The 110,718-nt window shown below is 71.4% G+C and carries 110 protein-coding genes and 1 tRNA gene (2 of these 111 cut by a window edge); 67 read left to right on the top strand and 44 right to left on the bottom strand.

Annotated elements, in window-relative coordinates:
• Positions 1 to 1,124, top strand: the 3' portion of a protein-coding gene (locus tag ACYU96_RS03930; protein ID WP_460749239.1) for a dihydrolipoamide acetyltransferase family protein. Its footprint begins 202 nt before the window's first position; only the last 1,124 of its 1,326 coding nucleotides appear in the window; its start codon lies off the left edge, out of view; it ends in the stop codon at positions 1,122 to 1,124.
• Positions 1,125 to 1,152: 28 nt separating this feature from the next.
• Here ACYU96_RS03930 and ACYU96_RS03925 read toward each other — a convergent pair whose 3' ends face one another.
• On the bottom strand, positions 1,153 to 2,133 hold the full coding sequence (locus ACYU96_RS03925; RefSeq protein WP_460749237.1) for an alpha/beta fold hydrolase: 981 nt from the start codon (positions 2,131 to 2,133) through the stop codon (positions 1,153 to 1,155).
• A 148-nt stretch (positions 2,134 to 2,281) separates the two neighbouring features.
• On the opposite strand from ACYU96_RS03925, the gene ACYU96_RS03920 reads away from it, so the two are divergent.
• The 5 genes from ACYU96_RS03920 (at position 2,282) to ACYU96_RS03900 (ending at position 7,986) form a co-directional block, all read left to right on the top strand.
• Positions 2,282 to 3,235, top strand: a complete 954-nt coding sequence (locus ACYU96_RS03920; protein WP_460749235.1) for a hypothetical protein — start codon at positions 2,282 to 2,284, stop codon at positions 3,233 to 3,235.
• A 111-nt stretch (positions 3,236 to 3,346) separates the two neighbouring features.
• Entirely contained in the window at positions 3,347 to 4,543 is a 1,197-nt protein-coding gene (locus ACYU96_RS03915; RefSeq protein WP_460749672.1) for a glycosyltransferase, read from the top strand.
• Between the two features lie 162 nt (positions 4,544 to 4,705).
• The gene (locus ACYU96_RS03910) at positions 4,706 to 5,185 is read left to right on the top strand and encodes a dsRBD fold-containing protein (protein WP_460749234.1); all 480 of its coding nucleotides are present in this window, start codon (positions 4,706 to 4,708) and stop codon (positions 5,183 to 5,185) included.
• Between the two features lie 41 nt (positions 5,186 to 5,226).
• Positions 5,227 to 6,579: a molybdopterin molybdotransferase MoeA gene (locus ACYU96_RS03905; protein ID WP_460749232.1), complete on the top strand. Its 1,353-nt coding sequence runs from the start codon at positions 5,227 to 5,229 to the stop codon at positions 6,577 to 6,579.
• 186 nt (positions 6,580 to 6,765) lie between these two features.
• Positions 6,766 to 7,986, top strand: a complete 1,221-nt coding sequence (locus ACYU96_RS03900) for a glycosyltransferase family 4 protein (RefSeq protein ID WP_460749230.1) — start codon at positions 6,766 to 6,768, stop codon at positions 7,984 to 7,986.
• A gap of 83 nt (positions 7,987 to 8,069) precedes the next feature.
• Here the strand turns inward: ACYU96_RS03900 and ACYU96_RS03895 are convergent, their stop codons facing one another.
• The gene (locus ACYU96_RS03895) at positions 8,070 to 8,996 is read right to left on the bottom strand and encodes an endo-beta-N-acetylglucosaminidase H (protein WP_460749229.1); all 927 of its coding nucleotides are present in this window, start codon (positions 8,994 to 8,996) and stop codon (positions 8,070 to 8,072) included.
• A 162-nt stretch (positions 8,997 to 9,158) separates the two neighbouring features.
• Here ACYU96_RS03895 and ACYU96_RS03890 point away from each other — a divergent pair, with 162 nt between their 5' ends.
• On the top strand, positions 9,159 to 9,587 hold the full coding sequence (locus tag ACYU96_RS03890) for a molybdenum cofactor biosynthesis protein MoaE (RefSeq protein WP_460749227.1): 429 nt from the start codon (positions 9,159 to 9,161) through the stop codon (positions 9,585 to 9,587).
• Between the two features lie 275 nt (positions 9,588 to 9,862).
• Here the strand turns inward: ACYU96_RS03890 and ACYU96_RS03885 are convergent, their stop codons facing one another.
• The 3 genes from ACYU96_RS03885 to ACYU96_RS03875 form a co-directional block, all read right to left on the bottom strand.
• Positions 9,863 to 11,008, bottom strand: a complete 1,146-nt coding sequence (locus tag ACYU96_RS03885; RefSeq protein ID WP_460749226.1) for a GTP 3',8-cyclase MoaA — start codon at positions 11,006 to 11,008, stop codon at positions 9,863 to 9,865.
• A 105-nt stretch (positions 11,009 to 11,113) separates the two neighbouring features.
• On the bottom strand, positions 11,114 to 11,497 hold the full coding sequence (locus ACYU96_RS03880) for a universal stress protein (RefSeq protein ID WP_460749224.1): 384 nt from the start codon (positions 11,495 to 11,497) through the stop codon (positions 11,114 to 11,116).
• 157 nt (positions 11,498 to 11,654) lie between these two features.
• Positions 11,655 to 13,220, bottom strand: coding sequence for a family 10 glycosylhydrolase (locus ACYU96_RS03875; RefSeq protein ID WP_460749222.1), 1,566 nt, complete (start codon positions 13,218 to 13,220; stop codon positions 11,655 to 11,657).
• Positions 13,221 to 13,671: 451 nt separating this feature from the next.
• Here ACYU96_RS03875 and ACYU96_RS03870 point away from each other — a divergent pair, with 451 nt between their 5' ends.
• Positions 13,672 to 14,283 carry a hypothetical protein gene (locus ACYU96_RS03870; protein ID WP_460749220.1) on the top strand — a complete coding sequence of 204 codons (612 nt, stop codon included), beginning with the start codon at positions 13,672 to 13,674 and terminating at the stop codon, positions 14,281 to 14,283.
• Between the two features lie 134 nt (positions 14,284 to 14,417).
• Positions 14,418 to 16,001, top strand: coding sequence for a vWA domain-containing protein (locus ACYU96_RS03865; protein WP_460749218.1), 1,584 nt, complete (start codon positions 14,418 to 14,420; stop codon positions 15,999 to 16,001).
• 187 nt (positions 16,002 to 16,188) lie between these two features.
• Here ACYU96_RS03865 and ACYU96_RS03860 read toward each other — a convergent pair whose 3' ends face one another.
• Together ACYU96_RS03860 and ACYU96_RS03855 are read right to left on the bottom strand one after the other, a co-directional pair.
• Positions 16,189 to 18,558, bottom strand: coding sequence for an anthranilate synthase family protein (locus ACYU96_RS03860; RefSeq protein ID WP_460749217.1), 2,370 nt, complete (start codon positions 18,556 to 18,558; stop codon positions 16,189 to 16,191).
• 232 nt (positions 18,559 to 18,790) lie between these two features.
• Positions 18,791 to 19,210: a hypothetical protein gene (locus ACYU96_RS03855; protein WP_460749215.1), complete on the bottom strand. Its 420-nt coding sequence runs from the start codon at positions 19,208 to 19,210 to the stop codon at positions 18,791 to 18,793.
• Positions 19,211 to 19,334: 124 nt separating this feature from the next.
• Between ACYU96_RS03855 and ACYU96_RS03850 the strand changes: the two genes are divergently transcribed.
• Positions 19,335 to 21,020, top strand: coding sequence for a nucleoside/nucleotide kinase family protein (locus ACYU96_RS03850; RefSeq protein WP_460749213.1), 1,686 nt, complete (start codon positions 19,335 to 19,337; stop codon positions 21,018 to 21,020).
• 98 nt (positions 21,021 to 21,118) lie between these two features.
• Here the strand turns inward: ACYU96_RS03850 and ACYU96_RS03845 are convergent, their stop codons facing one another.
• Positions 21,119 to 21,610 carry an Rv3235 family protein gene (locus ACYU96_RS03845; protein ID WP_460749211.1) on the bottom strand — a complete coding sequence of 164 codons (492 nt, stop codon included), beginning with the start codon at positions 21,608 to 21,610 and terminating at the stop codon, positions 21,119 to 21,121.
• Between the two features lie 42 nt (positions 21,611 to 21,652).
• Positions 21,653 to 22,591 (bottom strand): hypothetical protein, encoded by a 939-nt coding sequence (locus tag ACYU96_RS03840; RefSeq protein WP_460749209.1) that lies wholly within the window; start codon positions 22,589 to 22,591, stop codon positions 21,653 to 21,655.
• A gap of 142 nt (positions 22,592 to 22,733) precedes the next feature.
• Between ACYU96_RS03840 and ACYU96_RS03835 the strand changes: the two genes are divergently transcribed.
• A complete protein-coding gene (locus ACYU96_RS03835; RefSeq protein ID WP_460749208.1) occupies positions 22,734 to 23,288 on the top strand; it encodes a hypothetical protein in 555 nt (184 codons plus the stop codon).
• 138 nt (positions 23,289 to 23,426) lie between these two features.
• Here the strand turns inward: ACYU96_RS03835 and ACYU96_RS03830 are convergent, their stop codons facing one another.
• Complete coding sequence (locus tag ACYU96_RS03830; protein ID WP_123815499.1) at positions 23,427 to 23,636, bottom strand: helix-turn-helix transcriptional regulator; 210 nt, start codon at positions 23,634 to 23,636, stop codon at positions 23,427 to 23,429.
• 148 nt (positions 23,637 to 23,784) lie between these two features.
• Here ACYU96_RS03830 and ACYU96_RS03825 point away from each other — a divergent pair, with 148 nt between their 5' ends.
• Both ACYU96_RS03825 and ACYU96_RS03820 read left to right on the top strand, forming a co-directional pair.
• Positions 23,785 to 24,462 carry a CpaB family protein gene (locus ACYU96_RS03825; protein ID WP_460749206.1) on the top strand — a complete coding sequence of 226 codons (678 nt, stop codon included), beginning with the start codon at positions 23,785 to 23,787 and terminating at the stop codon, positions 24,460 to 24,462.
• A complete protein-coding gene (locus tag ACYU96_RS03820; RefSeq protein ID WP_460749205.1) occupies positions 24,459 to 25,871 on the top strand; it encodes a hypothetical protein in 1,413 nt (470 codons plus the stop codon). The genes ACYU96_RS03825 and ACYU96_RS03820 overlap by 4 nt, the downstream gene beginning before the upstream one ends.
• On the opposite strand, the gene ACYU96_RS03815 is transcribed toward ACYU96_RS03820, so the two are convergent.
• Together ACYU96_RS03815 and hisN are read right to left on the bottom strand one after the other, a co-directional pair.
• Positions 25,852 to 26,364: a DUF6912 family protein gene (locus tag ACYU96_RS03815; protein WP_460749203.1), complete on the bottom strand. Its 513-nt coding sequence runs from the start codon at positions 26,362 to 26,364 to the stop codon at positions 25,852 to 25,854. The genes ACYU96_RS03820 and ACYU96_RS03815 overlap by 20 nt on opposite strands.
• Positions 26,365 to 26,392: 28 nt before the next feature.
• Complete coding sequence (gene hisN, locus ACYU96_RS03810; protein WP_460749201.1) at positions 26,393 to 27,187, bottom strand: histidinol-phosphatase; 795 nt, start codon at positions 27,185 to 27,187, stop codon at positions 26,393 to 26,395.
• Between the two features lie 205 nt (positions 27,188 to 27,392).
• Here hisN and aroA point away from each other — a divergent pair, with 205 nt between their 5' ends.
• Positions 27,393 to 28,700, top strand: a complete 1,308-nt coding sequence (gene aroA, locus ACYU96_RS03805; RefSeq protein WP_460749199.1) for a 3-phosphoshikimate 1-carboxyvinyltransferase — start codon at positions 27,393 to 27,395, stop codon at positions 28,698 to 28,700.
• Positions 28,701 to 28,716: 16 nt separating this feature from the next.
• The gene (rsgA, locus tag ACYU96_RS03800) at positions 28,717 to 29,790 is read left to right on the top strand and encodes a ribosome small subunit-dependent GTPase A (protein WP_460749197.1); all 1,074 of its coding nucleotides are present in this window, start codon (positions 28,717 to 28,719) and stop codon (positions 29,788 to 29,790) included.
• Between the two features lie 103 nt (positions 29,791 to 29,893).
• Here rsgA and ACYU96_RS03795 read toward each other — a convergent pair whose 3' ends face one another.
• From ACYU96_RS03795 to ACYU96_RS03785, 3 genes are all read right to left on the bottom strand, one after another.
• Complete coding sequence (locus ACYU96_RS03795) at positions 29,894 to 30,376, bottom strand: DoxX family membrane protein (protein WP_460749195.1); 483 nt, start codon at positions 30,374 to 30,376, stop codon at positions 29,894 to 29,896.
• Between the two features lie 129 nt (positions 30,377 to 30,505).
• Positions 30,506 to 30,769, bottom strand: coding sequence for a mycothiol system anti-sigma-R factor (gene rsrA, locus ACYU96_RS03790; protein WP_460749194.1), 264 nt, complete (start codon positions 30,767 to 30,769; stop codon positions 30,506 to 30,508).
• Positions 30,770 to 30,798: 29 nt separating this feature from the next.
• Positions 30,799 to 31,494, bottom strand: a complete 696-nt coding sequence (locus ACYU96_RS03785; protein ID WP_460749669.1) for a sigma-70 family RNA polymerase sigma factor — start codon at positions 31,492 to 31,494, stop codon at positions 30,799 to 30,801.
• A gap of 187 nt (positions 31,495 to 31,681) precedes the next feature.
• Between ACYU96_RS03785 and ACYU96_RS03780 the strand changes: the two genes are divergently transcribed.
• The gene (locus ACYU96_RS03780) at positions 31,682 to 32,236 is read left to right on the top strand and encodes a ferritin (protein ID WP_460749192.1); all 555 of its coding nucleotides are present in this window, start codon (positions 31,682 to 31,684) and stop codon (positions 32,234 to 32,236) included.
• A 110-nt stretch (positions 32,237 to 32,346) separates the two neighbouring features.
• On the opposite strand, the gene ACYU96_RS03775 is transcribed toward ACYU96_RS03780, so the two are convergent.
• Positions 32,347 to 32,424, bottom strand: a complete 78-nt coding sequence (locus tag ACYU96_RS03775; RefSeq protein WP_372433060.1) for a 50S ribosomal protein bL37 — start codon at positions 32,422 to 32,424, stop codon at positions 32,347 to 32,349.
• A 185-nt stretch (positions 32,425 to 32,609) separates the two neighbouring features.
• On the opposite strand from ACYU96_RS03775, the gene ACYU96_RS03770 reads away from it, so the two are divergent.
• The 3 genes from ACYU96_RS03770 to ACYU96_RS03760 are packed head-to-tail and all read left to right on the top strand — an operon-like array spanning position 32,610 to position 35,016.
• Entirely contained in the window at positions 32,610 to 33,479 is an 870-nt protein-coding gene (locus tag ACYU96_RS03770) for a DUF4097 family beta strand repeat-containing protein (RefSeq protein ID WP_460749190.1), read from the top strand.
• Positions 33,479 to 34,201, top strand: a complete 723-nt coding sequence (locus ACYU96_RS03765; protein ID WP_460749188.1) for a PadR family transcriptional regulator — start codon at positions 33,479 to 33,481, stop codon at positions 34,199 to 34,201. The genes ACYU96_RS03770 and ACYU96_RS03765 overlap by 1 nt, the downstream gene beginning before the upstream one ends.
• Before the next feature lie 11 nt (positions 34,202 to 34,212).
• Positions 34,213 to 35,016: a DUF4097 family beta strand repeat-containing protein gene (locus ACYU96_RS03760; RefSeq protein WP_460749186.1), complete on the top strand. Its 804-nt coding sequence runs from the start codon at positions 34,213 to 34,215 to the stop codon at positions 35,014 to 35,016.
• 63 nt (positions 35,017 to 35,079) lie between these two features.
• Here ACYU96_RS03760 and ACYU96_RS03755 read toward each other — a convergent pair whose 3' ends face one another.
• Positions 35,080 to 36,075: an aldo/keto reductase gene (locus ACYU96_RS03755; protein WP_460749185.1), complete on the bottom strand. Its 996-nt coding sequence runs from the start codon at positions 36,073 to 36,075 to the stop codon at positions 35,080 to 35,082.
• Between the two features lie 173 nt (positions 36,076 to 36,248).
• Between ACYU96_RS03755 and ACYU96_RS03750 the strand changes: the two genes are divergently transcribed.
• Positions 36,249 to 37,187, top strand: coding sequence for an aldose 1-epimerase family protein (locus ACYU96_RS03750; RefSeq protein WP_460749183.1), 939 nt, complete (start codon positions 36,249 to 36,251; stop codon positions 37,185 to 37,187).
• A gap of 266 nt (positions 37,188 to 37,453) precedes the next feature.
• Complete coding sequence (locus ACYU96_RS03745) at positions 37,454 to 38,059, top strand: GDSL-type esterase/lipase family protein (protein WP_460749181.1); 606 nt, start codon at positions 37,454 to 37,456, stop codon at positions 38,057 to 38,059.
• A gap of 73 nt (positions 38,060 to 38,132) precedes the next feature.
• Here the strand turns inward: ACYU96_RS03745 and ACYU96_RS03740 are convergent, their stop codons facing one another.
• The 3 genes from ACYU96_RS03740 to ACYU96_RS03730 all read right to left on the bottom strand — a co-directional run bounded on the left by ACYU96_RS03740 (position 38,133) and on the right by ACYU96_RS03730 (position 44,178).
• Positions 38,133 to 41,897 carry a multifunctional oxoglutarate decarboxylase/oxoglutarate dehydrogenase thiamine pyrophosphate-binding subunit/dihydrolipoyllysine-residue succinyltransferase subunit gene (locus tag ACYU96_RS03740; protein ID WP_460749179.1) on the bottom strand — a complete coding sequence of 1,255 codons (3,765 nt, stop codon included), beginning with the start codon at positions 41,895 to 41,897 and terminating at the stop codon, positions 38,133 to 38,135.
• A gap of 348 nt (positions 41,898 to 42,245) precedes the next feature.
• On the bottom strand, positions 42,246 to 43,400 hold the full coding sequence (locus tag ACYU96_RS03735; protein WP_460749177.1) for a sensor histidine kinase: 1,155 nt from the start codon (positions 43,398 to 43,400) through the stop codon (positions 42,246 to 42,248).
• Positions 43,401 to 43,404: 4 nt separating this feature from the next.
• Complete coding sequence (locus ACYU96_RS03730; protein WP_460749176.1) at positions 43,405 to 44,178, bottom strand: response regulator transcription factor; 774 nt, start codon at positions 44,176 to 44,178, stop codon at positions 43,405 to 43,407.
• 150 nt (positions 44,179 to 44,328) lie between these two features.
• On the opposite strand from ACYU96_RS03730, the gene ACYU96_RS03725 reads away from it, so the two are divergent.
• The 3 genes from ACYU96_RS03725 (at position 44,329) to ACYU96_RS03715 (ending at position 47,845) form a co-directional block, all read left to right on the top strand.
• Positions 44,329 to 45,729 carry a hemolysin family protein gene (locus ACYU96_RS03725; RefSeq protein ID WP_460749174.1) on the top strand — a complete coding sequence of 467 codons (1,401 nt, stop codon included), beginning with the start codon at positions 44,329 to 44,331 and terminating at the stop codon, positions 45,727 to 45,729.
• On the top strand, positions 45,726 to 46,814 hold the full coding sequence (locus ACYU96_RS03720; RefSeq protein WP_460749173.1) for a hemolysin family protein: 1,089 nt from the start codon (positions 45,726 to 45,728) through the stop codon (positions 46,812 to 46,814). Before ACYU96_RS03725 ends, ACYU96_RS03720 begins: the two co-directional genes overlap by 4 nt.
• A 209-nt stretch (positions 46,815 to 47,023) precedes the next feature.
• Positions 47,024 to 47,845 (top strand): M15 family metallopeptidase, encoded by an 822-nt coding sequence (locus ACYU96_RS03715; RefSeq protein WP_460749171.1) that lies wholly within the window; start codon positions 47,024 to 47,026, stop codon positions 47,843 to 47,845.
• Between the two features lie 56 nt (positions 47,846 to 47,901).
• On the opposite strand, the gene ACYU96_RS03710 is transcribed toward ACYU96_RS03715, so the two are convergent.
• The 3 genes from ACYU96_RS03710 to ACYU96_RS03700 form a co-directional block, all read right to left on the bottom strand.
• Complete coding sequence (locus tag ACYU96_RS03710) at positions 47,902 to 48,567, bottom strand: CYTH domain-containing protein (protein WP_460749169.1); 666 nt, start codon at positions 48,565 to 48,567, stop codon at positions 47,902 to 47,904.
• A 67-nt stretch (positions 48,568 to 48,634) separates the two neighbouring features.
• On the bottom strand, positions 48,635 to 49,267 hold the full coding sequence (locus tag ACYU96_RS03705; RefSeq protein WP_460749168.1) for an STM3941 family protein: 633 nt from the start codon (positions 49,265 to 49,267) through the stop codon (positions 48,635 to 48,637).
• Between the two features lie 145 nt (positions 49,268 to 49,412).
• Positions 49,413 to 49,781, bottom strand: a complete 369-nt coding sequence (locus ACYU96_RS03700) for a VOC family protein (RefSeq protein WP_460749166.1) — start codon at positions 49,779 to 49,781, stop codon at positions 49,413 to 49,415.
• A gap of 64 nt (positions 49,782 to 49,845) precedes the next feature.
• Here ACYU96_RS03700 and ACYU96_RS03695 point away from each other — a divergent pair, with 64 nt between their 5' ends.
• Positions 49,846 to 50,328 (top strand): MarR family winged helix-turn-helix transcriptional regulator, encoded by a 483-nt coding sequence (locus ACYU96_RS03695; protein WP_460749165.1) that lies wholly within the window; start codon positions 49,846 to 49,848, stop codon positions 50,326 to 50,328.
• A gap of 110 nt (positions 50,329 to 50,438) precedes the next feature.
• Positions 50,439 to 51,731, top strand: a complete 1,293-nt coding sequence (locus tag ACYU96_RS03690) for an ATP-binding protein (RefSeq protein WP_460749163.1) — start codon at positions 50,439 to 50,441, stop codon at positions 51,729 to 51,731.
• Positions 51,732 to 52,127: 396 nt separating this feature from the next.
• Here the strand turns inward: ACYU96_RS03690 and ACYU96_RS03685 are convergent, their stop codons facing one another.
• Positions 52,128 to 53,288: a hypothetical protein gene (locus tag ACYU96_RS03685; RefSeq protein ID WP_460749162.1), complete on the bottom strand. Its 1,161-nt coding sequence runs from the start codon at positions 53,286 to 53,288 to the stop codon at positions 52,128 to 52,130.
• 808 nt (positions 53,289 to 54,096) lie between these two features.
• Here ACYU96_RS03685 and ACYU96_RS03680 point away from each other — a divergent pair.
• The 3 genes from ACYU96_RS03680 to ACYU96_RS03670 all read left to right on the top strand — a co-directional run bounded on the left by ACYU96_RS03680 (position 54,097) and on the right by ACYU96_RS03670 (position 55,669).
• A complete protein-coding gene (locus ACYU96_RS03680; RefSeq protein WP_460749160.1) occupies positions 54,097 to 54,354 on the top strand; it encodes a hypothetical protein in 258 nt (85 codons plus the stop codon).
• A gap of 120 nt (positions 54,355 to 54,474) precedes the next feature.
• A complete protein-coding gene (locus ACYU96_RS03675; RefSeq protein WP_460749159.1) occupies positions 54,475 to 55,164 on the top strand; it encodes a hypothetical protein in 690 nt (229 codons plus the stop codon).
• 19 nt (positions 55,165 to 55,183) lie between these two features.
• Positions 55,184 to 55,669, top strand: coding sequence for a hypothetical protein (locus ACYU96_RS03670; protein WP_460749157.1), 486 nt, complete (start codon positions 55,184 to 55,186; stop codon positions 55,667 to 55,669).
• 63 nt (positions 55,670 to 55,732) lie between these two features.
• On the opposite strand, the gene ACYU96_RS03665 is transcribed toward ACYU96_RS03670, so the two are convergent.
• Positions 55,733 to 56,377 (bottom strand): bifunctional 4-hydroxy-2-oxoglutarate aldolase/2-dehydro-3-deoxy-phosphogluconate aldolase, encoded by a 645-nt coding sequence (locus ACYU96_RS03665; RefSeq protein ID WP_460749156.1) that lies wholly within the window; start codon positions 56,375 to 56,377, stop codon positions 55,733 to 55,735.
• Positions 56,374 to 57,228: a GntR family transcriptional regulator gene (locus ACYU96_RS03660; protein WP_460749154.1), complete on the bottom strand. Its 855-nt coding sequence runs from the start codon at positions 57,226 to 57,228 to the stop codon at positions 56,374 to 56,376. Before ACYU96_RS03660 ends, ACYU96_RS03665 begins: the two co-directional genes overlap by 4 nt.
• A 217-nt stretch (positions 57,229 to 57,445) precedes the next feature.
• Here ACYU96_RS03660 and ACYU96_RS03655 point away from each other — a divergent pair, with 217 nt between their 5' ends.
• The 13 genes from ACYU96_RS03655 to ACYU96_RS03595 all read left to right on the top strand — a co-directional run bounded on the left by ACYU96_RS03655 (position 57,446) and on the right by ACYU96_RS03595 (position 68,261).
• Positions 57,446 to 57,730: a DUF6284 family protein gene (locus ACYU96_RS03655; RefSeq protein WP_460749152.1), complete on the top strand. Its 285-nt coding sequence runs from the start codon at positions 57,446 to 57,448 to the stop codon at positions 57,728 to 57,730.
• A 13-nt stretch (positions 57,731 to 57,743) separates the two neighbouring features.
• Positions 57,744 to 57,950, top strand: a complete 207-nt coding sequence (locus ACYU96_RS03650) for a hypothetical protein (RefSeq protein WP_460749150.1) — start codon at positions 57,744 to 57,746, stop codon at positions 57,948 to 57,950.
• Complete coding sequence (locus tag ACYU96_RS03645; RefSeq protein ID WP_460749149.1) at positions 57,950 to 60,127, top strand: FtsK/SpoIIIE domain-containing protein; 2,178 nt, start codon at positions 57,950 to 57,952, stop codon at positions 60,125 to 60,127. The genes ACYU96_RS03650 and ACYU96_RS03645 overlap by 1 nt, the downstream gene beginning before the upstream one ends.
• Positions 60,128 to 60,130: 3 nt before the next feature.
• Positions 60,131 to 61,285, top strand: coding sequence for a hypothetical protein (locus ACYU96_RS03640; protein WP_460749147.1), 1,155 nt, complete (start codon positions 60,131 to 60,133; stop codon positions 61,283 to 61,285).
• A 2-nt stretch (positions 61,286 to 61,287) separates the two neighbouring features.
• Complete coding sequence (locus ACYU96_RS03635; protein WP_460749145.1) at positions 61,288 to 61,731, top strand: hypothetical protein; 444 nt, start codon at positions 61,288 to 61,290, stop codon at positions 61,729 to 61,731.
• Positions 61,732 to 61,916: 185 nt separating this feature from the next.
• The gene (locus tag ACYU96_RS03630) at positions 61,917 to 62,063 is read left to right on the top strand and encodes a hypothetical protein (RefSeq protein WP_460749144.1); all 147 of its coding nucleotides are present in this window, start codon (positions 61,917 to 61,919) and stop codon (positions 62,061 to 62,063) included.
• Positions 62,064 to 62,146: 83 nt separating this feature from the next.
• Positions 62,147 to 63,148 (top strand): bifunctional DNA primase/polymerase, encoded by a 1,002-nt coding sequence (locus ACYU96_RS03625; RefSeq protein WP_460749142.1) that lies wholly within the window; start codon positions 62,147 to 62,149, stop codon positions 63,146 to 63,148.
• 20 nt (positions 63,149 to 63,168) lie between these two features.
• Positions 63,169 to 63,648, top strand: coding sequence for a hypothetical protein (locus tag ACYU96_RS03620; RefSeq protein ID WP_460749140.1), 480 nt, complete (start codon positions 63,169 to 63,171; stop codon positions 63,646 to 63,648).
• A gap of 11 nt (positions 63,649 to 63,659) precedes the next feature.
• Positions 63,660 to 64,769, top strand: a complete 1,110-nt coding sequence (locus ACYU96_RS03615; RefSeq protein ID WP_460749139.1) for a DUF3631 domain-containing protein — start codon at positions 63,660 to 63,662, stop codon at positions 64,767 to 64,769.
• A gap of 261 nt (positions 64,770 to 65,030) precedes the next feature.
• A complete protein-coding gene (locus ACYU96_RS03610) occupies positions 65,031 to 65,243 on the top strand; it encodes a helix-turn-helix domain-containing protein (protein WP_460749137.1) in 213 nt (70 codons plus the stop codon).
• On the top strand, positions 65,240 to 66,397 hold the full coding sequence (locus ACYU96_RS03605) for a site-specific integrase (RefSeq protein WP_460749136.1): 1,158 nt from the start codon (positions 65,240 to 65,242) through the stop codon (positions 66,395 to 66,397). The genes ACYU96_RS03610 and ACYU96_RS03605 overlap by 4 nt, the downstream gene beginning before the upstream one ends.
• Before the next feature lie 320 nt (positions 66,398 to 66,717).
• Entirely contained in the window at positions 66,718 to 67,329 is a 612-nt protein-coding gene (locus ACYU96_RS03600; protein ID WP_460749134.1) for a DUF6932 family protein, read from the top strand.
• Positions 67,326 to 68,261: a hypothetical protein gene (locus tag ACYU96_RS03595; RefSeq protein WP_460749133.1), complete on the top strand. Its 936-nt coding sequence runs from the start codon at positions 67,326 to 67,328 to the stop codon at positions 68,259 to 68,261. Before ACYU96_RS03600 ends, ACYU96_RS03595 begins: the two co-directional genes overlap by 4 nt.
• A gap of 284 nt (positions 68,262 to 68,545) precedes the next feature.
• Here the strand turns inward: ACYU96_RS03595 and ACYU96_RS03590 are convergent.
• Positions 68,546 to 68,618: transfer RNA gene (locus ACYU96_RS03590), tRNA-Arg, on the bottom strand.
• 164 nt (positions 68,619 to 68,782) lie between these two features.
• On the opposite strand from ACYU96_RS03590, the gene argS reads away from it, so the two are divergent.
• Both argS and lysA read left to right on the top strand, forming a co-directional pair.
• Positions 68,783 to 70,444 (top strand): arginine--tRNA ligase, encoded by a 1,662-nt coding sequence (argS, locus tag ACYU96_RS03585; RefSeq protein WP_460749131.1) that lies wholly within the window; start codon positions 68,783 to 68,785, stop codon positions 70,442 to 70,444.
• 92 nt (positions 70,445 to 70,536) lie between these two features.
• Positions 70,537 to 71,946: a diaminopimelate decarboxylase gene (gene lysA, locus ACYU96_RS03580; RefSeq protein WP_460749666.1), complete on the top strand. Its 1,410-nt coding sequence runs from the start codon at positions 70,537 to 70,539 to the stop codon at positions 71,944 to 71,946.
• Positions 71,947 to 71,970: 24 nt separating this feature from the next.
• On the opposite strand, the gene ACYU96_RS03575 is transcribed toward lysA, so the two are convergent.
• On the bottom strand, positions 71,971 to 72,687 hold the full coding sequence (locus ACYU96_RS03575; RefSeq protein ID WP_460749129.1) for a TetR/AcrR family transcriptional regulator: 717 nt from the start codon (positions 72,685 to 72,687) through the stop codon (positions 71,971 to 71,973).
• Positions 72,688 to 72,828: 141 nt separating this feature from the next.
• Here ACYU96_RS03575 and ACYU96_RS03570 point away from each other — a divergent pair, with 141 nt between their 5' ends.
• Entirely contained in the window at positions 72,829 to 73,755 is a 927-nt protein-coding gene (locus ACYU96_RS03570) for an NAD-dependent epimerase/dehydratase family protein (RefSeq protein WP_460749128.1), read from the top strand.
• Positions 73,756 to 73,885: 130 nt separating this feature from the next.
• Here the strand turns inward: ACYU96_RS03570 and aceB are convergent, their stop codons facing one another.
• Together aceB and aceA are read right to left on the bottom strand one after the other, a co-directional pair.
• Positions 73,886 to 75,613 carry a malate synthase A gene (gene aceB / locus ACYU96_RS03565; RefSeq protein WP_460749126.1) on the bottom strand — a complete coding sequence of 576 codons (1,728 nt, stop codon included), beginning with the start codon at positions 75,611 to 75,613 and terminating at the stop codon, positions 73,886 to 73,888.
• Positions 75,614 to 75,789: 176 nt separating this feature from the next.
• Positions 75,790 to 77,166 (bottom strand): isocitrate lyase, encoded by a 1,377-nt coding sequence (gene aceA / locus ACYU96_RS03560; protein WP_460749124.1) that lies wholly within the window; start codon positions 77,164 to 77,166, stop codon positions 75,790 to 75,792.
• A gap of 142 nt (positions 77,167 to 77,308) precedes the next feature.
• Between aceA and ACYU96_RS03555 the strand changes: the two genes are divergently transcribed.
• Positions 77,309 to 78,802, top strand: a complete 1,494-nt coding sequence (locus ACYU96_RS03555) for a helix-turn-helix domain-containing protein (protein WP_460749122.1) — start codon at positions 77,309 to 77,311, stop codon at positions 78,800 to 78,802.
• Here ACYU96_RS03555 and ACYU96_RS03550 read toward each other — a convergent pair.
• On the bottom strand, positions 78,769 to 79,770 hold the full coding sequence (locus ACYU96_RS03550; RefSeq protein WP_460749120.1) for a LysR family transcriptional regulator: 1,002 nt from the start codon (positions 79,768 to 79,770) through the stop codon (positions 78,769 to 78,771). The genes ACYU96_RS03555 and ACYU96_RS03550 overlap by 34 nt on opposite strands.
• Positions 79,771 to 79,958: 188 nt before the next feature.
• Here ACYU96_RS03550 and ACYU96_RS03545 point away from each other — a divergent pair, with 188 nt between their 5' ends.
• From ACYU96_RS03545 to ACYU96_RS03520, 6 genes are all read left to right on the top strand, one after another.
• Positions 79,959 to 81,332, top strand: coding sequence for an MFS transporter (locus ACYU96_RS03545; RefSeq protein WP_460749119.1), 1,374 nt, complete (start codon positions 79,959 to 79,961; stop codon positions 81,330 to 81,332).
• Positions 81,329 to 82,096, top strand: coding sequence for a 3-hydroxybutyrate dehydrogenase (locus ACYU96_RS03540; protein ID WP_460749117.1), 768 nt, complete (start codon positions 81,329 to 81,331; stop codon positions 82,094 to 82,096). The genes ACYU96_RS03545 and ACYU96_RS03540 overlap by 4 nt, the downstream gene beginning before the upstream one ends.
• Positions 82,093 to 83,466, top strand: a complete 1,374-nt coding sequence (locus ACYU96_RS03535) for a short-chain fatty acid transporter (protein ID WP_460749116.1) — start codon at positions 82,093 to 82,095, stop codon at positions 83,464 to 83,466. The genes ACYU96_RS03540 and ACYU96_RS03535 overlap by 4 nt, the downstream gene beginning before the upstream one ends.
• Positions 83,467 to 83,506: 40 nt before the next feature.
• Positions 83,507 to 84,280 (top strand): CoA transferase subunit A, encoded by a 774-nt coding sequence (locus ACYU96_RS03530; protein ID WP_460749114.1) that lies wholly within the window; start codon positions 83,507 to 83,509, stop codon positions 84,278 to 84,280.
• Between the two features lie 3 nt (positions 84,281 to 84,283).
• A complete protein-coding gene (locus ACYU96_RS03525) occupies positions 84,284 to 84,943 on the top strand; it encodes a 3-oxoacid CoA-transferase subunit B (protein ID WP_460749112.1) in 660 nt (219 codons plus the stop codon).
• A gap of 65 nt (positions 84,944 to 85,008) precedes the next feature.
• Positions 85,009 to 86,196, top strand: coding sequence for an acetyl-CoA C-acetyltransferase (locus ACYU96_RS03520; RefSeq protein ID WP_460749111.1), 1,188 nt, complete (start codon positions 85,009 to 85,011; stop codon positions 86,194 to 86,196).
• Between the two features lie 92 nt (positions 86,197 to 86,288).
• On the opposite strand, the gene nhaA is transcribed toward ACYU96_RS03520, so the two are convergent.
• Together nhaA and ACYU96_RS03510 are read right to left on the bottom strand one after the other, a co-directional pair.
• The gene (gene nhaA / locus ACYU96_RS03515) at positions 86,289 to 87,590 is read right to left on the bottom strand and encodes a Na+/H+ antiporter NhaA (RefSeq protein ID WP_460749109.1); all 1,302 of its coding nucleotides are present in this window, start codon (positions 87,588 to 87,590) and stop codon (positions 86,289 to 86,291) included.
• Positions 87,591 to 87,708: 118 nt separating this feature from the next.
• Complete coding sequence (locus ACYU96_RS03510; RefSeq protein WP_460749108.1) at positions 87,709 to 88,266, bottom strand: DUF1697 domain-containing protein; 558 nt, start codon at positions 88,264 to 88,266, stop codon at positions 87,709 to 87,711.
• Between the two features lie 381 nt (positions 88,267 to 88,647).
• On the opposite strand from ACYU96_RS03510, the gene ACYU96_RS03505 reads away from it, so the two are divergent.
• Positions 88,648 to 90,027 (top strand): PhoH family protein, encoded by a 1,380-nt coding sequence (locus ACYU96_RS03505; protein WP_460749106.1) that lies wholly within the window; start codon positions 88,648 to 88,650, stop codon positions 90,025 to 90,027.
• A 195-nt stretch (positions 90,028 to 90,222) separates the two neighbouring features.
• On the opposite strand, the gene ACYU96_RS03500 is transcribed toward ACYU96_RS03505, so the two are convergent.
• Complete coding sequence (locus ACYU96_RS03500) at positions 90,223 to 91,662, bottom strand: class II fumarate hydratase (RefSeq protein ID WP_460749104.1); 1,440 nt, start codon at positions 91,660 to 91,662, stop codon at positions 90,223 to 90,225.
• Between the two features lie 235 nt (positions 91,663 to 91,897).
• On the opposite strand from ACYU96_RS03500, the gene ACYU96_RS03495 reads away from it, so the two are divergent.
• Positions 91,898 to 92,638, top strand: coding sequence for an SDR family oxidoreductase (locus ACYU96_RS03495; protein ID WP_460749103.1), 741 nt, complete (start codon positions 91,898 to 91,900; stop codon positions 92,636 to 92,638).
• Here the strand turns inward: ACYU96_RS03495 and sigJ are convergent.
• The 4 genes from sigJ to ACYU96_RS03475 form a co-directional block, all read right to left on the bottom strand.
• Positions 92,604 to 93,575, bottom strand: a complete 972-nt coding sequence (sigJ, locus tag ACYU96_RS03490; RefSeq protein ID WP_460749101.1) for an RNA polymerase sigma factor SigJ — start codon at positions 93,573 to 93,575, stop codon at positions 92,604 to 92,606. The genes ACYU96_RS03495 and sigJ overlap by 35 nt on opposite strands.
• Positions 93,576 to 93,650: 75 nt before the next feature.
• The gene (locus ACYU96_RS03485; protein ID WP_460749099.1) at positions 93,651 to 94,310 is read right to left on the bottom strand and encodes a carbonic anhydrase; all 660 of its coding nucleotides are present in this window, start codon (positions 94,308 to 94,310) and stop codon (positions 93,651 to 93,653) included.
• A 37-nt stretch (positions 94,311 to 94,347) separates the two neighbouring features.
• Positions 94,348 to 95,283 (bottom strand): carbohydrate kinase family protein, encoded by a 936-nt coding sequence (locus tag ACYU96_RS03480; RefSeq protein WP_460749097.1) that lies wholly within the window; start codon positions 95,281 to 95,283, stop codon positions 94,348 to 94,350.
• Positions 95,280 to 95,549 (bottom strand): exodeoxyribonuclease VII small subunit, encoded by a 270-nt coding sequence (locus tag ACYU96_RS03475; protein ID WP_460749095.1) that lies wholly within the window; start codon positions 95,547 to 95,549, stop codon positions 95,280 to 95,282. The genes ACYU96_RS03480 and ACYU96_RS03475 overlap by 4 nt, the downstream gene beginning before the upstream one ends.
• Positions 95,550 to 95,660: 111 nt before the next feature.
• Here ACYU96_RS03475 and ACYU96_RS03470 point away from each other — a divergent pair, with 111 nt between their 5' ends.
• Positions 95,661 to 97,280 (top strand): ABC-F family ATP-binding cassette domain-containing protein, encoded by a 1,620-nt coding sequence (locus ACYU96_RS03470; RefSeq protein WP_460749094.1) that lies wholly within the window; start codon positions 95,661 to 95,663, stop codon positions 97,278 to 97,280.
• 154 nt (positions 97,281 to 97,434) lie between these two features.
• Positions 97,435 to 97,641 carry a hypothetical protein gene (locus tag ACYU96_RS03465; protein ID WP_460749092.1) on the top strand — a complete coding sequence of 69 codons (207 nt, stop codon included), beginning with the start codon at positions 97,435 to 97,437 and terminating at the stop codon, positions 97,639 to 97,641.
• Positions 97,642 to 97,710: 69 nt separating this feature from the next.
• On the opposite strand, the gene ACYU96_RS03460 is transcribed toward ACYU96_RS03465, so the two are convergent.
• The gene (locus ACYU96_RS03460; RefSeq protein WP_460749090.1) at positions 97,711 to 98,853 is read right to left on the bottom strand and encodes an epoxide hydrolase family protein; all 1,143 of its coding nucleotides are present in this window, start codon (positions 98,851 to 98,853) and stop codon (positions 97,711 to 97,713) included.
• A gap of 63 nt (positions 98,854 to 98,916) precedes the next feature.
• On the opposite strand from ACYU96_RS03460, the gene ACYU96_RS03455 reads away from it, so the two are divergent.
• Positions 98,917 to 99,891 carry a helix-turn-helix transcriptional regulator gene (locus ACYU96_RS03455; RefSeq protein ID WP_460749089.1) on the top strand — a complete coding sequence of 325 codons (975 nt, stop codon included), beginning with the start codon at positions 98,917 to 98,919 and terminating at the stop codon, positions 99,889 to 99,891.
• Between the two features lie 381 nt (positions 99,892 to 100,272).
• On the top strand, positions 100,273 to 100,692 hold the full coding sequence (locus tag ACYU96_RS03450) for an SUKH-3 domain-containing protein (protein ID WP_460749663.1): 420 nt from the start codon (positions 100,273 to 100,275) through the stop codon (positions 100,690 to 100,692).
• A gap of 119 nt (positions 100,693 to 100,811) precedes the next feature.
• Here ACYU96_RS03450 and ACYU96_RS03445 read toward each other — a convergent pair whose 3' ends face one another.
• Both ACYU96_RS03445 and ACYU96_RS03440 read right to left on the bottom strand, forming a co-directional pair.
• Positions 100,812 to 101,147, bottom strand: a complete 336-nt coding sequence (locus ACYU96_RS03445) for a hypothetical protein (RefSeq protein ID WP_460749087.1) — start codon at positions 101,145 to 101,147, stop codon at positions 100,812 to 100,814.
• Positions 101,147 to 101,533: a hypothetical protein gene (locus ACYU96_RS03440; RefSeq protein WP_460749085.1), complete on the bottom strand. Its 387-nt coding sequence runs from the start codon at positions 101,531 to 101,533 to the stop codon at positions 101,147 to 101,149. The genes ACYU96_RS03445 and ACYU96_RS03440 overlap by 1 nt, the downstream gene beginning before the upstream one ends.
• Before the next feature lie 84 nt (positions 101,534 to 101,617).
• Between ACYU96_RS03440 and ACYU96_RS03435 the strand changes: the two genes are divergently transcribed.
• The 6 genes from ACYU96_RS03435 to ACYU96_RS03410 all read left to right on the top strand — a co-directional run bounded on the left by ACYU96_RS03435 (position 101,618) and on the right by ACYU96_RS03410 (position 104,206).
• Positions 101,618 to 101,923 (top strand): hypothetical protein, encoded by a 306-nt coding sequence (locus tag ACYU96_RS03435; RefSeq protein WP_460749677.1) that lies wholly within the window; start codon positions 101,618 to 101,620, stop codon positions 101,921 to 101,923.
• Positions 101,811 to 102,188, top strand: coding sequence for a YwqJ-related putative deaminase (locus tag ACYU96_RS03430; RefSeq protein WP_460749084.1), 378 nt, complete (start codon positions 101,811 to 101,813; stop codon positions 102,186 to 102,188). The genes ACYU96_RS03435 and ACYU96_RS03430 overlap by 113 nt, the downstream gene beginning before the upstream one ends.
• Positions 102,185 to 102,583, top strand: a complete 399-nt coding sequence (locus tag ACYU96_RS03425; RefSeq protein WP_460749082.1) for a hypothetical protein — start codon at positions 102,185 to 102,187, stop codon at positions 102,581 to 102,583. Before ACYU96_RS03430 ends, ACYU96_RS03425 begins: the two co-directional genes overlap by 4 nt.
• A gap of 137 nt (positions 102,584 to 102,720) precedes the next feature.
• Entirely contained in the window at positions 102,721 to 103,293 is a 573-nt protein-coding gene (locus ACYU96_RS03420) for a type IV toxin-antitoxin system AbiEi family antitoxin domain-containing protein (RefSeq protein ID WP_460749081.1), read from the top strand.
• Positions 103,290 to 103,718 (top strand): nucleotidyl transferase AbiEii/AbiGii toxin family protein, encoded by a 429-nt coding sequence (locus ACYU96_RS03415; RefSeq protein WP_460749079.1) that lies wholly within the window; start codon positions 103,290 to 103,292, stop codon positions 103,716 to 103,718. Before ACYU96_RS03420 ends, ACYU96_RS03415 begins: the two co-directional genes overlap by 4 nt.
• Positions 103,658 to 104,206, top strand: a complete 549-nt coding sequence (locus tag ACYU96_RS03410) for a nucleotidyl transferase AbiEii/AbiGii toxin family protein (protein WP_460749078.1) — start codon at positions 103,658 to 103,660, stop codon at positions 104,204 to 104,206. Before ACYU96_RS03415 ends, ACYU96_RS03410 begins: the two co-directional genes overlap by 61 nt.
• 338 nt (positions 104,207 to 104,544) lie before the next feature.
• On the opposite strand, the gene xseA is transcribed toward ACYU96_RS03410, so the two are convergent.
• The gene (gene xseA / locus ACYU96_RS03405) at positions 104,545 to 105,801 is read right to left on the bottom strand and encodes an exodeoxyribonuclease VII large subunit (protein ID WP_460749076.1); all 1,257 of its coding nucleotides are present in this window, start codon (positions 105,799 to 105,801) and stop codon (positions 104,545 to 104,547) included.
• 73 nt (positions 105,802 to 105,874) lie between these two features.
• Between xseA and ACYU96_RS03400 the strand changes: the two genes are divergently transcribed.
• On the top strand, positions 105,875 to 106,897 hold the full coding sequence (locus ACYU96_RS03400) for a 4-hydroxy-3-methylbut-2-enyl diphosphate reductase (protein WP_460749075.1): 1,023 nt from the start codon (positions 105,875 to 105,877) through the stop codon (positions 106,895 to 106,897).
• Between the two features lie 45 nt (positions 106,898 to 106,942).
• Here the strand turns inward: ACYU96_RS03400 and ACYU96_RS03395 are convergent, their stop codons facing one another.
• Positions 106,943 to 107,968 carry a hypothetical protein gene (locus tag ACYU96_RS03395; protein WP_460749073.1) on the bottom strand — a complete coding sequence of 342 codons (1,026 nt, stop codon included), beginning with the start codon at positions 107,966 to 107,968 and terminating at the stop codon, positions 106,943 to 106,945.
• 5 nt (positions 107,969 to 107,973) lie between these two features.
• Positions 107,974 to 109,533, bottom strand: coding sequence for a DNA recombination protein RmuC (locus ACYU96_RS03390; RefSeq protein ID WP_460749072.1), 1,560 nt, complete (start codon positions 109,531 to 109,533; stop codon positions 107,974 to 107,976).
• 149 nt (positions 109,534 to 109,682) lie between these two features.
• Here ACYU96_RS03390 and ACYU96_RS03385 point away from each other — a divergent pair, with 149 nt between their 5' ends.
• Complete coding sequence (locus ACYU96_RS03385; RefSeq protein WP_460749070.1) at positions 109,683 to 110,546, top strand: ABC transporter ATP-binding protein; 864 nt, start codon at positions 109,683 to 109,685, stop codon at positions 110,544 to 110,546.
• Positions 110,528 to 110,718: the start of a hypothetical protein gene (locus ACYU96_RS03380; protein WP_460749068.1), read on the top strand. The gene runs 1,435 nt beyond the window's last position; 191 of the gene's 1,626 nt are visible here — the first part of the coding sequence; the start codon lies at positions 110,528 to 110,530; the stop codon falls past the right edge of the window. The genes ACYU96_RS03385 and ACYU96_RS03380 overlap by 19 nt, the downstream gene beginning before the upstream one ends.

Genomic DNA, 110,718 nt, shown 5'->3' with positions numbered 1-110,718 from the left:
AGGTCGGACTGCCCCTCCTGGAGGTCGGCGACAAGGCGGCCGTGGCCGCGGACGCGCCGGACACCACCGGGAGCGAGCCCGTGCGGCACGCCGCGGACGAGGCGGCCGGTGACGCGCCGGTCGCGACCGCGGAGGACCTCGCGGACACCCCGGTGCCGACGTCGGCGGCCGCGACCCTGCGGGAGGAGGAACGCGCCGGGTCCGGGAACGTGCTGGTCGGCTACGGGACGCAGGGTGGCGCCCCGGAGGCGGCCGGGCCGAGGCGGCACCGCCGTCCCCGGGACCCCGGCCGGCTCGCTCGCGGCCCGCGCCGGGCGGAGCGGCGCGGCCCCGCGGACCTGCACGGGCCGGCGGACGGCGCGCGCGAGCCGTCGGTGCCGGGCACGGCCGGTGAGGCGCCCCGCCCCGGCGTGGCGGGCTCCGATGACGCCGCACCGCGCAGAGACGGCGAGGTGCGGATCCCCCTGACCGGGTTCCAGAAGGCAGCCGCGACGGCGATGGCGCGCAGCCGGGCCGAGATCCCCGAGGCGACGATCTGGGTCGACGTCGACTTCACCGCCCTGACCGGCCTGCGGGCCGCGCGGCCCGACGGGCCCGGGCTGCTCGCGTACCTGGCACGGTTCGTCACGGCGGCGCTCGCCGAGCACCCCGTGCTGAACGCGCGGTTCGACGCCGAGCGCGACGAGATCGTGCAGCTCGACCGCGTGAACCTGGGCCTGGCGGTGCAGGGTGCGCGCGGGCTCGTGGCCCCGGCGGTGCTCGGCGCGGAGCGGATGACCACCGGGCGTCTGGACGCCGCGATCCGGGACCTCGTCACGCGGACCCGCGAGGGCGGAGCCACGAGCGAGGAGCTCACGGCGGGCACGTTCACGCTGAACAACTACGGCGGCCTGGGGGTGGACGGCAGCGCGCCGATCATCAACCACCCGCAGGTGGCGATGCTGGGCGTCGGACGGATCATCGACCGGCCCTGGGTGGTGGACGGTGAGGTGGTGCCGCGCAAGATCGCACAGGTGAGCTTCGTCTTCGACCACCGCGTCTGCGACGGTGTCGTGGCGGCGGGGTTCCTCCGCGCGGTGACGGGTGCGGTGGAGAGCCCGATCTCGGTGATCGAACGTCTCTGAGGCCGGCCCGGTGGCGCCGGAGCCGGCCCTATGCCCCGAGGAAGGCGGCGATCTCGGCGGCCACCGCCGCCGGGGTCTCGTAGTGGGTCAGGTGGCCGACGTCCGGGATCAGTACCAGGCGGGCGTCCCGGAAGAGTCCGGCCAGGTCCCGCTGGTCCGGCGCCCGGGCCAGGTCGTCCTTGGCGCCACCGACCAGCAGCGTCGGGACGGCGACGCCGGACGCCGACTCGCGGACGCTCGCCGTGACCGACGCCCGGAACGCCTCCAGGAGGGACGCGCGCGTCGCGAACCCGGCGAAGTACCGGCCGTGCTCCTCGTGGATCCACCGGCGTAGCGCCCGGTCCGGCGTGCGGACCATGGCGACGCTCGCGACCCGTGTGAGCAGCGGGTGCCGCAGGACCCCGGCTCCGGCCCGCTCGGGCAGGCGCCCGGCCAGCGAGTGCAGCACGGCGGTCGCCCCGACGGACGGCACGTCCCGCCCGGACAGCGGCCGCCGCGGGATCGGATTGATCAGCACGAGCCGCCGCACTCCGGCCGCCGGCTCGCCCGACGCCTCCACCTGCCCGGCCGTCGGCTTCCCCGCCGACGGTGCCTCGCTCATCGCCGCCGCGGCGACCACCGAGCCGAACGAGTGCCCCGCCAGCAGTGCTCCGCCGCCCGGGACCACCTCCCGGACCAGGTCGCGCGCCCATGCGGCATAGCCCTCGACGTCGTGCCGCACGCCCGGCAGGGGCGGGGACTCCCCGAAGCCCGGCAGGTCCGGCACGGTGACCCGAAGATCAGGGCAAACCCTCAGGAGGTGCGCCACGATCGGCTCGAGCCCGTGGTGGTCGCCACGGAACCCGTGCAGCAGCACCATGTGTCCGCCCGCGCCGGGCACGGCCGTGCCGTCGGCGGCGCCGTAGTGCCACAGGTGAGTGGTGCCGCCACGGATCGTGACGGCCGAACGCGTCACGGGCGTCTCGGCGACCAGCTTCGCGTAGGGGGAGGGGTGCGGTTCGCGTGCCATCTCGGGGAAGCCTAGCCAGTGGATCCGCCCTCCCGGCGAGCCTTGTCGGGACCTTTGGGAATCCCCAGGTCAAGTTGGGGGTGAACCCCCGATGAATAGGGGGAGACCCCCATGGTTCGGCGCCCGTGACGCCATACATCATGGGCGCATGACATTCCTCGCCGTGGGCCTGACGCTCTTCGGCGCCGTGTGCTTCGCCGCGGCGTCGGTGCTGCAGCATCACGCCGTGACGACCACCGAGCACCCGGACGACCCGGTGCCCGGCGCCGAGGCCACCCGTGCTGCGGGCCGGAGTCCTGGACCGCGTCTGGACGCCCGCCACCTCCTGGCGATCGTGCGTCGCAGGCGCTGGCTCCAGGGTGCGGGCCTCGCCGCGGTCGGCTCGGTGGTCAACGGGGTCGGGCTGCTGCTCGCGCCGCTGCGCGTCGTGCAGCCGGTCGGGGTCCTCGCGGTCCCCCTGGCGGTGCTGATGTCGGCGTGGAAGACACGCACCGTGCCGTCGCGCGGGGTGCTCGTCGGCGCGGCCCTGACCGTCGGGGGCGTGGCGGTGTTCGTCGTCGCCTCCGTGGGGTCGGCCACCACCGAGACGCCGTCGGCCATGGCGACGCTCACCGCGGGGCTCGTCGTGGCCGGGCTCGTCGCCGTGCTCGGCTCTGCCGGGATGGCCCGGCAGGGCCGTGGCCCGCTGCGCTGCCTCGCCCTCGCGGCCGCGGTGGCGGCGGCGTACGGCCTGCTGTCCGCCCTCGTCCGGGTCACCGCGCAGGCGGCCCGTGAGGAAGGGCTCCTGTCGCCCTTCGTCCTGGGGTGCGTGGCCGGCGCGCTGGTGGCGTTTCTCGTCGGCGCCTGGCTCGTGCAGCACGCGTTCCACGCCGGGGCTCCGGAGATCGTCATCGCCTGTCTGACCGTCGGTGACCCGCTGGTCGCCGTCGTGCTGGGCGCCGTCCTGCTCGGTGAAGGGTCGGAGACGCCGCTCGGCGCCTGGGCCCTCCTCGGGGCCGCCGCCCTCACCGCGACCGCCGGCGTCTTCACGCTCGCCCACCATCATCCCGACGCCGTGGCTGCCCGCGCCGAGCGCGAGCGCGTCCCGGTACCCCGTCCCTGACCATCCGTCCACCCAACCAAGTGCCCGTCCTGTCCGTCTTAGACGGTTGCAGGCAACAGTGCAGGTCGTCGCCCCCGTAGCGGGGCTGTACCCCAGGAGAATCACGTGAACATGCTCCGGATCCTCGTCGGTGCCGAGACGTTCGCACCCGACGTCAACGGTGCCGCACGCTTTGCCGACCGGCTCACCGCAGGTCTTGCGGCTCGCGGCCACGAGGTGCACGTCGTCGCCCCCTCCCCGGACGGGAGCCCGGGCGTCGAGCTGCGCGACGGCGTCGTCGTCCACCGGGTGACCTCGCGGCGCCTGCCCGGTCTCGACTCCATGCGCGCCTGCCTCCCGTGGGAGGCCGCACCCGAGGTGCGCGACGTGTACGAACGGGTGCGGCCCGACGTCGTCCACACCAACGGGCACATGTCGCTCGGACGCGCCGTCGTGAGCAACGCGAAGCGGACCGGTGTGCCGCTCGTGGCGACCAACCACCTCATGCCCGAGAACATCGTGGGCTACCTGCCGATCCCCGAGACCATGCACGAGACGTTCGCCGAGTGGATGTACCGGGACCTCGGCCGCGTCTACTCGCAGGCCGACGTCGTCACCGCGCCGACGCCGCGCGCCGTCGACCTCATCACCCGCCGCGCGGGCCTGACCGGGGCGTTCCCCGTGTCCAACGGCATCGACGCCGAGGCCTACGAGCACGCCCGGGCCGCCGTCACCGCAGGTCACGGGACGCCCGCCGGCCCGCCCGGGCGCTACGAGCCGACCGTGCTGTTCGTCGGCCGGCTCAACCAGGAGAAGCGGGTCGACGAGCTGATCCGCGCGTTCGCCCGGATCGCCCCCGACGTGCCCGCCCGCCTCGACGTGGTGGGCGACGGCGAACGCCGCGCCGCCTGGGAGGCGCTCGCGGCCGAGCTCGGTGTGGCGGGCCGCGTGCGGTTCCGCGGCTTCCTGTCCGACGACGAGCTGCTGACCGCCTACGCGTCCGCCGACCTGTTCTGCATGCCAGGCGTGGCCGAGCTCCAGAGCATCGTGACCATGGAGGCGATGGCGGCCCGGCTACCGGTGGTCGCCGCCGACGCGATGGCCCTGCCGCACCTGGTCAAGCCCGGCAGCAACGGCGAGCTGTTCCAGCCGGGTGACGTCGGCGAGCTGGCCGGACACCTGCGCACGCTCCTGACCGACGCCGCCCTGCGCGAGCGGTACGGGGCGGCGAGCCGCGAGCTGATCCAGGCCCACACGATGGGCGCCACGCTGGGTGTCTTCGAGGCGCTGTACGAGAAGGTCGTGGGCATGGTCCCGGTGCCGGTCTGACCCTTCTGCCCGCCACCGCCACCCCGCAGCGTGGTCGGCGTCTCGGCGGGGGACCGGCAGCCCGAACGGCCGCCGGCTCCACCACCAGGTGCCGACCACGCTGCGGGGTGCGGCGGTGCGGGCGCATCATGGGGGAGAGGATCGCTCGACGGGGAGAGAACCATGAAAGCAGCAGTGGGAGACCGGATCGTGACGGCGGCGGGTGTCGTCGGCGGTGCCACGCGGGACGGCGTCGTCGTCGGCTGCCCCCACGGCGACGGGTCGCCGCCGTACCGCGTGCGCTGGGCCGACACGGGTGAGGAGTCGCTCGTCTACCCCGGCACGGACGCGTTCGTCGACCATTCCGAGCCGGTGTTCGTGGCCGACGAGGGCGCACCCGGCCCCCGGACGCTGACCTGGCAGGTGGAGATCACGCTCAACGAGTCCTCGGGGAGCACGACGGCGGAGGCGACGGTCCGCGGCCTGCCCGAGGTGCGCGCCGTCGGGCACGCCCGCAAGGCGCCCTCCGACGCCGAGGTGCCCGAGATCGGCGACGAGATCGCCGCCGCGCGCGCCCTGCGCCGCCTGGCGGACCGCCTCCTCGCGGTCGCGGAGAACGAGGTCTCGGCCGCCGTGGGCCACCGGGCGCACGTCCACGCGTGACGGCGGGGCGCACCCGGCCCGGCGCGGGGTAGGTTCGGAGCGTGCGTAGCAAGGTGAGCGTCGAGCAGCATCGGGACGACGTCGGACGGCTGCTGGCGGAGCTGATCGGCGGGCGGCCCGGGGGAGAGGCAGGCGGCCGACCGGCAACGACGCCCGGCGTCGACGCGGTCCCCGTCGACGAGGCGCTCGGCCGGGTGCTCGCCGCCGGCGTCGTCGCGCCCGGACCCCTGCCCCGGTTCCGCAACTCCCAGATGGACGGGTTCGCGGTGCGGGCCGCCGACGTCGCCGCGGCGTCCGCCCGCGCACCCGTCACGCTGCCCGTGGCCGGTGAGGTCGCGGCCCGTCCGGGCCGGCCCGCGCCCCTCGCCCCGGGCTCCGCGGTACGGATCATGACCGGTGCCCCCGTGCCCGACGGTGCGGACGCCGTCGTCCCCGTGGAGGACACCGACGTCGGCACGTTCAACCGCTCCCCGGCCGACCCGGTCCCGGACGGCCTGCGGCCGCACGGCTCCGCGGAACGGGACGTGCGGGTTCGTGCGCCCCGGGCGTCCGGGGACTTCGTGCGGGAGGCCGGGTCCGACGTCGGCGCCGGTGACCTCGTGCTGCCCGCCGGCACGCGGTTCGCGCCGCACCATGTGGCCGCCGTCGCGGCCTGCGGGATCGGGGAGGTGCGCGTGCTGCGGCAGGTGCGGGTGGCGATCGTGTCGACCGGGAGCGAGCTCGTCGCGCCGGGCGAGAACGCGGGCCCCGGGCAGATCTGGGACGCGAACGCCGTGGCGCTCGCGGCCGCGGTACGGGCGGCGGGGGCCGTGGTCGCGGACGTCGCACGTGTCGGCGACGACGAGGACGCCGCGCGCGAGACGCTGGGCCGGGCGGCGGCGTCGGCGGACCTGGTGATCACGTCGGGCGGCGTGAGCCAGGGGGCGCACGAGGTGGTCAAGGACGTGCTGACCGACATCGTCTTCCGGTCCGTGGCGATGCAGCCCGGCGGGCCGCAGGGCCTCGGACGGCTGGGCGGGACGCCGGTGCTGACGTTCCCCGGGAACCCGGTGAGCACCCAGGTGTCGTTCGTCGTGTTCCTGCGCGACCCGCTGCGCCGTGCCGGCGGACTGCCCCCGGCCCCGGTGCTGCGGGCGGTCCTCGGACCCGCCGGGCTGCCCGACGGCGGCCTCGCCTCCCCGCCCGGGAAGCGGCAGTTCCTGCGGGGCCGGAGGCGTGACGCCCCGGGGCCCGGGTCCCCCGGAGACGGGGCCGGGTTGCCCGGGGTCGACGTCGTCGGTGGGGCGGGGTCGCACCTCGTCGCGTCGATGGCGGCCGCCGACGTGCTGATCGACGTACCGGCCGACGCCACCGGGCTGCGCGCGGGCGACGAGGTCATGGTGCTGCCGTTGTGACGGCGGCGATCTGCCAGACTGGGACGTCGCTCGGGCGGGCCGTCGGTCAGCGCAGGACCGACCACGAGCCCGGTCGGTCTTTCGGTGAGTGATCGGCAGTTCAAACTGTCGATCACTCACCGAAAGACCGATCACCCGTGGTATGGCGCAGTTCCTTGGAGGGTGGTGCTCGTGGGATCGGTCGGGGTGAGGGTCGCGGTGGTCTGCGACTACGCGCTGGACTACGTCGGCGGGGCGCAGACCGCGCTGGTCGAGCAGGTCGCGGCGCTCGCCGCGCACGGCGCCGAGGTGGTCGTGGTGTCGCCGTCGTCGCCGGCAGCGGTGGCGCGGGTCGGCCTGGGCGGCGACGTCGCCTACGAGCAGGTGCCGGCGCGGTGGGTGCTGCCCGGGCTGGACCTGCCGGTGGTCCGGAGCTCGGAGCCGCTGCGGCGCCGGCTGGCCGCTATCTTCGCCGGCCGCGGGATCCAGGTGGTCCAGCTCCACTCCGAGTTCGGCGTGGCAGCGGCGGCGGTCGGCGTCGCCCGTGACCTCGGGATCCCCGTCGTGCACACGGTGCACACCTTCTTCTGGCAGACCACGGCCCGGCCGCAGCGGCTGGTCGCCGGGCTCGTCCGGGGCTTTCACCGCTGGATCACCCGGCTGCGTCCGGCGCGCGCCCGGCTGGCTGGCCGGCCGGCCGACAGCGCGCTGCGCAACATGACCCTCACCGTGGCACGCGAGGTCGACGAGGTGGTCTCTCCCTCGGCTCACCAGGCCGAACGGCTCCGGGATGCGGGGCTGCCCCGTGTCGCCGTCGTGCCCAACACCGTCACGGCCTCGGGGGACGCGGGGCGGGCGCTGGACCGCGTCGGCGGGCCGCTGCGGCTGGTCTGGATCGGGCGGTGCGAACCGGAGAAGCGGATCCTGCCGTTCGTCCGGGCGGTCGTCGCCGCGCAGCGGGAGCTGGGTCCGGGACGGTTGCACGCCGTCGTCGTCGGCGACGGCAGCCAGCTCGCCGAGGCCCGGCGGATCGTCGCGGGCGCGGACCTCGACCTCCTCGGCCGCCAGGACCGCGACCGGATACCCGCTCTCCTCGCCGAGGCCCACCTCGCGGCGCTGACCTCCTACGGCTTCGACAACCAGCCGATGACGATCGTCGAGGCCGTCACGGCCGGCCGCGGCGTCCTCTACTGCGACCCGGCGCTCGGCGAAGGGCTGTCCGGGCCGGGCATCCGGGTCCCGCAGGACGAGGCGGGGATGGCCGCCGCGCTGGTCGACCTCGCCGGGCATCCGGACCGGGTGCTCGCCGCGTCCCGCGCCACCGAGCAGGCTCGCGTCGAGTTCGCGCCCGAGACACATGCCCGCCGGATGACCGGGCTGTACGGCCGCGCGATCCGGCGCGGCTCCCGTACGGGCCGCTCGGGCTGACCGCCCGACGCGGCCCGCGCGGCCCGAGTGGCCGGCTCAGGGACGGGTGGACCACGTCTCCGGGCTCTGTCGACGCCGGACCGTCAGTCGCGCACGGCCGCGCTGCCGTACAGCTCCCGCGTGAACTCGGAGATGTAGGCGCTCTGGTCGTCGTTCGTGAGGTTGTACGTGAGGTAGACGCCGTAGCCCTCGCTGACCGTCCGCCGGGCGAGGGCGACCGCCGTCGACGAGGACGTTCCCGTGAGGCTCACCGCGGCCGGGCCCTCCTGAGCCGTGGTCAGCCCGGGCACCGACGGCGCACGCCAGGTGCCGTAGATCGAGTTCCACGCGTGGTCGAGGTGGTCGCCGGCGCGCACGCCGTCGTACTCCAGCCGGGTCGAGGAGGGCCCGTACATGTACAGGGAGATGTCCTTGTCCGGCATCGCCTGGTCGAGTGCCTCGACCAGGTGGACGAACGAGTGGTCGTTGGGCTGGCCGGTGCCGTTCTGGCCGTAGTTCGCGTACTCGTCGTCGAAGTCGATGCCGTCGAGGCCGTACCGGTCGACGACGTCGGCCAGCTGCTGAGCGAACGCCGCCGCCGACGCCTGATCGGGGAAGTTCGCGAACCCGGCGCCCTGGTGGTTGCCGAGGATCGACAGGTAGACCTTGATGCCCTGCTCCTGGAGGGGGCGGATCAGGGTCTCCGCGTCGTCGAGCGTGGCCTGCACCTGCGGGTTGAGGTACAGGTAGGCGTTCTCGCCGTCGTAGTTGATGTTGGCGGCGAAGATGATGCCGATGTCGAAGACGGGCTCGCCCGTGGAGTCCAGGGTGTAGCGGCCCACGTTGGCGATGCTGTGGTTGTTGACCTCCACGTAGGCGGCGGTCACCGGGTCCAGGTCGGCCGGTTGTCCGTCCTGCGCCCGAGACGCGGGCGCCGCCGTCGCCGAGACGGCGAACAGTGCGGCGACCGCCGCGATCGTGGCGGTCAGAGATCTGCGGCGCCGGGTCGACGGCGGGTGCGTGAGCCTCATCACCACAAAATATCGCCCATATCGCCTGGCGGGCAGGTGGGGAAATCCACATGGCGGCACGGGCCGGCGGGCGCCGGTGCCCGGTGTGGTCCCGCGCGACGGCGCGCGGCGCGGCGCGTGACGCGACCCTCGCGGCCCGCCCTGCCGGTCTAGGCTGGTCCTGTGAGCGACCCGCGCGACGTGAGCACCGTGACCGAGGCGCCGCTGGACGACGCCGTGACCCGTGACGTCGAGGCGGCGGTCGCCGCGGCGGAGTGCGGGGCGGTGGTGACGTTCCGCGGCGTCGTCCGCGACGACGACGGCGGCCGCTCCGTGACCAGCCTCGACTACGAGGCCCACCCCGACGCCTCCGAAGTCCTGCAAAAAGTGTGCCATGCGGTCGCGGCCGAGACCGGTCTGCGGGTCGCGGCGGTGCACCGGTACGGCCACCTGGAGGTCGGCGACGTCGCGCTCGTCGCGTCCGCCTCCGCGGGACATCGCAGGGAGGCCTTCGAGGCGTGCTCCCTGCTGGTCGAGCGCATCAAGGCCGAGGTCCCCCTCTGGAAGAAGCAGCGGTTCACCGAAGGCGAGTCGGAGTGGGTGGGGTTGTAGACGCGTCGGCAGGGCCGCGGCGGACGAGCCGCCGGACCGACGACCCGGGCCGGCACGGTGGTGGCCCGCGGGCCGTACCTGCGATGCGTCGTGGCGCCGTCCCCCGGCATCCGTGTCGGGGTGGCGATGACGGCGCCCTTGTCGGTGCGGCCGACGGTGCGCTCGGGGGCACTCGGAAGCATGGGCAGACCTGTTGCCAGGAGTTCCGAAGCCTCGCCCGGGCCGTCCTCGAACGTTCGGGTGTGCGTCCCCCGGCCTGGCGCCCCCGGCCCCGGTCAGCCGCCGATGGCCCCCATGGACCGGGTCGTGTCCGCGAACGCGTCGCTCGCCAGCTCCGGGGCGTCGGAGCCGTGGGCGCGGGGCTTGGCCCACATGGCGCCGCGCCAGGCGTCGGCCACCTCCTCGTCGGACGCGTCCGAGCGCAGCAGGCCGCGCAGGTCGGTCTCCTCGTCGCCGAACAGGCAGGAGCGCACCGTTCCCTCGGCCGTGAGCCGCGTGCGGTCGCAGTCCCGGCAGAACGACCGCGTGACCGACGCGATGATCCCGACGGTGCCCGGACCGTCGTCGACCAGCCACTCCTCGGCCGGGGCCGACGGGTCCTCGCGGCCGGCCGGCGTGAGCGTGAACCGCGTGCCGAGCCGCGCGAGCAGGTCCGCGGCGGAGACGACGTCGTCCCTGGTCCAGTTCCCGTCCGCGTCCAGCGGCATCTCCTCGATGAAGCGCAGCCGGCAGCCGTGCTCCAGCGCCCAGGCGAGCAGGTCGGGCGCGCCGTCGAGCACCTCGGGCAGCAGCACCGCGTTGATCTTCACGGGTGAGAGCCCGGCGGCGATCGCGCCGCGGATCCCGGTCAGCACGTCGTCGAGCCGGTCACGCCGGGTGAGGGCGGCGAAGGCCGCGTGATCGACCGTGTCGAGGCTGACGTTGATCCGGTCGAGTCCGGCCGCGAGCAGCGCGTCGGCGCGCTTGTCCAGGCCGAGGGCGTTGGTCGTGATGGCGAACCGCACCGCGTCCGACGACGGCGCCTGGTGACCGTCGCCCTCGGGCTGCGGATCCGCGCGGGCAGGGGGCATCGCCGCCTCCGCCGCTGCCCGTGACGCGGCGAGGATCTCCTCCAGGTCCCGCCGCATCAGCGGCTCGCCGCCCGTGAAGCGGACGTCCCGGATGCCCATCCGCACGCCGATCCCGACCAGGCGCGCGATCTCGCCGGGCGTGAGCAGCTCGTCGCGCGGGATGACCGGCAGCCCCTCGGCCGGCATGCAGTAGGTGCAGCGCAGGTTGCAGGCCGTGGTGAGAGAGACGCGCAGGTCCCGGGCGACACGGCCGTACCGGTCGACCAGCCGGGCGTCCTCGGGACGTGGTGGCAGGTCCTTCAGGCGCGGCTCGCGCCGCAGCGTGGGGATCCCGAGCGAGACGGCTGCCATCTCCTGAGCCTAACCGGCCACCCGTGCCGGATGTCCAGGTGTTCCAGGTGGCCTGCTTCGGACGTCGTCGCACCGGCCCGCACCCTCGCGCGGTCCAGGCCGGGCTCAGGCGTAGCCGGCCTTGACGACCAGGACGGGGGCGGGGGAGTCGAGGAGCACCTGCTGCGTCGTCGAGCCGACGAGGAACGTGCCGACCGTGGAGTGCTTGCGGGCCCCGATCACGACCAGCGACGCCGCGACACGTTCCGCGGTCTCCACGATCGCCTCGGCGACCTCCTCCGACTCGGTCCGGTAGGCGACCGGGGCGACCGGCACGGAGGGCGGCACGCCGTCCAGCAGGTGGGCGAGGTGGGACGGGACCTCGGAGCTGTCCTGCGGGGTCAGGACCAGGACGGACAGATCTTGTCGCCGTCGTTCCGCCTCCGCGGTGGCCGCTCGGAGGGCGGACTCGCCCTGGGGCGACGCGTTGTACGCCACGAGGACTGTCATGTGGGAGAACACCTCCGGGACGCGGCTCAGGGGAGCGGCACGTGCTGCCGGTTGAACTCTCTCACATCCCGCCGCGGACGGCTCCACCGGCCCCGCGGGCAGGCAGGCCCGTGCGCCGAGGGGCCGTGTCGTGCGGTCCGTCCGGGCCGCGCGCACCTCACCACAGGACGACCTCCGCGACCTCACCCACCGCGACGCGCACGACCCCCATCGCGGCACCTCCGGGCCGCTTCGGCAGCGCCGCCCAGACCAGATACCTGCCCTCCGGCACGTGGGCGAAACCGAACCACCCGGAGCCGTCCGTGACCTGCTCGTGGGCCGGCCCGTGGCCGAGCGGCCGCAGCGTGACCCTCGCCTGGTCCACCGGCCTCCCGTGGCGGCCGGTCAGCGTCCCGGTGACGTGGCCGTCGTCGGGGTCCGACTTCCACGGCATGTCCGGCACCGTGGCCGCGTGCTCGAAGACCCCGCCCGGCCCGGTCAGGGCCGCGGCCAGCGCGGCCTGGTCCGCGTCGCGCAGCGCTGGGTCCGTGGCGGTCTCCCGGCTCGGGTTCGCGTACGAGTACCCGCTCCACCCCGCCGCGGAGTTCCCCGCCGCCGACGGTGCCACCGCACGCTCCGCCTGCGCCACGTTCCCGGGCAGCGAGTTCAGGTACAGCGCCGGGCCGTTCACCGCCTGCCGGCCGGCCTGGTGGTCGGCGAGGAACTCGGACCACTCCTCGAACATGAGCGCCTGGTCGGGGTCGTGGTCGCGCTTGTAGTTCATGGTCACGGCGGTGTCCATGATCCCCTCGTCGAGCCAGCCGGCCCAGTCCTGCAGCACCTCCGCGTACGCGCGCGTGCTCTCCCACCCGCCGACGGCATCGGGCCCGTGGCCGTACGTGATCGCGTCCATCGACAGCCGCAGCGATGGGTCGATCTCCCACAGCGACAGGTACAACCGCCGCACCAGGCCGGTCACCTGGTCGCGCCGCCACTGGCTCCACTCGGCGTCGTCGGGCGCGGGCACGTCGGTGCGGCCGGTCGCCGCCTGGAAGCGCGCCACGGCGACGTCGTTGTAGCCCCACTCGCTGTACTCGGGGGTGGAGCTGAGGTCGGGGTAGCGGATGTAGTCGAGGTTGATGCCGTCGACGTCGTACTCGGTGGCGATGCTGGAGATCGCCGCGTCCACGTAGTCGACGGCGTCCGGGTGGCCCGGGTCGAGGTAGACGCGGTCGTTCACGACCTCGCGGCCGTCGGCCATCTTGCTGATCCAGCGGTCGTCGCCCTCGGCGTCCGGCCCGTGCGTGGTGAAGATGTGGTCCGGCGAGCTCGGCGGACCGTCCGGCAGGTTCCACATCGTGTTCACGGTGACCCAGGCGTGCACCTCGATCCCGGCGTCGTGGGCGCGCGCGATGATCTCGTCCAGCGGGTCGTAGGGCGCCGGGTCCACGGTGGCGTCCGTGCGCGGGTAGAGCGCGCGGTTGCAGAAGCAGTCGTAGCGGCGTGCGGTCTGCACGATCAGCGCGTTGACGTTCGTCGCGGACGCCTCGTCGACCAGTTCCTGGGCCTCGGCCGGGGTGTAGATGCCTTCGTTGAAGGCGTCCACCCAGAGGGAGCGCCACTGCTCCGGGGCGCCGTCGTGCCCGACGCCGGCGGCGGGCGCGCTCGCGCCAGCGGGTGCCGCGGTCGCGAGCGACGCGGCAAGGGCCATGCCGGTGAGGGCTGCTGTCAGGACGTGCTGCATCGGGACCTCCTGTCAGGAGCTTCCGGGGTACGCCCCGGCTCCCTGGAAACCTACTCCCACCGGCCCGGGAGCAACACCCGCCGCGGTGGGCCGGAACAATCGCCCCGGCCGGCGCGTCGTGGACAGGCCGTCGACCGGAGAAGGCCCGTGGCTCGGACCGCCGTGCCGCATGCCGACCGGACCGATCGAACCGGCCCGACGCACCGTCTCACCGTGGCCGCGAAGTCCGGTGCAGGGACCTCGAGGTAAACGCGTTTCACGAGGTCAGATGCTGTGTTTGCGAGCGCCGCGGGGCGCTGTCCACAGATCACGACCTGGGCGCGCGGCGCGGCCCGCCGCGACCTACTCTCGTTTCCATCGAGCCCGCCGCCTGACATCTTCGCAGTGTCATGTCAAGAGGCGCGGCCTGAGCGCATCGTCCGCTGTCAGTTTCGTTCTCAGGGGGAGACGAGTGACTACACAGGCTGCTGTTCTGGAGCCTTCCAGGAACCGAGAGACGTCCGTCCGTGCCACCACCGACCGCACCGACCGCACCGGTCGCGCCGAGCGCGCCGCCCGTGCCCGCAGGCTCAGTCGCTGGGTCGTCGGGGCCGCGGTCCTCGCCATCGCGGCGACGCTGCTCGTCGGCTGGGTGAGTGCGGCGCGTGCCGCGACCACCGATCGCCTCGAGCTGCTGAACGCGCGGCTCGACGAGCGGGTCGGCGCCGTCGACGCCACGTCGGTACGGCTCGACACGGTGATCGTCGTCGCGCAGAACGTCCGGGAAGCCTCGGCCGGGAGCGACCCGGCTGCCCTGGCCACGCTCGACGCGTCGATCCGTTCGGCGGAGGCGGTCGTCGACCAGCGGGTCACGACGCAGGCCGCGGTCACGGTGCCCCAGGCCGAGATGCTGATGGAGAAGGCTGCGCGCATGGAGCAGGCGCTCGCGCTGGCCGGCACCGACCTGCGGACCGCCGTCGGCATGGTCCGGTCGGGGCGGGGGGACGGCCCGATCCGGATGTTCGACATCCCCGGGGCCGACCAACGGCCCGCCCCGTCCGGCCTGGGCGTTGTGCAACCGTGACCTGACCGGCGCAACACGGTCGTCGGGCGTGACACAGACGGTACGGGACCGTGACTGGTTCGTGCTGGTGAGGCCGTTGCCGCCGTCCGGACACTGGGACCCGTGCCCAGACCTCCGGACGAGAGGAAAGCGCCATGACCCCCACCATCCGGCCTTGCACCACCGCCGTGCTCGCCACGACCGCCGTCGTCGCCCTGAGCCTGACCGCGTGCGGGGGCGACAGCGACTTCGAGAGCAGTCGGGGTGCCCCGGCCGCCGATGCCCAGATGTATGCCGAGGGCGACGTCGTCGCGCCTCCTGAGACGTGGCGCGAGGCGCCCACGCAACCGCAGGAGGAGTACGACGACGCCGCCGAGCAGCCGTTCCAGAAGGTCGCCACCAGCCCGCTGTCGACCTTCTCGGCCGACGTCGACACGGCGTCGTACAGCAACCTGCGCCGTCAGATCAACCAGGGCCAGACGCCCGAGGGCGTGCGCATCGAGGAGCTCGTCAACTACTTCGACTACGACCATCCCGCCCCGGATCCCGGTGACGACCAGCCGTTCGCGGTGACCACCGAGGTCGCCGAGGCGCCGTGGGCGCCGGGGCACGATCTGGCGATGGTCGGGGTGCAGGCCACGGAGGCGGTGCCGACGCACGAGGGCAACAACATCGTGTTCCTGCTGGACGTGTCGGGCTCGATGGACGAGGCGAACAAGCTGCCGCTGCTGGCCCAGTCGTTCGCGCTGCTCGCGGAGAACCTCGGCCCGGACGACGTCGTCTCGGTCGTCACGTACGCGGGCGACGACCGGGTGCTGCTCGACTCGGTCCCCGGCTCGGAGGACGGCGTGGTCGTCGACGCCCTCGAGTCGCTGGAGGCGGGCGGTTCCACCGGTGGCGCGGCCGGGCTGGAGACCGCCTACGAGCTGGCGGAGAAGAACTTCATCCAGGGTGGCAACAACCGCGTGGTCCTCGCGACCGACGGCGACTTCAACGTCGGGCCCTCGACGCCGGAGCAGCTCACGGAGATGATCGAGGGCGCCCGGGAGTCCGGCGTGTACGTCTCGGTGCTGGGCTTCGGGATGTACAACCTCAAGGACAACACGATGGAGGCGATCGCCGACCACGGGAACGGCAACTACGCCTACATCGACACCATCGACGAGGCGCGCAAGGTGCTGGTGGACGAGTTCGACTCGACGATGTTCGTGGTCGCCCAGGACCTCAAGCTGCAGGTGGAGGTCAATCCGGCGGTGGTGTCCGAGTACCGGCTGATCGGCTACGACAACCGGCGCCTGGAGGACGAGGAGTTCGACGACGACACGAAGGACGCCGGCGACGTCGGCGCCGGCCACTCGGTGACCGCCTTCTACGAGATCGTTCCCGCCCCGGAGGGCGACGCCGGCGACGACGGCCTGAAGTACCAGGACTCGGACGCCTCCGGCTCGGACGAGCTCATGACCGTGCACGTGCGCTGGAAGGAGCCGGGCGAGAGGACGAGCACCGAGGTGGAGTACCCGGTCACCGCGGACCGGCGCACGGACTCGCCGTCCACCGACTTCCAGTTCGCGTCGTCCGTGGTCGAGGCCGGGCTGATCGCCCGGGAGTCGGAGCACGCCGGCGACGCCACCCTGGACGCCGCCCGGGACCGCGCGGCCCGGGCGCTGGGCACGGACCCGTACGGCCTGCGCGCGGAGTTCGTCACCCTCCTGGACAAGTACCGCGACCTGACGGCCTGACCGCTCCACCCGGCGGCCCGCTCCGACCCGGGACCAACCGCCGAGGCAGCGCCTCCCGCTCGTGACATACCGCCTCGGCGGCTCCCGCCCGCGAGGGGCTGCCTGGGCGGAGCGGGTAGACCGAGACAGCACGTCGCACTGCCGGCGTGCTGCCTCGGTGACACCGGTGGGCCGAGGTGGTCGACGGTCAGCGGGGGCGAGCCGAGGGCAGGCTCAGGACCGCTTCCGCCGGGGTGTCGAGGAGGTGGCGCGTCAGAGCGTCCAGGACGGTGAGTCCGTCGGCCGACAGGACCGACTCCAGGTGGCCTTGGACCGAGGCGACGCCCGGGCCGCGCAGGGCGGTGAGCACGCCGTTCGCGTCCACGGACGGTTCGAGCGCGAGCCGGGCCACGGGGTTGACGGCGTCGGACGCCTCGATGGTGGTCAGCCGTGCGCCGAAGGTGTTGTAGTAGCCGACGGCCGCCGTCGTGCCGAAGACGTCCGCGTCGAGCCGCACGCCCTGGTGCGGGGTGGGCAGCGCCCCGACCGGGAACCCGGCCAGGCCTGCGAGCACCTGGTGGCTCAGGCAGACGGCGAGCAGCGGCCGGCCGGCGGTGACGCGGCCGTGGATCCGCTCGACGATGGCGGCGATGCGCGGGTCGCCGTGGTCCCGCGGGTCGCCCGGGCCGGGGCCGAGGACGACGAGGTCGTCGGCGAGCACGTCGTCGACAGCGTCCCACCGCACGACGCGGGCGTCCATGCCGAGATGGTGCAGCTGGTGGGCGAGCATGGTCGTGAACTGGTCCTCGTGATCGATCACGAGCGCGCTCCGCCCGGCCCGGGCGTCGCCGGGGGCGAGGCGCGAGAGGGCGGGCAGTTGCGCGGCGGGTCCGACCGTGGAAGACCCGACCGTGGTGGGCGTCGGCCGGGGGTGGGTCGGCCCGGCGGACGCGACCGTGGTGCGCGTAGGGCCCGCGGGGGAAGAGTCCGGGCCGGCTGGTGAGGTCGTGGTGTGGTCGACGTCCTGCGGGCGCACCCAGAACTCCGCGAGCTGGCGGTTGCGGTCGGCCAGCGCCTCGGCGACGCCGGGCTGCGCGTTGAGGTCGACGACGGCATCCGGGCCCGCCCCCCGCGGCGCCAGCCCCAGCGAGGCGAGCACGCCCGCCGCCTTGGCCCGGGTCTCGGCGACCTCGTGCTCGGGCACGGAGTGGCGCACGAGGGTCGCGCCTGCCGGGACGGAGATCCGCCCGCCGTCGTGCAGATAGGCGGTCCGGATCAGGATCGGCGCGTCGAGCGAGTACCTGGTCGTCGCACGCGGGGCGTCGGTGTGGTCGGTGGTGTCCGGCCCGGCCGCTGCTTCGTGCTCGGTGACGGCGCGGGCCGCCTCCGGCTCGAACAGGGCGAGGAAGCCCGAGTAGTAGCCGCGCGGACGCGTCTCGTGGCGCGCGATCACCGTGCAGGCGTTCTCCATCGGGGAGCCCGTGACCGTGGGCGCGAACATCGTCAGGCGCAGGGCGTCGCGCGGGTCGAGCGTGGTGCGGCCTTCCAGCAGGTACTCGGTGTGGCTGAGGCGCGCCATCTGCTTGAGGTACGGGCCCACGATGCGCCCGCCGTCCGGGCAGAGCGCGCTCATCATCTTCATCTCCTCGTCGACCACCATGAAGAGCTCCTCGTTCTCCTTGGTGTCGCGCAGGAACTCGAGGACACCCTCGCGGGTCGGGCCCGTGACCGGGTGGCGGTACGTGCCGCTGATCGGGTTCATGCGGGCCACGCCGTCGTGCACGGTCAGGTGCCGCTCCGGCGTCGCCCCGGCCAGGGACAGGGACGAGGCGGCGGCCGGGGAGGGCTGCCCGCCGCCCGCGGGTGCCGGTGCGTGCACCGCGAACGTCCAGTAGGAGCCGACCTCGTGCGTGAGCAGAGCCCGGAACCAGGACGCCAGCGCCGGGACGCGCCCAGCATCGGTGCGTGCCTCGAAGCGGCGCATCACGACGAAGTTGGCGCCCGCGCCCCGCCCGATCTCGTCGTCGATCACCCGGCGCACGACGCCCGCGTACTCGGCGTCGGCGACGTCGAAGCCGAGCGGCTCGGCGGCAACCGGCTCAGGAGGGAGGACGGCGACGGCGTCGGGCAGAAGGACCCGTTCCGACTCGCGCACGACCAGGCAGCGCAGCGGGGCGCCGTCGTCCTGCACGGTGAAGCCGCGCTCGTGCGCCTGCCGGTACGGGACGACGGCGAGCACGGGCGCGCCGTCGAGCGGGACGTCACCCAGGAGGCCGGCGTCGACGACGTCGCCGACCAGGACCTCGACCTCGGTGCCGCCGTGCCGGCGCAGGAGCGCGAAGGGGAGCGAGCCGTCCGAGGCGAGGACGCGGTCGAGGAGCGGATGCTCACCGGAGGCGGGTGCTGCGACGGAGCCGGGTGCTGCGACGGAGCCGGCGCCGGCTCCAGCGGCGGTCACCGCGCAGAAGCCGGCGGCGGGCTCCGCGGAGGGCTCGGCGGCAGGGTCTGCTGGAGCGTCGGCGGAGGAAGCTGCCGGGGTGTCGGTGCAGGAGCCTGCGGGGCCAGGAGTGCGGGACATGCGAGGCCTCTCGGTTCGGGTGCCCGCCCCGGACCGAGAGCCTCGTGACAACACGAAAAGACCGCCCCGGAGCGAGGCGGTCGTGGACGTGGAGTGTGCGTCGCGGGCCCGCCTAGGAGGCGGGCCACCAGTTCTGGCAGGTCAGGCGCGACGTCATGGCCGGAACGCTAGCGGCCCGCGGGGCGGGCTGTCCACCGCGAGTCCGACGCGCGAGACGGCCTTCGCGATCGGGTCACCGGTCGTCCTGCGCGAGGGGGCGGACGCCGTCGGCGGTGGCGAGGAAGAATCCGGCGACGGCGATCCGCACCTCGGCGGCCGCCGCGTGCAGGGTGGTGCGCCAGGCCCGGTCGGAGTCCCGTACCGTCTCGGCACCCGGGCGTTCCAGCATGAGGACGGTGCTGGCTCTCGTGACCGGGCCGAGGGCCGCCGCCCAGATGTAGCCGAGCCGCGCGGCGAACGGCACCTCGGGCTCGGTGGGCAGGCCGTCGAAGGGCACGACGGCGGGCAGCAGCCGGCGCTCGGAGTCGAGGAGCGTGCACCAGAGCGACCGCTCCCGCGGGCGGATGCCCTGATGCAGGAACTCGGCAAGCGCGAGCAGCGACTCGTCATCGGTCAGGCGTTGTCCAGGTCGGATGGAAGCGTTGAGGGCCATGTCATCCAGTATGAGATGTCATGATGCTGGCTGTGCGGGGTTATCCACAGCCTAGGAACATGTCCGGATTGCCAACCGTGTCAATTCTTGCCAGGGATGCCGGAGTGTGACGTAGCCTCATGACATGGTGCAAGAGACTCCGTATCAGCATGGCCGTGAACCTTTGACCTGCTGGTTCGCCGGTCTTGCGACGTTCGACGTGATTCACCGCGCTGCCCGGCCCGAGCGGGACCAGAAGGTGACGGCTGCCCGGCAGGACGTCTCCGCCGGCGGCCCGGCAGCGAACGCGGCGGTCACGGCGGCCGCGCTGGGCGAGCGTGCCGTGCTGATCACCGCCCTGGGCACGAGCGCCGTGGGCACGGCGGCGCGGGCCGACCTGGAACGGCACGGGGTCCAGGTGCATGACGTCGCAGAGGCGGGGCACGACCTGGCGGTCTCCGCGGTGCTCGTCGACGACGTGACGGGGGAGCGGTCGGTGGTCTCGGCCGACGGTGCCCTCACCCTGGTCGGAGGGCCCGGTGTGGACGAGCTGGCCGCGCTCCCGGCGCCCGACGTCATCCTCCTCGACGGCCATCACCCCGCCGTGGCCCGCGCCGTGCTCGCGCATGCCCGGACGTTGCGAGCGCGTCCGCCGATCGTGCTCGACGCGGGCCGGTGGCGTCCCGTGTTCGCCGACCTGCTGCCCGCCGCCGACGTCATCGCCTGCTCGGCGGCGTTCCAGGTCCCCGACGGCTGGGAGCCCTGGTACGAGCGCCTGCCCGGGGCGACCGTGGTGACGCACGGCTCGGCGCCGGTCGACTGGCGCCGTGGCGCCTCCGCCGGGACCGTCGAGGTCCCGGCCGTGGCCGCCGTCGACACGCTCGGCGCCGGCGACGCCTTCCACGGCGCGCTCGCCGTCGCCGTGGCGCGCGGCTTCGAGCTCCCCGCCGCGTGCGCCGAGGCGGTGCGCGTGGCGTCGCTGCGCGTGCAGCACGTCGGGCCGCGCGACTGGCTCGAGCATCTCGGAGAGACCGAGGCTCGGAGCGGTGTTCCCGTGAGTGCCGGAGCCGTGGCACAGGCCGCCCGCGATGCGGGGACGGCCGCGGGTGCGGCGCCGACCGACGAGGCGGCGACCGAGGGTGCGCCGGCCGCGGGGGGCGAAGGTGCGGGGACGGCCGTGCCCGTCGTCGCGGACCCGCCGTCCGTCCCCACGCACCTCGTCGAGCGAGCGCGCCTCCTCGCGGGCGATCCTGCCCGTGAGGGTCCCGCCATCCTGGGGATCACCGGCCCTCCGGGGGCTGGGAAGTCGACGCTCGCCACCGGGCTCGCCACGGTTCTCGGGCCGAGCATCGCGGTCGTGGTCGGGATGGACGGCTTCCACCTCGCCAACTCCGTCCTCGAGGCGACCGGGAGCCGGGACCGCAAGGGGGCCATCGACACGTTCGACGACGCCGGCTACGCCGACCTGATCGGGCGTATCGCCGCCGTGCGTCCACAGGACGCGCCGGTTCTCGCGCCGGAGTTCCGGCGTGAGATCGAGGAGCCGATCGGGTGCGCCGTCGTCGTGCGCGGCGACACGCCGCTGGTGATCACCGAGGGGAACTACCTCCTCGCGGACTCGGGGTCGTGGCCGCGCGCCCGGGAGTACATGGCCGAAGTCTGGTACGTGGACCTGCCCGACGACGTCCGGCTCGACCGGCTCACCGCCCGCCATCACGCCCACGGGAAGACCCCGGAGTCCGCGCACGCCTGGGCGTACGGATCGGACCAGCGCAATGCCGAGGTCGTCGCCCGCACACGGCACGACGCCGACCTGTACGTCTCGCTGTAGCGGGCGGCAGGTCTCCGGCCGGTTGGCCGGAGGCCTGCCGCCGCGGTGCTGAAGGCCGTGGTGCCGGAGACGCCGTGGCTACCGTCCTCCTCAGCACATCAGCCCAGTTCCAGGCAGGTGACCTTCCAGGTGCCGCGTCTGCCCTCCAGCCGGACGGCAGCGGCCCGCACCCGTTCGCCGTCGTGCAGGACGACCGTGGCCTCCGCCGATGCGGCGCCGAGCCGGACCAGCCGCACCCGCCGGATCCCGACCCGGTGCGACACCGGCCGCCGACGGGCCCGCGGTGCGCCGTTCAGCAGCCGCTCTCGCGCCACGAGCTGGTCGTAGACCTGCGTCGAGGTCCACCGTGCGAGCTGGTTGGCCGGCCGTTCGCCTCGCAGCACCTCCATGGCGGCCCGCGCGACCCGGCAGACGAGCGCGGTGGGGTCCGGCAGGTCCGGGTCCGGTTCCGGGGTGGGGCGCTCGTCGATCTGGCTCAGCACCTCGGCGGCCCGCGCGAGGTCCGGGTCGGGCCCGCCCAGCTGCACCTTGCGCAGGCTGCGGCGCGGCTCCTGCGCGGCGGGTTCCGCGGGCGGGCGCTGCCGGGGCACGGTGCGCGTACGGACCGGTCCAGGGGGGGCCGGCGACGGCGGTCATGACCGGGCTCCGAGGGGTCGCGGATTCGGTGCGTGGAGCACGGTCCCGGGCTGGATGAGGTCAGGGTCGTCACCGATCACGCCACGGTTCGCGGCGTGCCACGCGACGACCTCGCGTGCGATGCGGGCGGCGCGCGGTGCACGGGCTCCGGGGCTGTCCGACGCGAGGTGCCGGCCGACGATCGACCAGAGCGTGTCGTTCCTCCCCACGAGCACGACGTCGTCCCTCTGCGGGCTGCCGTCGCGGGCCTCTCGCTCGACCGTGCGGTCGCGCTCCGGATCCCGGGCCCGTCCGGATCCCGGCCGGGCCGTCCCCGTCCCGGGCGCGTCCGCCGAGACGTCGGCGCCCGCGAGGGCACCGACCAGGCCGACACCTCCGCCGACCTCGCCGAGGTGGCCACCGACCCTGCCCCCATCGAACCCGCCGAGGCCGGTGCCCGTGCCGACCCCGTCCCTGTCGCCCGTGCCGACCGCGTCACCGGCGGCTCCTCCCGGCGTCGGCTGCCAGCCGAGGTCGACCACGACGCCGGCCGGATCGGTGCCGCCCGGGTCCACGGAGGCCGGTGCGGCGAACGCACCGGGTGCGGCGACGCCGAGGCCCACGCTCGCCGTCACGACGACGCCTGCCGCCCGGCGTACGAGCCCTGGTGCGCAGCGGGCGAGGAACATCTTTCCCGCGTGCCACTCCCGGCCTGCGTGCCGGGTCATCCTGTACAGCAGGCCGACGGCGGCGCCGACGGCGATCCATCCCGCACAGACGGTCGCCCCGGCCTCGACCAGCAGCTCGACGGTCCGGTCGATGGCGCCCGCCCCCTCCTGCCAGACGTGGGCCGCACGAGCGGCCAGCAGCCACGCGGTGACCGCGGCCCCGATCATGATCATCGCCAGCACCACCGGATTCGTGCCCGGTCTGACGTCCAGCTCTGTCTCCGCCATGAAATACCCCCTGTCGACCTGAGAACCGATCAACATCTGCATCAGCAGTCAGCCGATAGCTGTTGATGTCGCTATTGAACATTGGGTCGCTCCTGCCGTCCACCGATAGGCGGAGGGGCTGTGGATGACGCAGAGTAGGCCCGTGGATACATCGGATGCTCGCTGGTCGGAGCTCGCCGCGGATCTCGACGCCCTCGCCGACGCCGAGGAAGCCGCCGAGTCCGACGCGATGGTCGCGGAGCTGACCCGTGCGGAGCACACGCGGATCGGCCTCGCGGATCGCCTGCGCGCGGCGCGCGGCGCCAGGGTGGTCGTCGACCTGCCGGACGGGGAGCCGGTCGGCGGGGTCGTGCGCGAGGTGGCGGAGACCTGGCTGCTCCTCGCCGGGGAGATCCGAGGCGCCGACCGGCACCTGATCCCGCTGTCGGCAGTCGACGGGATCTCCGGGCTCGGCACCGGCTCGGTGCCCGCTGCGGGGCGGGAGCTCGCCATCACCACCCACCTGCGTGGCCTGCAACGCGACCGGCGTACCGTGCTGGTGCGTACCCGTGGGCGTCTGCACCGCGGGCGGATCGCCCGGGTCGGCGCCGACCACCTGGACCTGGACCTGGTCGGCGGCTCGTTCAAGGGGCGGCGGGTGCTGCCGCTCGCCGCGCTCACCTGCGTGAGCCACGCTCCGGCCGGGCTGGAGCTCTGACCGGCCGGGCCGGAGGCGTGCCGGGGTCAGGCCGGCCGGCGACCGCCGGCCCGAAGCGGTCCGTGACCGACGAGAAGCGGCGCGTCCCCACTGGGGACGCGCCGCTCCTCGCGATCGTCTCGGATGATGCCCTGGCGCTCAGCCCTCGCCGGCCTTGAGGCGTTCACGGCTCTTCGCGTACTGGCGCTCGATGTAGGACTCCAGCTCTGCCGCTTCGATGCGCCAGACCTTCTTCGGGCCCACCTGGATGGCTGGAAGGTCACCGGTGCGCACCAGTGCGTAACCCTGCGCCATGGAGATGTTCAAGGTCTCGACCACGTCAGCCAGAGAGAGAAACCGCTTATCCATGACACCACTATGGCACAGGACCCCGACGGGAGCGCGGAATTTACCAGTTATCCACAGGAAGAGTTCATCGGATGCCGGATCCCGGAGGTTCGCTCACCATGTCTGGGGGACGTTCACCGCTTCCGGTCCGCAGACGGAGAGGAACCATATGATCGACGCACCACCCGCGCCGGCCGTGCACCGGCCCGCCGCCAGGCTGCGCCCGCCCGGCTGGCGCGACCCGCGGCTGCTGGCCGGGATCGTGATCGTCGCCGTGTCGGTCGCGCTGGGCTCCTGGCTGGTCGCCTCCGCGGGCCGAACAGTACCCGTGTTCGTGGCCGACGGCGCCCTCACGCCCGGCGAGTCCGTCACCCGGGAGTCGCTCCGTGTGGCCGACGTCCGGCTCAGCGCCGGCCTCGACCGATACCTCCGGGCCGACGAGGAGGTGCCGACCGGGCTGGTCGCACAGCGGGTGGTGGCCGATGGCGAGCTGGTCCCCCGGTCGGGGCTGGGCGACAGCAGCACGATGCGGTCCGTCACGCTCCCCATCGCGGGCGGCGTGTCCGATCGCGTCCGTCCCGGAGCGGTGGCCGACCTCTGGTTCGTCCCCGACGCCGGTTCCGGTGGCACGCCCGAGGCGTCGTCAGGCGCGTCGGCGATCGAGCCACGGACCGTTGCCGAGGACATCGTCGTCGAGCAGGTCGAGGTGCCGGACGGCGCGCTCGTGGTGTCGGGCACGACGACGCTGCACGTCCTGGTGGAGCGGGACGCGCTGGCCGGTGTGCTCACCGTGCTGGCCGAGCCGGGCACGCTCGCCGTCGTCCCGGTCGGGGGAGCGGTCCGGTGAGCGCGGCGGACGCGACGGACACGATCACCGTGCTCTGCGCGGTGCTCGGACCCGCGGAGGCGGAGGTGGTGCGGACGCTCGGTGCGCCACGCAGCGGCGCGACCGTGACGCGTCGCTGCGCCGACCTCACCGAGCTGCTCGCCTCGGCCGAGGCGGGATCCGGGCGGACGGCGGTGGTGTCCGCGACGCTCCCCGGGCTCGGCAGGGACGCGGTGACGCGGATGCACCAGGCGGGCGTGCGCGTCGTCGCCCTGGACGATGCGCCCGAGCCCAGCACGGAGCGGCTCGCCGCGGTCGGGGTCGACGGTGTGGCGCGCTCCGTGGAGGACCTGCTGGGCGCGGTGCGCGACGAGCGGAGTGCGCTGTCCCCGAAGACCCCTGGAGCGGGCGAGCCGGCCGTCGGCCGGACGGGCAAGGGCAGGATCGTGACGGTGTGGGGCCCGGTCGGCGCTCCGGGCCGCACCACCACAGCGATCGAGCTCGCCGTGGCGCTGGCGACCGATTCGGGCACGGTGACGGGCGTCGGGCGTGGCGACCGCGGACGTGGTGACCGCCTGCGCGGAGTCCGTCCGTGGCGCGGCCGGCCGCGCCGGTCCGCCCGGCGTGGCGGCCGCCCGCTGCGGGAGGCTGCCCGGGAGCAGGTAGTCCTCGTCGATGCGGACACCTACGGCCCGTGCGTGGGCCCCAGGCTCGGGACGCTGGGCGACTCGGCCGGTCTGGCCGGCGCCGTCCGTGCGGCCGGCGCCGGGCCGCTCGACGTCGAGACCCTCGCGCGCTATGCGCCGGTGACGCTGCCCGGGGTACGCGTCCTCGGAGGTCTCGGTCGCGCCACCCGCTGGGCCGAGCTCTCGGGTGCGGCGCTCGACGTGGTGTGGGAGCGCCTCCGCGACCTGGCCGACTGGACCGTGATCGACACCGGGCCGGTCCTGGAGACCGACGAGCTGCTCTCCTACGACACCCGGGCGCCGCAGCGAAACGCCGCCGCCCTCGGCGCGCTCGCCGCGGCGGACGTGGTGGTGGTCGTCGGCGGTGCGGACCCGATCGGGCTGCAGCGTCTCGTGCGCGGCCTCGACGACCTGGCGGAGGTTCCCGCACCCCTCACCCCGGACCGGCTGGTCGTGGTGAACCGGGTCCGTTCGGCGACCGTCGGCGCGCAGCCCCGGACCGCGATCCGCACCGCGCTGAACAGGTTCGCCGGCGTGGACCCGCACCTGGTTCCCGACGACCCGGCCGGCCTGGACGCGGGCCTGCTCAGCGGCCGGTCGCTCGCCGAGTGCGCCCCGGGGTCACCCGCGCGAGCGGCGTTCGGAGAGCTCGCGGACCAGGTCCGCCGAGCGGTACGCACGCGGGCGTCGCCGGGCGGGCGGGACACGCCGGACCCTGCCACGATCAGCGAGGTATCGCGTTGACCTCGGACCAGTCGTACCAGAGCAGGTCACGCTCGTCGAGGCGCAGCACGGCCGCTGTGAGCGCCTCGTCGTCGTCCCCGTCGGCGATGCTGCGCACCTCGGCGACGTCGGCCGCGGCGGCGGGCTCGTCGGCGTGCACGCACACGATCGGCACGTCGGGCACGGGTCGGGTGAGCCGTAGCGCGGAGGCGGGCGTCTCCGGCGCGCCGGCGCCGTCCGCGGCGGGCGCCAGGGCGTCGTCGGGCACCTCGACGGTGACGACGGTGCGCAGCGGCGGGGCGTCCTCGCGTGCGGCCAGGAGGGTCGTCGACGCCGCGGCGGCGTCCAGGAACGCCTCGTACTCGAGCTGCTCGGAGCCCTCGTCCGCCAGCTCGGCGACCAGAGCCGGCGTCACGCCGTGCACGTCCCGGGGCGTGACGGACCAGACGGTGGAGGTGTGGCCGACGTCGACGTCGTCGAGCTCGTCGAGCGTGGCGGGCACGTAGATGCGCATGGGACGAGTCTGCCTGCTCGGGGGACGCTCAGCCCAGCAGGCCGAGGACCTCGTCGTGCAGCAGCCCGTTCGTGGCCAGCCCGTTCCGGCCCCACGGGCCCGGCTTCCCGTCGAGGGACGTGAACCTCCCGCCGGCCTCCGCGACGATCGGCGCCAGGGCGGCCATGTCGTACACCTCGAGCTCGGGCTCGGGCGCGATGTCCACCGCACCCTCCGCCACGAGCATGTACGACCAGAAGTCCCCGTACCCGCGGGTGCGGTAGCAGCGGCGGGTCAGGTCGAGGAAGGCGTCCAGCTTGCCGCGCGACTCCCACCCGCTCAGCGACGCGTAGCTCAGCGACGCGTCGCCCAGCTCGCGCACGCCCGAGACGTGCATGCGTGACGCGGAGTGCAGGCCCTTGCCGGTCCACGCGCCGGAACCCTGCGCCGCCCACCAGCGTCGTCCCAGTGCCGGTGCGCTCACCAGGCCGACGACGACGTCCTCACCGTCCGCCAGCGCGATGAGCGTCGCCCACACGGGCACGCCCCGCACGAAGTTCTTGGTGCCGTCGATGGGGTCGACGATCCAGCGCCGCGAGCCGCTGCCGGCCGCGCCGTACTCCTCGCCGACGACGGCGTCCCTGGTGCGGGCACGCTGCAGCGAGGCGCGGATCAGCTCCTCGGCCGCACGATCGGCATCGGAGACCGGGGTGTTGTCCGGCTTGGTCTCCACGTGCAGGTCGAGAGCTCGGAAGCGCGACATCGTGTGCGCGTCCACCTGGTCGGCGATGACGTGCGCAAGGCGCAGGTCATCGTCATAGCTGGTCTTGGTCACGGCGGCCACGCCCGCCACCGTAGCGGTAAATCGTCTCCTCCCGGCGAGAGGCGCGCAGGCCGAGCCGCTCGGGCCCGCTCCGAGCCGTCTGGTGACGATCGCCGCCCCCGCAGCCCGCCCGGCGGTGACGGAACGTCCGGACCCGTCCCGCACGATGACCAGGCCCGCCGTGAAACGCCCGGCCGGCGATGACCGGGGACGATAGCCTCAGGGCATGACTGATGCCCCCACCGCGCCGACCTGGGCCGCGCCGACCGCCGCCGGGCCACTGGACTCGACCGTCGAGGTGCCCGGGAGCAAGTCCCTGACAAACCGCCTGCTCGTCCTCGCCGCCCTCGCGGACGGGCCCGGGACTCTCCGCGGCGCCCTGCGCAGCCGCGACGCCGACCTCATGATCGGCGCCCTGCGTGCCCTCGGAGCCGGTATCGCCGAGGGCCCCACGCCCAGCACGCTCCAGGTCACCCCCGGCACGAGCCCTGCGACCGCCGCCGACGTCGACTGCGGCCTCGCCGGCACCGTCATGCGCTTCCTCCCGCCCGTGGCGGCGCTGGCGGCCGGCCCCGTCCGGTTCGACGGTGATCCCAGCGCGCGCGTCCGTCCCATGGGTCCCGTCCTCACCGCCCTGCACGCGCTCGGCGTCTCCGTGACCGGCCCGGACGGCGGCGTCCCGGACCACCTCCCGTTCACCGTCACCGGCACCGGCACCGTCCGCGGCGGGTCGGTGGACGTCGACGCGTCGGCGTCGTCACAGTTCGTCTCCGGCCTCCTGCTGGCCGCGCCCCGCTTCGAGCAGGGCCTCACGCTCCGGCACGTCGGCACCACCCTGCCGAGCCTCCCGCACATCGAGATGACGATCGCCACCCTGCGCGACGTCGGCGTCACCGTCGACGACTCGCGCGACGGGATGTGGAGCGTCGAGCCCGGGCCGATCGCCGCCCGCGACGTCCGCGTCGAGCCCGACCTCTCCAACGCCGCCCCCTTCCTGGCTGCGGCCCTGGTCGTCGGCGGCACGGTGCGCATCCCCGGCTGGCCCCGCGAGACCACGCAGCCGGGTGCCCTGCTGCCCGGCATCCTGAGGCGCCTGGGCGGCACCGCCGAGATCGCCGACGGCGTCCTGTCCGTGACCGGCAACGGCGAGATCCACGGCGTGGACCTCGACCTGCACGCCGCGGGTGAGCTCGCGCCGACGTTCGCCGTCCTGGCAGCGCTCGCCGACTCCCCGACGCGCCTGCGCGGCATCGCGCACCTGCGCGGCCACGAGACGGACCGGCTGGCCGCGCTGGCCAGGGAGATCACGCGGCTCGGCGGCCAGGCGGAAGAGACCCGCGACGGTCTCGTCATCACGCCCCGGCCGCTGCGCGCGGGGGCGTTCCACACGTACGAGGACCACCGGATGGCGACGTCGGGCGCGCTGCTCGGGCTGCGTGTGCCCGGGGTCGAGGTGGAGGACATCGCCACGACCGGCAAGACGATGCCCGAGTTCCCCGCCCTGTGGCACGACATGCTCGGAGCGGGCGCGTGAGGGGAGGCCGGCGCTGATGGCGCGGGGTGGCGCACGTGACGAGTCGGACTTCCGGTCCCGTCCTTCCAAGCACGGCTCGCGGCCCCGGACCAAGCGCCGGCCGAGCCACGAGAACGCCGTCACGGGCATGGTCACCGGCGTCGACCGGGGCCGGTACACGCTCCTCGTCCCTGGTGCCGGAGCCGTCGTGCTCGCGATGAAGGCCCGCGAGCTCCTGCGCACGCGGGTCGTCGTGGGGGACCGGGTCGACGTCGTCGGCGACGTGTCCGGCGAGGACGGGTCGCTGGCGCGGATCGTGCGGATCGCGGAACGCACCTCCGTGCTGCGCCGGACCGCGGACGACGACGACCCCTACGAGCGGATAGTCGTCGCCAACGCCGACCGGCTGGTGATCGTGACCGCGCTCGCCGACCCGCCCCCGCGCACCGGGATGATCGACCGGTGCGTGGTCGCCGCGTACGACGCCGGCATGGACGTGCTGCTCTGCCTGACCAAGGCCGACCTGGCCGCGCCCGACGAGCTGCGCGGGCTGTACGAGCCGCTGGGCGTGGATGTCGTGGTGACGCGGGCGGGGGAGAGCGGCGGCGAGCCGGAGGGCCTTGCGCTGGACGCGCTGTCCGTCGAGGAGGTCCGGGAACGGCTCCGGGGGAGGGCGTCGGTGCTGGTCGGCCACTCGGGAGTGGGCAAGTCCACGCTGATCAACGCCCTGGTGCCGACGGCGGGCCGGGCGACCGGTGACGTCAACGACGTCACGGGGCGGGGGCGGCACACCTCGACGTCGGCGGTCGCGCTCGCCCTGCCGGCAGGGCCTGGTACGGCCGCCGAGCAGGACGGGTGGGTGATCGACACGCCCGGCGTGCGGTCGTTCGGGCTGGCGCACGTCGAGGTCGCGAACCTGCTGCGCGCGTTCGAGGACCTCGACGAGGCCGCGGCGGAGTGCCCGCGCGGCTGCACCCACCAGTCCGACGCACCGGACTGCGCGCTGGACGACTGGGAGGCGGCCGCCCCCGACGACGGGACGCGGGCGCTCCGCACCCTGCGTCTCACCTCGTTCCGCCGCCTGCTCGCCAGCCGGACGGGTACGGCCTGACCGGCTCGGCGCTCACGTGCACCCCCGGGTGCGGAGCACCGGTGGGGGCGTGGCGCGTTCCGCCGACCAGCACCCTGTGCGCGACGGTCGCCGGTTCGGAGGGTCAGTCGTCCTTCGCGGACGCCTTCGCCGCCTTGGCCGCCGCTCTGGCGGCCCTGGCCTGCTGGACGCGCCAGCCCACGCCGGGGCGCCCTTCGGTGTCGGCACCCGCGATGAGGGCGGCGCCGATCGCGCCGAGGTTGCCGACGAAGCGCTGGGAGCGCGCCTCGCGGTCGCCGTCGGACGAGCCGAACGGCTGGTTGACGACGGCGAGCGGCACCGTGAGCAGTGCGAGCGCCACCGCCGCGGTGCGCGGAGCCTTGCCGAGCGCCAGGAGCCCGCCCGCCGTCGCGAGGGCGACGCCGTGCGCGCGCACGACCGTCTTGACCTGTCTCTCGCTCAGTGGTTCGGCGCCGAGCGCCTTCGTCACGAGACCGGAGCCCTGCTTCGCGGCCTGGACGTGCTCGGCGGGCCTGCGTGCGGCCTGCACGCCCGTCGCCACGAACCAGGAAGCCAGGAGGGGTCTAGCGATATGTCGCAGCACCATGCGTACACCTTGTCAAAGGAGAGGCGTTCCGTCCATGCAGGACCGTTCGGATTCTCGGCGACGCGCCGGGACCTCGGTCCGGGAGCGGCGGCGCAGGCCTCGACCTGCTTCCCCGCACCGTCCGACGGGTCAGCCCGCCACCAGCCGGATCTGCTCGTGGATCCGCAGCCGCAGCGTGTCGGGTGCGCGCTCCGCGCAGGACCGCTTCACGAGCTGCTTGACCAGGTCCTCCACGCTCAGCTCCGCCAGGCACGGGGAGCAGTGCGCCACGTGGGCCCGCATCGTCTGCTCGTCCTCGGGCGTCATCTCGGAGTCGAGGAACTCGTACAGGTGCTGGAGCGCATGCTCACACTCGGAACCGGAACCGGGAGCGTCGTGCGGGATGGGTTTCACGGCGGGTTCGTCGTCCCGCTCTTGGTCCTTCACTTCGCACCTCCGGGCGCCTCGGTCTTCACCATTCCGCGTTCCGCGGCGTAGTCGGCGAGAAGCTCACGCAGCTGCCGGCGCCCGCGATGCAACCGGGACATCACGGTCCCGATCGGTGTCCCCATGATCTCTGCGATCTCCTTGTAGGGGAAGCCCTCGACGTCCGCGTAGTAGACGACCATGCGACGATCCTCCGGGAGCGAGGCGAGGGCACGCTTCACGTCGCTGTCCGGCAGCCGGTCGAGCGCCTCGACCTCCGCGGAGCGCAGCCCCTGTGAGGTGTGCGACGCCGCGCGTGCGATCTGCCAGTCCTCGATCTCCTCCGCCTGCGACTGCTGCGGCTGCCGCTGCTTCTTGCGGTAGCTGTTGATGAACGTGTTCGTCAGGATCCGGTACAGCCAGGCCTTGAGGTTCGTGCCCGGCCGGTACTGGTGGAACGCCGCGAACGCCTTGGCGAAGGTCTCCTGCACCAGGTCCTCGGCGTCGGCGGGGTTGCGGGTCATCCGCAGCGCCGCCGAGTACAGCTGGTCGATGTACTGCAGCGCGTCGCGTTCGAACCGCGCGGCGCGTGCGGCATCGTCCTCCGTCTCGGGGGTTCGGTCCGCCGCGTCGTCAGGCGTGGTTGTCTGCGGGTGATCCGTCATCACCATCGAGGGTAGTTGCGTCACGCGATCCTTTCCTGTGGCGTCCATCTCGTTCCCGAGCCGCACGACGGCGCGGCGCGCCCGCGGGGCAGCGTCGAGGGCGCCAGGAGCAGGGCGGAAAGGGGCGACGGCGTCGGTCACCGCGCCGGACACGGTCGGGGCAGGGGGGCACGAGATCACGAGAGCGAAAACGACGGTCAGTGCCCATCCATTCCCGGGGGATTACGTTGGACGCATGACTTCCACCACGGATTCCTCGCAGAGCTCCGAGTTCTGGCGACTGCTCGGCGAGCAGATCGGCCACGAGCTCGCCGCGCACCAGCAGTACATCGCGATCGCCGTCTGGTTCGACGGCCACGACCTGCCGCAGCTCGCCGCGCACTTCTACCGCCAGGCGGTCGAGGAGCGGAACCACGCCATGATGATCGTGCAGTACCACCTGGACCGCGACGTGCCGGTCCGGATCCCGGGGAACGGCACCGTCCGCAACGACTTCGCCGACGTGGCCGAGCCCCTGCAGCTCGCCCTCGACCAGGAGAAGCAGGTCACCGCCCAGATCGAGACGATCTTCCGCGCCGCGCGCGCCGAGGCCGACATGCTCGGCGAGCAGTTCCTGCTCTGGTTCCTCAAGGAGCAGGTCGAGGAGGTGGCCAGCGCCAACACGCTGCTCACCGTCGCGCAGCGGGCCAAGGACAACCTGTTCGACCTGGAGAACTTCGTCGCGCGCGAGACCATCGGCGACGCGGGTGGCGCGCAGGACGCCCCGGAGGCGGCCGGCGGGGCCCTCTGACCTCGCCGCGCGGTCCACGCGCCGCAGTATCACGCGCCGCCCGGACCCGGGCATGACGAAGGGCCGGAACCTCGGGGTTCCGGCCCTCTCGTACGTGCATCCGCCCGGCGTCAGCCGCCGTTGGGGCGCTTGCCGTGGTTGGCGGACTTCTTCTTGCGGTCCTTGCGCTTACGGCCACGCTTGCTCATGGGTGTCTCCTGACAGGTGCGGATGGGACTCGCCACATGATCCCACGGCAGGGGCCTTGCCCGCCGTGGGAACGCGATATATCGTGAGTGTCTCAACGCGATATATCGCGTCTCGGGTGCACTGCTGGAGACCCGCGATGCGCGAGTCATCCCCGCAGGAGTGCCCAGGACCCGAGGAGCCCGGCATGAGCGAGCAGAACTGGACCGTCACCGGTCCGCTGACCATCGAGATCGACGGTGTCACCGCGCTGGACGCGCACCTCGTCGACGGACGCCTGGACGTCGTCGCGCACGACGAGCCCGTCGTGCGCGTGGAGGTGCACTCCGTCGAGGGCCGTCCCGTCGAGGTGAGGTCCCGGAACGGCCGGCTCGTCGTCGGGCACGAGTCGAACCCGTCCGGCGGCCTCGCCGGCTTCCTGCGGAAGTGGGCCGACTTCCGGGACAACGCCCGGGCCGACATCCACATCGCGGTCCCCGCCCGGATGGACGCCAAGGCCGGCACGGTGCGTGGGGAGGTGCTGCTGTCCGGCACGGAGGGCGCCGCCCAGGTCTCCACGACGAACGGCAGCCTGCTCGTGTCCCGCACGCACGGACCGCTCACCCTGACGAACGTCTCGGGCGAGACCACCGTCCGTGACCACGAGGGCGCGATCACCAGCACCACCGTGTCCGGCGAGGTCGTCCTCAGCGGTGCCGTGGAGCACGTGACCTCCACCACCGTGTCCGGCGACGTGACCATGGACCTGACCACCCAGCCCGACTGGGTCAAGACGAACTCCGTCTCCGGGAACCTGCTGCTGCGGGTCCCGGACGCGTCGGTGGTCGAGGCGCACGCCTCGGCCGTCAGCGGGCGGGTCACCGTCGGCGGGATGCGGGTCACCGGGCACGGCGGCGCCGTCGTCCGCCCCGCGGGGGGCGAGCGCACCCACGTGCGCGCCGTCTCCGTATCGGGCGACGTCACGGTGCTCGGCACGCACGAGACCGCGTCCGACGGCGGCCCCGGGCACCGCGTCTCCGCCCCGGCGCCGTCCGACGCCGCGCCGGGGGGCGCCTGATGCCTCCGGTCTTCGCCCACGGTGAGCTGCGCCTGTACCTCCTGGCGCTGCTCGTCGAGGGCTCCCGGCACGGCTACGAGCTGATGACGGAGCTCGCGGACCGCTTCGGCGGCACGTACCGGCCGAGCGCCGGCACGATCTACCCCCGGCTCGCGCGTCTGGAGGAGGAGGGCCTGGTGCGCCGGGTCCCGATGGACCGGGCCACCGGCCGGAAGGCCCCGTACGAGCTGACGCCGGCGGGCCGCGCCGAGGTGCAGGCACGCTGGGCCGACGTCGTGCGCCTGGAGTCCTCCGTCGCCGAGACCGTCCGGTCCCGGGCCGACGAGGTGCGTGCCGACATCAAGGAGGCGATGCGCGGTGTGCGGGCCGAGCTCGCCGCCGCGGCGGCCGAAGCGCGTGCCCGGCCGCGCCCCGAGCCGGACGTCCCGGCCGACCCGCGGCGGACGACGTCGAACGCCTTCCGGCACGAGGCCGAGGCGGCCCTGCAGAAGTTCCGCCGGGACGTCCTCGCGGACCTGCGGGAGGCCGACGCCGCCGGCGCGGTCGGCTCCCTCACGGTCGAGACCCTGCGCACCGTGCTCGACGGCGCGCGCACCGCGATCGCCACCACCCTGCCCCATGGCCCGAAATCGACCAGAATGACCCACGGGCGGCCGACACCGGCGTCCGACTACCCCACGACGAGCACGCCGACCGACGAGTCCGACACGAAGCACCGCTGAACGAACGGAGCATGACCATGACCACCGAGTCCTGGAGCGTCGCCGCCCCGCAGACCATCGAGGTCGCCGACACCAGTTCGCTGACCGCCCGCCTCACCAACGGCCGGGCCGAGATCGTTGCCGACCCGGCGCGCACCTCCGGAGCCACCATCGAGGTGCTCGAGGTCTCTTCCCGCCCCCTCCAGGTGCTTGCCGAGCACGGCAAGCTCCGCGTCGCCTACGACTTCCCCGGGATCGAGGGGTTCGTGGACCGCTTCCGCGGCCTGCGTGACCAGGACTCCGCCGTCGTGCGGATCACCGTGCCCGCGAGCGCGGCGGTCGACGTCGCGACGGTCGGCGCGGAGGCGACCGTGACCGGCAGCCAGGCCGGAGTGATCGTCAAGAGCGTCAACGGCGCCGTGGTCGTCACGGGCACCTCCGGGTCGCTCTCCGTGAAGTCGGTCTCGGGCGCGATCGTGGTCAGCGAGCACACCGGCGACGTCGTCGTGAACCAGGCCTCGGGCCCGGCGACCGTCTCGGGCGGCCTCGGCCGCGTGACGATCAACGGCGTGTCCGGTCCCGTGGACGTGGCGTCGTCGGGCACGACGCCGCTCATCTCGGCCAAGACGGTGGCGGGCGCGGTCACGATCACTCTCGACCCGGGCACCCCGGTCAACCTCCGCGCCCGCAGCGTCACGGGGAAGGTCACCTTGGACGGCACCCCCCTGGAGTCGAGCGCCCAGCGCACGGTCGTCGTCGACCACCCGGAGAAGGGCGCCGTCTGCTACCTCTCCACCAACACGGTCTCGGGCGCCGCGGCAGTCCTGCGCGGCTGATCACCGACAGCCCACACGGCCAGGACCGGCGGTGAGGGAGTGCCCCTCACCGCCGGTCCTCGGTCACCACTTGGCGCTCACGTGCCCGGCGACGAGCTCCTCGTAGATCTCCCGCACCCCGGAGGTGAACAGCGGCCCCAGCGTCGCCGCGTCGCCCGCCGCGGCGTTCGCGCGCGCCTGGTCGGCGTTGCGGGCGCCGGGGATGACGGTCGAGACGCCCGGGCGCTGCCACACCCAGGCGATGGCGGCCTGGGCCGGGGTGAGGGCCCCGTCGAAGCACGTGGCCGCCAGCTCGGTGAAGCGCTCCGCGGCCTCGATGCCCACCTCGTAGGGCACGCCGGAGAACGTCTCGCCGACGTCGAACGCGGCACCGTCGCGGTTGAAGCTGCGGTGGTCGTTCTCGGCGAACTGCGTGTCCTTGGTGTACTTCCCGGACAGCAGGCCGGAGGCGAGGGGGACGCGGGCGATGATGCCGACCCCGGCCTCGGAGGCCGCGGGCAGCACCTCGTCGAGCGGCTTGAGCCGGAACGCGTTGAGGATGATCTGCACGGTGGCGACGCCAGGGCGCGTGATCGCGGTGAGCGCCTCCGCCGTCGTCTCGACGCTCACGCCGTAGCGGGCCATGACGCCCTCGTCCACGAGGGTGTCGAGCGCGTCGTACACCTCGTCCGACGAGTACACGGCAGTGGGCGGGCAGTGCAGCTGCACGAGGTCGAGCCGCTCGACGTCGAGGTTCTTCCGCGACCGGTTCGTCCACTCGCGGAAGTTGGCGAGCACGTAGTTCTCGGGCACCTGGTCCATCCGGCGGCCCATCTTCGTGGCCACGGTGATGCCGGCGTCGGCGTGGTCCTTCAGGAACGTGCCGATCACCTGCTCGCTCCGGCCGTCGCCGTAGACGTCGGCGGTGTCGTAGAACGTCACACCTGCCTCGAGGGAGGCCTCCAGGGTGTCGCGGGCGTCGGTCTCGGAGACCTCGCCCCAGTCCGCCCCGAGCTGCCAGGTGCCCAGGCCTACGGCCGACACGAGGCGGCCCGACCGTCCGAGTACCTGCTGTTCCATCGATCCTCCTGCGCATTTCACGGACGTGTGCCGTCCGCGTGGCCCACCCTCGGGCCGTGTGGGGACGCAGCGACCCCCGGGGTTCGCGCTGCGCATGGGTAGCCTGCCTTCCCACGCTATCCGTACGGCGCGGAAACTTCCTGGTTCCCTGGCACCTTTAAGGTGTGAGGGTGATGACAGACCCACAGACGGTACCCGCGCCGTCCGGTACCCAGCACAGCATCTCGTACGGCGAGCAGCGGGCCACCGTCACCGAGGTCGGGGCGGCGCTCCGTGAGTACACGGTGGGCGGACGCGACGTCGTCGTCCCCTTCGCCGTCGACGAGGTCAACCCCGTCTTCAACGGTGCGGTGCTCCTGCCCTGGCCCAACCGCCTGCGCGACGGCGCCTACGAGGCGGACGGCGTCCGATACTCCCTCCCCGTCACCGAGCCGGCACGCGGCACCGCGCTGCACGGCCTCGCCGCGTGGGAGCGCTGGGGGCTGGTCGACCGCACCGACGTGTCCGTCACGCTCGGCCTCGACGTCGTCCCGCAGCCCGGGTACCCGTTCCAGCTCACCGCGCAGATCACGTACGCGCTGTCCGACGGCGGCCTCACCGTGACCCTGGCCACGACGAACGTCGGCGCCGGCACGGCGCCGTACGGTGCCGGGTTCCATCCGTGGCTCTCCACGGGCGGGGCGGACCTCGACGACTGCGTGGTCCGGCTCGACGCCGCCACACGGGTCACCACCGACGAGCGCCTGCTCCCCACAGGGACGGAGCCCGTGGCGGGCATGTTCGACATGCGGGAGCCGGTGAGCATGGCCGGGCGCGACCTGGACGACGCGTTCGTCGACGTCCTGCGCGACGACGACGGGCTGGCCTGGATCCGGCTCACCGGGACGGACGGCCGCACGGCGGCGCTGTGGATGGACGACTCGATGGACGTGTGGCAGGCCTGCTCGGGCGACCACGTCGCCGACGGGCACCGCCGGGCGGGCCTGGCCGCGGAGCCGATGAGCTGTTATGCGGACGCGTTCGTCACGGGCGACCGCCTCGTGCGGCTCGCTCCGGCCGACACGCACCGGGTGCGGTGGGGTGTCACTCTGCTCGACGAACGGCGCGCCTGAGCGTCAAATCCCAGGTGGTACATCCCGGTTGACCGACAATGGAGCCGGCCGGGGCGACGTGCGGTCCGGCCGACTGACGCGACGAAGGGCGCGGCGGAGGGTGAGAGCCGAGGGGACGAGGCACTCACCCGGAGCGGAGTCCGAGGAGCGGCACGATCAATACTGACGCGACGAAGGGTACGACGGAGGGTGAGCCGAGGTCGGTGACACCCGCCCGCAGCGGGCCCGGGGAGCGGCAGCAGGAGTGCTGAGGCAAGGAGAGGTCCGTGCAGGAACGCGAGGTGCGCATCTGCGTCGTCGGCGACGAGCTGGCCACCGGTGTCGGTGACGCGAGAGCGCTCGGCTGGACCGGTCGTGTCGTGGCGCGGACGAACTTCGGACGGCCGGCCATGGTGTTCACGCTGGCCATCCCGGGCGAGACGTCGACCCAGCTCAGCACGCGGTGGGAGGACGAGACGAAGGTGCGCTTCGGCCCGGACGGCGAGGTCGCGAACCGGCTCGTCGTCGCGCTGGGACGGCACGACGTCGCCTCCGGGATGTCCGTGGCGCGCTCCCGCCTGAACCTGGCCAACATCCTCGACGTCGCGGAGGCCAACAGGACGTCCACGTTCGTCGTCGGGCCGCCTCCCGGGACACCGGAGCAGGGGGACCGGATCGCGGAGCTGTCGGACGCCTTCGCCGACGTCGCGAGCCGGCGCCGGGTGCCGTACGTGGACACGTACACCCCGCTCGCCCAGCACGAGCAGTGGCTGGCGGACCTGGCCCAGCACGGCACGACCTACCCGGGCCAGGCCGGCTACGGCCTCATGGCGTGGCTGGTGCTGCACACGGGCTGGCACGCATGGCTGGGGATCCACCAGGACGAGGCCTGACGGACCGGTCGGTCCCGTCCTCGGGCGTTCGCCCCGGCCGTCCCGGGCCAGTGGCTGGCCCGGGACGGTGCGCCTAGCGTGTGAAGGCCTGCTCCAGGAGGTGCTTCTGCTGCGCCTGGTGGAGCCGCGCCGTGCCCGCCGCCGTGCTGGCCGACGCGTCGCGGCTGATCACCTTGACGTAGGGAAGGTCCGTCGGCATGGCGAGGTGCATGTACGACCACGCGCCCTGGTTCTGCGGCTCGTCCTGCAGCCACACGACCTCGGCGTTCGGGTACTTCGCGATCTCCGCGCGGACCTGCTCCTCCGGGAACGGGTAGAGCTGCTCCAGGCGGACGAGCGCCACGCCCTCGTCGCCACGCTTGGTGCGCTCGGCGAGGAGGTCGTAGTACACGCGGCCGGTGCAGAGGATCAGCCGGTCCACCTTCGCCGCGTCGACGGAGGTGTCGCTCAGCACCGGCTGGAACGTGCCCGACGTGAAGTCCTCGACCGCCGAGGCCGCCGCCTTGAGCCGCAGCAGCTGCTTCGGCGTGAACACCACCAGCGGGCGGCGCGGGCGGGCGTACGCCTGGCGGCGCAGCAGGTGGAAGTACGACGCCGGGGTGCTCGGCTGCGCGATCGTCATGTTGTTCTCCGCGCCGAGCTGCAGGAAGCGCTCGATGCGAGCCGACGAGTGGTCCGGCCCCTGGCCCTCGTAGCCGTGCGGCAGGAGCATGACCGCCGACGACGACTGGGCCCACTTCTGCTCGGCGGACGAGATGAACTCGTCGATCACCGTCTGGGCGCCGTTGACGAAGTCGCCGAACTGCGCCTCCCAGAGCACCAGCGCGTCGGGGCGCTCCACCGAGTAGCCGTACTCGAACCCGAGGGCCGCGTACTCGCTGAGGGAGGAGTCGTACACCCAGAACTTCGCCTGCTCCGGCGTCAGGTACAGCAGCGGGGTCCACTCGGCGCCTGTGTCGCGGTCGTGCAGGATCGCGTGGCGCTGCACGAAGGTGCCGCGGCGGGAGTCCTGGCCGGCGAGGCGCACCGGGGTGCCCTCGATGAGCAGCGAGCCGAACGCCACCAGCTCGCCGAAGCCCCAGTCGATGCCGCCGTCCTTGGACATGATCTCGCGCGTCTCGAGCAGCTTGGCGAGCTTCGGGTGGACGTTGAAGCCCTCCGGGGGCGTCGTGTGCACCGAGCCGATGCGCTGCAGCACGTCGTGGCTGATCGCCGTCTGCCAGCCGACCATCGTCCCGGCGTCCTCGAGCTGCGCCTCCGGGCGCTCCAGGCCGGCGATGAGCTCGGACTGCGGCGCCGGCTCGAAGTCGGCCTTCGTCTCGGTGAAGACCCGCTCGAGCTGCTTCTGGTAGTCCTGCAGCGCGGCCTCGGCCTCCTCGACCGTGATGTCGCCGCGTGCCACGAGGTTCTCCGTGTACAGCTTGCGCACGGACCGCTTCGCCTCGATGAGGTTGTACATCATCGGCTGCGTCATCGAGGGGTCGTCGCCCTCGTTGTGACCGCGGCGGCGGTAGCAGATCAGGTCGACGATGACGTCCTGGCCGAACTGCTCGCGGAACGCGAAGGCGAGCTCCGCGACGCGGACGACGGCTTCGGGGTCGTCACCGTTCACGTGGAAGACCGGAACCTGGTACCCCTTGGCGACGTCGGTCGCGTAGGTGGTGGACCGCGAGGACTGCGGGCCGGTGGTGAAGCCCACCTGGTTGTTCACGATGACGTGGATGGTGCCGCCGGTGCGGTAGCCCCGCAGCTGCGCGAGGTTCAGCACCTCGGGCACGACGCCCTGGCCGGCGAAGGCGGCGTCACCGTGCACCAGGATCGGCAGCACGGAGAAGCCGTCGGCGCCCAGGTCGATGCGGTCCTGCTTGGCGCGGACGATGCCCTCGAGCACCGGGTCCACGGCCTCCAGGTGCGACGGGTTGGCCGCGAGATACACCTTGGTGGTCGCGCCGGACTCCGCGGTGAACGTGCCCTCCGTGCCCAGGTGGTACTTCACGTCGCCCGAGCCCTGCACGGACTTCGGGTCGATCTGGCCCTCGAACTCCTTGAAGATCTGTGCGTAGCTCTTGCCGGCGATGTTCGCCAGCACGTTGAGCCGGCCGCGGTGGGCCATCCCGAGCCCGACCTCGTCCAGCCCGCCCTCGGCGGCCTGGGAGAGCATCGAGTCGAGCAGCGGGATGAGTGACTCGCCGCCCTCCAGGGAGAAGCGCTTCTGGCCGACGTACTTGGTCTGCAGGAACGTCTCGAACGCCTCGGCGGAGTTCAGGCGGCGCAGGATGCGCAGCTGGTCCTCACGCGGGGTCTTGGCGTAGCCCGACTCCAGGCGCTCCTGGAGCCATTTGCGCTGCGCCACGTCGGCGATGTGCATGTACTCGACGCCGATGGAGCGGCAGTAGGAGTCGCGCAGCAGGCCGAGGATGTTGCGCAGCTTCATCTTCGGCTTCGGCCCGAAGCCGGCGGTCGGGAAGATGCGGTCCAGGTCCCACAGCGTCATGCCGTGGTTCTGGATGTCCAGGTCGGGGTGCTTGCGCTGGCGGTAGGCGAGCGGGTCGGTGTCCGCCATGAGGTGGCCGCGCGAGCGGAACGCCTGGACGATCTCGGCGATCTTGGCGGGCTTGGCCGCCTCGACGTCGGAGTCGACGGTGTTGTCGCGTACCCAGCGCACCGGCTCGTACGGGACGCGCAGCGCGGCGAACACGCGGTCGTAGAAGCCGTCGAGCCCGAGCAGCTTCTCCGCGATGATCTTGAGGAACTCGCCGGACTGCGCACCCTGGATGATGCGGTGGTCGTACGTCGAGGTGAGCGTCATGACCTTCGAGACGCCCATGCGCGCGAGCTGCTCGTCCGACGCGCCCGCGAACTCGGCCGGGTAGTCCATCGCGCCGACACCGACGATGGTGCCCTGGCCCTGCATGAGGCGCGGCACGGAGTGCACCGTACCGATGCCGCCCGGGTTGGTCAGCGAGACGGTGGTGCCCTGGAAGTCCGGGACGCCGAGCTTGCCGCCGCGCGCCTTGCGGACGAGGTCCTCGTAGGCCGCGACGAACTCGGCGAAGTCCAGCTCCTCGGCCTTCTTGATGCTCGGTACCAGGAGCTGGCGGGTCCCGTCCGGCTTGGCGAGGTCGATCGCGAGGCCGAATCCGACGTGTCCGGGCTGGTTCACGCCCGGCTTGCCGTCCACCGTCTCGTAGTGCGCGTTCATCTGCGGCATGTCGCTCAGCGCCTCGACCAGCGCGTAGCCGATCAGGTGGGTGAACGAGATCTTGCCGCCGCGACCGCGCTTGAGGTGGTTGTTGATGACGATGCGGTTGTCCACCATGAGCTTGGCGGGCACGGCGCGCACCGAGGTGGCGGTGGGGACCTCGAGCGAGGACTCCATGTTGGTCACGACGCGGGCGGCGGGGCCGCGCAGCTTCTGCACGTCGTCGACGGCATCGTCGTGGTGCGGCTTGGGCTGCAGGAGGGACTGGCCGTAGTCCTGCACGGCCGGCGTGGCGACGGGCGGGGCGGCGGCGGTGACCTTGGGGTCGGCCGGGATCACCTTCTCCACGGGGAGCTGCGCGGCCTCGGCCGCTGCGGTGCCCTGGCTGCCCGACAGCGACGGCGTCCTCGGCGTGGCCGGAGCGGCGGCAGGGGCAGCCGCCTGCGTCTCGGTGCCGGTCGTCTTGCGGCCGTTGTCCTGCGATGGCGTGTAGTCCTCGAAGAACTCCCACCACGCCGGGTCGACGGTGTTCTTGTCCTTCAGGTATTGCTGGTAGAGCTCGTCCACAAGCCATTCATTGGCTCCGAACGACGAGCTCGCCACGCTGATCGACTCTGAACCAGCCTTAGGGGACACGCGCGGATCGCCCACCTTCACCCAATAGTCGTGCGCTCTGTGAGGGTGCCGGCGCTGACCGGTCACGGCCTCAGTCCGATGGTTTCGGACAGGACAAGGGTATGCCTTATGGGCTCTGAAGCGGGTGTGACGTCCACAGGTTCTCGGCGTCGCCGAAGTGTCATGGACGATGCTTCGTCATGAATTCTGCTGGGCAGGCAAAAGACGGGCAACCTTCGTTCTGGAACACGTCAACGCCGCGCTTTCGGCCCGTGATCGGGCGAGACAATCCCTGATCCATGTGACGGAGATCACCACCCTGCGGGGTTGTCCTCGGCGCCCTGACGGGATCCAGGAACGCGCCGGCGCCTACTCGCCGACCAGTCGCTCGGCGGCGACGCCGGGTGCCGGGTGCGCCCGGGCCGGGAGCGTGACACGCATCGTGGCGCCCCTCCCGGAGTCCGCCACCTCGACGTGCCCGCCGTGCAGCTCGACGGCCCAGCGGACGATGGCCAGCCCGATCCCGGTGCCGCCGCTCGCCGGCGGCGCCGTGCCCCCGGACGCCGCCCCCAGGCCGCTGTCCGGGCCTGGCGCCGTGGGTGCCGTCGCCCCCGGGACCGACGCCGTGCCGCGGGCGAACCGCTGGAAGATCCGCTCCCGGTCCTCCGGCGCGATCCCCGGGCCCTGGTCGCTGACCTCCAGCACCACGGTGTTGTCCACCGGGTAGGCGTCCATGCGGACGTCGCCCGCCGTGGGCGAGTGCCGGATCGCGTTCTGCAGCAGGTTCGTCAGCACCTGGTGCAGCCGTTCGCGGTCCGCCTCGATCTGCAGGTCCGGCGGCGTCACGTCGATGATGTAGTGCAGGTCCTTCGCGGCGTCGACCATCTGGAGGCCGTCGGCGCACTCCTCCATGAGGTCGCCGACGTCGAACACCGACACCGACAGCGCCGACGCGCCCGCCTCGAGGCGGGACAGGTCCAGCAGGTACGTGACCAGGCGGGTCAGACGTTCGGTCTGCGCGTGCGCCTGCTCCAGCATCGCGGGCGTGGCGGGGACCACGCCGTCGACCATGTTCTCCAGCTGCGCCTGCAGCGCGGCCACCGGCGTGCGCAGCTCGTGCGACACGTTCGCGATGAGGTCGCGCCGCGTCTGCTCCACCGACGCGAGGTCCTCGGACATCTGGTTGAACGCGGCGGCGAGCTGGCCCACCTCGTCACGGCTCGTCGCGCGCACGCGGGTGGTGTAGTCGCCGTCGGCCATCGCCTGCACGGCGTGCGTCATCTCCCGCAGCGGCGACGTCATGCCGCGCGCCAGGAACTGGGTCAGGAACAGCGACAGCAGGATCGCCACCGGGAACGTGCGGCTCGGTCCCATCTGGAGCTGCAGACCGAGCCACGTGATCATCATCGCGAGCGTCACCGTCGAGGCGACGAGGATGCCGAGCTTGATCTTGATGGAGCGCAGGGGATCGAGCGGGCGGACGTCGCGCAGGGTGCGGGCGACGCCGGGCAGCTTCCGGCTCATCGGATCACGCCGACGGCGGTTCGAACGCGTACCCCACGCCGTGCACGGTCCGGATCAGGTCCGAGCCGAGCTTCCTGCGCAGCGCCTTGATGTGCGAGTCCACGGTGCGGGTGCCGCTGGCGTCCGCCCAGTCCCAGACCTCGGCCAGCAGGCGCTCGCGCGTCAGGACGGTCTTGGGGGAGGACGCGAGCATGACGAGCAGCTCGAACTCGGTGGGCGTCAGGTGGATCTCGTCGCCGCCGCGGTAGACGCGGCGCTGCGCGCGGTCGACGGTGACGTCTCCCATCGCCATCGGCGGCTCCGACGGCGTCGAGGCCGCCGCCTGGGCCGCACGGTCCACCCGCCGCAGGAGGGCCTTGAGGCGGGCGACGAGCTCGCGCATGGAGAAGGGCTTGGTCATGTAGTCGTCGGCGCCGACGCCGAGGCCGACGAGCATGTCGGTCTCGTCGTCGCGGGCCGTGAGCATGAGGATCGGCACCGGCTGCTCGGCCTGGATCCGCCGGGTGACCTCGAGACCGTCGATCCCGGGGAGCATCACGTCGAGCACGATGGCATCGGGACGCAGGCGCACGGCCGCGTCGACGCCGGACAGGCCGTCGCGCGCGACCTCGACCCGCCAGCCCTCGGCGGACAGCCGCTGGGCGATCGCCGTGGCGATGGTCGGCTCGTCCTCCACGACCAGGATCGTGGCGCTCTGCTGGCCAGTACCGGTGGCGCCCGACGAGGCGGGGTCGGGGCGGGCGGGGCTGCCCGGCTGCTGCGGCGTACCTGAAGACATGGGTCCATCTTGCACCCCTGAGCCTGAAAGGATGCTGAACCCGGGCCGGAAGCGGGCATGTCGTACCCCTGGTGCCGTGGCGCCCCGAGCGCCGGCGACTGACGCTACGATCATGCTCACGATGATCGAGCACCATCCCAGGAGCCCCCGATGACCGTCGACTGGATCATGGTCGCCGTCGGGGTGCTCCTCACCGCAGGTACCGCAATCTTCGTGGCCGGAGAGTTCTCCCTGGTCACTCTGGACCCCGCCGTCGTCGGGGACGACGAGGAGGGTGACAGTCCGGGCTCGTCCGGAAGACCCGCGCGGCCCCGGCGCCGTGACCGCGCCGTGCGCGCCGCGCTGAAGCGGCTCTCCACGGAGCTCAGCTCCGCCCAGGTGGGCATCACCGTCACCACGATCCTGCTCGGCTACACCGCCCAGCCCGCGCTCGTGAGCCTCCTCACAGCGGCGTTCGGCGGCTTCCCGCTGTCCGACGCCGTCGCGCTGACCCTCTCGACCGTGCTCGCCCTCGTCCTGGTGAACGGCTTCTCCATGTTGTTCGGCGAGCTGATCCCGAAGAACTTCGCGCTGTCGTCGGCGCTCGGCACCGCGCGGCTCGTCATCCCGGTGCAGCACGTGTTCACCGTGCTCTTCAAGCCGCTGATCCTGCTGCTCAACGGCTCGGCCAACGCGCTGCTGCGCCGGGTCGGTGTCGAGCCGCGCGAAGAGCTGTCCGGCGCGCGGTCCGCGACCGAGCTCGCCTCGCTGGTCCGTCGGTCGGCCGCGGAGGGCACGCTGGAGAAGGGTGTCGCGCGCCTGCTGACCAACTCGATCGAGCTCGACGAGCTGAGCGCCGACGACGTCATGACGGACCGCATGCGCATGGTCGTCGTCGAGCGCGACGCCACCGCGGCCGACGTCGTGCGGCTCGCCGTGAGCACCGGGCACTCCCGGTTCCCCGTGATCGGGCAGGACCGGGACGACGTCGTCGGCCTCGTGAACCTGCGCCGGGCCGTCGGCGTGCCGCACGAGCGCCGGGCCGAGGTCCCGGCCGTCGCACTGATGGTCGACGCGCCCCGGGTCCCGGAGACCGTGCGGCTCGGCCCGCTGCTGGTCGAGCTGCGCGACCTGGGGCTGCAGATGGCCGTCGTCGTCGACGAGTACGGCGGGACGTCCGGGGTGGTCACGCTCGAGGACGTCGTCGAGGAGCTCGTGGGCGAGGTCGCCGACGAGCACGACCGGCGGCGCGCCGGCGTCGTCCGCGCGCCCGACGACGAGTGGCTGGTGCCCGCCGGCCTGCGGCCGGACGAGCTGGAGGAGAACACGGGCGTCGTCGTCCCCGAGGGCGCGTCCTACGAGACGCTCGGCGGGCTCGTCATGGCCGAGCTCGGGCGTGTGCCCCGAACCGGCGACGAGGTGACCGTCCCCGGCGTGCTGCTGCGTGTCGAGTCGATGGACGGGCGTCGCGTCGAGCGGGTCCGGGTCTGCCCGCTGCCCGACGACACCGGGGAGGCTCGTGCCGAGGCCGCCGTCGGACACCGGCGTGCGAAGAAGGAGATGCACGGATGAGTACGACCACCGCGATCCTGATCGCCGTCGCGCTGCTGGCCGGGAACGCGTTCTTCGTCGGCGCGGAGTTCGCCGTGCTGTCCGCGAAGCGGTCCGCGGTCGAGCCGCTCGCGGCCGCCGGGAACCGCCGCGCGCAGACCGTGCTCTGGGCGATGGAGCACGTCTCGCTGATGCTCGCGTGCGCGCAGCTCGGCGTGACCGTGTGCTCCACGGGCCTCGGCATCGTGGCCGAGCCGGCGCTCGCGCACCTGCTCGAGGAGCCGCTGCACGCGATCGGCGCCAGTCCGGCCCTCGCCCACCCGATCGCCATGGCGATCGCGCTGACGATCGTCGTGTACCTGCACGTGGTGCTCGGCGAGATGGTGCCGAAGAACCTGGCCGTGGCCAGGCCGGAGAAGGCGGTGCTGTGGTTCGGGCCGCCGCTCGTGCTGCTGGCCCGGGTGGTCCGGCCGGTCATCGGCGCCCTGAACTGGCTCGCCAACCACACCGTGCGCCTGGCGGGCGTCGAGCCGCGCGACGAGGTCGCCTCCGCGTTCACCGCGGAGGAGGTGCAGTCGATCGTGCAGCACTCGCAGGCCGAGGGCGTGCTGCGGGACGAGCAGGGGCTGCTGGCCGGTGCCCTCGAGTTCTCCGGCAAGACCGCGGGCGACGTCATGGTCCCCGTCGGCTCGCTGGTCTCGCTGGCCGAGGGGGTGACGCCCGACGAGGTCGAACGGCTCGTCGCCGAGCACGGCTTCTCGCGGTTCCCGGTGCTGTCGGCGGGGAGCGTGGTGGGCGGCGGCGCGGACGGTGGAGCGGGCGGCGACGGCGACGGCGGGCGCCTGATCGGGTACCTGCACCTGAAAGACGTGCTGTACGCGGCGGGTGAGGCACGGACCGAGCCCGTGGCGCTGTGGCGTGTGCGGGCGCTGGCGAGCGTGCGGCCGGGCGACGAGGTGGAGGACGCGCTGCGCGTCATGCAGCGCTCGGGGGCGCACCTCGCGCGGGTCGTCGGGGACGGCGGCGCGCTGCTGGGTGTCGTGTTCCTGGAGGACATCCTCGAGGAGCTGGTCGGCGAGGTGCGCGACGCGATGCAGCGGCGCTGACGGTCGGGGTCACAGGCTGGCGTCCTGGCCCGGCTACAGAGGTTATGGGTAGCAAGGGTGGTATTTCGCACATCCGAGTACTGACCGGCTTGGCACCTCCGCGAACGACGGCTAAGGTCAGGCCCGGATAACGATCCGCCGCATCAGGGGGCTGCGGCAGTGACCTCGGAGGAGCAGTGGAGCCAGCGGCCGGCCCAGGTGTACCACCCGTGTACTCGACCCGGCGTGCTCGCCGTGAAGCCCTGCAGCGGAGCCAGACGACCCGGCGGGCTCCCCGCCCGGCCCGGAGCGACCGAGGAGGGTCCCCCGAGCCGCGCACCGCACCCGCGCAGCGGTTCCTGTCCCGCACCGCGGTGCTCGGCACGCTAGCGGCCGCCACGATCGGTGCACCCCTGGGCCAGCACGCCGAGCGGAGCGGCGAGTCGCCGTTCGAGGTCGAGGCCACCCCGACGGGGCCCACGCCCCTCGACCTGGTCACCGAGCCGGAGACCGCGCCTCGTGCGTCCGAGAACGTGATGGCAGCACCGGAGATCGAGCGCGCCGACACCCAGGCCGTGAGCCGCGAGGCCGACCGGAGCCCGCTGCCCGACTGCAACTTCGACACCACGGTCGAGGGTGGCAACGGACTGCTCGCGGACCACTCGCTGTGCGAGCTGTGGCAGGCCGACGAGCGGCTCCGGCCGGATGCGGCGGTCTCGCTGTCCGCCCTCAACGAGGCGTTCCGTGCGCGGTTCGGGCGGAACATGTGCCTCGTGGCGAGCTACCGCGACCTGGACACGCAGTACGCCGTGAAGGCGCAGCTCGGCTACTGGGCTGCGTCGCCCGGTACCTCGAACCACGGCTGGGGGCTCGCCGTCGACATCTGCAAGCAGGAGACGTCCAGCAGCGACGTCTACTCCTGGCTGTGGGCGAACGCGCCGGCCTACGGCTGGCAGAACCCGGCCTGGGCCCAGGTGGGCGGCGAGAAGTACGAGCCGTGGCACTGGGAGTACGTGAACGGCGTGCAGGAGCTGGGGCTCTGGAACGGCTGAGGCCGCCCTGCCCGCTCTGGCGGCGGGCGTCCTCCTGGCGCGGGTCGCTCGGTCGCTCAGCCGGTGCTGAGGTGTGAGTTCGGCCCGAAGTCCTGCCGGAACCGCGGGCCGTCGGCGCGTAGCTCGGCGTCGAACGTCGTCGCCCACCTGCCGTACGGCGTCGTGGCGAGGGAATCGTTCGCGAAGCGGGCGTCGTCGGTGATCTCCGTGACGCAGAAGTCGGGGATCTGCAGGTCGGTGACCGGCCCGGAGCGTTCGCACTCGGCGACGATCAGCGGATGGTTCGCGCCGCCGAACACGTCGATCGACCAGCCGTCCGCGCCCAGCCACGCGGCGTACCGCGTCTTGACGACGGGGCTGCCTCCCCGCCGGACCAGCTCGATCGCGATGCTCGGGTCGAGCGGGCGCTCCGCCTCGTAGCGTGTGCCGCCCACGGCGGGCCCCTTCACCGTCACGGCGGCGAAGTCGATCGCGTCGGCGTGTGCCCGCAGGATGCTCTCCGCGCCGGTGGCGGGCTCCTGGGGGATGTCGACGTCGTCCGCCTGGACGCGGACGCGCAGCGCGTAGCCGGCGTCGGCCACGAAGTAGGACTGGACGATGAGGGCGGGCGCGTCACGGAGCTCGCGCGGGAAGTCGCGGACGAAGAAGCGACGCTCGAACTCGAAGTCGCGGTATCCGGCGTCCGAGCCGGCATCGTGCCCGGTCTCGTCGAGGCCGCTCATGGCAGGTTCCCCCTTCGCCCGCTGGAGGTGTTGTGAGGAAGTCTACACAAGCGGTGTCAAGCCTTGTCTACCGGCCGGGGACGTGCGGTGCGAGGACCGCCGTGATCCGTTCCGCGGACGCGTCGATGCTGCCGGGCTTCAGCACCACCGGCGTCCCGGCGAGCCGGAGGTTGGTCGCCGCGGCCACACGCCGCACGGGCGTGCGCTGCCGCTTGATGACCGCGTGGGGGTCGACGACGTCGACCGCGACCACCGGGCGCCCGGCGAGGCTCGCGTCCCGGATCCCGGTGACCTCCGGCCACTCGACGCGTTCGACGCCGAGGTTGGGCAGCCAGTCGGTGAAGCCCTCGTCGTCGACGATCAGGACGGGCCAGCGGGCGACGAGCATGCGCCGCAGGGCGATCATCGCGGCGCCGATCGCCATCAGCGCGCCGACAGCCCCGGCGCAGGTGACGACGATCGCGAGCGTCGACGGGTCGGTCTGCGCGGCGTTGAACCCGATGATGTCGGCCACGCCGCAGAGGATCGCGACGACGATCGCGGTGACCGCCAGGGCCGCGGCGTGGCCGCGCGACGGGAACAGCTCGACGGCGCCGCCGGCCACGGAGGAGTCGGTCGCCGGGGAGTCGTTCGCGGGAGAGGCGGAGTCGGGTGTCACGGACGTGCTTGCCGTGTCGTCGGGCACCATCGCATCGGGCATGGGGCGGACGATACCGGCATCCCGGTCATCGGTGCGACGCCGTACACGCAGCAGGTGCCCGTCGTGACGTCCGGCCGGACTCGGCGCCGTCGAAACGGGCCGGGTCGGCGACCGGCGGCGGGTGGCCGGCCGGCACCGGGACTCGTCAGGCGCGGTCGTGCAGGGTCACCTGGTAGCCGTCGGGGTCGGCGAAGGTGAAGGCCCGGCCGAAGGGGCCGTCGACCGGTGCGGAGGTGATGGTGTGGCCGTCGGCGACGAGCGCGTCGTGGATGGCCTGGACGTCCGTGGCGTGGAGCCAGATCGCGGCGCCGATACCGGGCTGGGTGACCGAGGCGAGATCGGTGCCGGGAACGACGTCGCGGAGTGCGAACGCGATCGGCTTCGTCTCGAAGACGACGGCGTGCGGAGGCCCGGTTGGTGAGCGGACGAGGCCGAGGTAGTGCTCGTAGAACGCCTGCGAGGCGTCGAGGTCGTGTGCCTGGAGCGAGATGAAGTCGGGACCGGTGGCGGGCATGGTGCTGCTCCTTCCATTGCGTGTCAGTCTTCTGACACGAGGCAACGTATGTCAGAATACTGACATGAGTCAAGACCGCGACGGCATCGATCTGGAGACGTCACTGGGCTACCTGCTGAAAGAGGCGTCGAGCGCACTGCGCGCGGCCATGGAGGAGGTGCTGCGGCCGCTCGGGATGAGCGTGACCCACTACTCCTGCCTCGAGCTGCTGGCTCAGCGACCGGGCCTGTCGAACTCCGAGCTCGCGCGGGGCGCCTTCGTGACCCGGCAGACGATGAACGTGCTGCTCCAGGCCCTGGAGCGAGACGGGTACGTGACCAGGCCCGCGGCGGCGCCCGTCGGCAAGGCTCTTCCCGCGCGGCTCACGCCTCGCGGCCGGCGGAGCCTCGAGGAGGCGACCGTGGCGGTCCGGTCCGTCGAGGTCAGGATGCTGGCTGGCATGACCGAGACCGAGCAGTCGGACGCGTTCCGGACGCTGCAGAGCATGATCCGTGCGCTGCGCGGTGACGGCGAAACGGGCGGGGAGAGCGACGGAGGCGGTGCGTAGCTCGCGTCGGTGCGCGTCGCGCCGCTTTCCGGTGGACCGGGCATGGTGTCCAGACGTACAGTGAAAAGATGTCGAACGGTACAGTAGACACGTGGCCAAAGGTTCAGTAGATGATCGCCACCCGGTACAGCGGCGTAAGCTACCAAAGGCGTGTCGTCGACGATTTCCTCGATGAGTTCCAGCCGGAATCGCCCGCGATAGCGATCAAGGGACCCAAAGGTGTGGGCAAGACCCTCACGGCCACGCAGCGTGCGCACAGCGTCGTCTCGTTCGACCTGCTCGGGGACAGGATCCGGCTTGAGGCGGACCCTGGCCTGCTGACCTTCCTGGAGCTGCCGCTGCTGGTGGACGAGTGGCAGCGCATGCCCGAGTCCTGGGACTACGTGCGGCGGGCCGTGGACGACGGTGCGCCGCCGGGGGCCTACATCCTGACCGGAAGTGCCACCACGCCGCGAGGCGTCACGGTGCACTCCGGCGCCGGCAGGTTCATCGACGTGCGGATGCGCCCGCTGAGCGTCTTCGAGCGGCAGATCGAAGCCCCGGCCGTCAGCCTGGCGACGATGCTCGACGGCGTGGCAGAGGTGAGGGGAGAGACCGGAGTGGCGCTCGCGGAGTACGTGCGCGAGATCGTGGCCTCGGGCTTCCCGGACATCCGCCGGCTCGCACCACGCGTTCGCCGAAGGCGGCTCGATGCCTACGTGGACAACATCGTCCAGCGTGAGTTCGCTGAGCACGGCTATCCGGTGCGCAGGCCCGCGACGTTGAAGGCATGGCTGACCGCCTATGCGGCCGCGACGTCGTCAGCGACGAGCTACACCCAGATCCTCGACGCCGCGACCTCAGGCGTCACCGACAAGCCGAGCCGGACAACCACGACCGTCTACCGTGACGTTCTCGAGCAGCTGTGGCAGCTCGACCCGCTTCCCGCATGGCTTCCGGTCCGGAACCACCTCGACAGGCTCACCCAGAGCCCGAAGCATCGGCTTGCCGACCCGGCACTGGCTGCCTCGTTGCTCGGCCTCGGCGAGCACGCGCTGCTGAGAGCCGACGACGGCGGCAACCGTCGGGACGCCGTCATGCTGGGGGCGCTGTTCGAGCACCTGGCGGCCCTGAGTGTCCAGGTCTACGCGGAGGCGTCCGATGCCCGGGTCAGCCACCTGCGGACGAAGAACGGCGATCACGAGGTCGACCTGATCGTGGAGCGTCGCGACGGCAGGGTCGCCGCGTTCGAGGTCAAGCTCAAGGCGCACCCCGGAGACTCCGACCTGAAGCATCTGCGCTGGCTGCAGCGAGAGCTCGGAGACGATCTCATCGACGCCGGCGTGATCACGACGGGCCGGTGGGCCTACCGCCGAGAGCAGGACGGCATCGCGGTGATTCCGCTTGCCCTCCTGGGTCCGTAGGGGGGGCGGTGCGCCGTCGACCGCGACACGCTGCTGCCCACGAGACAGGCCGCCGTGCGAGCGAAGGGCCCGGCGTGCGGCACGCCGTAGCGAGTGCCTGGCCAGCGGCTGGGCCAGCAGAGGCCGCCCAAGCCGTCACCCGCCGGGGGAGCAACAGGCCGTGCCCAGCGTTTCGGCTGGTCACGGCCTGTTGCTGTCGGTGCGCCTGAAGGGATTCGAACCCCCGACCTTCTGCTCCGGAGCCAAAGTCGGTCGCCTACCCGCTCACCCCGTCGGGTCAACTCGGCGCCGAACTGTTCGGATCCGTACAGGGCTGTCCGGGCCTGGTCGTCTCCATGGGCCAGCAGTTAGGCCAGCAACCCGGACGTGTGGAAGCTGCTGGATCGGGCCGGTCTGCTAGTAGTCCATGTTCGTGATCATGTCCTGGCGGTAGCCGTGCTCGTCGATCAACTTCTCCAGGCTTCCCCGAGACTTGGTGCACCTCACCACCTGAGCCATGAACTCGGCATCGAACCGGACATCGAGTCCTGACTCGATCCACTCCAATGCGTGAGGAAAGGTCTTGGCTAGGTATGCGTCAATCTCGTCGAATAGGGTGAAGACTCCTTTGATGTCCGTTTCGGATACAGCGTGGAGCGAAAACAGCGGGCTCTCACGGACGCCTGTTAGTCCGACGGGCAGCGCGCCAAGGCCCGGCGTGTGCAGGTAGATAGTTGCGCCATGCCCCTTCTCGAAACCGCCGTGTGAGTAGGGATTGCGCCACCGCTCGACGATCTCGACCAGTCGCTCCCGTAGACGGACCGCCTCCGGGTCCGAATGTCCGACCACGCGCCGCCATTTCTCGCCCCACCGGTCCCCGATGATCTTGGTCAGGTCATCCGTCTCAGGGGCAAAGTCGAGAAAAGGCAGAGCAAGGACGAAGTCGTGCTCAAGGGAACTCACAAACGCAGAAATGGCGGCCACGAGGTCGTGGGAAGCGTTCAACGCCATAACGTTGCGGCCCAGCAGGAAAGACGACCAGGTGCCGGAGTCGCTTTCTCCGGTCTTGTACACGTCATCGACCACGTCAGGGTTGGTTGCCCTCTCGCGGAAGTAGTCGTAGGCCCTGCGTAGCTGCCTGTGTTGATTGACGACGGTGACGTTGCCAGCGTTGAGAGTGTCGCTCGCTGTCTCGGTCAGCAGCTCTTCCACGGTCCTGACGGCGGACGTTAGTTTCTTGTGCATCGCGGCCAGGAGGCGTTCAGCTTGTGCTTCAGTGAGGCCGTCGCCACCGATGCGCAGTCGAAGGCCGAACTTCTGGTGGGCGAGTTCGCAGGGGTACCCCTTGTATGTGAACGACACCCACCACGCCACCTTCTCGCCAGGCCCGCTATGGGGTATCCCAATCAGGGTCAGAGCGTGGCGCAACAACACCGGGATCGGGGCCTCCTGCGGCAGCAGGGTCACGCGGTACGACGGCAGGCCGTAGTTGCGCTCATCGTGAGGTAAAGGCGGGCCGAAGTCTCGCAGCGCCGTCTTAGACAGACGCGCACCTGCTGTCTCTTCCGTGGTCGACACGCCTCACAGAATGCCAGGCGGGATCGCTGCAAGGCGACCCGTTTCCCGTTCCCGGGGCGGCACCTCCACCTGCCTCAGCCCGAGGTGCCGGATGGCGGGGGTGCGCGTCAGCCAGCACCAAGCGGGACGAGGCTGAGGCCCCGCATGCCTCGATGGCGGCCGCTCGTGAGGTGAGCGGCTGTTGGGCGACGTCGAACCCGTGCAGGCCGAAGTCAGAAAGTTCTCCACAACACCGTTCTGAGCGAGACAACGTCAGTCATGTCGTGTTGGCTTTCGTCCTGAACGAGTTGACCCCCACCCTGGCAGGGGTGAGGGCCAAGCGTCCTCGTTCAGGGTCAATCGACTAGGAGGAACTGTGGCGAGTCTAAGCACACACCTGCCAAGGGCGCGCGAGCAGCTGGTGGTACTGGCCGGCGGCATCCAGGTCACAGGAAGGGCTGTCGCAGGTCGCGCCCCCGAAATGGTGCTGGGGGATCCGACGTGCCTGTCGGCAGGGCCGGACGCGCATGCCTGAGGCGCCGGATGGCGGGGGTGCGCGTCAGCCAGCACCAAGCGATGTACGTGGCCCAAGGCTGGCTCCTTCTGCCGGCCCCATCGCGCGACCTGACGCGTCAGGCCATCGATCAGCTGCCGAAGCCCAAGCGCGGCGCAGGTCGGGTGATCTTCGACCGCACTTCGACGTGGGAGTCGCTCGTTGCGGCACGGACTCGGTACGCTCCTTGACCAGGAGACATGTTCTGAGGGGAGCAAGGATGTCAGCGTGGCGACCCGCGAACGGGCTACCACACCTTGCTGAGGCGTGCGGTAGATGAGCGGCTACCCCAACGACCCCGAGGCCAAGAAGGCGATCAGGTCCCTCAAGAAGGACTTCGACTGGCAGTACGACGACGAGGTTGGTGACTCTTCTCACCTCTGCGGCTGGCTCAAGTGCGGCGACGTCACCGATCAAGTCGAGAAGCCGTGCAAGGTTCCCGTCTATAGAACAGCCAACAATACGGCAAGAGCCGTATGGAAAGCTGCGCGTAAGTGTCCGCATGGTAAGGACCCGGACCGGCGGCAGTGGTGACAGGGTCACGACTGGCCCGCTGTCCGATTCACCCCGGATTGGGGTTGGCGCATGCCAACACGAGCGCTACTCTGACAAGTGGGCGCCTGTGTCGGCGCACACCCTCATACAGGAGTTGCGATGACCGTCTACACCTTCACTGCAGCCGTAGACAGCCTAGATCTCAACGATACCGCCATGCTCGACGCTCTATATTCGGAAGACATCGAGGTCTATCCGTCATCAATCGATGGAGATGTTTCGGTTGAATTTGAAGTCGAAGCAGAGTCCGGCGAGGAAGCCGTTCAGCGCGCGCTCGACCATTTTCGTCGTGCTGTACCAGGCGCGCGCGTTGTGCGTATTGACGAAGACCTCGTCAACGCGACAGATATAAGCGAACGGCTTTCGTTTACGCGCGAGGCCGTGCGCCTCTGGGCGACTGGTGCGCGGGGCGATGGATTTCCGAGGCCTCGTGCGATCACTCCGGGCGGGAATCGGCTTTGGACCTGGGCGTCGGTCTATGCCTGGGCGGAATCTACTGGTAAGGAGCTTCCGGACGAGCCCTGCCCGGTCGACGATGCGTGCATTGACTGGTTCAACGGCCAGCTCGCGAACCACCCCTTGCTGTTCGTATACATTCCAGTTGCCGGGCGTAATGTCAACACCTCGCCTTCGCCGTTTGTGACAGAGCGGCAGCATGGGATTGCTTTTAAGTGGGATTACTCGGATTCCACACATTTGGACCCCGATGAATTCCAAGGCAGGGATGGTGCGCGATGGATCTGTGATGGCAGCACTATTCTAAAGACGGCCCGCAAGTCGAAGTTTTGATGAGATGGGGAACGATTCCGTGAAGGTTGTGAAGGTCGAGGATCTGGCTGCAAGCCTTAACCTCGTCAAGTTTCACACATATGAGCTCATTGCCACCGCCCGCGATGAGTACGAATCTGAGAAGCGCGATTCCGGCGACGCGGATTCAAGTGACGAACAGATCGATCCTAGCGAAGGGCAGGTAGGAGTCCAGACGGGTATACGAAGGCGTCCACGGGCGCTCGACTATCGGGTTGAATTCTTGTTGAATCACGCCTCTGGTCGAATTCTTGCCGATATGGGCGCTTTCTACGATTGCGACCCCTCCCTGGATCTGGATGAAGTTCCCCCTGAAGTTGTGATCGAGTTCGGCGACCGGGTCGCTTTGATGGCGTTATACCCTTATCTTCGCCAAGCTATGAGCGACCTGGGGCAGCGCGTTGGGGTCACTGTTGCGCTCCCCATGCTTCGCAGAGGCGATCTATCCTTTGGGCCTGTAGCTGGCGACGATGAGCCCGATTCCTAGTCCATGAGGCTTGCTCAGATCTGGCCATAGAAAGATGTCAGGCTGTTGGTGGACCACACTCGGCTAATTTCGTTTACTTTCGAGCGAATTTCTTTCAATGGTTCGCCACACCCGAAGCGACCTGCGTAGCTCCGAAAAGTCGCCGGTGGCGAGACCGTCGCCGAATAGAGAAGAACCCATGCCGAGTGCGTCTGCCCCGGCGTCGAGCCATTCTCGTGCGTCGTTGAGGGTGATGCCGCCCGTTGCCATTACGCCAACGTCCGGAAGCGGTGCGCGAAGCTGTCGGACAAAATCGGGGCGGTGCGAGTTGGCAGGGAAGAGCTTGACGAGATCGACGCCAGCCTGGGCGGCATGGTCTACCTCGGTCGGGGTGAAGATGCCGGGGACCATCGTGACGGCGCGTCGCTGGGCATATGAGACGACAGCCAGGGACAGGCTGGGAGCCACGAGGAAGCTCGCGCCGGCGTCGATTGCGCGTTGAGCATCGTCGATCGTTCGCACCGTGCCGGCACCGACGTAGATGTCGGCGCCGAGGCGGGCCACAGTCGTTGAGATGACATCGAGCGTCTCGGGCCGAGTGAGGGGGAACTCGATCGTGCAGACCCCCTCGTCGGCGAGCACCTCAGCGGCTGCCGTGAGGTGGGTGGTGTCGTTGCTGCGGAGGATCGCAACGAGCCGAGACTCGCGGATCGCGTCAGCGGCATTCACTTGGCCGCCGACCCGTCGCGGATCGTGGCGAGCATCCGCGATGCCTGCCCCTGGAGCGGCTCACTCGATGCCGAGTTCTCGATGATGACGTGCTCAGCGATGGGCCGGTAGGTGAGATCGACCCCGCCGAGGTAGTTCTCCCAGTTGGTGAGCTTGGCTGTGTCGCGGGCTGCACCTCGGCGCTTGAGATAAGTGAGCATCGTGCTCGTGTCGGTCTGGACCCACACGAGCGTGAGCCCGACGCCAGCGGCATTGAGGCGCGTGCTCACGCGCTCGATCCACGCCGGGTCCTGAAACTCGCGGATGAATGGCGCGGAGCCGATGACCCCGCGACCAACGTCCGCGTTCTCCTGGATCGTGGACATGAGTGCCTCGTACTCGTGCGGGCGGACGTGCTCCAAGTAGGCGGGAGACTCGCGGTCGTACGGCGGCTGCCCGAGCTCTTCGAGGAGCCGCTCGACGACGGGCCGCGTGATCGTGTCCTTGTCGACGATGGCCGACCCTGTGAGTCGCGAGAGCACGCGGGCAAGTTCGGACTTGCCCGAGCCTGCGTAGCCGCCGATCAGGAACGTGTGCGGTGCGGGTGCCTCGTTGGGCGCGGCCTGGGTCGTGGCGCCGCTGCGGACGATGCGGCGCGAGCGGGAGACGTTTTCGACGAGGCCCTCGGCGGCGAGCTGTTCCATGGCCTTGTTGATCGTCCAAGCGCTCACGCCCATCTGTTCGGCGAGCGCGCGGGTTGAGGGGAGCGCTTCGCCGTCGCGGAGTCTGCCCGCCTCGATGTCGTTCCTGAGGATGTGCTCGACGCGGTCAAGCTTCTTACCCCCGACGTCTTCCGGACTGTACTGAGACATGTGACCTACCTCACAACAGAGACTATCAACTGGCTAGCTCCCGCCTAACAACTGGGATGTCACCGATCATCCACCCTTCTGGCGCGCCTGCCAAGTCGCGTCCACCGCATCCAATCAGTTGACAGGTTGTACAGATCTACTGTTAGGTTTCCATTCATCAGGTCTGTGAGGCGCGACATCGATCCCGCTCACAGCACGCCGAGATGGAAGGGAAGCCATGGACAAGGAAGTCGAGCCGTCGTTGTCGGCTCTGGCCGCGATCGAGGCTGAGTGGCCGGTGATCGAGGCCGAGTGCGCGGTCGTGGACGCCGAGTGCGTCCTGGCCGTGTGTCCGAGTGAGGTCGCGGTGCGTCGTCACCGTCAGGCCGTGGCTGTGCTGGCTGCGGTGTCGCGCAAGTCCTCGGCCGCCCGTGTGGCGGTCGTGAAGTTCCGCCACGCGGGCGGCCGCCGTTCGATCCGTTCCCGTTCCCTGGCCGCCGCGCCTGCGTCGGCTGCTGCCTGAAGGAGAGAAACCCATGGTCACGATGTCTCTGTTCGTCGTCCTGCTGCTCGTCTCGGGCGCCTGTTTCTACTTCAAGAAGATCGCGGTCGGCTCCTGGGTGTTGGGCGTCCTGTTCGGCCTGTCCCTGGCCGCCACGGCGTGGGGTCCGACGATCCTGGGCGGCTTCCAGTCCGCCCTGGACTCCTTCGTCCAGGCCATCTCGAACGCGGCGGGTGCCTGATGAGCGGCCACGAGCATGACGGCTGGACGCCGACGGATGCCGAGCTGGCCGAGCTGGTCAACGGCAACAACCCCCACGTAGGGGGTGACGCGCTGGACCAGGGCATGGTTCAGCCGGAGGACAACCCCGCACCCGACGCCGCCGAGGTGATCGACGCCCCCGCGCCCTCGGCCGAGGTCGCGGCGCGCCCTGCCCGCGTGATTGAGCACCGGGGGGATCGTGAGGTTCCGGTGCTGCCGGAGTGGCTGACCTCGTGGGACGTGTTCGTCCCGGCATTCCGCCGGCACGCGAAGTTCCTGGCCACCTGGTCGGCGCACCACGGCGTCCGGTCCCCGCTGTACCTCGGCCGGTTCCTCGGCCGGGCCACGCTCGGTCTAGGCATCTGTACCAAGGCCGTGGCCCGGTGGGTGCTGGACAGCGAGAACAAGGCCAAGCGGAACGCGCTGATCGCGGGTGCCCGTGGTACGGCCGAGTACAAGACGCTGCGTAAGGAACACGCGGACGGCGTGCGTGCCCGTCTCGGCGGTCTCGCGGCCGGTGGTGTCCTGCTTGGGGTCGCCGGGGCGACTATCAACGCGCAGGCCGGGCAGGACGGCCTCATGCTCGCCACCGGACTCGCTGGTGCGGTCGCGGTGACCGCGTTCGGGATCGTGGGCACCCGCCGCGTGGCCGCCCCGATCACCGAGGCGGCCACGTCCGAGGTTCCCAAGCTCACCGTCGACGTCGTCCAGGAAGCGCTCCTGACCCTCGGTCTTGGATCGCTGGGGGAGGCCAAGCGCGGCAACGCCGAGATCAAGGTGCTGCGCATCTTCCCCGCGACCGGCGGCGTCGAGATCCACATCGACCTGCCCCCGGGCGCCACGGCCGCTGACGTGATCGAGCGCAAGGAACGCCTCGCCGCGGCCCTGCGCCGCCCGATCGACTGTGTGTGGCCCGAGGGCAACCCCAAGGCCCACCCGTCCCGGTTGAACCTGTACATCGCCGACCGGGCGCTGTCGGAGCGGGGCGCGGTGTCATTCAAGTACCGCCTCAAGGGCGAGACGAACGTGTTCGAGGACCTGGAGATCGGCCAGGACCAGCGCGGACGGCCGGTGACCACGTGCCTGATGTACAACAACGGCATCATCGGTGGCCTGCCGGGCATGGGTAAGACGTTCCTGCTGCGCGTGCTGATCATGGCCGCGGCCCTGGACCCGCGCACCGAGCTGCACATTCACGAACTCAAGGGCACCGGCGACCTGCTCCCGTTCGCCCCGATCGCGCACGTGTGCCGCTCCGGCGACGACGGCGACGACCTGCGCGCCCTGCTGGCCGACCTGCGCGCCGTGCAGGCCGAGATGCGGCGTCGCGCGGCCGTGATCCGGTCCCTGCCCCGGAGCGTGGCCCTGGAGTCCAAGGTCACCGACGAACTCGCCAAGGCCGGGAACCTGCACGGGTTCAAGCCGCTGCTGCTGGTGATCGACGAGTCACAGCTCGGATTCAAGGCCCCCGACGTCGGGGGCGAGGTGACCGAGCTGGTCGAGGACATCACCCGCCGCGGCCGGGCGCTGGGAATCATGGTGTGGCTTGCTACCCAGCGGCCGAACAAGGACGCCATCCCCACCGGCATCAGCGCCCTGCTGTCCCTGCGCATGTCCCTGCGCGTGGGCGACCAGACGACCAACGACATGGTGCTGGGCACGTCCATGTACAAGGCCGGGCACCGGGCCACGATCTTCTCCCAGGAAGACAAGGGCGTGGCCCTATTCGCCGGGGAGAAGTCCGACCCCCAGCTCGTGCGCGGCGCCTACATCGACGGGGAACTCGCCGACAAGATCGTCGAGCGCGCCCGCGCCGTCCGGGAGGCACGGGGCCTGCTGACCGGGGAGGCGGCCGGGGAGATCGCGGCCGACCAGGATCACTCGACCATCCTCGACCACATCCTCGCCGTCTGGCCCTCCGAGGACCCGGACTGGCCCAACGGCAAGATCTGGTCCTCGGTCCTCGCCGAGCGCCTGGCCGAGCACAAGCCTGCCCTGTATGAGGGCTGGACGGGTCCCCAGGTGACCGCCGCCGTGAAGCCGCACGGCATCGCCGCCAAGGGCGTCAAGCACCGTGGCGCCGTGCAGAACGGCCTGACCCGCGCCCACATCACCGACGAACTCGGCACCACGGACTGCACCGACTCGGAGGACTGAGCCATGACCACCCTGACCCGCCCTGCCAGCTCACGCGGCCTCGTGCTTGCCGCCGCCGTCTCTGTCGCGCTCATCTCCACCGTGGGCGCCTACCTCGCGATGGTCGCGTTCGGTATCGACGTGCTCGCCATGGACGCCGCCACCGCCTACGCCACGGCCGGAGTGTTCGAGCTGTCCCTCGTCACCGTCGCGCTGCTGGCGCGGGAGGCCGCCAAGGACAATCGCCCCGGCGGGACACTGCTGACGCTCACGTGGGCGCTGTCCTCCGCGTCTGGCGCGTTTGCGGCCTGGCACGAGCTGTTCATCGGCCACCCGGCCGGTGCTGCCGTGTTCCGGTTCCTCGTGCCGCTGCTCTCCGCCCTGATGTGGCACCTCGCCCTCATCGGAGACCGCCACCTCGCCACCGGCCAGTCCTGGACCGGCGCCCGCCAGGCCCGCCGCATGCACGCCCTGTTCCTCGCCACCGAAGACCTCTTCCGCGCCCAGCACCACGGCGGCCGCCGCCTCGCGGCCGCCGAGGCCCGCCGCCGCCGCGCCCGCGCCGTCGCCCTGCGGACCGTGCCGCCGGAGGCCATGCGCGGCCAGGTCGCGACCTGGGTTGAGGCCCTTGGCGCCGTGGGCGAGGGCACCGCCGACGTGGCCCGCCTGCACACCGAGGACCGGGCACGACTGTCCGCGATCCTCACCCCCGGACAGGACACCGCGCCTGTCCGCCTGTCCGGCCCGGACACGGACCCGGACACGTACGCGATCGAGGCGGCCGGACACGTGGCTGCCGAGGTCGCCGACATCACGAGCGACACCGCCCGTGTCCGGGCCGGACAGTCCGCCCGGACCGCTGCGGCGGCCGAGGCGCGGCGCGCCTCACGCACCACCGCCCGCACCTCCCGCCCGGCGCGCCGCACCGCGCGGCCTGCCGGGGCGGACAAGGCGAAGCGGCTCGCCATCGTGACCGCCGTGCTCGCCGACCGGCCGGACGCCACCGCGTCGGCCGCGATGTCCGCCCTCGCGGACGCCGGACACACGGTCACCGACCGTACCGCCCGCCGCCTGCTGTCCGAGGCCCGCACGGCCGACACCACCCCGGACAGCACCGAGCCGGACACGACGGACACCGCGCGGCCCGTCGTGGCGCCGGTGCTCGCGGAGGTGAACTGACCATGACCACCACACCCAACACGCTGGACCAGTCTGGGACCGCGGCGGCCGAGCTGGTACGGGACGCGCGCGCCCTGGTCGCCGGGATCGAGACCGGCATCAGCTCCGCCGGAGCCCTGTTCGCCCTGGCGGCGGCCGCCACCATCGCCGCGATGAAGGCCCACCTGCACACCCTCGCCGCCGTCGCCGCCCTGCTCGCCGTCGTCGCGTTCGCCGCCGTGCTGCTCGGGGTCCTGTTCCGCATCGCCCTCGGCGACCCGCCCGAGGGCGACGACCAGGGCGCCGCGTCGTGGCCCGACCAGGACCCGGAGCAGTTCGGCGAGTGCGTGTGCGGTGCCGTGTACCCGCTGGAGTGCGTGTGCGAGCCCGACGACGACCGCGACCACGCCCCCACCGGACGCCTGGGCAACCCCGGCTCCGGTAGCCGGAACCCCCGCTACCAGTAGCGGCGCCACAACCGGCGAAAACCGCGTGATTCTGCGGAAGTAGCCGGGTAGCCACCCCACCGGCAAACCCGCCCCACCCCGCGAAACCCCACCCCCGCCAGGGCACGGCGGGCACTACCACAACCCGCCGTGCCCCTACCCCACCCATGCCCGAAACACCCCGCATTCACCGAGAGGACTTCCCGATGGCTCAGCCCGCTCCCAACACCCCGTGCCCGGTCTGCGGCAAGCCGCGACGCAACGGCGAGACCTGGATCCTCCACGCCCGCATCCTCCACAGCCGCGTGTTCGTCCACCCCGGCTGCACCACCAAGCCCCTCAAGAACAAGTAGCCCCTGCCCCAGTCCGGCGGCCGGGCTGAACTCCGGCCGCCGGACCCGCCCCACCGGTCACGACCCGCAGGAAGGACAACGCCATGAACCCCACGACCCACGCCGGTAGCTCGCTGGCCGACAAGCACCACGCCACCCTCCTGGCCGCCGCCCTGGAGTACGCCGCCAGCGGCTGGCACGTCTTCCCGCTCACCCCGGGCACCAAGCGGCCCGCGGCCCCGCGCCACCAGGCCGCAGAGTGCGACCGCACCGACCCGTGGTGCCGCAGCGAGCACACCGGCTGGGAGCAGCGCGCCACCAACGACCTCGACCGCATCACGCGGGCATGGTCCACGCGGCCGTTCGGGATCGGGATCGCGACCGGACCCTCCCGGCTGCTGGTCGTGGACACCGACATCGCCAAGCCCGGCGCCGTCGTCCCCGAGCACTGGTCCAGCCGAGACGTGACCACCGGAGAGGCCGTCCTCGCCGACCTCGCCGAGCAGGCGGGAGAGGTTTTGCCGGCCACCTGGACCGTGACCACCCCCTCCGGTGGTGTGCACCGCTACTACCGCCGCCCCGAGGCCGGTCCCGGCACCGAGCTGGGCAACAGCGCGGGCCGCCTGGGCTGGCTGATCGACACCCGCGCCCGAGGCGGCTACGTCGTCGCACCACCCTCCCTCGCAGGCGGACGCGCCTACGAGGTCACCGACACCGCCGAGGTCGCCGAACTGCCCGCCTGGATCACCGACCGCCTGGCGCCGTCGTCCCCCACGCCGCCAACGCCCGGCACGGTCCGGCACATCACGCCCCGCCTGGGCTCGAACGTGCCCCGGTACGTCGCCGCCGCCGTCAACGGCGAGGTCCGCAGGGTGCGCGAGCTGGGCGAGGGCGGGCGGAATCACGGCCTGTTCTGCTCCGCCGTCGCCCTCGGCCAGCTCGTGGCCGGAGGCGCCCTGCCCGCCCCCGAGGCGTACGACGCGCTGCTGTCCGCCGCGTCCGTGCACTTCGGCATCGGCGCCCCGCCGTTCACCGAGGCCGAGGCCGCACAGACCATCCGCTCCGGCTTCCGCCGAGGCGCCAACAACCCCCGCACCGCCGCCTAACCCCACGAAGGAGAGCACTGGTGAACCCCACCATCCCCACCCCGCTGGAACGGGCCGCCAAGGCCGCCTACACCCGCCCTGACGGGTCGATCCCGTGGGAGCGGCGCAAGCCCCGCACCCGCGCCTACTGGCGCTCCGTGGCAGCCCGTGCGATCGGCGCGATGTTCGACCGGATCGAGGTCGCCGTCGTCCTGGACGACCACCGACCCCTCCCGCCCGTCATCGGGGGCGAGCACTGGCGGTGCGCGGCCTGCCACACCGACCTCGGCCCCGGCGACAGTGACCGAGGCGTGGAAATCGCGTCCCTGCGCCACCGCGCCGACGCCCTGCGCGCCCACTTCCTCACCCCCATCTACGGCGTCCGCGTCGTCCCGCCCAACGACCCGGGCCGCGTGTACGGGCACGGCTACGACGACTCCTGGTTCGACGACCTGACCGAGGCCGAACACCGCGCCGCGATCAACGACGGACGCATGCACCCCCAGGACCCCCACCAGTGAAGGGAACCGCTATGACCACCGAGACCACCACCACCCTGGTCCAGCCCGAACCCCCCACCGATGGCGCCAGCGTGCTGGACCAGGTGCGCGCCGCGCTCACCCGGTACGTGATCCTGCCCGACACCCACGCCACCACCGGGGTGGTGCTGTGGATCGCTGCCACCCACGCCATGCCCGCCTGGACGTTCGCCACCCGCCTGGTCATCCGCGCCCCCGAGCGAGCGTGCGGCAAGTCGCGGCTCTTGCAGCTCGTGGACGCCCTGTCCCACGCCCCGCTGCGGTCGGTCAACGCCTCCCCGTCGGCCGTGTACCGGTCCATCGCCGAGAAGCAGGGCGACCCGCCCACCCTGCTCCTGGACGAGGCCGACACCATCTTCGGCGCCAAGGCCGCCGGGGACGAGGACCTGCGCGGACTGCTGAACGCCGGGTTCGAACGCGACACCCCCGCCCTGCGGTACAACGCCGGACACAACACCGTCGAACAGCTCGCCACCTTCTCCATGGCAGCCCTCGCCGGAATCGGCGCCATGCCCGACACCATCGAATCCCGCGCCGTCGTGATTCGCATGCGCCGCCGCGCCCCCGGCGAAACCGTGGCGCCCTACCGGCGCCGCCGCGACGGGGAACCGCTGGACCGGCTGCGCGTCCAGCTCAACCGGTGGGTCCGCGCCAACATGCGCGACCTCGAACTCGCCACCCCCGACATGCCCGTCGAAGACCGTCCCGCCGACCTGTGGGAACCCCTAATCGCCGTCGCCGACCTCGCAGGCGGGCACTGGCCCGACGCCGCCCGCGCCGCCGCTATCGCCCTGACCGAGTCCCGCGACGCGAACATCAAGGAATCCATCCAGACCCGGCTCCTGGCCGATGTGCGCACCGCGTTCGCCGACGCCGAAGCCATCCCCTCCGCCGCCCTCGTGGACCGGCTCAAGCTCGACGACGAAAGCCCCTGGCCCACCTACGGCAAGTCCGGACTCACCGTGCGCCAGCTCGCCGACCTCCTGCGCGAGTTCGACATCGTCTCGCGCAACCTGCGCCTGGAGACCGGACAGGCCAAGGGCTACCGCCGCGCCGACTTCGCCGACGCCTGGAACCGCTACTGCCCCCACCCCACCAAGTAGCCCGCTAGTCAGGGTGCCGTCCCCGCCGTCCCGCCGTCCCACCCCGGCAAAACCCCAGGTCACGGCATGAAAAGGCTGGGACGGCACCCGCAAACCGAACCGTCCCACATCCGTCCCACCCGATCCGTGGGACGGATGTGGGACGGCACCCAAAACCACACCCGTCCCACCCGGAACCGCCTCCCACCTGCGCAAACGCGCCCGTGGGACGGCGGGACGGCTGGGACGGCACCCCGCCTGCCCATGCAAGGAGACACCGCCATGAGTACGCCGACCGACACCGGCCCCGCCACCGCCGTCGTCCCCGTCCTCTACCGCGTCGAGGAAGCCGCCGAGGCACTGCGCCTGTCGCGCACACAGACCTACGCCCTGATCCGTTGCGGAGCGCTCCGCACGGTGAAGATCGGCGCCCGGCGCCTGGTCCCTGTCCCCGCACTGACCGAGTACGTCGAATCTCTCAGGAGCGCAGCATGACCGACACCAACGACATCAAGGGCCGGCGCCCCCGTGGGGAGGGCAGCGTGTATTGGAACGAGAAGCGGCGCCGGTACATCGCGGAGAAGGTCGTCGGGTACGACGGCAAGGGAGACGAGATCCGCAAGACAGCTTCGGGCAAGACCGAGGCCGCAGCACTGAAGGCAGTCAACGAGCGCGTTCGCCAGTACGAGGCCGGCATGGTCAAGGGCTCGGACCGCTACACCGTCGGGCAGGCCGTCGAGGACTGGCTGACGTACAGCCGCACGGAGGTCGGTCCGAAGACGGTGCGGAACAACCGTGACTTCTACGAGCACCACATCAAGCCCCACCTGGGCGGGCGCCGAATCAAGGATCTGCGGCCCGTCGAGGTCGAGAAGTGGATGCACGAGCTCGCACCGAACCTCGGGCGCTCCGCACTGAAGCAGATCCTCTCGGTACTCCGTAGGTCGATCGACCGGGCCGTGACGCTCGGCCTCGCGGAGCGAAACGTCACGACTCTGGTCCAGCCCCCGAAGGGCCGCACGGGTCGCGAGTCGAGGTCGTTCATGCTGGACCAGGTGCGCGCGATCCTCAACAGCCCATCGGCTCGTGAGCACTGGATGTACCCCTACATCGTCGTTTCGCTCACGGTGGGTCTACGGACCGAGGAAGCGCGGGCGCTGCGCTGGGATCACGTCCACCTGACTCCCGTGCCGCACGTGTGGGTCTGGCGCTCCGTGCGCGAGGACGGCGACACCAAGACAGAGAAGTCGCGCCGCACGCTGGCGCTGCCGAGCCTCGCCGTGCGGGCGCTCAACCGCCAATGGGCGTGGCAGGACGACCGCCGGCGGGCGATGGGGGACGCCTGGCCGAGTCCGGATCTGGTCTTCACGACGGGAGCGGGAACAGAACTCAACGCGGACAACGTCCGGCGTGACTTCCGGATCGCGCTCCGCGACGTGCCGGGCATCACGCCGGGGGAGTGGACCCCGCGCGACATGCGGCACACGTTCGTGTCGCTGCTCTCGCAGAACGAGATGCCGATCGAGGAGGTGTCGCGGCTCGTCGGTCACAGCGACATCGCGACAACGGAGGGCGTCTACCGGCACGAGCTGCGGCCGGTGCTCCAGAACGGAGCGCGCGCGATGGACGACGTCCTCAAGGAGGTGTAGGCAAGCAGCGACTGCAGGCGGGTTGCCAGGGCCGGAGGCCGTGACCAGCATTCGCGCTGGTCACGGCTCAGCTTCTGGCTCCTGAAGCGATGCGCCGTACTGCTCCGAGCCTCGACTCATGGCCAGCCCCCATGAGTCCGTGGTCCTCGCGATCCAGAACAGAGGGCTTCCAAGGGCCTTGGGAAGTGACTACCATATATGAGAACACGCGCGTTCGGAGACATGGAGGCCTCGGAGTGATGTCGGCTTCTCGTCTGGGTGAAACCTTGCCAGGCTGTAGCGCCTTGCTGCTCGGATCGGTAGATTCGCGACTATGCCGCGTGCGTATCGCAATTGGAATCTCAATCGTGCTGAGGTTTGATTCTGAGACCGGGTTCCCGCCCCCAGGGCGCACGCGCCTTGGGTTCGAAGAAGCGCGTGCTGAGCTCGTGGAAGCTCCACGCTTTACGGGGTCGGAGACTCGCGCGCAGTTGTGGCTTGGTCTGGAGCGCTATGTTGCCCGCTTCGCCGATCTTGAGGCATTGCATGCGAGTTACCTAGGCGACCGTCCCCTGCTGCTGTACTTGTGGCTGGCCGGCAGCTTCGTTAGCACGAAGCGAGACCCGGACAACATCGACCTGACCGTGTTCCTCGATGCACACGTACGCAACGCGTTGAAAGGGAAGGAGCGGGCGGGCTGGATCTCCAAGGCTTTTCACCGTAAGTCGGTAAAGCAAGAGTTCGGAGTATCCCCGCTAAAAGTCCTCCATCGACCGCTTCCCAATATTTTTCAGCCGCATTTGTTGGCGGATGATGATCGAGAGTATCTTCAGGCTCGCGGGGCCTACGATGACTGGTGGCAGAGGTGTCGGCCGACCGGTGATGGCGCGACACTGAGTCCGACGGTCGCGTCGGCGGCTACGCGGCGCGGCTACCTGGAGGTGGAACTGTGACCTCGTCAGTGCGGCGCTATCTCTTGGAGAAGCACCAAGAAGAGCTTCAAGAATGGGGCGAGTCGGAGGATTCTGGCCCAACCGAGGGTTTGGCGCTCGAAATCGAAGAGCGGCAGAACTATCTGGATGCAATTCGAGAATTCAACCCGGGTGCCTCTTTCACCGAGCAGCTCGCCGTCCGCTTAATGGGAGGTGCTGCGCGGCGCGGCCTCCTTGATTTGCAGCTTGCGCCAATACTTGACGGGATAAGCCGGATCTTTCAAGATGCGCGTTCCGTAAACATGGGCCTTGAGGGCGTTGGGACCGGCAGTACGGTTCTCTACCTTCGCCCGGTGCCAATCTCGTTGGCAGACGATAGCGAGGGCGACGAGCCTGATCTCGTCCTTGACGATCCCGAGGCACCTGTGAGCGCCACAGCCGCAGACGACATCGGTCGAACCTTGATAAAGGTGGTAGAGGCGACCGAAGAGGCCGCGGACCTGCGAGGCTTTACGCGCTACGTGAAGGGCCTGGAGATGGTCTCCGACACCCTTGACGAGCATGATCTCGAAGCCGAGTTTCTGTGGAGTTCCATGAGCGGAAACCGATCAACGGCGCGGCTGACTAGCGCTGGTCGCGGATATTTGCGCCGCCTCAAGCAGGTCTCACCCAAGACCACTGAGACTCCGGTCAGTGGGCGTGTTGTGGAACTGCGTGAATCCGGCTATGTGAAAATCAAATCAGGGTCTGCGCGGAGAAGTCCGTCCTATGACGTTCACGTAGAACGTGACACACTCTTGGATTTGAGGCTGTCCCTTGGAGACACGGTCCATATGCTGATCGAAGAGCAGCTTGAGCGGGACCAACTGGGTCGTGAGACGAAGCGTCGATATGAATTCATTCGGCGCATCTACAGTACAGACGAACTAGGCCTCGACGAGGACTCGAGCTGATCTTCGGATGTCGAGCCCGGAGTGATTCTCCGTCGGGCGGGGCGCGCCGCGTGCGTCAGCTCAGTCGGCAGGTTAACTGTCCTGCCCATCTAGGCGGTGGTCGGACCTGCTGGTCGAGGTGGTGGCACTGTCAGTGCTCCAAGACGGAGAGCGTCCGACGGGCGACGCGCTCAAGGCACGTAGGCCAGCAGTTAGGCCAGCAACGACCGAACGAAGGTCACCACGACGGCGAACAAGACAGGCCGTGACCGGCGAAATCGCTGGTCACGGCCTGTTCTCGCGGGTGCGCCTGAAGGGATTCGAACCCCCGACCTTCTGCTCCGGAGGCAGACGCTCTATCCACTGAGCTACAGGCGCGGGACCGATGCGGGGAGCGATGTCTCGCTTCCGTGACGGCCGAAACGAGACTACCAGGTGAGGGGCTGGGGACGTGCATCGATAACTGTGACGAGCGTCGTGCGCGCTTCCCGGCCTGTGGAAACGGCGGGCTTCGTATCAGGGCTCGCCCGTAGAATCGTCGTGTGACCCCTACCGAGCTCTCCGGAGCGCTCAGCGCTGCCCTTGCCGCGGCTGTGGCCGACGGCACCCTCCAGCTCTCTGCCGATGCGATCCCCGCGTCGGTGCACGTGGAGCGACCGCGGCAGCGAGAGCACGGCGACTGGGCCACGAACGTCGCGCTCCAGCTCGCCAAGAAGGCCGGCACCACGCCCCGGGCACTGGCGGAGGACCTGGCCGCGCGGCTGGGGGAGCACGCGGGGATCAAGTCGGTCGACGTCGCCGGGCCGGGCTTCCTGAACATCACGCTCGACGCCGGTGCCGCCGGCGAGCTGGCCCGCACCGTCGTCGAGGCCGGCGCGGCCTACGGGCGCACGGACACGCTCGCCGGCCAGATCATCGACCTCGAGTACATCAGCGCGAACCCGACCGGCCCGCTGCACATCGGCCACACCCGCTGGGCGGCGCTCGGCGACTCCATGGCCCGGATCCTGCGGGCGGCCGGCGCGGACGTCACCGCCGAGTACTACATCAACGACGCCGGAGCCCAGATGGACCGGTTCGGCGCGTCGATCCTCGCCCGGGCGACCGGGGGAGAGGTCCCCGAGGGCGGCTACCGGGGCGAGTACGTCAAGGAGCTCGCCGCCAAGGTGCTGGAGGCGCGGCCCGACCTGACGGACCTCCCCGAGCGGGAGGCGGTCGCCGTCGCGCGCGAGGAGGGGTACCAGGTCCAGCTCGCGGAGATCCGCGAGGTGCTGGAGGGCTTCGGCGTGCACTTCGACGTGTGGTTCTCCGAGCGCGCGCTGCACGAGTCGGGCGCCGTCGAGCAGGCGGTGGACCGGCTGCGGGAGCAGGGCCACGTGTTCGACGCGGACGGCGCCGTCTGGCTGCGCACCACCGACTTCACGGACGACAAGGACCGCGTCCTCATCCGCGCGAACGGCGAGCCCACCTACTTCGCCGCCGACGCCGCCTACTACCTGTCCAAGAAGGACCGCGGGTTCCCCGGCAAGATCTACCTGCTCGGCGCCGACCACCACGGCTACATCAACCGCCTCAAGGCCATCGCGGCCTGCGCCGGCGACGACCCGCAGCAGAACATCGAGGTGCTGATCGGCCAGCTCGTCAACGTCGGCGGCGCCAAGCTGTCCAAGCGCGCGGGCAACATCATCGAGCTGCGCGACCTGGTCGACTGGATCGGGCGCGACGCCGTGCGCTACTCCCTCTCGCGCTACCCGGCGGACACGCCGCTGGAGCTCCAGGGCGAGGACATGCTCAAGCAGACCAACGACAACCCCGTGTTCTACGTGCAGTACGCGCACTCGCGCACCTGCGCCGTGGACCGGAACGCCGCCGAGCGCGGCGTGCGTCTCGAGGACGCCTTCGACCCGTCGCTGCTGGACCACGAGTCGGAGTCCGCGCTGATCGGCCGCCTCACCGAGTACCCGCGGATCGTCGCCCGGGCCGCCGAGCTGCGCGAGCCGCACCGCGTCGCCCGCTACCTGGAGGCCCTCGCCGGCAACTACCACTCCTGGTACAACGACGACGCCAAGCTGCGCGCCAACCCGTACCCGGACGAAGAGGTGACGGACGAGCACCGCACCCGCCTCTGGCTGAACGATGCCGTCCGCACGGTCCTGGCCAACGGCCTGGACCTGCTGGGCGTGAGCGCCCCGGAGCGGATGTGACGGGCGCGGGACCCGCCGCGGGCGGTGCGCTCGAAGGACCGGGTACGACGACGCTCGCGGGCGGCGCGGGCGAGACGAATGACTCCGGCACGATGGCGGTCACGGCCGGGCAGCCCGACTCCACCGCCCTCCCGGCCGGCTCGGCGGGCACGCCGTGGTCCAGCGGTGTCCGCCGGGGCGACGACGGCGCGGTACAGGTCGCGGGGGTCCGCGTCGCCGAGCTCGCGGCAGACCACGGCACGCCGTCGTACGTCGTCGACGAGGCGGACTTCCGGGCCCGCGCCCGGGCCTACCGGACCGCCTTCGAGGCGGCGTTCGCCGCCGTGGGGACCGGCGTGGACGTGTACTACGCGGGCAAGGCGCTGCTCACGGTGGCGGTCGCGCGGTGGGCTCGTGAGGAAGGGCTGCGGGTCGACACCGCCTCGGGCGGCGAGCTGGCCGTCGCGCTGCGGGCCGGCGTGCCCGGTGAGGCGATCGGGCTGCACGGCAACAACAAGTCGGACGCCGAGATCCTGCGCGCCTTCGAGAACGGGGTGGGCCGGATCATCGTCGACTCGCTCGCCGAGATCGACCGGGTCGCGGCGCTCGCGGCCGAGCGCGGCGTCGTCGCGCCGGTCATGGTGCGCGTGACCACGGGCGTGCACGCGGGCGGGCACGAGTACATCTCGACCGCGCACGAGGACCAGAAGTTCGGGCTGTCGATCGCGGCGCCGCCGGAGGGCGACAGCCCCGCCATGACCACTCTGCTGCGGATCCTGGAACGGCCGAGCCTGCGGCTGCTCGGCATCCACTCGCACATCGGCTCGCAGATCCTCGACCCGGACGGGTTCGAGGCCGCGGCCCGTGCCGTGCTGGAGCTGCGCGCGGAGCTGGCCGCGAGGACCGGCGTGCTGGTCGACGAGGTGGACCTGGGCGGCGGGTACGGCATCGCCTACCTGCCGGGCGAGGTCGCGCTGGACCCGGAGCGGGTCGCCAAGGACGTCGCGACGTCGGTGGCCGACGTCGCCGCCGCGCTCGGGACGCCGCTGCCGCGGTTCTCGATCGAGCCGGGCCGGGCGATCGTCGGTCCGGCGGGGATGACGCTGTACACGGTCGGCACCGTGAAGCCCGTGACGGTGGGCGGGGACGACGGCGAGCCGTTCACCCGGCTGTACGTCTCCGTCGACGGCGGCATGAGCGACAACATCCGGCCCGCGCTGTACGGGGCGGACTATCACGCGGAGGTCGTCGGGCGGGCCTCCCCGGCGGAGCCCGTGCTGGCGCGCGTGGTCGGGAAGCACTGCGAGTCCGGCGACATCGTCGTGCACCGGGTGCTGCTGCCCGGCGACGTGCGCGCGGGAGACCTGCTCGCGGTCGCGGCGACGGGCGCGTACGGCCGGTCCATGGCGTCGAACTACAACATGCTGCTCCGCCCGCCGGTCGTGGCGGTCCGCGACGGGGCGTCCCGCGTCCTGGTTCGCCGCGAGACCGAGGACGACCTGCTGGGGCTGGACCAGGGGTAGCCCGGGACCGCCCGGGCGGGGCGGTCAGGCGGGCGCCGGGATCCCCAGGTCCGCGGCCAGGCGGCCGGCGACGTGGTCGAACCAGCGCCCGGCGTCGTCGACCGACCCGACGAGGTGTCCGAACAGCTCGAACGACACCGTCCCGAACAGCTCGCTCCAGGCCATGAGCGTGCGGACCACCGCCTCGGAGCCGATGTCCTCGGGGACGAGGCCGTGCCGGATGACGAAGTCCCGGGCGCCGGTGACGATGTCTCCCGCGTCGGCGCCGTCGGGTGCGGGGACCGGCCGTGCGCCGGCCGCGTACGCGTCCCCGACGATCCCCGCCAGCACCCGGATGACGCGGGTGGCCGGCTCCACCGTGTCCTGCGGCGCGGCATAGCCGGGGATCGGTGTGCCGTACAGGAGGGCGAAGTCGCCGGGCCGCGCCACGCACCAGGCGTGCAGCGCGCGGCAGGCGGCGAGCCAGCGGCCGCCGGTGTCGTCCCGCGCGACGGCGCCCTCGGCCTGCTCGACGGCCTCCCCGAGCTCCCCGTAGGAGTCGATGAGCAGCTTCGTCAGGAGCGCGTCGCGGCTCGGGAAGTACCGGTAGACGGCGGACGACACCATGCCGACGTCCCGCGCGACGGCGCGCAGGGAGAGCGCCGCCGGACCGTCGGAGTGCAGCCGTGCCCGTGCGGCCTCAAGGATCTGCCGCGTCAGCGTCTCACGGGCGAGAGCGCGCGCCGTGCGGGGTGCGTTCATGCACACAGCGTCTCAGGAGAGAGCGCTGCACGCAAAGGAGAGCACCGCTCTTGATCGTGAGCGGGAGCCGTGTCATGCTTCTCGAAACGAGAGCGATGCTCTTGTTTGCGACGCCCGATCTCTCTTCCCAGGAGTCCTCCGATGAACACCACCGACCACCACCTCGTCCTCGGCGCCGGCCCCGTCGGCCGGCACGTCGCCCAGCAGCTCGCCGAGCGCGGGTCGCGCGTCACCGTCGCCACCCGCTCCGGCCGCGACACCGGGATCGCCGGCGTCGAGCACGTCGCCGTGGACGCCGCCGACCCCGACGCGCTCTCCCGCGCCGCCGAGGGCGCCGTGACGCTCTACAACTGCGTCAACCCCGGTGACTACACGCAGTGGGAGCGCACCTGGCCGCCGCTGGCCGCGTCGTTCCTGACCGCCGTCGAGCGGACCGGCGCCGTCTACGCGATCACCGGGACGCTCTACCCGTACGGCCCGGTCGACGGCCCCATGACCGAGGACCTGCCCGATGCCGCGACCGACCACAAGGGGCGGCTGCGTGCGCGGCTCTGGGCGGACGCGCTCGCGGCGCACCGCGCCGGGCGCATCCGCACCGTCGAGGTGCGCGGCGCCGACTACATGGGTCCCGGCGTCGGCGCGAACGGCCACATCTCTCGCGTGGTCCCGGACGCGCTGCGCGGCAGGACCGTGACGATGATGGGCCGCGTCGACCAGCCGCACACGTTCACCGACGTGCAGGACGTCGCCCGCACGATCATCGCCGCCGCCGGGGAGCCCGCGGCGCACGGGCGCATCTGGCACGTGCCCAGCAACGCCCCGGTGACCCAGCGCCAGGCGCTGACCGACGTCCTGGCCACCGCCGGTCATCAGCCGGTACGCATCCGGACGCTGCGCGGGCCCGTTCTGGCAGGGGTCGCGCTGGTGTCGCCGATGATGCGGGAGCTGCGCGAGATGATCTACCAGTTCGAGCGCCCGTACGTCCTGGACGACACGGCCGCCAGGAAGCAGCTCGGCATCGAGCCGACGCCGTGGGACGAGGTCTGCCGCCGCACCGCGCGCCAGTGACCGACGGTGGTGCGCGACGGCACGACGCCGCCCCGGCCGGTCTCGGGAGGTGATGAGACCGGCCGGGGCGGCGGTTGGCACCCGTTGTTCTGTCTGCCTCAGAGATCCAGCGGGTGCCGCCTGGTGATCCTCACGGCTGGTCTGCCGTGGAGCCCACCAGGAACTGGGAGTACGCGCCGAGGGTGAGGAACGACGGGAAGTCGTCGCTCAGGGCCACGGCGCGGAAGACGGCTGCCGCGTCGTCGAGGCGGTGTTCGTGCGGACGGGGGAGGTCGGCGAGCACGTCGAGGATGAGTGCCTCGACGCGGCCGCGGGTGACGAGCCGGCCGTCGTCGGCGGTCCGCGTGCCGGCCGCGACCCACTGCCAGACCTGCGAGCGCGAGATCTCCGCGGTGGCGGCGTCCTCCATGAGGTTGTCGAGCGCCGCCGCGCCCGTGCCCCGCAGCCACGAGTCGATGTAACGGATCGCGACAGACACGTTGGCGCGCAGCCCGTCGGAGGTGATGGTGGCGCCGGACCGGCGGACCGAGGCGACGTCGAGCAGGTCGTGCTGATCCACCCGCACGTCGTCGCGCAGCCGGGCGACCTGGTTCGGTGCGTCCGCGAGGACGGCGTCGAACTCGGCGCCCGCGACCGGGATCAGGTCGGGGTGCGCCACCCATGTGCCGTCGAACCCGTCGCCGGCCTCGCGACGCTTGTCGGCCGCGACCTTCTCGAACGCGCGCCGGGTCACCTCGGGGTCCTTCCGGACCGGGATGAACGCGCTCATCCCGCCGATGGCGTGCGCGCCCCGCTTGTGGCAGGTCGACACGAGCAGCTCGGTGTAGGCGCGCATGAACGGCGCGGTCATCGGGACGTCGGCGCGGTCCGGGAGCACGTAGGACTCGCCCCGTGAGCGGAAGCACTTGATGACGCTGAACAGGTAGTCCCAGCGCCCGGCGTTCAGCCCGGCGCAGTGGTCGCGCAGCTCGTAGAGGATCTCCTCCATCTCGAACGCGGCGGGCAGGGTCTCGATCAGCACCGTGGCGCGGATCGTGCCGCGCGGGATGCCGAGCGCCTCCTGGGCGACCTCGAACACCTGGTTCCACAGGCGTGCCTCGCGGGAGCTCTCCAGCTTCGGCAGGTAGAAGTACGGCCCGCGGCCGCGCGCGACCAGCTCCGCGGCGTTGTGGAAGAGGTAGAGGCCGAAGTCCACCAGCGCGCCCGACGTGCAGGTGGTGACGCCGTCGGCCCCCGTGTAGCGCAGGTGCTTCTCGACCAGGTGCCAGCCGCGCGGGCGGAACACGATCGTCGGCAGGTCGGTGAGGTGCGGCGACCGCAGCGCGTAGTGCTTGCCCGCGGCGTTGGTGTGCTCCAGCGTCCCGCGGATCGCGTCGTGCAGCGAGAGCTGTCCCTCGATGACGTTCGGCCACGTGGGGGAGGAGGCGTCCTCGGCGTCGGCCAGCCAGACCCGGGCGTGCGAGTTGAGCGCGTTGATCGCCGTCTTCGGGTCGGTGGGCCCGGTGATCTCGACCCGGCGGTCCTCCAGGCCCGGCGCGCCCGCCGAACCCGCCACGCGCCAGGCCGGGTCGTCGCGCACGGGCCGCGACGCGGCCCGGAAGTCCGGGTCCTTGCCCGCGGAGATCTCCTCACGCCGGTGCTCGCGCTCGGCGAGGATGCGGTGCCGGTGGCCGCCGAACCGGTCGTGCAGCAGCGCCAGGAAGTCGAGGGCCTCGGGGGTGAGGATCTCGCCGTAGCGCTCGCCGACCCTGGCGGTCACGCGCACGACGCCGCGGGGGACGACGTCGGAGGGGCCAGACGTCGCGACCGTGTGCGCAGTCGCGGTGCGCGGGGCGGGGGTGTCGATCGTGCTGGTCATGTCAGTCCTCCAGGACGTGGGGCTGTCCGTCTCGGGTACGGCCGAGGTGGTGGTGCGACCGAGGTAGTGGGTTCGGGGGAGGACCCACTACCTCGGCGGTCTGCGGGCCTGGCGGCCACCCGGGAGCGGGGCGGTCGCCGTCGGCGGACGGGGGGACGGTGCCGGCGCGGGGCCGGTCAGAACTGGGCCGACTCCGTGGAGTTCGCCATCGCCGTCGTGGCCGAGTCCGGGTTGAGGGCCGTCGACACGCGGTCGAAGTAACCGGTGCCGACCTCGCGCTGGTGCTTCGTCGCGGTGTAGCCGCGCTCCTCGGCGGCGAACTCCTTCTCCTGGAGCTCCACGTAGGCGGTCATCTGCTCGCGGGCGTAGCCGTGCGCCAGGTCGAACATCGAGTAGTTCAGCGCGTGGAAGCCGGCCAGGGTGATGAACTGGAACGTGAAGCCCATCGCGCCGAGCTCGCGCTGGAACTTGGCGATCGTGTCGTCGTCGAGGTGCTTCTTCCAGTTGAACGACGGCGAGCAGTTGTAGCTCAGCATCTGGTCCGGGAAGTCCGCCTTGACGGCCTCGGCGAACTTCCGGGCCAGCTCCAGGTCCGGTGTGCCGGTCTCCATCCAGATGAGGTCGGAGTACGGGGCGTACGCCTTGGCGCGGGCGATGCACGGCTCGATGCCGTTGGTCACCTTGTAGAAGCCCTCGGCGGTGCGCTCGCCGGTGATGAACGGGCGGTCCCGCTCGTCGACGTCGGACGTGATGAGCGTGGCGGCCTCGGCATCCGTGCGCGCGATGACCACGGACGGCACGTCGGCGACGTCGGCCGCGAGCCGGGCCGCGTTGAGCGTGCGGACGTGCTGCTGGGTGGGGATCAGCACCTTGCCGCCCAGGTGGCCGCACTTCTTCTCCGACGCGAGCTGGTCCTCCCAGTGCACGCCGGCCGCGCCGGAGGTGATCATGGACTTCATCAGCTCGTACGCGTTGAGCGGGCCGCCGAACCCGGCCTCGGCGTCGGCGACGATCGGGGCGAGCCAGTCGCGCGTGGCCGCACCGTTCTCCGCGATGTCGATCTGGTCGGCGCGCAGCAGCGCGTTGTTGATGCGGCGCACCACGGCCGGCACGGAGTTGGCCGGGTAGAGCGACTGGTCGGGGTAGGTCTGGCCCGCGAGGTTCGCGTCGCCGGCAACCTGCCAGCCCGAGAGGTAGATCGCCTGCAGACCCGCCTTGACCTGCTGCACCGCCTGGTTGCCGGTCAGCGCGCCGAGCGCGTTGACGAAGTCCTCCTCGTGGAGCTGCTTCCACAGGCGCTCGGCACCCCGGCGGGCCAGCGTGTGCTCCTCGCCGACCGACCCGCGCAGCGCGACGACGTCCTCCGCGCTGAAGGTCCGGTCGATACCGGCCCAGCGGGGATCGTTCGCCCAGCTCTCGGCCAGGGCCGCGGCGGTGGTCACCTGGTCGCCCGGGCGGGTGGTGCCGGACGACTCGGCGGGGGCGCCGTCGGCGGTCTGAGGGCTCGCGGCCCTCGGAAGGGATCGGCGGGTGACGATGGTCGGAGCGGTCATGGCGGGTACCTCCTGGTTTGCGCTCTTCGCTGGGAACTGATTCGACCTTCTGTCATCGAATCGCTCCGGATCTACTGGAACCCGGAAGAAATTCCTGCGAACTTCTGCTCGACGGAACGATTCCGATGTGTCACCCTCAGATATGCCCACGACGACGCCGAAACGCGGAACCGAGCGAAATGCTCTCGCCAGCCCTCCGGAGGCGGAGCCCGACGCGCTGACCATCGGCCGCCAGGTGCGCTTCCTGCGCACGCGGCAGGGGATGAGGCTGGAGGAGCTCGCCGCAGCGATCGGTCGTGCGCCGTCGCAGGTCAGCGCGTTGGAGAACGGGAAGCGGGAGCCGAAGTTCTCCCAGCTGCAGGCTCTCGCGCGGGCACTGGGCGCCGGCGTCGACGACCTGCTCGATCCCACGCCGCCGTCGGAACGCGACGCCCTCGAGATCGAGCTGGACCGCGTGCAGCGCGGGCCGCTCTTCGCCGCCCTCGGCCTGAACGGGGTGCGGATCGGCAAGTCGCTGGCCGACGACGCGCTCCGCACCATCCTCGGGCTGAACCGCGAGCTCGAACGGCTGCACGCCGAGCGCGCCCTCACGCCGGAGGAGGCGCGCCGGGCCAACGCGGAGCTGCGGGCGGAGATGCGCGCGTCCGACAACTACATCCCCGAGCTGGAGCAGGTGGCGCGCGAGCTGCTGGACGACGTCGGGCACACCGGCGGGCCGCTGCCGCAGCGGATCGCCGCCGAGATCGCCGAGAACCTCGGCTTCACGCTGCACTACGTGCCGGACCTGCCGCACTCCACGAGGTCGGTGATCGACAACCGCAACCACCGCCTGTACCTGCCGGCGAGCGGGCCGCGCGGCCGGTCGAACACGCGGTCGGCCATGCTGCAGGCGCTCGCCTCGCACATCCTCGGGCACACCGAGCCGCACGACTACGGGGAGTTCCTGCGCCAGCGCGTCGAGGCGAACTACCTGGCCGCGGCGCTGCTCGTGCCCGAGAAGGCGGGCGTGCGGTTCCTGCGCGAGGCGAAGGACACCAAGACCATCGCCATCGAGGACCTGCGCGACGCGTTCGCCGTCTCCTTCGAGACCGCCGCCCACCGGTTCACGAACCTCGCGACCAAGCACCTCGGCATCCCGGTGCACTTCATGAAGGTCCACGAGTCGGGGATCCTGCACAAGGCGTACGAGAACGACGGCGTGAGCTTCCCCGCCGACCCGCTGGGAGCGGTCGAGGGACAGCACGTGTGCCGCAAGTGGACCGCACGCGTGGTCTTCGGGGTGGAGGACAAGTTCAACCCGTACGCGCAGTACACGGACACGCCGTCGGGCACCTACTGGTGCACCTCGCGGGTGGAGAACACGCAGGACGGGGCGTTCTCGGTGTCGGTGGGCGTGCCGTTCGCGCACGTCAAGTGGTTCGCCGGGCGCGAGACCACGCACCGCGACCAGTCCCGCTGCCCCGACGAGTCCTGCTGCCGCAGGCCGCCGTCGGACCTGGCCGAGAAGTGGGAGGACTACGCCTGGCCCTCCGCGCGTCCCCACGCCTCGATGCTCGCGGCGATGCCGGCGGGCGCCTTCCCGGGCGTCGAGACGCGCGAGGTCTACTCCTTCCTGGACCGCCACGCCCCGGCATGATCACCGGCGGCCCCGGCGGGTGGGCGATCCGGTGCCGTGCCCAGGAGTGCCTGCCGTTGCCGGGCGGCTTCCGCGTGGAGGGCGTCCACGACTGCCGCGACCGCCGGGCGGCGCCATGACTCGGGGTGGACGACGGCGAAGTACGGCAGCCGGTCGCGCACCTCGTCCGGCAGGAGGCGCACCAGGTCCGGGTGGCGGTCCGCCATGAAGCACGGCAGGAACCCCAGGCCCGCCCCAGCGCGGGTCGCCTCGACGTGGACGAAGACGTTGGTCGAGGTCAGGGCGTCCTGGATGCCGGGCAGCAGGCGCCGTGGCACGTCGAGGTCGTCGACCTGGAGCATCGAGTCCACGAAGTAGACGAGGTGGTACCGGGACGCCTCGGCGACCGACGACGGCGTGCCGTGCCGCGCCAGGTAGTCGCGCGCGCCGTAGAGCCCGAGCTCGTACTCGGTCAGGCGGACCGCGCGCCCCCGGTTCACCTGGGGCGTGCCGACCACCACCTCGATGTCCACCCCCGACCGGTGCTGCGCGGCGCGGCGCGTGACCGTGACGATCTCGACCGACAGATCCGGATGGTCGTCCCGCAGCCGCGCCACGGCGGGGGAGGCGAGGTACGCGGCGAACCCGTCCGTCGTCGTCATCCGGACGACGCCGGTCACGCGGTCCGTCGCGGACTCGCCGTCGGTCAGCGTCGTCATCGCCTCGGCCACGCCTTCGGCGGCTCGCGCCGCGCGCTCGCCGAGCGCCGTCAGCTCCCACCCGTCCGCGCCGCGCACCAGCACCCGCCCGCCGAGCGAGCGGTTCAGCGCCGCGATGTTCCTGGCCACGGTGGTGTGGGTGAGCCCCAGTGCCTGCGCCGCGGTCGTGTACCGCCCGGAACGGGCCACCTCCAGCAGCACGAGCAGGTGCTCGGGCGAGGGCTGCGGGGCGCTGCCCGGACCGCTGGGGGACGTGTTCGACGACGGCACGGCCGCCACACTACCCGCCGGTGTGCATCTGCGTTCACCGCGTGTGCCGACATGAGCGTTGCGCGCACATCGGGCCCGCTGCGAGACTCCCGACGACGTCATGGCCCTGCCATGACCGACGAGGCACGACGCCTTCCCGTGGCGGCAACGGAGCCGCTGTGGTGTCGACGAGGACAACCGGAGGAAACATGGCCACGAGCCAGACACAGGGCGCGCCCGCGCCCGGACCCGCACCCGAGAGATCGCTGCTCCGCAAGGTCGTCGCCGCCTCTATGGCCGGCACGGTCGTCGAGTGGTACGACTTCTTCCTCTACTCCACGGCCTCGGCACTGGTGTTCGCCAAGGTCCTGCTGCCCGAGACGGGCAACGCGTACGACGGCATCATCGCCGCGTTCGTCACCTACGCCGTCGGTTTCCTGGCCCGGCCGCTCGGCGGGATCGTGTTCGGCCACATCGGTGACAAGCTGGGCCGCAAGCACACGCTCCAGCTGACGATCATGCTCGTCGGCATCGCGACCGTGCTGATGGGCTGCCTGCCCACCTACGGCCAGATCGGCGTCGTCGCGCCGGTCCTGCTGGTGCTGCTCCGGTTCGTGCAGGGCCTGGCCGTCGGGGGCGAGTGGGGCGGCGCCGTCCTGCTCGTCGGGGAGCACGCGCCGAACGACCGGCGCGCCACCTGGACCGCGTGGCCCCAGGCCGCCGTCCCGGTGGGCAACCTGCTGGCCACGGTGGTCCTGGCGATCATGTCCGCCACCCTGACCGACGAGGCGTTCCTCTCCTGGGGCTGGCGCGTCGCCCTCTGGCTCTCCGCGTTCGTGGTGGTCGTGGGCTACTGGATCCGCACCAGGATCTCGGAGGCGCCGATCTTCGAGGAGGCGCGCGCCGAGCAGAAGGAGGAGAAGTCTGCCGGCTACGGTGTCACCGAGGTGCTGCGCCGGTACCCGCGCCAGGTGCTGACCGGGATGGGCCTGCGGTTCGCCGAGAACATCATGTACTACCTGGTGGTCGCGTTCTCGATCGTGTACCTCAGCGAGGGTCTCGGGATGGACACCACGAGGATCCTGAGCCTGATCGCGATCGCGCACGTCACCCACTTCGTCGTCATCCTGGCCGTGGGCCGGATGATCGACGGCGTCGGCCGCAGGCCCGTCTACCTGGCGGGCGCGATCCTCGGCGGCACATGGGGCTTCTGGGCCTTCCCGCTGCTGGACACGCAGAACACGGCTCTGATCCTCACGGCGATCGTGGTCGGCCTCGCGTTCCACGCGCTGATGTACGCCGGGCAGCCCGCCATCATGGCGGAGATGTTCCCGACCCGGACCCGGTACTCCGGCGTCTCGCTCTCCTACCAGGTGACGTCGATCTTCGCGGGCTCTCTCGCACCGATCCTCGCCACAACGTGGCTGAGGAACACTGGACACTGGTGGCCGACCGCGGTGTACCTGCTGGTAGCGGGCGCGATCACGGCCGTGGCAGTGTTGTCCCTGCGGGAGACCAAGGGCGCCTCCCTGCACGAGCTCGACGCCGCCGACGCCGCCGCGCGGAAGGAGATCGCTGCGTGAACCGGCCCAGCCTTCCGCCCGCGACGCTGGAGGGCCGCAGGGCCCTGGTCACCGGCGGTGCCTCGGGGATCGGCGCTGCGGTGGCCCGTGAGCTCGCGGCCCGGGGCGCGCACGTGACCGTCGCCGACGTGTCGGGTGACGCCGCGAAGGGTGTTGCCGACGAGATCGGCGGCGACGTCTGGGTCGTGGACCTCGCGGACACGAGGGCGCTCGACGACGTGACGCTCGACGTCGACGTGCTCGTCAACAACGCCGGCATCCAGCACGTGCGCCCGATCGAGGAGTTCGCCCCGGACATGTTCCGGACGATCCACTCGATCATGCTCGTGGCGCCGTTCCTGCTGGTCCGGGCGGCGCTGCCGCACATGTACGACGGCGGCTGGGGCCGGGTCGTGAACATCTCGTCCGTGCACGGGATGGTGGCCTCGCCGTACAAGAGCGCGTACGTGTCGGCCAAGCACGGACTGGAGGGCCTGAACAAGGTGACGGCGCTGGAGGGCGGCCCGAAGGGCGTGACCAGCGTCTGCGTCAACCCGGGCTACGTGCGGACGCCGCTGGTGGAGGCGCAGCTCGCCGACCAGGCGGCGGCGCACGGCATCGGCGAGGACGAGGTGCTCGAACGGGTGCTGCTCACGGAGGCGGCGGTCAAGCGGCTCGTCGAGCCGGCCGAGGTCGGTTCGCTGGTCGGCTGGCTCACCGGCCCCGACGGGGCGATGGTCTCGGGGGCTTCCTGGACGATCGACGGAGGATGGAGCGCGAGATGACAGACGGGACGACAAGGACGTCGTCGGGCAGGAACCCCTTCACGGCCGCCATGCGGCCGGTCAACGCACTGGTGGAGAAAGCCGTCCCGAGCGCGTTCGTGTTCGCTGTGCTGCTCACGGTCGTGGTGGCGGTGCTCGCGCTGACGCTGACCGACGCCGGCGGCAAGGACGTGCTGGTCGGCTGGGGCGAGGGGCTCGCGGGCCTGCTGGAGTTCATGACCCAGATCGCCCTGATCCTGCTGCTGGGGCACATGCTCGCGAACACGCGCCCCGTGCGGTGGCTGCTCACCCGCGTGGCGGCACTGCCGCGCAACGGCGTCCAGGCGTACGTGTTCGTCTTCGTGGTGGCGGCGGCGTTGTCGCTGGTGCAGTGGGGGCTCGGCCTGGTGGCGGGCGGGCTGCTGGCCCGCGAGGTCGCGGCGCAGATGCGCGGGCGAGGGATCCGCGTGCACTTCCCGCTGCTGGTGGCGGCCGCCTTCTCGGGGTTCGTCGTGTGGCACATGGGCTACACGGGTTCGGGGCCGCTGACGGCGGCGACCGCGGACTCGGTGGTGGCGGAGCAGCTCGGCGGCGTGGTCCCGGTCGGCGAGACGACGTTTACCGCGTGGAACGTCGTCGCGACGGTGGTGACCGTCGTGGCCGTGGCGGGTGCCCTGGCGCTCGTCGCCCCGCGCCGCGGGGACGAGGTGACCGAGCTGGGGGTCGACGCCCGCACCGGGCCGCCCGCCGCCGAGCAGCCGCAGACCCCGGCCGACCGGCTGGACGCGTCCCGCGTGATCACGCTGGTGGTGGGCCTGGGCCTCGTCGCCTACCTCGCGGTCTATTTCGTCGACGGCGGCACCCCCGCGCTCGACATCGTCAACTGGACCTTCCTCGCGCTCGTGCTCCTCCTGGTGCGCAGCCCGTTCGAGCTGGCCGCGCTCGTGAAGGACGCGGCGTCGAACGTCGGCGACATCCTGCTGCAGTTCCCGCTGTATGCGGGCATCCTGGGGATGATGACGGCGACGGGGCTGATCCAGGTGCTCTCCGACGCGTTCGTGGCGATCTCGACGCCGGAGACGTTCGGGATCTGGGCGTTCGTGTCGGCGGGGGTGGTGAACTTCTTCGTGCCCTCGGGCGGTGGGCAGTTCGCGGTGCAGGCGCCGATCCTGCTCGACGCCGCGCAGCGGCTGGGCGTCGACCCGGCGGTGGCGATCATGGCGGTGTCGTACGGGGACCAGTGGACGAACATGATCCAGCCGTTCTGGGCCCTGCCGCTGCTGGCGATCGCCGGGCTGAAGATCCGCGACATCCTCGGCTACACCACCGTGACCTTGCTGGTGTCCGGCGTCGTGTTCGTCGCGACGCTGGCGGTCGTGGGTGCAGGATGAGGGTTCCGGGCGAGATCCGCCGGGAGACAAGGAGAGGGCGATGACCGGACTGGACAAGCAGGTCGCCACCGCGACCGAGGCCGTGGCCGACATCCCTGACGGAGCCACGCTCGCCGTCGGCGGGTTCGGGCTGTGCGGCAACCCGATGGCGCTGATCACGGCGATCCTCGAGCAGGGCACCACCGACCTGTCGGTGGTGTCGAACAACTGCGGCGTGGACGACTGGGGCCTCGGGCTCCTGCTCGGCGCGAAGCGTATCCGCAAGATGACGGCGTCGTACGTGGGGGAGAACAAGGAGTTCGAGCGGCAGTTCCTCTCGGGCGAGCTCGAGGTCGAGCTCACCCCGCAGGGCACGCTCGCGGAGAAGCTGCGGGCCGGCGGCTCCGGCATCGCCGCGTTCTTCACGCGCACCGGCGTCGGCACGCAGATCGCCGAGGGCGGCCTCCCGAGGAAGTACGACGGCGAGGGCGGGGTGGCCGAAGCCAGCCCCGTCAAGGAGGTCCGCACCTTCGACGGGCACGACGGGCCGGCCGAGTACGTGCTCGAGGAGGCCATCACCGCCGACTTCGCGCTCGTGCACGCCCTGCGTGGCGACCGGCACGGGAACCTCGTGTTCCACACGTCGGCGCGGAACTTCTCCCCGCAGGCCGCCATGGCCGGGAAGGTGTGCGTGGCACAGGTGGAGGAGCTCGTCGAGCCCGGCGAGCTGGACCCGGACCAGATTCACCTGCCGGGGGTGTTCGTGCACCGCGTCGTCGAGGTGGGCACGGACATCGAGAAGCGCATCGAGCGCCGGACCGTCAGGGAGGACTGAGGCATGGCACTGACACGCCAGGAGATGGCCGCGCGCGCGGCGCGTGAGCTCGAGGACGGCATGTACGTCAACCTGGGCATCGGGCTGCCCACGCTGGTACCCAACTACGTGCCGGAAGGCCGGGAGCTGGTGCTCCAGTCCGAGAACGGCCTGCTCGGCGTCGGGCCCTACCCGAGCGAGGACGCCGTCGACCCCGACCTGATCAACGCGGGCAAGGAGACCGTGACGCTCCTGCCGGGCGCGTCGGTCTTCGACGCGGCGACCAGCTTCGCGATGATCCGCGGCGGCAAGATCGACGCCGCCATCCTCGGCGCGATGCAGGTCTCCGCCGGCGGAGACATCGCCAACTGGATGATCCCGGGCAAGATGGTGAAGGGGATGGGCGGGGGCATGGACCTCGTGCACGGCGCCAAGCGGGTCGTGGTCCTCATGGAGCACGTCGCGAAGAGCGGGGCGGCGAAGGTGGTGGACGCCTGCTCGCTGCCGCTGACCGGCAAGGGCGTCGTGGACCGCATCATCACCGACCTCGCGGTGCTGGACGTGACACCCGAGGGCCTGGTACTCAGGGAGCTGGCGCCGGGCGTGAGCGTCGACGACGTGCGCGCCGCGACCGAGCCCGAGGTGCTCGTGCCCGACGACGTGGTCACCGCCACCACGGCCTGAGCCACCTCGACCAGAGCACCTGGCCGCTCACGAGGCGGTGCGGGTGCAGTGACGAAGGAGAGACCATGAGCAACGACGACGTGGTGATCGTCTCCGCGGCACGGACGCCGCAGGGACGACTGAAAGGCGCGCTGGCCTCGCTCAGCGCGGTGGAGCTCGGCGCCGTGGCCGCCAGGAAGGCGCTCGCGGGATCAGGGACGCTCGCCGGCGACGTGGACCGCGTGATCTTCGGCCAGGTGGTGCAGGCCGGCGCGGGGCAGAACCCGGCACGGCAGACCGCCGTCGCGGCCGGGGTGTCGTGGGACGTGCCGTCCGTGACCGTCAACAAGGTGTGCCTGTCCGGGCTCACGGCGATCGTCGACGGCGCGCGGATGCTGCGCGCCGGCGAGGCCGACGTCGTGCTCGCGGGCGGGCAGGAGTCGATGACCAACGCCCCGCACCTGTTGCAGGGTTCCCGCACGGGCTTCGCGTACGGGCCGGTGACGATGCAGGACTCCGTCGCGCACGACGCCCTGGTCGACTCGTTCGACCGGGTCTCCATGGGGGAGTCCACCGAGGAGCACAACACGGGCGATGTCGCGGTGACCCGCGAGGAGCAGGACGCCGTCGCGGCGGCCTCGCACCAGCGGGCGGCGGCTGCCTGGAAGGACGGGGTCTTCGAGCCGGAGCTGGCACCGGTGCACGTGCCGCAGCGGCGGGGCGAGCCCGTCGAGGTGGCCGAGGACGAGGGGGTGCGGCCCGAGACGACGGCCGAGGGGCTGGCACGGCTGCGCCCGGCCTTCACGAAGGACGGTTCGCTGACGGCGGGGAACTCCTCGCAGATCTCCGACGGCGCGGCCGCGCTGGTGCTGACCACGCGGGCGCGTGCCGAGGCGGCCGGAGCCCCGGTGCTGGCGACCGTACGGTCCTGGGGCCAGGTGGCGGGACCGGACAACTCGCTGCACTCCCAGCCGGCGCACGCGATCGAGCAGGCGCTCGACCGTGAAGGCTGGTCCGTGGGCGATCTCGACGTGGTCGAGATCAACGAGGCGTTCGCCGTCGTGGCCGTCGTGTCGGCGCGGCGGCTGGGTCTCTCGATGGACCGGGTCAACGTGCACGGCGGCGGGATCTCGCTGGGTCACCCGGTGGGCGCCTCGGGTGCGCGCCTCGCGGTGCACGCGGCCCACGAGCTGTCGCGCCGCGGCGGGGGTCGTGCCGCGGTCGCCCTCTGCGGCGGCGGCGGTCAGGGTGAGGCCCTGCTGCTGGAGGCGTAGCCGGCTCGGCTGGACGAACCGACCGTCGCACGAGGTGACTGCCCCGTGCGACGGTCGGTTCGCTGCGGTGGTGGCGCTGCGAGGCGTGGGCCTCAGCCGTGTTCCTTGAGGTCGTTCTCGTCGCCGATGAAGTCCATGACGTCGTCGTCGATGCCGTCCAGGTTCATGTCCGTCGTGCGGGCGCGCCGGGCGTCCCAGCGGAGCGTGAACGCGCCGAGGAGGGCAGCCACCACCGAACCGATGAGGATCGCGATCTTGGAACCGTCGGCGTGCTCGGCGTCACCGAACGACAGCTCGCTGATCAGCAGGGACACGGTGAAGCCGATCCCGGCCAGCAGGCCCACCGGCAGCAGGTCGCGGACGCCGATGCCCCTCGCGAGCCGCAACGGCGTCACGCGGGTCACGAGCCAGGTGGTGCCGAGCACCCCGATCAGCTTGCCCGCGATGAGCCCCACCATGATCGCCAGGACCACCGGCTGTCCGATCAGCGCGGCGGGGCCGTCGCCGTCGACCAGCGACACCCCGGCCGCGAAGAAGGCGAAGATCGGCAGGGCGATACCGGACGACGTCGGCCGCACGCTCATCTCGTAGGCGTGCGTCCGGGAGTCGGACTCGCCGTGCATCAGGACTGCAGGGACCACGAAGCCGCACAGCACGCCGGCGACCGTGGCGTGCACGCCCGACATGTGCATGAAGTTCCACGCGAGGAGCGCGAGGGGCAGCAGGAGCCACCATCGCGGCTTGCGCGACCGGGCGTGCCACGCGAAGAGCGCCACGGCGACGAAGGCGACGAGCAGCGGCCACCAGAGGATCGTCTCCGTGTAGAAGATGGCGATCACGATGATCGCCAGGAGGTCGTCCACGACGGCGAGCGTCAGCAGGAAGGTCCGGATCGCGATGGGCAGGCCCTTGCCGAAGACGGCGAGCACGGCCAGCGCGAAGGCGATGTCGGTGGCGGTCGGGATGGCCCAGCCGTGGACGAGGTCCCCGGCGCCGAACGCGAAGACGATGCCGACGTACAGCAGGGCCGGCAGGGCCATACCGCCCACGGCGGCCAGCATCGGCACGCCGGCTTCCTTGGGGCTGCGCAGGCTGCCCGCGACGAACTCGTGCTTGAGCTCCAGCCCGACCACGAAGAAGAACACGGCGAGCAGGCCGTCCGCCGCCCACTCGGCGAGCGTCAGGTTGAGGTGGACGTTGATCCCGAAGAGGTACTCGGGCCCGAGGACGGTCTCGGACAGCGTCAGGTAGGTCTCGCGCCACGGGGAGTTCGCCCACACGAGCGCGATCACGGCTGCACCGATGAGGAGCGCTCCGCCAGTCGTCTCCCTGGTCACCCACCTGCGGAGCTTGTGAATGGGTCCGGGGGCCTCAACGGTGGCGGATGTGGTCACGCAGTCTCCTTGGGTACCGATTGCGATCCAGGGACACAACCTTACCTGGAGCCTGACTTTGCTCTGCTACGGGTTCGCTCTCAGGAAAGAGTGGTCCGTGTCACGAACGGCCCTCGGGTCACGAAAGATCCTGGAGCATCTCGACGAGCCGGGTGACGGTGTTCCAGTTGCGTCCGGTGAGGGTGGTGCCGGCGGCCTTGTCGAGCACGGGCGCGGTGAGCTTCGATCGCCCGATCCCGTCGACGTAGTGCACGTACACGACGCCGGCGGCGACGCCGATGTGCTCGCGTCCGGGGTGCTGGAGGTCGAGACGGGCGATCCCCGCCGCGTCCACCTCCCCGAACGGTACGTGCGCCTGCATGTGCGACGGGTCGTTGCGGGCCGCGGCGGGGAAGGGGTTCTCGGCGACGATCGTGCGCAGCCGGTCGGCGGTCAGCGCGATCGCGGGGATCTCGGTGTCGACGCGTGCGGTCAGATGGGTCGTGAGGAGCCGGGCGGCGTCGTCGGGCGCCTCGACGCCTGACGTGCCCGTCGTGAGAACCACGTTCCCGCTGTTGAGCAAGGAGCGGACGTCGGCGAAGCCGGCGTCGAGGGCGGCACCGCGCAGGTCGGCGGCGGGGACGCGGCGATGCGGCCCGAGGTTGACCCCGCGGAGCAGGACGACGAATGCAGCCATCGGAACATCCTGTCGGAACGGTCTGGCGGACGCCATCCCGGCGCGCGGAGGTCGTGCGAAGGTCGTTGGGAGACTGTTGCTTGACTGAACCTTGGCCGGAAGGGCAAGAAGTTACAAAGATGTGAACAGTGTGTGACATCTGGCGACCCGCCCGGGTGAGGGGCTGGTCAGAACTTCCATGGCGGCGTACGTTCACGAACAAGGACGGCACCCAGTCGTCCTTCGGGAGGCCACCCTATGGAGTCATTGCTCCGTGGAGGGGGTCGACCTCGACCCTGCGCCACGTCGCCGTGCGCCAGGGGCGGGCCGACCGCTCATCCACCAGCTTCGTGAACGACGACGCGGCTGCGAGGCGCTTCGGCGCCGGAGGGAGCAGATGCCATGACCCGAACGACCGCCACCTCCCAGATCGGACGCACGGCCGAGGGCGACACCTCGGCCGGAGACGATCGCCGCACGTTCGTCGTCGACACCTCGGTGCTTCTCAGCGACCCGCGCGCCATCTTCCGGTTCGCCGAGCACGGCGTCGTCCTGCCCGTCGTCGTGATCAGTGAGCTCGAGTCCAAGCGGCACCACGCCGAGCTCGGCTACTTCGCCCGCAGCGCCCTGCGCATGCTCGACACGCTGCGCGTGCAGCACGGCCGGCTCGACTCGCCGATCCCCGTCGGTGACACCGGCGGCACGCTGCGCGTCGAGCTCAACCACATCGACCCGACCGTCCTGCCGGCCGGCTTCCGGCTCGGTGACAACGACACCCGCATCCTGTCCGTGGCCGCGAACCTCGCGGCCGAGGGCGCGGACGTGACGGTGGTGTCCAAGGACCTGCCGATGCGGGTCAAGGCCTCGGCGGTGGGGCTCACGGCCGAGGAGTACCGTGCCCAGCTCGCTGTCGAGTCCGGCTGGACCGGGATGCGGGATCTCGCCGTCAGCGACGAGCAGATGTCCGAGCTGTGGGAGTCGGAGAGCCTCGACCTGACCGCGCTCGACCCCACGGCGGTGGAGGCGGCCGGTCCGCTCATGGTGCACACCGGCACGGTGATCCAGGCCCCGGGCGGTTCCGCCCTCGGACGGGTCACCGCGGACAAGCGGGTGCGGCTCGTGCGCGGGGACCAGGAGGTGTTCGGGGTCCACGGCCGGTCGGCGGAGCAGCGCGTCGCCATCGACCTCCTCCTGGACGAGGCGATCGGGATCGTCTCCCTCGGCGGCCGCGCCGGGACGGGCAAGTCGGCGCTCGCCCTGTGCGCGGGGCTGGAGTCGGTGCTCGAGCGGCGGCAGCACCGCAAGGTGGTCGTCTTCCGGCCGGTCTACGCGGTGGGCGGGCAGGACCTCGGCTACCTGCCCGGATCCGAGGCCGAGAAGATGAACCCGTGGGGGCAGGCGGTCTACGACACCCTGGAGGCGCTCGTCTCCAAGGACGTCCTGGACGAGGTGGTCGGCCGGGAGATGCTCGAGGTGCTGCCGCTGACCCACGTGCGCGGGCGGTCCCTGCACGACGCGTTCGTGATCGTCGACGAGGCCCAGTCCCTGGAGCGGAACGTCCTGCTCACGGTGCTGTCCCGGATCGGGCAGAACGCGCGGGTGGTACTCACGCACGACGTCGCGCAGCGGGACAACCTGCGGGTGGGGCGGCACGACGGCGTCGCCGCGGTGATCGAGACGCTCAAGGGGCACCCCCTGTTCGCGCACGTGACGCTGACGCGTTCGGAGCGGTCGCCGGTGGCTGCGCTGGTGACCGACATGCTCGAGAAGCTGGAGGTGTGAGCCCGCGAGCGTGAGCGCGCTGCGACGAGCGCGCAGAAGAGGCGCTCCACCGGACGGAAGCCCCCCAGCCCCGCGAGTCCGGTGGAGCGCCTCTTCTGCTCGCGTCGTGCGGGAGGAGCGTAGCACCTTAGGTAAGGCTAACCACAGTTGGATCCTCTCCTGGGTGTGCCCCTCGGCAGCGCGCCTCCCGGTGACTCAGGCCTGCGGCGGGCGCGTCATCGACAGGACGTCCAGCGCCTCGTCAAGCTGTGCCTCGGTGATCTCGCCGCGCTCGACGAAACCGAGGTCGATCACGGCCTCCCGCACGGTGAGCTTGTTCGCCACCGAGTGCTTGGCGATCTTCGCGGCGGCCTCGTAGCCGATCACGCGGTTCAGCGGTGTGACGATCGACGGCGAGGAGCCGGCCAGCGCGGCCGCGCGCTCGACGTTCGCCGTGATGCCCGAGACCGTCTTGTCCGCCAGGACGCGCGACGCGTTCGACAGCAGGCGGATCGACTCCAGCACGCCCTGCGCGATGACGGGGATCTGCACGTTCAGCTCGAACGTGCCCGACGCCCCGGCCCAGGCCACGGTCGCGTCGTTGCCGACCACGCGCGCGCCCACCATGAGGACGGCCTCCGGGATCACCGGGTTGACCTTCCCCGGCATGATCGACGAGCCCGGCTGCAGGTCGGGCAGCGCGATCTCGCCGAGACCCGTGTTCGGGCCCGAGCCCATCCAGCGCAGGTCGTTGCAGATCTTCGTGAGGGACACCGCGATCGTGCGCAGCGCGCCGCTCAGCTCCACCAGTCCGTCGCGTGCCGACTGCGCCTCGAAGTGGTCGCGCGCCTCGGTGATCGGCAGGCCCGTGTCCTGCGCCAGCAGCGCGATGACCCGCTGCGGGAAGCCCGCCGGCGTGTTGATGCCGGTGCCCACGGCGGTGCCGCCCTGCGGGACCTCGGCCGCGCGGGGGAGCGCGGCCTCGACCCGCTCGATGCCGTACCGGATCGCGGCCGCGTAGCCGCCGAACTCCTGGCCGAGCGTCACGGGCGTGGCGTCCATGAGGTGCGTGCGGCCGGACTTCACGACCTGCGCGAACTCCTCCGACTTCGCGGCCAGTGCGCCCGAGAGGTGCCGCAGGGCGGGCACCAGGTCGTTCACGATGCCCGACGTCGCGGCCACGTGCACCGACGTGGGGAACACGTCGTTCGACGACTGCGAGGCGTTGACGTGGTCGTTCGGGTGCACCTCCTGGCCCAGCGACTGCGTGGCGAGGGTGGCGAGCACCTCGTTCGTGTTCATGTTCGACGACGTGCCCGAACCGGTCTGGTACACGTCGACCGGGAAGTGCGCGTCGAACTCGCCGGAGGCGACGCGGTCGGCGGCGGCGACGATGGCGGCGGCGACGTCCTGGTCGAGCACGCCCAGCTCGGCGTTGGCCTGGGCGGCGGCCTTCTTCACGCGGGCGAGCGCCTCGATGTGCGAGCGCTCCAGCGGCGTGCCGGAGATCGGGAAGTTCTGCACGGCGCGCTGCGTCTGGGCGCGGTAGAGGGCGTTCTTCGGGACGCGGACCTCACCCATCGTGTCGTGCTCGATGCGGAACTCGGTCTCCTCGGCGGCGCCGGACGGCGCGGGGACGGCGGTGTCGGAACTCATGGCTCTATCGTGCCGCAGCCTCGCTCCCGCGACGTACCCGAACGCGTGACTCCCGTCACCGTCGGGCGGGTGCGTGGCCGGCGGTGCGTGACGGGGCGCCTGTCGGCCGGCCCGGGACGGAAGGTGCCTGTCACAGATCCGCCCGGGTCCCGGTCAGGACTCGCGACGAGCCGAACGGCCCGTCCCCAGAACGGCATGCCGGAGGGCGTGCCGGAGAGCGACGAAGGAGCACACCATGAAGATCGTGGTCATCGGAGGCACCGGGCTGGTCGGCAGCCAGGTGGTGGACCGGCTGCGGGGACACCACGAGGTGGTGGCCGCCTCACCGCGGACCGGTGTGGACACCCTGACCGGGGCGGGGCTGGCAGAGGCCGTGAAGGGCGCCCAGGTGGTGATCGACCTCAGCAACTCGCCGTCGTTCGCGGAGGAGGACGCCACTCGCTTCTTCCGGGAGTCGACGAGCAACCTGCTGACGGCCGAGGCGGAGGCAGGGGTACGGCACCACGTGATCCTCTCGATCGTCGGTGCCGAGGGGATCGACGCCGGCTACATGCGAGCCAAGCTCGTCCAGGAGGCGCTCGTCAAGGCGTCCACCGCGGACTGGTCGATCGTGCGGTCCACCCAGTTCCTCGAGTTCCTCGACTCGATCGCCGACGCGGCGACGGTCGACGGCGTCGTCCGCATGGCACCGGTCCGCTTCCAGCCGATCGCGTCCGCGGACGTCGCCCGGATCGTGGCCGAGGTCGCGGCGGGCACGCCGCTCGACGCCACCGTCGAGATCGCGGGGCCGGAGACCGTCGCCTTCGACGAGATCGTGCGGACCCACCTCGCGTCGAACGGCGACCCGCGTCAGGTGCTCACCGACCCCGCCGCGACGTACTTCGGCGCGGCGCTCGCGGACGGAGAGCTCGTGCCCGCGGGGCCTGCGCGGCTGGGAGAGCTCAGCTACGCGGAGTGGCAGGCGGCTCGGGCGTAGTCGACGTGCCCGCGCCGGCCGCCGTCCCGTGGCCGGCGCGGGACCGCCGGAGCGGTTCGAGCTTGACCGGGTTCATCTGCCACAGGAGCTCGTGGACGCCCTCCTCGGAGAAGCCGACGACCAGGACACCGATCAGCTCCCCGTCACGCGCCATGCCGCACGCGGCTCCGCCGTTGACCTCCAGGGAGAAGACTGTGACGCCCGCCCAGAAGCTCTCGGCGTACACGGACAGGAGGCGGGCCACCTTGGCGCGGCCCGTGACCGCGACCCGGGCGACCTGCTTCACCCTGCCGTCGCTGTCGGCGTGGGTGACGACGTCAGCCGCCAGCAGGTGCTCCAGCCGTTCGACGTCGCCCGCCCGGGCCGCGGCGAGAAACGCGGTGAGCAGGTCGTGCCGCGCTGCCGTGCTCACCGTGGCTCGACGCCCCGACGCGAGATGCTTGCGGGCACGGCTGACGAGCTGCCGGGTGGCGGCCGGTGAGGTGTCCAGGACCTGCGCGATCTCGGGATACCCGTAGTCGAACGCCTCACGCAGGACGTAGGCGGCACGCTCCGTGGGCGTCAGGCGTTCCAGCAGGACGAGCACGGCGACATCCAGCGCCTCCGCCCGCTCGGCGCCCAGCGTGGGATCCGCGCTGGTGTCCACCGGCTCGGGAAGCCACGGTCCCGTGTAGGTCTCGCGCCGGGACCGCGCGCTGCGCAGCACGTTGATCGCCAGACGGGTCGTGACGGTCGTGAGGAACGCCTGCGGACTCACCACCACCGACCGGTCCGTCGTCTGCCACCTGACCCACGTGTCCTGGACGACGTCCTCGGCATCGGCCGCGGAGCCCAGCATCCGGTACGCGATGCCGAACAACCGCCGTCGCGCGGCGAGGAACACCTCCGCGGCGTCGTCGAGCCCGTCGGCCGCGGGCACGGGCTGGCGACCTGTCATCGCGGCCCCCTGCCGCCGGTGGACCTCATGGCCCCATCGTGCCGCACACCCGTGCCCGCCTCGCGGTGAGGCCGGTCACTCGCCGGGATCCTCCCCCACGTCCCCCAGCACATGGATCAGCCGCGCGGCGCCGTCGGACAGGTCGTACTCCACGCCGACGACGGCGCAGCGGCCCTCCGCGACCGCCGACGCGAGCCCCGCCGAGTACCCGTGCAGCATCCCGACCGTGTGCTTCACGTGCTCGCGGCGCAGCACGTCCGGGTCGGACAGCGCCGCCATGCCGGTCCCGGGACTGCCCGACGTGATGTTCACGATCGACGGGATCACCCGGTCCACGACGGCGCGCACGAACCCGCCTTGCTGCTCACCGGTGGCCAGGGTGTGCGCCGCCGCGGCCACGGCGCCGCACGAGTCGTGGCCCAGCACCACCACGAGCGACGCGCCCAGGACGTCCACCCCGTACTCGATCGAGCCGATCACCGTCGTGTCGAGCACGTGCCCCGCGGTCCGGACCACGAACACGTCGCCCAGCCCCTGGTCGAAGATGATCTCCGCGGCCACCCGCGAGTCCGAGCAGCCGAAGATCACGGTGTGCGGATGCTGGGCCGCCTGCAGCTCCGCACGCCGCGCGGCGTTCTGCGACGGATGGGCCGGTGCGTCACTCACAAACCTGTCGTTGCCCGTGCGCAGGTGCTTCCAGGCCTCCTGCGGTGTCAGACGTTCGATCTCGCTCATGCGTGCGGCTCCTCGGTCGTGAGTTCTCGTGCGCCCATCATCCGTCCAGCTCCTCCCGGCGCGGCGGGTTGGCGCCCGCGCGCGACACCGTGATCGCGGCGACCGCGACGCACCGTTCGAGGAGCCCGCCCAGCGTCTCCGGCCCGATGGCGCGCAGCGCGTCCCGACGTCCGGCACCCAGCAGGTCCTGGCTCCACAGGCCGTCGATCAGCGCGCCCATGAACGAGTCCCCGGCACCGACCGTGTCGACCACCCGCGCGACCGGCGCCTTCACCTCGACGTCGTCACCGGCCGTGAGCGCGACGGCACCCGCACCGCCCTTCGTCACCACCACGAGCGACGGCCCCGCCCCGCCGCCCGACCCGCCGGACAGCCAGGCACGGGCCGCCGCCGTCGGCTCCTGGCCCGGGTACAGCCAGCCGAGATCCTCGTCGCTGACCTTGACCACGTCGGACAGCGCGACGAGCGCCTCGATCCGCTCCCGCGCCTCGTCGGCCGGGCCCATGATGACCGGCCGCGCGTTCGGGTCGTACGTGATGGTCGACGTCGCCCGTGCCGCCTCGACCAGCGCGCGCACCTGGCTGCCGCCCGGCTCCAGCACCGCCGCGATCGAGCCCGTGTGCACGGCCAGCGTCTCCGGGCCGGCGGCCGCCTGCTCGGGCACCCGCCAGGTGAGGTCGAACTCGTAGGTGGCCGAGCCGCCGTCGTCCAGCGTCGCCACCGCCACGCTCGTGCGGTCCGCGCCGTCGCTGCCGGCGGCCGTCGCCACGTCCGACTCCCCGAGCCACGCGCGCACCGAGTCGCCGCGCTCGTCCCGGCCCAGCCAGGTCGCCAGCCGGACGTCCCGGCCCAGGCGCCCGAGCGTCAGGGCGACGTTCGCGATGCTGCCGCCCGGGTGCTCGGCCGTGGAACCGTCCGGCCGGTGCACCTCGTCGACCAGGGCCTCGCCCACGGCGAGAACATGGCTGCTCATTCGGTGACCTCACTGTCGTTCGTCGATGGACCGGTGCCGCCGCCCGACGCCGCCTGCGCGGCCGCGAGGCGCTCGCGGGCACCGTCGAGCCACTCCTGGCACCGCGTGGCCAGGGCCTCGCCACGTTCCCACAGCGCGAGCGAGTCCTCCAGCGGCTCCCCGCCTGCCTCCAGGCGCTGGACCACGCGGACGAGCTCGTCCCGTGCCTGCTCGTAGGACAGCTCGGCGACATCGGGTGCGACGGTCTTCTTGGCGTCGGTGTTCACGGGGAACAGTCAACAACACGTCACCGACATCCGCGGAGAGCTGTCCACAGGCACGCGGCCGGACGGCCGAAATCTTTTGGTATCCCGGGGCTCAGCGGCGACCATGTGCCCATGGGTCATCTCGAAGCCGCGCATCTCGAGTACTACCTTCCCGACGGGAGGACGCTCCTCGGTGACGTGTCCTTCCGGGTGGGGGAGGGGAGCGCCACCGCGCTGGTCGGACCCAACGGCGCCGGCAAGACGACGCTGCTGCGGCTCCTGACCGGCGAGCTCGTCCCGGACAGCGGCAGCGTCACCGTCACGGGCGGCCTCGGGGTGATGCGGCAGTTCGTCGGGTCGGTCCGGGACGAGAGCACCGTGCGCGACCTGCTCGCCTCGGTCTCCGCACCGCGCATCCGCGACGCCGCCCGCGCCGTCGACGGGGCGGAGCACGCCATGCTGACCGTCGACGACGAGCCCGCGCAGCTGGCCTATGCCCAGGCCCTCGTGGACTGGGGCGAGGCGGGCGGCTACGAGGCCGAGACGTTGTGGGACGTGTGCACGACGGCGGCGCTCGGGGTGCCGTACGAGCGCGCGCAGTTCCGCGAGGTGCGCACGCTCTCCGGCGGCGAGCAGAAACGGCTGGTGCTGGAGGCGCTGCTGCGGGGCACCGACGAGGTGCTCCTGCTCGACGAGCCGGACAACTACCTCGACGTGCCCGGCAAGCGCTGGCTCGAGGAGCGGCTGCGCGAGACGCGCAAGACCGTGCTGTTCGTCTCCCACGACCGCGAGCTGCTCGCGCGGGCGGCGAACCGGATCGTGTCCCTGGAGCCAGGCCCGGCCGGGGCCGACGCATGGGTGCACGGCGGCTCCTTCGAGACCTTCCACGACGCGCGGCGCGAGCGGTTCGCGCGCTTCGAGGAGCTGCGGCGGCGCTGGGACGAGAAGCACGCCCAGCTCAAGAAGCTGGTGCTGACACTGCGCCAGCAGGCGGCGAACAGCCCCGACATGGCGTCGCGGTACCGGGCCGCGCAGACGCGCCTGCGAAAGTTCGAGGAGGCCGGCCCGCCGCCGGAGCCGCCGCGCGAGCAGGACATCACCATGCGGCTGCACGGCGGGCGGACCGGGCTGCGGGCGGTGACCTGCACAGGCCTCGAGCTGACCGGCCTGATGAAGCCGTTCGACCTCGAGGTGTTCTTCGGGGAGCGGGTGGCCGTGCTCGGCTCCAACGGGTCGGGGAAGTCGCACTTCCTGCGGCTGCTGGCGGGCGGAGAGGTCGCGCACACCGGTGCGTGGAGGCTCGGGGCGCGCGTGGTGCCCGGACACTTCGCACAGACGCACGCGCACCCGGAGCTGTTCGGCCGCACGCTGCTCGACATCTTGTGGGCCGAGCACGCCCAGGACCGTGGCAAGGCGATGTCACGGCTGCGCCGCTACGAGCTGACCGACGCGGCCGAACGCCCCTTCGACCGGCTGTCCGGCGGGCAGCAGGCCCGATTCCAGATCCTGCTGCTGGAGCTCGCCGGCTGCACGGCGCTGCTGCTCGACGAGCCCACGGACAACCTGGACCTGGAGTCGGCCGAGGCGCTCCAGGAAGGCCTGGAGGCCTTCGAGGGCACGGTCCTGGCCGTCACGCACGACCGCTGGTTCGCGCGAGCCTTCGACCGCTACCTGGTGTTCGGGTCCGACGGCGTCGTGCGCGAGACCCCCGAGCCGGTGTGGGACGAACGGCGCGTCGAGCGGGCGAGGTAGCCGCGTGCCGGTGGCCGCGTGTCGCCGAGGTGGCTGCGTTGCATGGGGCAGTGCGGCCGGCCGTTCGTTCCGGTGGCGACCGGAGGGCCGTCCGACATTTTGGGAATTTGTCGGAAGTGCTGTGACATCCGGCGTCCTCGGGCGTCTGAGGTGCATGCGGGACACACTTCAGGCCCTGGGATGCGCAGAGACGCGTGCCGCCATGCAGGAGTACCTCAAGCACCAGCCGCTCCCGTGCCGCCGGCGCCGGATCGAGGACCATCTGATCGGTTGTGCGGGCTGCATCCGGACGTTCGTCGAGCTCCGGGAGGCGCACTGGATGGCCGGCGCCGCGTCGCGCTCCGGGCTCGCGGCGGCGTAGCACCCGGACGTGCCCGGGCCCGGGCAGGGTGCGTCCCCACCGGTGCCCGGGCACGCCCCGGCGAGGCGGTCAGGAGATGCCGCGGAAGAAGTCGCGGATGTCGTCCGCGAGCAGCTTCGGCTCCTCCATCGCGGGGAAGTGGCCGCCCTCGGTGAACTCGGTCCAGTGACCGATCGCGTTCCCCGGGTCCATCACGCGGCGCATGAGCGGGTGGGTGTCGAACACGGCCCACCCGGCCGGCACGGCGGAAGGCGTGATCCAGCTGAGCCCCGAGTGCTCGGCCTCGTAGTAGAACTGCGCGCTCGACGCGCCGCTGCGGGTGAACCAGTACAGGCTGATGTTCGTCAGGAGCTGGTCGCGGTCGACCGACTCGTCAGGCGTCCGGTACGCGCCGCCGGCCCAGGTCTTGTACTTCTCGGCGACCCACGCGAGCTGGCCGACGGGCGAGTCCACGAGCGCCGCGCCGATCGTGTCGGGGCGGTGGTTCTGCATCTCGTAGTACCCGCGATCGGCGGCGCCTCTGACCCCGATCGCTTCGATCTGGGCGATCTCGTCGTCGGACAACCCGTCGGGGAAGGGGAACTTCTCGCCGACCAGCCCGAGCATCTGCCCGTCACTGCCGGTGTGCGTACCGATGACACGCTCCGGGTGGAGCGCGGCGAGCTGGCCGGTGATCCCCGAGCCGAGGTCGGTGCCGTGTGCCGCGAACCGCTCGTACCCGAGACGCTTCATGATCTCGGCACAGGCCTCCGTCGTCCGCGTCAGCTCCCAGCCCGTGCCCGACAGCGGGGTCGAGAATCCGAAGCCCGGCGGCGACGGGATCACGACGTGGAAGTCGTCGGTCAGCAGCGGGATCAGGTGCTGGTACTCGACGAAGGACCCCGGCCAGCCGTGGCTCAGGATGATCGCGGTGGCGTCCGGGTTCGCCGAGCGGGCGTGCACGACGTGGAACGTCTGGCCGTCGACCACCGTCGTGAACTGCTCGTACGTGTTGAGTGCCGACTCCTGCGCGCGCCAGTCGAACCCGTCGCGCCAGTAGTCCGCGAGGTCCCGCAGGTAGGCCACCGGAGTGCCGCGGCTGAAGTCGGTGCGATCGTCCCGGCCCGGGACGGGGAACGGCCAGCGGGTGTTCGCGAGCCGCTGGTTCAGGTCGTCGATGTCGGCCTGGGGGATGTCGATGCGGAAGGGGGTGAGTGCGGTGTCCTCGTTCATGCCTCTCACGGTTCCAGCCATTGCGGCAGGGTCCCTTCCGCAATGGCTGGAATGATCGAGAACATGTTGGAGACCTCGGCCCGCCTGCTCGAACTCCTCTCGCTGCTCCAGCTCAAGCGCGACTGGACGAGCTCCGAGCTCGCCGGCCGGCTCGATGTGAGCACGAGGACCGTGCGCGCCGACGTCGGCAAGCTGCGCTCCCTCGGCTACCCGGTGGATGCGCGTCCTGGTGTGGCGGGTGGGTATCGGTTGGCGGCGGGGACGGCGATGCCGCCGTTGTTGCTGGATGATGATGAGGCGGTGGCCGTCGCGGTGGGGTTGAGCACGGTCGCGACGCGGAGGTTGGGCGTCGAGGAGACCTCGCTGACGGCGTTGGCGAAGCTGGAGCAGGTGCTGCCTGCGCGGTTGCGTCGGCGTGTGGAGGCGGTGCGTGAGGTGACGAGCATCGTTCCTGGGGTCGACGCGGTGCTCGATCTCTCGGTGCTCGGCGTGGTCGCGGCCGCGATCCGTGCACACGAGCGGCTCCGGTTCGGGTACACGAAGCACGGTGGCGGCGAGTCGGTGCGTTTCACGGAGCCGCAGCGGCTGGTGAGCTGGGGGGCGCGGTGGTATCTGCTGGCGTGGGATCTTGACCGCGATGACTGGCGGGTCTTCCGTGTCGACCGTATGGTTCCGCGGGCGCCGACGGGCGTAAGGTTCCGGCCGCGTGTGATCCCGGAGGACGAGGTCGTCGAGTATGTCGTGGGACGGGTCACCAAGACGGCCTGGAGGTATCGCGCCCGGCTGCTCGTCCATGCTCCCGCCGCTCAGGTCGCCGCGAGGATCCCGGTCCCGCGCGAGATCGAGGCGGTCGGCGAGTCCGCGTGCCGGGTCGAGCTGGGGTCGGACGACCCGGATCAGCTCGCGCTGTGGTTGACACAGCTTGGCGTGGACATCGAGGTGGTCGAGGGGGACGAGCTCGCGGCGGCTTTCGACCGGCTCGCGATGCGGTTCCACCGCGCGGCGGGCGGTGCGTTCATACCCGGCCACGATGTCTGAGCGGTGTTGAGCACACGCCGACCAGCGGTCTGCCGCACGTCTGGCGGAGGGCGGGCGCCGTATCCCGACGGCGACCTTGGCCGCGGTGGATCCAGTCACGGGCCGGGGTGACGACTGGATTCTCGGGTGAGAAGCTCACGCCGCCATCAGCGTTGCAGTCGCGGTTGCCGGACCCGTCATCGGAGCCATGGGCACCGAACAACTGTGCCGAGGTTGCTGCGTGTACGCGGATGCTCGACGGAGTCAGCGATCCCGTGCAGCAGGCAGCGATCCTGGATCGGTTCCAGGTCTACACGGTGAGGACGAAGACCGGCGAGTTCTTCCCGCCGTGCGGCAACTGCTCCGTTTGGGTGCCGAACCAATGACGACAGCTCAGGAACGCTGCGGTTGGCGGGACGGTCACCAAATCGTCGGGTCGACGTCGAAGATGTGCTTGATCAGCTGGTGCGTGCTGGACATGCGCTCGTTGAGCCTGCGCGAGGGTTCCCGGCGGAATACTCGGGGCTGGTGGTGTCTTCGACCGACGGGCTTCGAGCGCTGCGGATCGATGGGCGAGCAGCCGCGCGCGATGCGGACCCGGACTGGTGCTCTGCCTACGCCGAGGGCATCGGACGACCGGTCACCCCCGTCGGGGAGTACTCGCACATGACGCTCGTCATTGACGACGCGGGTGAGTTCTGGGGCGGCTTCGATGCGGACTACGGCTTCATGGGCGAGGACGTCGTCGCCGTCGTTCCCGCGCTCCTCGTGGAGCCTGGTTCGCGTCGACTAGATCGGGAGGTTCCAGACTCACGTGTCTGACCATTGGAGGGCGTCGTGACTGTGATGGGCGCGGTGCTACCGGCGCCCCTGAGCCCTGAGCAACGACGAAGCCCGGCCGAGTTCTCGGCGGCCGGGCTTCCTCCCACTCGGGGTGGGGTTCAGGACGCCTTGAGGAACTCGGGGCGCAGGACCTCGCGCAGGGCGTCGGCGACGGTGTTCAGGTCGATCGGTCCGGAGGCAGGTCGGGTCTGGGCGTCGAGCTGTTCGAGGATCGCCAGGCGGGCCATGGTCGAGACGGGCAGGTCCCGGTGAGCGGCCGCGGCGGTCAGGCGTTGGTACTGCTCGTCGCTCAGGCGCACCGACAGGACCCTGGGCGCGGGACCTTCCCCGCGGCGCACCCCGACGGCGGTCTCGGGCAGCGGGTCGTGCCGGGAGGCTTCGGATTCCTCGGCGACCTGGGTCAGCAGGTCGGTGATCGGCTGGTCCTTGCTCATCAGGACCCCTCCTTCTCGTCGTTCTCGTCGTCGTCGTGCTTCTGGTCGTCGGCCGGTGTTCGGTCGGCCTGGTAGTGGCGTTGGTCGACGTCGTTGGACTTCCACGCGTTCGCGCCCCACACCGTGGTCCCCTCGGTCACGGTGATGACCGTGATCAGGAATCCTGCGGTCTCGGACCAGCCGATCGTGCGGTCGGACTGGCCCTTCTTGGACGCCGGGTCGGGGCTGAACACGACCGCGCGGGGGTCGGTGAATGCCTCGTCGGCCCACTCCGGTTCGATGTTCGTCTCTCCGGCCGAGTCCTTCCTGGTTGATCGGGTGCGGATGTAGTCGGCCCGGTGCTTCCAGCCCGGCGCGACAGGTGGTTGCCCCTGCTCGAAGTTCACGTAGTCGAATCTACTACAGCAACGGTTCTGGTGGACGGGTTCCCCGGCCCACGATCGCGGCGCCGGGCTGGAAGACTGCACCCCATGACCACCCTCGCCCGACCGTTCACCAGTCGGGTCCTCGCCCTGCTCGCGGCCGTCCTCGCACTGGCGGTCCTCGTGCACTGCGCCCCGCAAGCGTCGGCGCAGACCGTCGTCGGGCCGCAGGACGTCGTCGGGCTTCACGCTTCCAACTTTCAGGCTTCTGTCGGGCTCCCGGAGCGCGTGTCCGCAGGTCATGGTCGGGTTCCGACCACCGCTCACGGCAGGATCGTGGTGGCTACCGGTGTTGCCCCAAGCATGGATTCGTTCCTGCCTGCAGGGGGTGACGGTTCGGCACATCTACGGTGAATCGGGGAGCGTGCGAGTCTTCCATCCGGAGATGCAGGAAGCGCCCGACTCGCTTCCGAAAGGCATTCGGAAGATGCGAATCTCTGGATGGTGTGCAGAGATCGCCTGCATCAACGATGCGCTCCACGCTGGTAGGTCTCCGTCTGGCGCAGTGATTGACACACGTGCAATCGGAACGACGCCACCTGGTCACGGTCTCCCCAAGGCGCCTTGCCCGACTTGTGGGCGCATCTTGCCCTATTTCTGCGTTGGGGTAGCCGAGTGAGTGGGATCAAGGATTCACTGATCGCTGAGTACCAGCGAGGGCTTCGTGAAAGTGCTGCCGAGGCGCATCGACTGTACGCCGTCGCTGTGCTCACCTTCGCTCTCGCCTCGGGTGCTCTGACCGACGCGCCACGACTGGTTCTTGAGCGGGCGCTGGCATTTTTGCGCCAGCGTGTACTGACCGACCTCGAGGTTGAGATGATGTCTGACGAGTTGCAGGAGTACCTGATCGCGAAGAACGGCAGTGACCTGGTGCGACGCGATCATGAGGACCGGGTAGTACGAGCATCGTTCGAAGCGTTCTACCCGACCGTGGAGTACGAAGGGCTTCATGGATGCGCGGCGGACGTCGAGGAACTGATGTTGGGGGGTGGTGCCGACTTCATGCTCGGCTGACAGAGAGATGCCGCATCGGACGACCATGATGTGGGAACTTGACTGTAACCGTTCAGGACAGACCCGCGCCATGCTGTAGCGATGCGTTCCTAACTGTATACAGGTACCCTTGGGGTGTAAGCAGTTAGGAGTCCCGCATGGTGTCCTCGTCGGCGGTGCTGACTCTTGACGACGCGCGTGCTGCTGGGCTGCGCAAGGACCAGGTGTATCGCATGGTTGAGAGCGGTGAGTTGGAGCGGGTTGCCAGGGGTGTGTTCATCCGGCCTGACCTGATCGATCCGGCGTTGGTTCCCCTCGCGGCGGCGACGGCGCTCCGGCCTCAGGCGACGATGTGTCTGACCAGTGCGCTGGTCCACCATGAGCTGAGCGACGTGATCCCGTTCGGTCCGGACATCGCTCTGCCCCGGGGAGTTCGTCGTCCGGCGGGGTTCGATCATGTGACCTGGCACAGCTTCGATCCCGCGACGTTCGATGTCGGGCGGATCAGGCTGGATGACGAGGGGGATCTGGAGTTGTGGGTCTACTCCGCCGAGCGCACCATTGTCGACAGCTTCCGCCTGGCCCATCACGAAGGCCTCGATGCCGCCCATACGGCGCTACGTCGCTGGGTGCGCCGGCGGGGGAACTCACCTGCCGCCCTGCTGGCGACGGCTGGCGCGTTCCCGCGGTCCCTGCCCCGCGTTCGACAAGCCCTGGAGATTCTGCTGTGACTCGACCTACTCGCGACACGTCGTCAGGTCGCGCCTACAACGACCTGCGGAACCTGGCTCGCCGCGATGGTCGTGACGTCGCCGAATACCTGACTCTCTACGCCCTCGAAGGATTCCTGGCCCGCCTGGCCGTGTCGAAGTACGTCGAGGACTTCGTGCTCAAGGGTGGTGTCCTGATGGCGGCCTTCGCCGCTCGTCGGCCCACGCGTGACGTCGATCTTGCCGCGTCGGGCTTCCCGAACGACATCGACGACGTCACCGAGCGCGTGCGTCGGATCGTGGCCGTTGATCTGGACGACGGGCTGGAATTCGACCTGGCGTCGGTCTCGGGGGAGGAGATCCGCGACGAGGCGATTACACCGGCGTGCGCGCGAAGGTCACAGCAAGGCTGGCCACGGCCCGTATCGCGCTGCACGTGGACGTGAACTTCGGGGACCCGATCTGGCCGGCACCCGCCCACACCGAGGTGCCCCGCCTGCTCGGTGGTGTTGTGCAGCTGATGGGCTACCCGGACCACATGGTCCTCGCCGAGAAGATCGTCACCGCCGTCGAACGGGGCACCGCGAACACTCGCTGGCGAGACTTCGTCGACATCGCCGCCCTCATGCGGACCCGGCACATCCGCCAGTCCGACCTGGCTGCCGCAATCGGCCAGGTAGCCGCACACCGCGGAGTCGTGCCGCAACCTCTCGAGACCGTGCTCGAAGGCATGGCCGACGTTGCCCAGACGCGATGGGCCCCATGGCGGCGCAAGCAACGCCTCGAAGCCAGCACACCAGAACGATTCCAGGAGATGCTGAACGAGATCGTCGCCTTCACAGGCACAGCACTTGACGGCAGCTCCGAGGGCCGCGCGTGGGACCCCGAGGCAGGAGAATGGCAGGCGCCGCAGGCGGCTTTTACGGCCACGTAGGGGTGCTCACTGATCGGCGGTCGAGCGGACTGCGTCTGGTCAGGTTGGCGCGTCACGCCGCCAGGTCTCGGGGGCTCTCGTAGATCCGAGCGCGCTGGCGGCGATCTCCTAGGTCGAACGCTCGGCCGCGGTCCGACCAGTTCAGGTGAGTGGTAGCCGGACGGTCGCCAGCGCGGCATCGGCACTCAGCCGCGGCAGGACCGTCGGCACCGGGACCGGACGTCCCCGCCCGCCGGGATGCTCGACGAACTTGATACGCGGTTGCACCGCCAGATCGAACCCGGCCTCGCCGACGATCCGCCCCGCGGCGGGTGCGCCGTCCGCGGCCGCAGGCCGCCTCATTCCCCCACCGAGGTGATCTCCGCGCCCAGGGTGCCGTCGGGCAGGCGGAGGCGGACCTCGTCACCGACGGTGACGTCCCCGGGTGCGCGGACCACGCGACCGTCCGCACGTTGGACGACGGCGTAACCGCGTTCCAGGGTCGACGCCGGTGAGAGGGCGCGCACCTGCGCCTCCAGCCGGCCGACCTCGCCCGACGCGCGCAGCAGCAGCGCGTTCAGCGTGTGCCGGGCGTGCCCGATCGCCTGGGAGACCTCCCGCTCACGTGACTCCAGCATGGTGTGCGGCGCGGCGAGCACGGGACGCGAGCGAAAACTGTCGAGACCCTGCTGCTCACGGCTCAGGAGTGTCGTGATCGCACCCCGGATGCGCTGCCGCGCCTGCGTCAGGCGCTGCCGCTCCTCCGAGACGTCGGGCACGATGCACTTGGCCGCATCGGTCGGGGTCGAGGCGCGGAGGTCGGCGACCAGATCGAGCAGCGGGGAGTCCGTCTCGTGGCCGATGGCGCTGACCAGCGGTGTACGGCAGCCGGCGGCCGCCCGGACGAGCGCCTCGTTGGAGAAGGGGAGCAGGTCCTCGACGGACCCCCCGCCGCGAGCCACGACGATCACCTCGACGTCGTCCCGCCCGTCGAGTTCCTGGATCGCTCGGCTCACCTCGGGGACGGCGCCCACACCCTGCACCGCGACCTCGCGGATCTCGAACCGTACCTGCGGCCAGCGCGCGCGGGCGTTCACGACGACGTCGTGCTCCGCCTTCGACTCCCGCCCGCAGACCAGCCCGATGACGCCCGGCAGGAACGGGAGGGGCTTCTTGCGGTCCAGGTCGAAGAGCCCTTCGGCGCCCAGCACGCGCTTGAGCTCCTCGATGCGGGCGAGTAGCTCACCGACGCCGACCGCCCGGATGTCGTTGGCCTGCATCTGCAGCGTGCCGCGCTTGGTCCAGAAGGTGGGCTTCGCGTGCACGACGACGTGGTCGCCCTCGTCCGGCACCTTCGCCAGCCGGCCCAGCGCGCTGCTGAAGATCGTCACGGGCAGCGAGACGTCGCGGTCGGCGTCGCGCAGTGTGAGGAACTGCACGCCGGAGCCCGGACGCCGGCTGAACTGCACCACCTGACCCTCGACCCACACCGGCGGCATCCTGTCGATGTAGCCCTTGATCTTGTCGGACAGCACGCGGACCGGCCACGGTCGGCTCGCGCTCGTGTCGGCGGCCATCTCGGGCAGTGGCAGCGGGGCGGCGGTCTGGTCGGTCACGGGTCCATCCTGCCTTCACTGTCTGACACCACGCTCTTCATCCACAGGCGTTGTCGCCACATACACTGGCGGCGTGACTTCCGGAACGTCCACCCTGACCAAGCGCGTCCTCCTCGCAGCCCCTCGCGGGTACTGCGCAGGCGTCGACCGCGCCGTCGTCGCCGTCGAGAAGGCGCTGGAGACCTACGGCGCGCCGGTGTACGTGCGCAAGGAGATCGTGCACAACAAGTACGTGGTGGAGACGCTGCGGGAACGCGGCGCCGTCTTCGTCGAGGAGACCGACGAGGTGCCCGAGGGCGGCCGGCTCGTGTTCTCCGCGCACGGCGTCTCGCCGGCGGTGCGCGCGTCGGCCGAGGCTCGGAGCCTCGACACCATCGACGCGACCTGCCCGCTGGTGACCAAGGTGCACAAGGAAGCCGTGCGCTTCGCCAAGGGCGACTACGACATCCTCCTCATCGGCCACACCGGGCACGAGGAGGTCGAGGGCACCGCGGGCGAGGCCCCCGAGCACGTGCAGGTGGTGAACTCACCCGACGAGGTCGACCAGGTCGTCGTGCGCGACCCCGACAAGGTCGTGTGGATCTCGCAGACCACGCTGTCCGTGGACGAGACCATGGAGACGGTCCGCCGGCTGCGCGAGAAGTTCCCGTCCCTGCAGGACCCGCCCAGCGACGACATCTGCTACGCCACGCAGAACCGCCAGGTGGCGGTGAAGAAGTTGGCCCCGGACTGCGACGTCGTGATCGTCGTGGGCTCGGCGAACTCGTCGAACTCGGTGCGGCTGGTCGAGGTCGCGCTCCAGGCGGGCGCGCGCTCGGCGTACCGCGTGGACCGTTCGTCGGAGATCGACGAGGCGTGGCTGGAGGGCGCGACGACAGTCGGTGTGACCTCGGGCGCTTCGGTCCCGGAGATCCTGGTCCGCGACGTGATGGAGCTGCTGGCCGGGCGGGGGTTCGACGATGTGCAGGAGGTGCGGACCGCGACCGAGGACCTCATGTTCTCCCTGCCGCGCGAGCTGCGAGCCGGCCTCAAGGCAGCGGGCTCCGAGGACGAGCGTCCTCGCAAGGAGTCCCGCAAGCAGCTTCCGCTCGCCTGACGATCTCGCCGACGCCGCCTGCTGACGCCTCCGCCCCTTGCCTCCTCATGTCGGACGGCGGCGCAGTGCCGCCCATCCGGCCAGGAGCACGAGCGTCAGCATGGCGACGTTGTGGAGATACTTCGGCCCGGGCGCCACGTCTCCGAGCAGCGGGAAGTAAAGGAACGCCAGGCCGCCACGGACCACCAGGAACGCCAACGCCACCGCCGCGGCGTGGCGGGCGGTCCAGTCGTAGTGCCGGGCGGCGAGGAGCAGGGCGACCCCGGTCAGTGCGGTGACGGCCGCGCCGACGGCGAACCCTGCCCACGTCTCTCCGGCGAACCCTGCGGTGAGCGCGAGGGCGAGGGCGACGGTGAAGGTCGTCCCGATCGGGAGGCGTCGTCCGGGCGAGGTACGGGTCCGGCCACGAAGACGCCGCCCGACGACGGCTGCGGCCGCGAGCAGCCCGAGCACCAGGCCGGCCGAGACGACGAGCTGCGTCGGCGTGGCCGTGCGGGACTCGGGGTCACTGAGAACGATCGCGACGGCTCCGCCGTAGGCGAGGGCGGCGAGCACCGTGCCGAACGGTCCCAGCCAGGGTTCGGTCGCCTTGTCGGGGCGCCAGGCCTCGGCGATCGCGACAGGGGCGCCGAAGCTGAAGACGATGTGCCCGACGATGAAGTTGTAGGCGTTGAAGGCGCTCAGCCCGAGGCCGGGGACGAGGGTCGCTTCCCGGGTCTCTTCCCATCCTTCGTAGTTCAGGAAGTCGGTGGCGAAGAGGGACTGGTCGATCAGGCAGGCCTCGGCGACGCCGAGCGCGGCGAAGAGCAGCAGCATGGCGGGCCAGCCGCCGCCGGTTCGCCGGGCCAGGTCGCGTGCGAGGAGGGCGGGAGCGCCGTAGAGGGCGCTGAAGAAGACCAGCCCGAACGCGACTCCGCCGAGGTCGCCGGTGCTGTCCCCGTAGGCGGCGAGCAGCTCGGCACCGATCGCGCAGAGCACGACCAGACCGAGGACGCGCAGCGGGAGGGTGCGGTCCTTGCCCGCGGCTGTGCCCGCCGGATCGACGTCGGTGCTGCCGGTGCTGTCGGTCACCGGGCTCAGCTGCCGGCGGCCGTGGAGCGGGTCTTCCTCTCGGCGTCGGCCAGGGCTCGCTGGTCGCTCGCCGCGAGCTCGGTCACCTCGACCTGCTGGATGACGACGGCGTCGATCGCGTCCTTGTCAGAACCGCCGCCCGGTGTCGCCCTTGATCCCTCCGAGTTGCCTGACGGCGGGTCCGCCTGGTCGGAGGTGTCGCGTGCGGACTCGATCGCCACGATGCCACCCTCGTCGGCGGCCAGCAGCTCGGACCTGGTGATGGAGCGCGGGGTCTCCTCGATCTCGCGTGGCTCCTCGATCGCGTCACGGGGATCGACGACCTCGAGCTCGACCATCTTGCGGGTCGAGCTGAGGACGCTGCGCTCGAGCGACCCGATCAGCTTGTTGTAGTCCTTCGTCGACGTCTCCAGGGAACGGCCCATCTTCGTGATGTGGCCGGTCATCGTGACGAGCCGCGAGTGCAGCTCCTTGCCGACCTGGTGCACCTTCGCCGCGTTCTCCGCGAGCGCCTCCTGCCGCCATGCGAAGGCGACGGTGCGCAGCAGCGCGATCAGGGTCATGGGCGTGGCGAGGATGACGTTCTTCCGCGCGGCGTACTCCAGCAGGTCGGGCTGCTGCTCGACCGCGGCCGAGAGGAAGGCCTCGGCGGGCACGAACATGACCACGAACTCGGGCGCCGAGTCGAACTGTGCCCAGTACTTCTTGCCGGCGAGCTCGTCGACGTGCTTGCGCATGTGCTTCACGTGCGCGTCGAGCAACTGCTCGCGGCGGTGCACGTCGTCCGTCTGCTGTGCCTCGAGGTAGCGGATGAAGGCGACCTTCGAGTCGACGACGACGTTCTTGGCTCCGGCCAGGTGGATCACCATGTCGGGTCGCAGCAGCCCGTTGTCCGAGGTGAACTCCTCCTGCTCGGTGAAGTCGACCCGGTTGAGCATGCCCGCGGCCTCCACCGTGCGGCGGAGCTGCAGCTCGCCCCACGCGCCGCGCACCTCTGAGGTGCGGAGCGCGGCCACCAGGTCGCTGGTCCCGCTGCGCAGCCGAGCAGACTCCTCGGCGACCTGCCGGAGCTGCTCCGTGAGCTGGCCGTGCCCCTGCACCCGTGCCTTCTCAGCCTCCTCGACCTGGGTCCGCACCGTGTCCATCACCTTGGACAGCGGGTTGACCAGGTTCTTGACCGCCTCTTCCCGCTTCGCGAGCTCTGCCTCGTTCCGCACCGTCGCGGTGGAGAGCCGCTGCTCAGCCAGCGTGAGGAACTGCTTCGTGTTCGCCTCCAGAGCCTCGCCCGCGAGCAGCTTGAACTGCTGCGCCGCCCGCTCCTGCTCCGCACGGGCGCCCGCCACCTGCTCCGCGGCGCGTTCCCGTGCCACCTGCACATCGGCCTCGGCACGCTCACGCACCGTGGCCGCTTCCCGCTCGGCGGCCTCGGCGCGCGCACCCAGGCGGGCGGTCTCCAGATCGGCCTCGCGCACCGCCGTCGACGTCCGCGTGGCATGCCACAGCCAGCCCACGAGCACGCCGGCAGCGAGGGTCACGAGCGCCAGGAAGATCGAGCCGAGGTCCATGCCGCCAAGGCTGCCACGGGTGACCGACACTGACGAAGGACGACGCGCAGACAACCCGAAGTGCGAGGTGACACGTTCAGTCTTGCGCCGGAGGCAGGTCATCCTGATGACGGATGCCTCGTGTCGGAGTCTCCGTCTAGGTTGTCGTCATGACCTACGAGACCGGCCCCGGAGCCGGCGGCTCCGCAGGCGAACGCGCGCCGGCAACGCCGTCGGACCCCGTGACGCCCGAGCCCGCAGCACCACGGCCGCCCGACCCGGGCGCCGCCCTCAGTCTGCGCGGGCTGTGGAAGCGGTTCGGCCAGAAGGTGGCGGTGCAGGCGCTGGACCTGGACGTGCCCGTCGGTTCCTTCTACGGACTTGTCGGACCGAACGGTGCCGGCAAGACCACCACCCTGTCCATGGCCACCGGTCTGCTCCGGCCCGACTTCGGCAGCGTCCACGTGCGCGGTACCGACCTGTGGGCCCGCCCCGACGAGGCCAAGGCCACGCTCGGGATCCTGCCCGACGGCGTGCGCCTGTTCGACCGCCTCACCGGCCTCCAGCTCGTCACCTATGCGGGCCTGCTGCGCGGCATGGACCGCGACACCGTCGCCGAACGCGCCCGCAGCCTGCTGGCGGCGATGGACCTCGTCGCCGACGCCGACACCTACGTCGTCGACTACAGCGCCGGCATGACCAAGAAGATCGCCCTGGCCAGCGCGATGATCCACGCCCCGCGCACCCTCGTGCTCGACGAGCCGTTCGAGGCCGTCGACCCGGTCAGCGCCGCGAACATCCGCGACATCCTCGCCGACTACGTCGCCGGCGGCGGCACCGTCATCGTCTCCAGCCACGTCATGGATCTCGTGCAGCGCATGTGTGACCACGTCGCCATCGTCGGCGGCGGTCAGGTGCTCGCCGCCGGCACCATCGACGAGGTCCGCGGCCAGCAGACGCTGGAAGACCGGTTCGTCGACCTCGTCGGAGGCCGCACCCGAGCTGAGGGGCTCGAATGGTTGCGCACTTCGTAAGGCTCAAGCTGACCCTGCTCGGCAACACCCTGCGGCGCAGTGTCTGGCAGACCATCGGGCTGTGCTTCGCGCTGCTCTACGGGCTCGGTGTCGTCGGGGCCCTCGTGATCTCCGCGATCCTCGGCGGCGGTACCGACCTCGATCTCACCGGACACATGATCACGCTGGCCGG

The sequence above is a fragment of the Myceligenerans cantabricum genome, assembly GCF_054777735.1.
The sequence above is the reverse complement of the archived record's forward strand: the minus strand, read 5'-3'. Positions and strand labels throughout refer to the sequence as shown.

Coding starts and splice junctions, on each gene's coding strand:
- ACYU96_RS03730 (WP_460749176.1), bottom strand. CDS start 44,178: ATGTCTTCAGGTACGCCGCAGCAGCCGGGCAGCCCCGCCCGCCCCGAC.
- ACYU96_RS03535 (WP_460749116.1), top strand. CDS start 82,093: ATGACAGACGGGACGACAAGGACGTCGTCGGGCAGGAACCCCTTCACG.
- ACYU96_RS03710 (WP_460749169.1), bottom strand. CDS start 48,567: ATGAGCGGCCTCGACGAGACCGGGCACGATGCCGGCTCGGACGCCGGA.
- ACYU96_RS03570 (WP_460749128.1), top strand. CDS start 72,829: ATGAACACCACCGACCACCACCTCGTCCTCGGCGCCGGCCCCGTCGGC.
- ACYU96_RS03765 (WP_460749188.1), top strand. CDS start 33,479: ATGCCTCCGGTCTTCGCCCACGGTGAGCTGCGCCTGTACCTCCTGGCG.
- ACYU96_RS03640 (WP_460749147.1), top strand. CDS start 60,131: ATGACCACCCTGACCCGCCCTGCCAGCTCACGCGGCCTCGTGCTTGCC.
- ACYU96_RS03915 (WP_460749672.1), top strand. CDS start 3,347: ATGCTCCGGATCCTCGTCGGTGCCGAGACGTTCGCACCCGACGTCAAC.
- ACYU96_RS03555 (WP_460749122.1), top strand. CDS start 77,309: ATGCCCACGACGACGCCGAAACGCGGAACCGAGCGAAATGCTCTCGCC.
- ACYU96_RS03785 (WP_460749669.1), bottom strand. CDS start 31,494: ATGGACGCCACAGGAAAGGATCGCGTGACGCAACTACCCTCGATGGTG.
- ACYU96_RS03495 (WP_460749103.1), top strand. CDS start 91,898: ATGAAGATCGTGGTCATCGGAGGCACCGGGCTGGTCGGCAGCCAGGTG.
- lysA (WP_460749666.1), top strand. CDS start 70,537: ATGGCGGTCACGGCCGGGCAGCCCGACTCCACCGCCCTCCCGGCCGGC.
- sigJ (WP_460749101.1), bottom strand. CDS start 93,575: ATGACAGGTCGCCAGCCCGTGCCCGCGGCCGACGGGCTCGACGACGCC.
- rsgA (WP_460749197.1), top strand. CDS start 28,717: ATGGCGCGGGGTGGCGCACGTGACGAGTCGGACTTCCGGTCCCGTCCT.
- ACYU96_RS03755 (WP_460749185.1), bottom strand. CDS start 36,075: ATGGAACAGCAGGTACTCGGACGGTCGGGCCGCCTCGTGTCGGCCGTA.
- ACYU96_RS03760 (WP_460749186.1), top strand. CDS start 34,213: ATGACCATGACCACCGAGTCCTGGAGCGTCGCCGCCCCGCAGACCATC.
- ACYU96_RS03545 (WP_460749119.1), top strand. CDS start 79,959: ATGGCCACGAGCCAGACACAGGGCGCGCCCGCGCCCGGACCCGCACCC.
- ACYU96_RS03875 (WP_460749222.1), bottom strand. CDS start 13,220: ATGCAGCACGTCCTGACAGCAGCCCTCACCGGCATGGCCCTTGCCGCG.
- aceB (WP_460749126.1), bottom strand. CDS start 75,613: ATGACCAGCACGATCGACACCCCCGCCCCGCGCACCGCGACTGCGCAC.
- ACYU96_RS03625 (WP_460749142.1), top strand. CDS start 62,147: ATGAACCCCACGACCCACGCCGGTAGCTCGCTGGCCGACAAGCACCAC.
- aceA (WP_460749124.1), bottom strand. CDS start 77,166: ATGACCGCTCCGACCATCGTCACCCGCCGATCCCTTCCGAGGGCCGCG.
- ACYU96_RS03775 (WP_372433060.1), bottom strand. CDS start 32,424: ATGAGCAAGCGTGGCCGTAAGCGCAAGGACCGCAAGAAGAAGTCCGCC.
- ACYU96_RS03500 (WP_460749104.1), bottom strand. CDS start 91,662: ATGAGTTCCGACACCGCCGTCCCCGCGCCGTCCGGCGCCGCCGAGGAG.
- ACYU96_RS03750 (WP_460749183.1), top strand. CDS start 36,249: ATGACAGACCCACAGACGGTACCCGCGCCGTCCGGTACCCAGCACAGC.
- ACYU96_RS03695 (WP_460749165.1), top strand. CDS start 49,846: ATGAGTCAAGACCGCGACGGCATCGATCTGGAGACGTCACTGGGCTAC.
- ACYU96_RS03530 (WP_460749114.1), top strand. CDS start 83,507: ATGACCGGACTGGACAAGCAGGTCGCCACCGCGACCGAGGCCGTGGCC.
- ACYU96_RS03615 (WP_460749139.1), top strand. CDS start 63,660: ATGACCACCGAGACCACCACCACCCTGGTCCAGCCCGAACCCCCCACC.
- ACYU96_RS03680 (WP_460749160.1), top strand. CDS start 54,097: ATGAGCGGCTACCCCAACGACCCCGAGGCCAAGAAGGCGATCAGGTCC.
- ACYU96_RS03860 (WP_460749217.1), bottom strand. CDS start 18,558: ATGTCCCGCACTCCTGGCCCCGCAGGCTCCTGCACCGACACCCCGGCA.
- ACYU96_RS03655 (WP_460749152.1), top strand. CDS start 57,446: ATGGACAAGGAAGTCGAGCCGTCGTTGTCGGCTCTGGCCGCGATCGAG.
- ACYU96_RS03480 (WP_460749097.1), bottom strand. CDS start 95,283: ATGAGCAGCCATGTTCTCGCCGTGGGCGAGGCCCTGGTCGACGAGGTG.
- ACYU96_RS03770 (WP_460749190.1), top strand. CDS start 32,610: ATGAGCGAGCAGAACTGGACCGTCACCGGTCCGCTGACCATCGAGATC.
- aroA (WP_460749199.1), top strand. CDS start 27,393: ATGACTGATGCCCCCACCGCGCCGACCTGGGCCGCGCCGACCGCCGCC.
- ACYU96_RS03700 (WP_460749166.1), bottom strand. CDS start 49,781: ATGCCCGCCACCGGTCCCGACTTCATCTCGCTCCAGGCACACGACCTC.
- ACYU96_RS03910 (WP_460749234.1), top strand. CDS start 4,706: ATGAAAGCAGCAGTGGGAGACCGGATCGTGACGGCGGCGGGTGTCGTC.
- ACYU96_RS03485 (WP_460749099.1), bottom strand. CDS start 94,310: ATGAGCGAGATCGAACGTCTGACACCGCAGGAGGCCTGGAAGCACCTG.
- ACYU96_RS03815 (WP_460749203.1), bottom strand. CDS start 26,364: ATGCGCATCTACGTGCCCGCCACGCTCGACGAGCTCGACGACGTCGAC.
- ACYU96_RS03470 (WP_460749094.1), top strand. CDS start 95,661: ATGGGTCATCTCGAAGCCGCGCATCTCGAGTACTACCTTCCCGACGGG.
- ACYU96_RS03630 (WP_460749144.1), top strand. CDS start 61,917: ATGGCTCAGCCCGCTCCCAACACCCCGTGCCCGGTCTGCGGCAAGCCG.
- ACYU96_RS03455 (WP_460749089.1), top strand. CDS start 98,917: ATGTTGGAGACCTCGGCCCGCCTGCTCGAACTCCTCTCGCTGCTCCAG.
- ACYU96_RS03465 (WP_460749092.1), top strand. CDS start 97,435: ATGCGGGACACACTTCAGGCCCTGGGATGCGCAGAGACGCGTGCCGCC.
- ACYU96_RS03610 (WP_460749137.1), top strand. CDS start 65,031: ATGAGTACGCCGACCGACACCGGCCCCGCCACCGCCGTCGTCCCCGTC.
- ACYU96_RS03605 (WP_460749136.1), top strand. CDS start 65,240: ATGACCGACACCAACGACATCAAGGGCCGGCGCCCCCGTGGGGAGGGC.
- ACYU96_RS03420 (WP_460749081.1), top strand. CDS start 102,721: ATGGTGTCCTCGTCGGCGGTGCTGACTCTTGACGACGCGCGTGCTGCT.
- ACYU96_RS03525 (WP_460749112.1), top strand. CDS start 84,284: ATGGCACTGACACGCCAGGAGATGGCCGCGCGCGCGGCGCGTGAGCTC.
- ACYU96_RS03850 (WP_460749213.1), top strand. CDS start 19,335: ATGGTGCAAGAGACTCCGTATCAGCATGGCCGTGAACCTTTGACCTGC.
- ACYU96_RS03430 (WP_460749084.1), top strand. CDS start 101,811: ATGGTCGGGTTCCGACCACCGCTCACGGCAGGATCGTGGTGGCTACCG.
- ACYU96_RS03720 (WP_460749173.1), top strand. CDS start 45,726: ATGAGTACGACCACCGCGATCCTGATCGCCGTCGCGCTGCTGGCCGGG.
- ACYU96_RS03660 (WP_460749154.1), bottom strand. CDS start 57,228: ATGTCTCAGTACAGTCCGGAAGACGTCGGGGGTAAGAAGCTTGACCGC.
- ACYU96_RS03390 (WP_460749072.1), bottom strand. CDS start 109,533: ATGGACCTCGGCTCGATCTTCCTGGCGCTCGTGACCCTCGCTGCCGGC.
- ACYU96_RS03795 (WP_460749195.1), bottom strand. CDS start 30,376: ATGGTGCTGCGACATATCGCTAGACCCCTCCTGGCTTCCTGGTTCGTG.
- ACYU96_RS03840 (WP_460749209.1), bottom strand. CDS start 22,591: ATGGCGGAGACAGAGCTGGACGTCAGACCGGGCACGAATCCGGTGGTG.
- ACYU96_RS03690 (WP_460749163.1), top strand. CDS start 50,439: ATGATCGCCACCCGGTACAGCGGCGTAAGCTACCAAAGGCGTGTCGTC.
- ACYU96_RS03780 (WP_460749192.1), top strand. CDS start 31,682: ATGACTTCCACCACGGATTCCTCGCAGAGCTCCGAGTTCTGGCGACTG.
- ACYU96_RS03575 (WP_460749129.1), bottom strand. CDS start 72,687: ATGAACGCACCCCGCACGGCGCGCGCTCTCGCCCGTGAGACGCTGACG.
- ACYU96_RS03895 (WP_460749229.1), bottom strand. CDS start 8,996: ATGAGGCTCACGCACCCGCCGTCGACCCGGCGCCGCAGATCTCTGACC.
- ACYU96_RS03675 (WP_460749159.1), top strand. CDS start 54,475: ATGACCGTCTACACCTTCACTGCAGCCGTAGACAGCCTAGATCTCAAC.
- ACYU96_RS03865 (WP_460749218.1), top strand. CDS start 14,418: ATGACCCCCACCATCCGGCCTTGCACCACCGCCGTGCTCGCCACGACC.
- ACYU96_RS03825 (WP_460749206.1), top strand. CDS start 23,785: ATGATCGACGCACCACCCGCGCCGGCCGTGCACCGGCCCGCCGCCAGG.
- ACYU96_RS03880 (WP_460749224.1), bottom strand. CDS start 11,497: ATGACAGTCCTCGTGGCGTACAACGCGTCGCCCCAGGGCGAGTCCGCC.
- ACYU96_RS03705 (WP_460749168.1), bottom strand. CDS start 49,267: ATGCCCGATGCGATGGTGCCCGACGACACGGCAAGCACGTCCGTGACA.
- ACYU96_RS03435 (WP_460749677.1), top strand. CDS start 101,618: ATGACCACCCTCGCCCGACCGTTCACCAGTCGGGTCCTCGCCCTGCTC.
- ACYU96_RS03925 (WP_460749237.1), bottom strand. CDS start 2,133: ATGGCACGCGAACCGCACCCCTCCCCCTACGCGAAGCTGGTCGCCGAG.
- ACYU96_RS03645 (WP_460749149.1), top strand. CDS start 57,950: ATGAGCGGCCACGAGCATGACGGCTGGACGCCGACGGATGCCGAGCTG.
- ACYU96_RS03505 (WP_460749106.1), top strand. CDS start 88,648: ATGACCCGAACGACCGCCACCTCCCAGATCGGACGCACGGCCGAGGGC.
- ACYU96_RS03920 (WP_460749235.1), top strand. CDS start 2,282: ATGACATTCCTCGCCGTGGGCCTGACGCTCTTCGGCGCCGTGTGCTTC.
- ACYU96_RS03855 (WP_460749215.1), bottom strand. CDS start 19,210: ATGGCCCTCAACGCTTCCATCCGACCTGGACAACGCCTGACCGATGAC.
- ACYU96_RS03460 (WP_460749090.1), bottom strand. CDS start 98,853: ATGAACGAGGACACCGCACTCACCCCCTTCCGCATCGACATCCCCCAG.
- ACYU96_RS03735 (WP_460749177.1), bottom strand. CDS start 43,400: ATGAGCCGGAAGCTGCCCGGCGTCGCCCGCACCCTGCGCGACGTCCGC.
- ACYU96_RS03510 (WP_460749108.1), bottom strand. CDS start 88,266: ATGGCTGCATTCGTCGTCCTGCTCCGCGGGGTCAACCTCGGGCCGCAT.
- ACYU96_RS03635 (WP_460749145.1), top strand. CDS start 61,288: ATGACCACCACACCCAACACGCTGGACCAGTCTGGGACCGCGGCGGCC.
- ACYU96_RS03885 (WP_460749226.1), bottom strand. CDS start 11,008: ATGGCAGCCGTCTCGCTCGGGATCCCCACGCTGCGGCGCGAGCCGCGC.
- ACYU96_RS03445 (WP_460749087.1), bottom strand. CDS start 101,147: ATGAGCAAGGACCAGCCGATCACCGACCTGCTGACCCAGGTCGCCGAG.
- ACYU96_RS03520 (WP_460749111.1), top strand. CDS start 85,009: ATGAGCAACGACGACGTGGTGATCGTCTCCGCGGCACGGACGCCGCAG.
- ACYU96_RS03725 (WP_460749174.1), top strand. CDS start 44,329: ATGACCGTCGACTGGATCATGGTCGCCGTCGGGGTGCTCCTCACCGCA.
- ACYU96_RS03650 (WP_460749150.1), top strand. CDS start 57,744: ATGGTCACGATGTCTCTGTTCGTCGTCCTGCTGCTCGTCTCGGGCGCC.
- ACYU96_RS03385 (WP_460749070.1), top strand. CDS start 109,683: ATGACCTACGAGACCGGCCCCGGAGCCGGCGGCTCCGCAGGCGAACGC.
- ACYU96_RS03830 (WP_123815499.1), bottom strand. CDS start 23,636: ATGGATAAGCGGTTTCTCTCTCTGGCTGACGTGGTCGAGACCTTGAAC.